This window comes from Thalassobaculum salexigens DSM 19539, from assembly GCF_000423805.1.
GTDB lineage: Bacteria > Pseudomonadota > Alphaproteobacteria > Thalassobaculales > Thalassobaculaceae > Thalassobaculum > Thalassobaculum litoreum.
This window is the reverse complement of sequence record NZ_KE384093.1, coordinates 1,312,776-1,426,927: the sequence shown is the minus strand read 5'-3', so window position 1 is coordinate 1,426,927 and position 114,152 is coordinate 1,312,776. Positions and strand designations below refer to the sequence as shown.

General features: G+C 68.0%; 109 protein-coding genes (1 of these 109 only partly in view). 52 read left to right on the top strand and 57 right to left on the bottom strand.

From position 1 onward, the window contains the following. Positions 1–1,383 carry the 5' portion of a cytochrome ubiquinol oxidase subunit I gene (locus G578_RS0111060; protein ID WP_028794293.1) on the bottom strand. The gene continues 24 nt to the left of window position 1, outside the view, so 1,383 of the gene's 1,407 nt are visible here — the first part of the coding sequence; its start codon is at positions 1,381–1,383; its stop codon lies beyond the left edge, outside the window. A 293-nt stretch (positions 1,384–1,676) separates the two neighbouring features. Between G578_RS0111060 and G578_RS0111055 the strand changes: the two genes are divergently transcribed. Continuing rightward, positions 1,677–2,243, top strand: coding sequence for a YeeE/YedE thiosulfate transporter family protein (locus G578_RS0111055; protein ID WP_038014005.1), 567 nt, complete (start codon positions 1,677–1,679; stop codon positions 2,241–2,243). 1 nt (position 2,244) lies between these two features. Then, a complete protein-coding gene (locus tag G578_RS0111050) occupies positions 2,245–2,838 on the top strand; it encodes a YeeE/YedE thiosulfate transporter family protein (protein WP_028794291.1) in 594 nt (197 codons plus the stop codon). Positions 2,839–2,889: 51 nt separating this feature from the next. Here the strand turns inward: G578_RS0111050 and G578_RS0111045 are convergent, their stop codons facing one another. The 7 genes from G578_RS0111045 to hemN form a co-directional block, all read right to left on the bottom strand. After that, positions 2,890–3,606 carry an ABC transporter ATP-binding protein gene (locus G578_RS0111045; RefSeq protein ID WP_245565595.1) on the bottom strand — a complete coding sequence of 239 codons (717 nt, stop codon included), beginning with the start codon at positions 3,604–3,606 and terminating at the stop codon, positions 2,890–2,892. Beyond that, positions 3,603–4,358 (bottom strand): ABC transporter ATP-binding protein, encoded by a 756-nt coding sequence (locus G578_RS0111040; RefSeq protein ID WP_028794289.1) that lies wholly within the window; start codon positions 4,356–4,358, stop codon positions 3,603–3,605. Before G578_RS0111040 ends, G578_RS0111045 begins: the two co-directional genes overlap by 4 nt. Next, positions 4,351–5,316: a branched-chain amino acid ABC transporter permease gene (locus tag G578_RS0111035; protein WP_028794288.1), complete on the bottom strand. Its 966-nt coding sequence runs from the start codon at positions 5,314–5,316 to the stop codon at positions 4,351–4,353. The genes G578_RS0111040 and G578_RS0111035 overlap by 8 nt, the downstream gene beginning before the upstream one ends. Further along, complete coding sequence (locus tag G578_RS0111030; protein WP_028794287.1) at positions 5,316–6,242, bottom strand: branched-chain amino acid ABC transporter permease; 927 nt, start codon at positions 6,240–6,242, stop codon at positions 5,316–5,318. The genes G578_RS0111035 and G578_RS0111030 overlap by 1 nt, the downstream gene beginning before the upstream one ends. Positions 6,243–6,334: 92 nt before the next feature. Then, a complete protein-coding gene (locus G578_RS0111025) occupies positions 6,335–7,513 on the bottom strand; it encodes an ABC transporter substrate-binding protein (RefSeq protein WP_093151646.1) in 1,179 nt (392 codons plus the stop codon). A gap of 152 nt (positions 7,514–7,665) precedes the next feature. Beyond that, a complete protein-coding gene (locus tag G578_RS0111020; protein WP_028794285.1) occupies positions 7,666–8,139 on the bottom strand; it encodes a hypothetical protein in 474 nt (157 codons plus the stop codon). A gap of 52 nt (positions 8,140–8,191) precedes the next feature. Beyond that, positions 8,192–9,535: an oxygen-independent coproporphyrinogen III oxidase gene (hemN, locus tag G578_RS0111015; protein WP_038014001.1), complete on the bottom strand. Its 1,344-nt coding sequence runs from the start codon at positions 9,533–9,535 to the stop codon at positions 8,192–8,194. A 207-nt stretch (positions 9,536–9,742) separates the two neighbouring features. Between hemN and G578_RS0111010 the strand changes: the two genes are divergently transcribed. The 4 genes from G578_RS0111010 (at position 9,743) to G578_RS0110995 (ending at position 15,609) form a co-directional block, all read left to right on the top strand. Continuing rightward, the gene (locus G578_RS0111010) at positions 9,743–10,486 is read left to right on the top strand and encodes an SDR family NAD(P)-dependent oxidoreductase (protein ID WP_028794283.1); all 744 of its coding nucleotides are present in this window, start codon (positions 9,743–9,745) and stop codon (positions 10,484–10,486) included. Positions 10,487–10,711: 225 nt separating this feature from the next. Then, positions 10,712–12,406 (top strand): choline dehydrogenase, encoded by a 1,695-nt coding sequence (betA, locus tag G578_RS0111005; RefSeq protein ID WP_038013998.1) that lies wholly within the window; start codon positions 10,712–10,714, stop codon positions 12,404–12,406. Between the two features lie 226 nt (positions 12,407–12,632). Then, on the top strand, positions 12,633–14,261 hold the full coding sequence (locus G578_RS0111000; RefSeq protein WP_028794281.1) for a GMC family oxidoreductase: 1,629 nt from the start codon (positions 12,633–12,635) through the stop codon (positions 14,259–14,261). A gap of 277 nt (positions 14,262–14,538) precedes the next feature. Continuing rightward, entirely contained in the window at positions 14,539–15,609 is a 1,071-nt protein-coding gene (locus G578_RS0110995) for a TRAP transporter substrate-binding protein (protein ID WP_028794280.1), read from the top strand. A 66-nt stretch (positions 15,610–15,675) separates the two neighbouring features. Here G578_RS0110995 and G578_RS25840 read toward each other — a convergent pair whose 3' ends face one another. Further along, entirely contained in the window at positions 15,676–16,266 is a 591-nt protein-coding gene (locus G578_RS25840) for a carboxymuconolactone decarboxylase family protein (protein ID WP_051244598.1), read from the bottom strand. Positions 16,267–16,510: 244 nt separating this feature from the next. On the opposite strand from G578_RS25840, the gene G578_RS0110985 reads away from it, so the two are divergent. The 3 genes from G578_RS0110985 to G578_RS0110975 all read left to right on the top strand — a co-directional run bounded on the left by G578_RS0110985 (position 16,511) and on the right by G578_RS0110975 (position 19,562). Next, a complete protein-coding gene (locus G578_RS0110985) occupies positions 16,511–17,581 on the top strand; it encodes a TRAP transporter substrate-binding protein (protein WP_038013995.1) in 1,071 nt (356 codons plus the stop codon). A gap of 90 nt (positions 17,582–17,671) precedes the next feature. Then, positions 17,672–18,247, top strand: coding sequence for a TRAP transporter small permease subunit (locus G578_RS0110980; RefSeq protein WP_028794278.1), 576 nt, complete (start codon positions 17,672–17,674; stop codon positions 18,245–18,247). Positions 18,248–18,278: 31 nt separating this feature from the next. Further along, positions 18,279–19,562, top strand: coding sequence for a TRAP transporter large permease (locus G578_RS0110975; RefSeq protein ID WP_028794277.1), 1,284 nt, complete (start codon positions 18,279–18,281; stop codon positions 19,560–19,562). Positions 19,563–19,638: 76 nt separating this feature from the next. Here G578_RS0110975 and G578_RS0110970 read toward each other — a convergent pair whose 3' ends face one another. The 3 genes from G578_RS0110970 to G578_RS0110960 all read right to left on the bottom strand — a co-directional run bounded on the left by G578_RS0110970 (position 19,639) and on the right by G578_RS0110960 (position 22,287). Beyond that, positions 19,639–20,451 (bottom strand): putative hydro-lyase, encoded by an 813-nt coding sequence (locus G578_RS0110970; RefSeq protein WP_028794276.1) that lies wholly within the window; start codon positions 20,449–20,451, stop codon positions 19,639–19,641. Between the two features lie 37 nt (positions 20,452–20,488). Further along, entirely contained in the window at positions 20,489–21,382 is an 894-nt protein-coding gene (locus G578_RS0110965; RefSeq protein ID WP_028794275.1) for a DMT family transporter, read from the bottom strand. Between the two features lie 122 nt (positions 21,383–21,504). After that, entirely contained in the window at positions 21,505–22,287 is a 783-nt protein-coding gene (locus G578_RS0110960; RefSeq protein ID WP_028794274.1) for an SDR family NAD(P)-dependent oxidoreductase, read from the bottom strand. Between the two features lie 223 nt (positions 22,288–22,510). Here G578_RS0110960 and G578_RS0110955 point away from each other — a divergent pair, with 223 nt between their 5' ends. The 4 genes from G578_RS0110955 (at position 22,511) to G578_RS0110935 (ending at position 26,590) form a co-directional block, all read left to right on the top strand. Next, entirely contained in the window at positions 22,511–23,410 is a 900-nt protein-coding gene (locus G578_RS0110955; protein WP_028794273.1) for a polysaccharide deacetylase family protein, read from the top strand. A gap of 529 nt (positions 23,411–23,939) precedes the next feature. After that, positions 23,940–25,172 carry a hydantoinase/carbamoylase family amidase gene (locus G578_RS0110945; protein WP_028794272.1) on the top strand — a complete coding sequence of 411 codons (1,233 nt, stop codon included), beginning with the start codon at positions 23,940–23,942 and terminating at the stop codon, positions 25,170–25,172. Between the two features lie 55 nt (positions 25,173–25,227). Then, complete coding sequence (locus tag G578_RS0110940) at positions 25,228–26,046, top strand: alpha/beta hydrolase (RefSeq protein WP_211228887.1); 819 nt, start codon at positions 25,228–25,230, stop codon at positions 26,044–26,046. 97 nt (positions 26,047–26,143) lie between these two features. Next, the gene (locus G578_RS0110935) at positions 26,144–26,590 is read left to right on the top strand and encodes a VOC family protein (protein ID WP_028794270.1); all 447 of its coding nucleotides are present in this window, start codon (positions 26,144–26,146) and stop codon (positions 26,588–26,590) included. Between the two features lie 15 nt (positions 26,591–26,605). Here the strand turns inward: G578_RS0110935 and G578_RS0110930 are convergent, their stop codons facing one another. Then, a complete protein-coding gene (locus G578_RS0110930; RefSeq protein ID WP_051244582.1) occupies positions 26,606–27,784 on the bottom strand; it encodes a CaiB/BaiF CoA transferase family protein in 1,179 nt (392 codons plus the stop codon). A gap of 125 nt (positions 27,785–27,909) precedes the next feature. Here G578_RS0110930 and G578_RS0110925 point away from each other — a divergent pair, with 125 nt between their 5' ends. Then, a complete protein-coding gene (locus G578_RS0110925; protein ID WP_084618823.1) occupies positions 27,910–28,716 on the top strand; it encodes a DUF169 domain-containing protein in 807 nt (268 codons plus the stop codon). An 18-nt stretch (positions 28,717–28,734) separates the two neighbouring features. On the opposite strand, the gene G578_RS0110920 is transcribed toward G578_RS0110925, so the two are convergent. The 3 genes from G578_RS0110920 to G578_RS0110910 form a co-directional block, all read right to left on the bottom strand. Beyond that, positions 28,735–29,964: an MFS transporter gene (locus G578_RS0110920; protein ID WP_051244580.1), complete on the bottom strand. Its 1,230-nt coding sequence runs from the start codon at positions 29,962–29,964 to the stop codon at positions 28,735–28,737. A 40-nt stretch (positions 29,965–30,004) separates the two neighbouring features. Beyond that, positions 30,005–31,639, bottom strand: coding sequence for a long-chain-fatty-acid--CoA ligase (locus G578_RS0110915; protein WP_084618822.1), 1,635 nt, complete (start codon positions 31,637–31,639; stop codon positions 30,005–30,007). A gap of 158 nt (positions 31,640–31,797) precedes the next feature. Then, a complete protein-coding gene (locus tag G578_RS0110910) occupies positions 31,798–32,184 on the bottom strand; it encodes a hypothetical protein (RefSeq protein WP_139189352.1) in 387 nt (128 codons plus the stop codon). Positions 32,185–32,532: 348 nt separating this feature from the next. Between G578_RS0110910 and G578_RS0110905 the strand changes: the two genes are divergently transcribed. Further along, complete coding sequence (locus G578_RS0110905) at positions 32,533–32,967, top strand: c-type cytochrome (protein ID WP_028794264.1); 435 nt, start codon at positions 32,533–32,535, stop codon at positions 32,965–32,967. Between the two features lie 64 nt (positions 32,968–33,031). On the opposite strand, the gene G578_RS0110900 is transcribed toward G578_RS0110905, so the two are convergent. Genes G578_RS0110900 through G578_RS0110885 form a run of 4 tightly spaced genes read right to left on the bottom strand, consistent with a single transcriptional unit; the run spans position 33,032 to position 36,265 of the window. Beyond that, a complete protein-coding gene (locus tag G578_RS0110900) occupies positions 33,032–33,718 on the bottom strand; it encodes a cytochrome b/b6 domain-containing protein (protein WP_051244579.1) in 687 nt (228 codons plus the stop codon). A gap of 13 nt (positions 33,719–33,731) precedes the next feature. Further along, complete coding sequence (locus tag G578_RS0110895) at positions 33,732–34,478, bottom strand: creatininase family protein (protein WP_028794262.1); 747 nt, start codon at positions 34,476–34,478, stop codon at positions 33,732–33,734. A gap of 45 nt (positions 34,479–34,523) precedes the next feature. After that, positions 34,524–35,804 carry an amidase gene (locus tag G578_RS0110890; protein ID WP_038013992.1) on the bottom strand — a complete coding sequence of 427 codons (1,281 nt, stop codon included), beginning with the start codon at positions 35,802–35,804 and terminating at the stop codon, positions 34,524–34,526. A 5-nt stretch (positions 35,805–35,809) separates the two neighbouring features. Beyond that, positions 35,810–36,265: a secondary thiamine-phosphate synthase enzyme YjbQ gene (locus tag G578_RS0110885; protein ID WP_245565594.1), complete on the bottom strand. Its 456-nt coding sequence runs from the start codon at positions 36,263–36,265 to the stop codon at positions 35,810–35,812. Positions 36,266–36,371: 106 nt separating this feature from the next. Between G578_RS0110885 and G578_RS0110880 the strand changes: the two genes are divergently transcribed. From G578_RS0110880 to G578_RS0110860, 5 genes are all read left to right on the top strand, one after another. Then, the gene (locus G578_RS0110880) at positions 36,372–37,217 is read left to right on the top strand and encodes a polysaccharide deacetylase family protein (protein WP_028794259.1); all 846 of its coding nucleotides are present in this window, start codon (positions 36,372–36,374) and stop codon (positions 37,215–37,217) included. Next, on the top strand, positions 37,214–37,849 hold the full coding sequence (locus G578_RS25835; RefSeq protein ID WP_051244577.1) for a DNA-3-methyladenine glycosylase family protein: 636 nt from the start codon (positions 37,214–37,216) through the stop codon (positions 37,847–37,849). Before G578_RS0110880 ends, G578_RS25835 begins: the two co-directional genes overlap by 4 nt. Positions 37,850–38,042: 193 nt before the next feature. Next, a complete protein-coding gene (locus G578_RS25830) occupies positions 38,043–40,526 on the top strand; it encodes a sensor domain-containing protein (RefSeq protein WP_051244573.1) in 2,484 nt (827 codons plus the stop codon). A 12-nt stretch (positions 40,527–40,538) separates the two neighbouring features. Further along, the gene (locus tag G578_RS0110865; RefSeq protein ID WP_028794258.1) at positions 40,539–41,621 is read left to right on the top strand and encodes a hypothetical protein; all 1,083 of its coding nucleotides are present in this window, start codon (positions 40,539–40,541) and stop codon (positions 41,619–41,621) included. 60 nt (positions 41,622–41,681) lie between these two features. Next, positions 41,682–42,938 carry a M24 family metallopeptidase gene (locus tag G578_RS0110860; protein ID WP_028794257.1) on the top strand — a complete coding sequence of 419 codons (1,257 nt, stop codon included), beginning with the start codon at positions 41,682–41,684 and terminating at the stop codon, positions 42,936–42,938. Positions 42,939–43,122: 184 nt separating this feature from the next. On the opposite strand, the gene G578_RS0110855 is transcribed toward G578_RS0110860, so the two are convergent. Next, a complete protein-coding gene (locus tag G578_RS0110855) occupies positions 43,123–43,842 on the bottom strand; it encodes an SOS response-associated peptidase (RefSeq protein WP_028794256.1) in 720 nt (239 codons plus the stop codon). A gap of 99 nt (positions 43,843–43,941) precedes the next feature. Here G578_RS0110855 and G578_RS0110850 point away from each other — a divergent pair, with 99 nt between their 5' ends. The 9 genes from G578_RS0110850 (at position 43,942) to hpnE (ending at position 53,751) form a co-directional block, all read left to right on the top strand. Further along, positions 43,942–46,272: a xanthine dehydrogenase family protein molybdopterin-binding subunit gene (locus tag G578_RS0110850; RefSeq protein WP_028794255.1), complete on the top strand. Its 2,331-nt coding sequence runs from the start codon at positions 43,942–43,944 to the stop codon at positions 46,270–46,272. 5 nt (positions 46,273–46,277) lie between these two features. Next, the gene (cysQ, locus tag G578_RS0110845; protein ID WP_038013990.1) at positions 46,278–47,066 is read left to right on the top strand and encodes a 3'(2'),5'-bisphosphate nucleotidase CysQ; all 789 of its coding nucleotides are present in this window, start codon (positions 46,278–46,280) and stop codon (positions 47,064–47,066) included. Positions 47,067–47,078: 12 nt separating this feature from the next. Further along, the gene (locus G578_RS29500) at positions 47,079–47,465 is read left to right on the top strand and encodes a hypothetical protein (RefSeq protein ID WP_028794253.1); all 387 of its coding nucleotides are present in this window, start codon (positions 47,079–47,081) and stop codon (positions 47,463–47,465) included. A gap of 162 nt (positions 47,466–47,627) precedes the next feature. Next, entirely contained in the window at positions 47,628–48,725 is a 1,098-nt protein-coding gene (locus tag G578_RS0110835) for an oxygenase MpaB family protein (protein ID WP_245565593.1), read from the top strand. Then, positions 48,722–49,774 carry a sulfotransferase gene (locus G578_RS0110830; RefSeq protein WP_281169169.1) on the top strand — a complete coding sequence of 351 codons (1,053 nt, stop codon included), beginning with the start codon at positions 48,722–48,724 and terminating at the stop codon, positions 49,772–49,774. Before G578_RS0110835 ends, G578_RS0110830 begins: the two co-directional genes overlap by 4 nt. Next, a complete protein-coding gene (locus G578_RS0110825; RefSeq protein ID WP_028794250.1) occupies positions 49,771–50,766 on the top strand; it encodes a catalase family protein in 996 nt (331 codons plus the stop codon). The genes G578_RS0110830 and G578_RS0110825 overlap by 4 nt, the downstream gene beginning before the upstream one ends. After that, the gene (gene hpnC / locus G578_RS25825) at positions 50,763–51,644 is read left to right on the top strand and encodes a squalene synthase HpnC (protein WP_084618820.1); all 882 of its coding nucleotides are present in this window, start codon (positions 50,763–50,765) and stop codon (positions 51,642–51,644) included. Before G578_RS0110825 ends, hpnC begins: the two co-directional genes overlap by 4 nt. Next, positions 51,641–52,498, top strand: a complete 858-nt coding sequence (hpnD, locus tag G578_RS0110815; protein ID WP_028794249.1) for a presqualene diphosphate synthase HpnD — start codon at positions 51,641–51,643, stop codon at positions 52,496–52,498. Before hpnC ends, hpnD begins: the two co-directional genes overlap by 4 nt. Next, on the top strand, positions 52,495–53,751 hold the full coding sequence (hpnE, locus tag G578_RS0110810) for a hydroxysqualene dehydroxylase HpnE (RefSeq protein ID WP_093151836.1): 1,257 nt from the start codon (positions 52,495–52,497) through the stop codon (positions 53,749–53,751). Before hpnD ends, hpnE begins: the two co-directional genes overlap by 4 nt. Positions 53,752–53,904: 153 nt before the next feature. On the opposite strand, the gene G578_RS0110805 is transcribed toward hpnE, so the two are convergent. Beyond that, a complete protein-coding gene (locus tag G578_RS0110805) occupies positions 53,905–54,969 on the bottom strand; it encodes a threonine aldolase family protein (RefSeq protein WP_028794247.1) in 1,065 nt (354 codons plus the stop codon). Positions 54,970–55,058: 89 nt separating this feature from the next. On the opposite strand from G578_RS0110805, the gene G578_RS0110800 reads away from it, so the two are divergent. Both G578_RS0110800 and phhA read left to right on the top strand, forming a co-directional pair. After that, positions 55,059–55,445, top strand: coding sequence for a DUF4870 family protein (locus tag G578_RS0110800; protein ID WP_028794246.1), 387 nt, complete (start codon positions 55,059–55,061; stop codon positions 55,443–55,445). 62 nt (positions 55,446–55,507) lie between these two features. After that, complete coding sequence (gene phhA / locus G578_RS0110795; RefSeq protein ID WP_028794245.1) at positions 55,508–56,389, top strand: phenylalanine 4-monooxygenase; 882 nt, start codon at positions 55,508–55,510, stop codon at positions 56,387–56,389. 3 nt (positions 56,390–56,392) lie between these two features. Here phhA and G578_RS0110790 read toward each other — a convergent pair whose 3' ends face one another. Continuing rightward, a complete protein-coding gene (locus G578_RS0110790) occupies positions 56,393–58,000 on the bottom strand; it encodes a trimethylamine methyltransferase family protein (protein WP_084618819.1) in 1,608 nt (535 codons plus the stop codon). A 218-nt stretch (positions 58,001–58,218) separates the two neighbouring features. On the opposite strand from G578_RS0110790, the gene G578_RS0110785 reads away from it, so the two are divergent. The 3 genes from G578_RS0110785 to G578_RS0110775 all read left to right on the top strand — a co-directional run bounded on the left by G578_RS0110785 (position 58,219) and on the right by G578_RS0110775 (position 60,933). Then, positions 58,219–59,073 (top strand): hypothetical protein, encoded by an 855-nt coding sequence (locus G578_RS0110785; RefSeq protein ID WP_156907276.1) that lies wholly within the window; start codon positions 58,219–58,221, stop codon positions 59,071–59,073. A 28-nt stretch (positions 59,074–59,101) separates the two neighbouring features. Continuing rightward, positions 59,102–59,863, top strand: a complete 762-nt coding sequence (locus tag G578_RS0110780; RefSeq protein ID WP_028794242.1) for an alpha/beta hydrolase family protein — start codon at positions 59,102–59,104, stop codon at positions 59,861–59,863. Between the two features lie 86 nt (positions 59,864–59,949). Beyond that, positions 59,950–60,933, top strand: coding sequence for an NAD-dependent epimerase/dehydratase family protein (locus tag G578_RS0110775; RefSeq protein WP_028794241.1), 984 nt, complete (start codon positions 59,950–59,952; stop codon positions 60,931–60,933). 148 nt (positions 60,934–61,081) lie between these two features. Here G578_RS0110775 and G578_RS25820 read toward each other — a convergent pair whose 3' ends face one another. From G578_RS25820 to G578_RS28390, 3 genes are read right to left on the bottom strand one after another with little or no spacing between them, the layout of a single operon-like run. Continuing rightward, positions 61,082–61,921 carry a class I SAM-dependent methyltransferase gene (locus tag G578_RS25820; protein ID WP_051244571.1) on the bottom strand — a complete coding sequence of 280 codons (840 nt, stop codon included), beginning with the start codon at positions 61,919–61,921 and terminating at the stop codon, positions 61,082–61,084. A 4-nt stretch (positions 61,922–61,925) separates the two neighbouring features. Continuing rightward, complete coding sequence (gene dgcA / locus G578_RS0110765; protein WP_028794240.1) at positions 61,926–62,915, bottom strand: N-acetyl-D-Glu racemase DgcA; 990 nt, start codon at positions 62,913–62,915, stop codon at positions 61,926–61,928. A gap of 52 nt (positions 62,916–62,967) precedes the next feature. Then, the gene (locus G578_RS28390; protein WP_051244567.1) at positions 62,968–63,462 is read right to left on the bottom strand and encodes a flagellar basal body-associated FliL family protein; all 495 of its coding nucleotides are present in this window, start codon (positions 63,460–63,462) and stop codon (positions 62,968–62,970) included. Positions 63,463–63,631: 169 nt separating this feature from the next. Here G578_RS28390 and G578_RS0110755 point away from each other — a divergent pair, with 169 nt between their 5' ends. After that, a complete protein-coding gene (locus G578_RS0110755; protein ID WP_156907274.1) occupies positions 63,632–63,835 on the top strand; it encodes a hypothetical protein in 204 nt (67 codons plus the stop codon). 180 nt (positions 63,836–64,015) lie between these two features. Here the strand turns inward: G578_RS0110755 and G578_RS0110750 are convergent, their stop codons facing one another. Both G578_RS0110750 and G578_RS0110745 read right to left on the bottom strand, forming a co-directional pair. After that, positions 64,016–64,405 (bottom strand): STAS/SEC14 domain-containing protein, encoded by a 390-nt coding sequence (locus tag G578_RS0110750; RefSeq protein WP_028794238.1) that lies wholly within the window; start codon positions 64,403–64,405, stop codon positions 64,016–64,018. A 38-nt stretch (positions 64,406–64,443) separates the two neighbouring features. After that, positions 64,444–66,234, bottom strand: a complete 1,791-nt coding sequence (locus G578_RS0110745; RefSeq protein ID WP_028794237.1) for a gamma-glutamyltransferase family protein — start codon at positions 66,232–66,234, stop codon at positions 64,444–64,446. Positions 66,235–66,560: 326 nt separating this feature from the next. Here G578_RS0110745 and G578_RS0110740 point away from each other — a divergent pair, with 326 nt between their 5' ends. Further along, complete coding sequence (locus G578_RS0110740; protein ID WP_028794236.1) at positions 66,561–68,987, top strand: DUF1217 domain-containing protein; 2,427 nt, start codon at positions 66,561–66,563, stop codon at positions 68,985–68,987. Here G578_RS0110740 and G578_RS25810 read toward each other — a convergent pair. From G578_RS25810 to G578_RS0110695, 9 genes are all read right to left on the bottom strand, one after another. Further along, a complete protein-coding gene (locus G578_RS25810; RefSeq protein WP_038013985.1) occupies positions 68,984–69,244 on the bottom strand; it encodes a ribbon-helix-helix domain-containing protein in 261 nt (86 codons plus the stop codon). The two genes, G578_RS0110740 and G578_RS25810, sit on opposite strands and share 4 nt — an antisense overlap. Then, positions 69,241–70,635, bottom strand: a complete 1,395-nt coding sequence (fumC, locus tag G578_RS0110730) for a class II fumarate hydratase (RefSeq protein WP_028794235.1) — start codon at positions 70,633–70,635, stop codon at positions 69,241–69,243. Before fumC ends, G578_RS25810 begins: the two co-directional genes overlap by 4 nt. A 25-nt stretch (positions 70,636–70,660) precedes the next feature. Then, positions 70,661–72,022: a class I SAM-dependent RNA methyltransferase gene (locus G578_RS0110725; RefSeq protein ID WP_028794234.1), complete on the bottom strand. Its 1,362-nt coding sequence runs from the start codon at positions 72,020–72,022 to the stop codon at positions 70,661–70,663. Between the two features lie 119 nt (positions 72,023–72,141). Further along, positions 72,142–72,594 (bottom strand): YbaN family protein, encoded by a 453-nt coding sequence (locus tag G578_RS0110720; RefSeq protein ID WP_084618815.1) that lies wholly within the window; start codon positions 72,592–72,594, stop codon positions 72,142–72,144. A gap of 67 nt (positions 72,595–72,661) precedes the next feature. After that, complete coding sequence (locus tag G578_RS0110715; RefSeq protein ID WP_028794232.1) at positions 72,662–72,973, bottom strand: ArsR/SmtB family transcription factor; 312 nt, start codon at positions 72,971–72,973, stop codon at positions 72,662–72,664. Between the two features lie 116 nt (positions 72,974–73,089). After that, the gene (locus tag G578_RS0110710) at positions 73,090–74,073 is read right to left on the bottom strand and encodes a zinc-dependent alcohol dehydrogenase family protein (protein ID WP_028794231.1); all 984 of its coding nucleotides are present in this window, start codon (positions 74,071–74,073) and stop codon (positions 73,090–73,092) included. Positions 74,074–74,102: 29 nt separating this feature from the next. After that, positions 74,103–74,669, bottom strand: coding sequence for a carboxymuconolactone decarboxylase family protein (locus tag G578_RS0110705; RefSeq protein ID WP_028794230.1), 567 nt, complete (start codon positions 74,667–74,669; stop codon positions 74,103–74,105). 28 nt (positions 74,670–74,697) lie between these two features. Continuing rightward, on the bottom strand, positions 74,698–75,408 hold the full coding sequence (locus G578_RS0110700; RefSeq protein WP_028794229.1) for a glutathione S-transferase family protein: 711 nt from the start codon (positions 75,406–75,408) through the stop codon (positions 74,698–74,700). Between the two features lie 138 nt (positions 75,409–75,546). Next, positions 75,547–75,852, bottom strand: coding sequence for an alkylphosphonate utilization protein (locus G578_RS0110695; protein WP_028794228.1), 306 nt, complete (start codon positions 75,850–75,852; stop codon positions 75,547–75,549). 249 nt (positions 75,853–76,101) lie between these two features. On the opposite strand from G578_RS0110695, the gene G578_RS0110690 reads away from it, so the two are divergent. Next, positions 76,102–76,686, top strand: a complete 585-nt coding sequence (locus G578_RS0110690) for a PAS domain-containing protein (RefSeq protein ID WP_028794227.1) — start codon at positions 76,102–76,104, stop codon at positions 76,684–76,686. Between the two features lie 57 nt (positions 76,687–76,743). Here G578_RS0110690 and G578_RS0110685 read toward each other — a convergent pair whose 3' ends face one another. The 3 genes from G578_RS0110685 to mtnA form a co-directional block, all read right to left on the bottom strand. Then, positions 76,744–77,244, bottom strand: coding sequence for a PAS domain-containing protein (locus G578_RS0110685; RefSeq protein WP_038013982.1), 501 nt, complete (start codon positions 77,242–77,244; stop codon positions 76,744–76,746). A gap of 28 nt (positions 77,245–77,272) precedes the next feature. Beyond that, on the bottom strand, positions 77,273–78,943 hold the full coding sequence (locus G578_RS0110680; RefSeq protein ID WP_028794225.1) for a peptide ABC transporter substrate-binding protein: 1,671 nt from the start codon (positions 78,941–78,943) through the stop codon (positions 77,273–77,275). Positions 78,944–79,352: 409 nt separating this feature from the next. Next, positions 79,353–80,453, bottom strand: a complete 1,101-nt coding sequence (gene mtnA, locus G578_RS0110675; protein WP_028794224.1) for an S-methyl-5-thioribose-1-phosphate isomerase — start codon at positions 80,451–80,453, stop codon at positions 79,353–79,355. 113 nt (positions 80,454–80,566) lie between these two features. Here mtnA and purB point away from each other — a divergent pair, with 113 nt between their 5' ends. Both purB and G578_RS28385 read left to right on the top strand, forming a co-directional pair. After that, positions 80,567–81,868: an adenylosuccinate lyase gene (purB, locus tag G578_RS0110670; protein ID WP_028794223.1), complete on the top strand. Its 1,302-nt coding sequence runs from the start codon at positions 80,567–80,569 to the stop codon at positions 81,866–81,868. 24 nt (positions 81,869–81,892) lie between these two features. Further along, positions 81,893–82,807, top strand: coding sequence for a GNAT family N-acetyltransferase (locus G578_RS28385; RefSeq protein ID WP_051244565.1), 915 nt, complete (start codon positions 81,893–81,895; stop codon positions 82,805–82,807). A gap of 151 nt (positions 82,808–82,958) precedes the next feature. Here the strand turns inward: G578_RS28385 and G578_RS28380 are convergent, their stop codons facing one another. Both G578_RS28380 and G578_RS0110655 read right to left on the bottom strand, forming a co-directional pair. Beyond that, positions 82,959–83,984: a 2OG-Fe(II) oxygenase family protein gene (locus G578_RS28380; protein ID WP_051244563.1), complete on the bottom strand. Its 1,026-nt coding sequence runs from the start codon at positions 83,982–83,984 to the stop codon at positions 82,959–82,961. A gap of 37 nt (positions 83,985–84,021) precedes the next feature. Beyond that, a complete protein-coding gene (locus G578_RS0110655) occupies positions 84,022–84,348 on the bottom strand; it encodes a DUF1476 domain-containing protein (protein WP_028794222.1) in 327 nt (108 codons plus the stop codon). A 180-nt stretch (positions 84,349–84,528) separates the two neighbouring features. Here G578_RS0110655 and G578_RS25795 point away from each other — a divergent pair, with 180 nt between their 5' ends. The 10 genes from G578_RS25795 to G578_RS0110605 all read left to right on the top strand — a co-directional run bounded on the left by G578_RS25795 (position 84,529) and on the right by G578_RS0110605 (position 93,504). Next, positions 84,529–85,338, top strand: a complete 810-nt coding sequence (locus tag G578_RS25795) for an NRDE family protein (protein WP_051244562.1) — start codon at positions 84,529–84,531, stop codon at positions 85,336–85,338. A 154-nt stretch (positions 85,339–85,492) separates the two neighbouring features. Further along, positions 85,493–86,260 (top strand): phosphoribosylaminoimidazolesuccinocarboxamide synthase, encoded by a 768-nt coding sequence (purC, locus tag G578_RS0110645; protein ID WP_028794221.1) that lies wholly within the window; start codon positions 85,493–85,495, stop codon positions 86,258–86,260. A 46-nt stretch (positions 86,261–86,306) separates the two neighbouring features. Further along, on the top strand, positions 86,307–86,549 hold the full coding sequence (gene purS, locus G578_RS0110640; RefSeq protein ID WP_028794220.1) for a phosphoribosylformylglycinamidine synthase subunit PurS: 243 nt from the start codon (positions 86,307–86,309) through the stop codon (positions 86,547–86,549). 124 nt (positions 86,550–86,673) lie between these two features. Further along, positions 86,674–88,638, top strand: coding sequence for a PAS-domain containing protein (locus G578_RS28375; RefSeq protein ID WP_051244557.1), 1,965 nt, complete (start codon positions 86,674–86,676; stop codon positions 88,636–88,638). Positions 88,639–88,752: 114 nt separating this feature from the next. Beyond that, positions 88,753–89,436, top strand: a complete 684-nt coding sequence (gene purQ / locus G578_RS0110630) for a phosphoribosylformylglycinamidine synthase subunit PurQ (RefSeq protein WP_028794219.1) — start codon at positions 88,753–88,755, stop codon at positions 89,434–89,436. Between the two features lie 14 nt (positions 89,437–89,450). Beyond that, positions 89,451–91,673, top strand: a complete 2,223-nt coding sequence (gene purL, locus G578_RS0110625; protein WP_028794218.1) for a phosphoribosylformylglycinamidine synthase subunit PurL — start codon at positions 89,451–89,453, stop codon at positions 91,671–91,673. Positions 91,674–91,698: 25 nt separating this feature from the next. Beyond that, positions 91,699–91,932 carry a BolA family protein gene (locus G578_RS0110620; RefSeq protein WP_028794217.1) on the top strand — a complete coding sequence of 78 codons (234 nt, stop codon included), beginning with the start codon at positions 91,699–91,701 and terminating at the stop codon, positions 91,930–91,932. Between the two features lie 33 nt (positions 91,933–91,965). Then, entirely contained in the window at positions 91,966–92,316 is a 351-nt protein-coding gene (gene grxD / locus G578_RS0110615) for a Grx4 family monothiol glutaredoxin (RefSeq protein ID WP_028794216.1), read from the top strand. 91 nt (positions 92,317–92,407) lie between these two features. Then, entirely contained in the window at positions 92,408–92,776 is a 369-nt protein-coding gene (locus G578_RS25785; RefSeq protein ID WP_093151764.1) for a DUF3592 domain-containing protein, read from the top strand. A gap of 5 nt (positions 92,777–92,781) precedes the next feature. Beyond that, positions 92,782–93,504: an HAD family hydrolase gene (locus G578_RS0110605; protein WP_051244555.1), complete on the top strand. Its 723-nt coding sequence runs from the start codon at positions 92,782–92,784 to the stop codon at positions 93,502–93,504. Positions 93,505–93,657: 153 nt separating this feature from the next. Here G578_RS0110605 and G578_RS0110600 read toward each other — a convergent pair whose 3' ends face one another. Further along, on the bottom strand, positions 93,658–94,515 hold the full coding sequence (locus tag G578_RS0110600; protein WP_028794214.1) for a universal stress protein: 858 nt from the start codon (positions 94,513–94,515) through the stop codon (positions 93,658–93,660). Positions 94,516–94,552: 37 nt separating this feature from the next. Next, positions 94,553–96,121: a SulP family inorganic anion transporter gene (locus G578_RS0110595; RefSeq protein WP_281169164.1), complete on the bottom strand. Its 1,569-nt coding sequence runs from the start codon at positions 96,119–96,121 to the stop codon at positions 94,553–94,555. Between the two features lie 182 nt (positions 96,122–96,303). Here G578_RS0110595 and G578_RS0110590 point away from each other — a divergent pair, with 182 nt between their 5' ends. Beyond that, positions 96,304–96,918 carry a DedA family protein gene (locus G578_RS0110590; protein WP_028794212.1) on the top strand — a complete coding sequence of 205 codons (615 nt, stop codon included), beginning with the start codon at positions 96,304–96,306 and terminating at the stop codon, positions 96,916–96,918. Between the two features lie 23 nt (positions 96,919–96,941). On the opposite strand, the gene G578_RS0110585 is transcribed toward G578_RS0110590, so the two are convergent. The 3 genes from G578_RS0110585 to G578_RS0110575 form a co-directional block, all read right to left on the bottom strand. Next, positions 96,942–97,346, bottom strand: coding sequence for a DUF4112 domain-containing protein (locus G578_RS0110585; protein ID WP_084618813.1), 405 nt, complete (start codon positions 97,344–97,346; stop codon positions 96,942–96,944). Next, positions 97,333–97,521 carry a hypothetical protein gene (locus G578_RS0110580; protein WP_028794210.1) on the bottom strand — a complete coding sequence of 63 codons (189 nt, stop codon included), beginning with the start codon at positions 97,519–97,521 and terminating at the stop codon, positions 97,333–97,335. Before G578_RS0110580 ends, G578_RS0110585 begins: the two co-directional genes overlap by 14 nt. Positions 97,522–97,633: 112 nt before the next feature. Next, positions 97,634–98,524 (bottom strand): methyltransferase domain-containing protein, encoded by an 891-nt coding sequence (locus tag G578_RS0110575; protein ID WP_028794209.1) that lies wholly within the window; start codon positions 98,522–98,524, stop codon positions 97,634–97,636. A gap of 728 nt (positions 98,525–99,252) precedes the next feature. On the opposite strand from G578_RS0110575, the gene G578_RS0110570 reads away from it, so the two are divergent. Next, a complete protein-coding gene (locus tag G578_RS0110570) occupies positions 99,253–99,936 on the top strand; it encodes a hypothetical protein (protein ID WP_139189357.1) in 684 nt (227 codons plus the stop codon). A gap of 18 nt (positions 99,937–99,954) precedes the next feature. Here the strand turns inward: G578_RS0110570 and G578_RS0110565 are convergent, their stop codons facing one another. From G578_RS0110565 to G578_RS0110530, 8 genes are all read right to left on the bottom strand, one after another. Further along, complete coding sequence (locus tag G578_RS0110565) at positions 99,955–101,361, bottom strand: efflux transporter outer membrane subunit (protein ID WP_028794207.1); 1,407 nt, start codon at positions 101,359–101,361, stop codon at positions 99,955–99,957. A 4-nt stretch (positions 101,362–101,365) separates the two neighbouring features. After that, the gene (locus G578_RS0110560; RefSeq protein WP_028794206.1) at positions 101,366–103,315 is read right to left on the bottom strand and encodes a MacB family efflux pump subunit; all 1,950 of its coding nucleotides are present in this window, start codon (positions 103,313–103,315) and stop codon (positions 101,366–101,368) included. Then, positions 103,312–104,511, bottom strand: a complete 1,200-nt coding sequence (locus tag G578_RS0110555) for an efflux RND transporter periplasmic adaptor subunit (RefSeq protein ID WP_028794205.1) — start codon at positions 104,509–104,511, stop codon at positions 103,312–103,314. The genes G578_RS0110560 and G578_RS0110555 overlap by 4 nt, the downstream gene beginning before the upstream one ends. 189 nt (positions 104,512–104,700) lie before the next feature. After that, positions 104,701–105,498, bottom strand: a complete 798-nt coding sequence (locus G578_RS0110550) for an ABC transporter ATP-binding protein (protein ID WP_028794204.1) — start codon at positions 105,496–105,498, stop codon at positions 104,701–104,703. After that, on the bottom strand, positions 105,482–106,357 hold the full coding sequence (locus G578_RS0110545) for an ABC transporter ATP-binding protein (protein ID WP_028794203.1): 876 nt from the start codon (positions 106,355–106,357) through the stop codon (positions 105,482–105,484). The genes G578_RS0110550 and G578_RS0110545 overlap by 17 nt, the downstream gene beginning before the upstream one ends. Then, positions 106,354–107,277, bottom strand: a complete 924-nt coding sequence (locus tag G578_RS0110540; RefSeq protein WP_028794202.1) for an ABC transporter permease — start codon at positions 107,275–107,277, stop codon at positions 106,354–106,356. The genes G578_RS0110545 and G578_RS0110540 overlap by 4 nt, the downstream gene beginning before the upstream one ends. A 10-nt stretch (positions 107,278–107,287) precedes the next feature. After that, positions 107,288–108,349, bottom strand: a complete 1,062-nt coding sequence (locus G578_RS0110535) for an ABC transporter permease (protein ID WP_028794201.1) — start codon at positions 108,347–108,349, stop codon at positions 107,288–107,290. Between the two features lie 9 nt (positions 108,350–108,358). Further along, positions 108,359–109,957, bottom strand: a complete 1,599-nt coding sequence (locus G578_RS0110530) for an ABC transporter substrate-binding protein (protein ID WP_028794200.1) — start codon at positions 109,955–109,957, stop codon at positions 108,359–108,361. A 224-nt stretch (positions 109,958–110,181) separates the two neighbouring features. Here G578_RS0110530 and G578_RS0110525 point away from each other — a divergent pair, with 224 nt between their 5' ends. Then, complete coding sequence (locus G578_RS0110525) at positions 110,182–111,111, top strand: ABC transporter substrate-binding protein (RefSeq protein ID WP_028794199.1); 930 nt, start codon at positions 110,182–110,184, stop codon at positions 111,109–111,111. 6 nt (positions 111,112–111,117) lie between these two features. On the opposite strand, the gene G578_RS0110520 is transcribed toward G578_RS0110525, so the two are convergent. Next, entirely contained in the window at positions 111,118–112,116 is a 999-nt protein-coding gene (locus G578_RS0110520) for an isopenicillin N synthase family dioxygenase (protein ID WP_051244553.1), read from the bottom strand. A 165-nt stretch (positions 112,117–112,281) separates the two neighbouring features. Beyond that, positions 112,282–114,152 (bottom strand): calcium-binding protein (locus G578_RS28370; protein ID WP_281169163.1); only part of this gene is annotated, 1,871 nt, incomplete at its 5' end.

Here is a 114,152-nt window from a genome sequence, read left to right as displayed (position 1 = left end):
ACCGGCCGCGCCGGCCTGGGCCATGCCGGCGGCACGGACCGGTTCGTCCTCGTTCAGCCCCGGCTCATTGTCATGCGGTGCGGCGTTCATCGACCGCAGCACGTAGTAGACGCCGGCGCCGAACACCAGGAAGTACACCACGATGAAGGCGATCAAAGACGTCGCCACCGCCGGCACGTCCATCGGCGAGGCGGAGTCCGCCGTGCGCAGCAGACCGTAGACCGTCCAGGGCTGGCGCCCCATCTCGGTGGTCACCCAGCCGGCGAGCACGGCGACAAAACCGGACGGCCCCATGACGATCGCCAGACGGTGCAGCAGGTCGGGTTCGTACAGCGTCCCGCGCCAGCGCCGCCACAGCGCCCACAGGCCGATGCCGACCATGGCGAAGCCGATCGCCACCATCAGCCGGAAGGTCCAGAACAGCACCGTGGCGTTGGGCCGGTCCTCGCGCGGCCAGTCCTTCAGCCCCTGGACCGCCCCGTCGAGATCATGGGTGAGGATCAGGCTGCCGAGCTTGGGAATGCCGATCGCGTATTTGGTCTCCTCCGCCTCCATGTCGGGCCAGCCGAACAGGTAGAGCGGCGCGCCCTCCTGGGACTCGAAATGGCCTTCCATGGCGGCGACCTTGGCCGGCTGGTGCTCCAACGTGTTCAGCCCGTGCAGGTCGCCGGCGACGATCTGGATCGGCGCCACCACGGCCGCCATCCACATGGCCATGGAGAACATCAGCCTGGCCGGCCGGTTGTCCCGGTTGCGCAGCAGGTGCAGAGCGCCCACCGCGCCGACCACGAAGGCCGTGGTCAGATAGGCCGCCAGAACCATGTGAACGAGCCGGTACGGGAAGGATGGGTTGAACACCACCGCCCACCAGTCGGCCGGCACGAACTGGCCCACATCGTTGATGGCGTAGCCCGCCGGCGTGTGCATCCAGCTGTTCACGCTGAGGATCCAGAAGGCGGAGATGAAGGTGCCGATCGCCACCATCAGGGTGGCGGCGAAGTGCAGCTTCTTGCCGACCCGCTTCAGCCCGAACAGCATGATCCCGAGGAAACCGGCCTCCAGGAAGAAGGCCGACAGCACCTCATAGCCCATCAGCGGGCCGAGCACCGGGCCGGTCTTGTCGGAGAATACGCTCCAGTTGGTGCCGAACTGGTAGCTCATGACGATGCCCGACACGACGCCCATGCCGAAGGCCACGGCGAAGATCTTCAGCCAGTACTGGAAGGTGTCGATATAGACCTGCCGGCCGGTCGCCAGCCACAGGCCCTCCAGAACCGCGAGATAGGAGGCCAGGCCGATGGAGAACGCCGGGAAGACGATGTGGAACGACACCGTGAAGGCGAACTGAAACCGGGCCAGATCGATGGCGAGCGGCAGGTCCATGCCCCGCACTCCTCGATGGTTGTCGCCGGCCCTAAGGCCCGCTGTGATCCCCCTCGTCGCACCGAAGAGCTAGTGCGGCAAGCCGGCAGGGTCCATGCGGCGTTTCATCACCGCGACAGTTTTGCCGCCATACCATGGCGGGGGAGGACGGCAATGGCAGGCCGGTATCGTTGCGCTCAAAAAGGGTAAAATCTTGATTCAGATCAATGAAATGGAGCACTCATCCGGGCGACGATCACGGTGTGGCATTGCCCCATCAGGTCGGACCACCCGGCCGCTGCAACGAGGTTTGCATGTCCTATATCCTGCCCTGGAGGACCGGAGGCCTTCTGCTCGGTGCCGTGTTCTTCGCTGCCGTGCTTTCGGTATCGCCCATCGGCGTATCTACGCAATTCGTCATCTTCGACGGCATCCTATGGGATGCGGTCGATCCGGACGTGGTCGTGGACTCCCCGGACGCAAAGAGCGGATACAGCAGCCCCAACGCCTATCTGAACAAGAGCGGCGGCAGCTACGCCGAGGATGTCGCCAATCCGCTGAACTACGGCTTTGTCTTTGTCCTGGCGATGATGGCGGGAGCATTTCTGTCGTCGCGTCTGCGCGGCGGCCTGTCGCCGAACGAGCGCGACATGCCGGCGGTCTGGCGGGCGAATTTCGGCGACTCGCCGGTCAAGCGCTACGCTGCCGCCCTGATCGCCGGCTTCGTGGTCCTGTATGGCTCCCGTCTGGCCGGCGGCTGCACGTCCGGCCACATGATGAGCGGCATGATGCAGACCGCTCTGTCCGGCTACATCTTCGCCGCCGGCGCCTTCCTCGCCGGCATCCCGACCGCCCTCGCTCTATTCCGCAAGGAGAGCTGACATGGAGATCGTTCTCGCCATCGCCATTGGCGGCGCCTTCGGTTTCGTTCTCGACCGGGTCGGCGCGACCAACCCCGGCTATATCATCCGAATGCTGAACCTTTCGGACCTTCATCTGATGAAGACCATTCTAAGTGGCATCGGAACGGCCTCGATCCTGATGTTCGCCGGCCTGCTCGTCGGCCTAGTGGATCCCGGCCATGTCTCGATCAAGGCCGCCTATCTCGGGGTGTTTATCGGAGGGCTGCTGCTCGGGGTCGGCTTCGCCGTCGCCGGCTACTGCCCGGGAACCGGCCTCACCGCCGCGGCAACCGGGCGGTGGGACGCCCTGTGGTTCATCCTGGGCGGTCTGCTGGGAGCCGCGGCCTACATGCTGAGTTTCGCCTGGGTCGAGACCACAGGCATTCTGGAGAATATCGCCGGCGGCAAAACCACCCTCGGGCCGATCGCCGGGACCGACTATCCCTCGCTGATCGGCGTGCCGGGAGAGTGGATCGGTCTCGCGGCCGGCCTGGCATTCCTGGCGATCGCTTGGCTGCTTCCGGACAGGCTTACCGGGGCATCCACGCCGACTGTCCGGGCACCGGGAGAGTAGAGATCCCGGCGCAGTCGGGAAGGAGCGACGCTGGGCCGTAGCGTTCCCGTCTCACACGTGCAGATACGTCTCGATCACCGCTCCGTCGGCGCGGAAGGCGGCGGTGTCGCCTTCCCAGACCACATGACCCTTCTCCACCACCGTGTGCCGGTCGGCCAGCGCCAGCAGGGCGGAGACGTTCTTGTCGATAACCAGGATCGACTGGCCCTCCCCCTTCAGGGTCGCCAGCACCCGCCAGATCTCCTCGCGGATCAGCGGCGCCAGGCCCTCGGTCGCCTCGTCCAGGATCAGCAGGCGCGGGTTGGTCATCAGCGCCCGGCCGATCGCCAGCATCTGCTGCTCGCCGCCGGACAGCGAGCCGCCCATCTGCCGCCGCCGCTCGCCCAGGCGCGGGAACAGCGCCAGCACCTCGGCCAGCCCCCAGCGCGGTGCGCCGCGTCCCAGCCGGTTGGCGGCGGTGGCGATCAGGTTCTCCTCCACCGTCAGGGTCGGGAAGATCTGCCGCCCCTCCGGCACCAGGCCCAGCCCGCGGCGGGCGATCTCATGAGCCGGGCGGCCGCGCATGTCCTCGCCGGCGATCAGCACCCGTCCGCCGGTCGGCGGCAGCAGGCCCATCACGGCGCGGATGGTGGTGGTCTTGCCCATGCCGTTGCGGCCCATCAGGGTGACCACCTCGCCCGCCTGCACCGTCAGGTTCATGCCGAACAGCACCGGCGCGGCCCCGTACCCGGCGGTCAGGTCGGCCACTTCCAGCAACGGCGCGGTCATGGGATCTCCTCCTCGCCCAGATAGGCGGCGCGGACCTCCGGATCGGTCCGGATCGCGTCCGGCGCGCCCTCGGCGATGACCCGGCCATAGACCAGCACCGAGATCGTGTCGGCCAGGGCGAAGACAGCCGCCATGTCGTGCTCGACCAGCAGGATGGTGAAGCGGCCGCGCAGCGCCTCCAGCGTCTCGGTCAGGCGCGCGGTCTCCTCGTGGGTGGTGCCAGCCATCGGCTCGTCCAGCAGCAGCAGCTTCGGCTCGGTCGCCAGCGCCATGGCGATCTCCAGCGCCCGCTTCTCGCCGTGGCTCAGCGAGCCGGCCCGGATCAGCGCCCGGTCGGCCAGGCCGACGGTCTCCAGGCAGGCCATCGCCTTCTCGGTCAGCGCCGTCTCGCGGGCGACGGACCGGAAGAAACGGAAGCTGTGCCCGGCATGGGCCTGGGCGGCGACGGCGACATTGTCCAGGGTGGAGAAGCCGGGCAGCACGTTGGTGATCTGGAACGATCGGGCGAGGCCGAGGTGGGAACGGGCGTGGATCGGCAGGCCGGTGATGTCGCGACCATCAAGAATGATGGTGCCGGCATCGGGTGCCGCCTGGCCGCCGATCTGGTTGATCAGCGTCGTCTTACCCGCTCCGTTCGGACCTATAATTGCATGAATGGCCCCGGACTTCACGGTCAGGTTCACGCCATCGGTGACGGTCAGCGCACCGTAACTTTTCCTGAGGCCGGCAAGCTCAAGGATCGGGTCAGCCATCGCGCCCCTCCCGGCTTGGACCTTCCCTGCGGAACGCACGGGCGAGGCCGCCGCGGGCATAGAGCACGATCAGGATCAGCAACGGCCCGAAGATCACCCGCCAGTGTTCGGTGAACCCGGCCAGCACATCCTCCAGCGCCAGATAGGCCACCGCGCCCAGCACCGCGCCGTAGAGCGACCCCATGCCGCCGAGCACGACCATGATGATCAGGTCGCCCGAACGCTGCCAGGACATGTAGGCCGGGCTGACGAACTCGGCGTGGTTGGCCAGCAGCGCGCCGGCCAGCCCGGCCATCATGCCGGCGAGGACATAGGCCACGAGCTGGTGACGGTACGCATCGAAACCGACGGCGGACATGCGGGCCCGGTTCTCCCGCACGCCGGCGATCACCCGGCCGAACCGGCTGCCGACGACGCGGCTCGCGACCCACCAGCACAGTGCGAGGCAGATCAGCACGAAGAAATACAGGGCGGTGTCGTCCTCCAGCACCGGATTGCCGAGGACCTCGCTGCGGCCCCAGATGGTCAGCCCGTCGTCGCCGCCATAGGCCGACAGGCTGGAGGCCGTGTAGTAGGCCATCTGCCCGAAGGCGAGCGTGATCATGATGAAATAGACGCCGCGGGTGCGCAGGCTGATCGCCCCGGTGACCAGCGCGAACAGCCCGGCGGCGGCCATGGCCATGGGGATGGTCAGCGTGCCTTCCCACAGATTGTGCTCGGCCGAGATCCCGACCGCATAGGCGCCGATGCCGATGAAGGCGGCGTGGCCGAAACTGACCATCGCCCCGTAGCCCAGGATCAGGTCGAGGCTGAGGGCGGCGATGGCGTAGATCATCACCCGGCTGGCGACATTGGTCAGGTAGCCCTGGCCGAACGCCTCGGCCACCGGCGGCAGCAGCGCGAAGACGATCAGCAGGGCGGCCGTGATCAACCGCTCCCGTGTCAGCAGGTCGCGCATCAGGCGCGTCCCGGTGCCGGGAACAGTCCGGTCGGCCGGAAGAACAGCACGCCGGCCATCAGCACGTAGATCAGCATCGACGCGATCGCCGGGCCGACCTGGTTGGCGGCGGACGGCTCCAGGAACAGCTTGAAGATGTCGGTCATGAAGGACCGGCCGAGCGTGTCGACCAGGCCCACCAGCAGGGCCGCCAGGAAGGCGCCGCGAATGGACCCGATGCCGCCGATCACGATGACCACGAAGGCGAGGATCAGCACCCCGTCGCCCATCCCCGGCTCGACCGAGAAGATCGGGCCGGCCATCACCCCGGCGAATCCCGCCAGCATGGCGCCGAAGCCGAAGACCACCATGAAGAGCTGGCGCACGTTGACGCCCAGGGCCGACAGCATCGCCGGGTTGGCGGCGCCGGCGCGGATCAGCATGCCCACCTTCGTGCGCGCCACCACCAGCCAGAGGCCGGCCGCGCAGATCAGCCCGGCGACGATCAGGGCGATGCGGTAGACCGGATAGCCGAACCCGTCCATCACCGGGATCGCCCCCTGCAGGATCTCCGGCCCCGGATAGCTGAGCGGCGAGGCCCCCCAGACGATCCGCACGCCCTCGTTCAGGAACAGGATCACGCCGAAGGTCGCCAGCACCTGGTCCAGGTGGTCGCGGTCGTAGAAATGCCGGAACACCAGCACCTCCAGCACCAGCCCCAATACCAGGGCCGCCGCTAGGGCCAGCACGACCGTGGCGAAGAAGTTGCCGGTCAGGCCGTAGAAGGTGACGGCGAGATAGGCGCCGAGCATGTACTGCACGCCATGGGCCAGGTTGATGAAGTCCATCACCCCGAAGACCAGGGTGAGCCCGGCCGCCACCAGGAACAGCAGCACGCCGAGCTGCAATCCGTTCAGCACCTGCACCGCGAACAGCGTCGCCGTCATCGTCCCCCCGCTCCCTCGTTCACCGGGAGCCCCCTAATAACAGAAACGGGCGGAACCCGAAGGCTCCGCCCGCCCAATCCGGCCGCAGCCGATCACTCCATGCGGCAGTCCTTGGCGTGGACGTCGCCGTAATCGTCGAACACCTTCTCGACCACGGTGGTGTGATAGGCGCCGTCGTCGCGCTTCACCGCCTTGACCAGGTAGAAGTCCTGGATCGGGAAGTGGTTGTTGTTGAACTTGAAATCGCCGCGCACGGAGGCGAAATCCGCCTTCTTCAGCGCCGCGATCACCGCGTCCTTGTCGCTCAAGTCGCCGCCGACCGCCGCAACCGCGCTGTCGATCAGCTGGGCGGCGTCATAGCCCTGGCTGGAATACAGCGACGGCACCGAGTCGTATTTCGCCTCGTAGGCGGTCACGAACTTCTTGTTGGCTTCGTTGTCCATGTCCGGCGTCCACTGGGACGACGAGAACAGGCCGAGGGCCGCGTCCTTGGTCGCCGGCAGGGTGGTGCCGTCCACGGTGAAGGCCGACAGGAAGGTCACGCTGTCGGCGAGGCCGGCCTGATTGAACTGGCGCACCAGGTTTACGCCCATGCCGCCCGGCATGAAGGTGAACATCGCGTCCGGCTTGGCGGCGGCGATCTTCGCCAGCTCGGCCGAGAAATCCAGGTTGCCGAGCTTGGTGTAGACCTCGTCGACCACCTCGCCCTCGTAGTAGCGCTTGAAGCCGTTGATGCTGTCCTTGCCGGCCTGGTAGTTCGGGGCCATCAGGAAGACCTTCTTGAAGCCCTTCTCCTGGGCGTATTTGCCCATGACCTCGTGGATCTGGTCGTTCTGCCAGGAGGTCGAGAAGAAGTACTTGTTGCAGCCCCGGCCGGCGAAGGTCGAGGTGCCGGCATTGGCGCCGATCAGGAAGGTCTCGCTCTCCGTCACCGGGCGGAACACCGCCTGCAGGATGTTGGAGAAGACGATGCCGGCGACGAAGTCGACCTTGTCGCGCTCCAGCAGTTCCTTGACCTTGGTCAGGGCGACGTCCGGTTTCAGCTCGTCATCGACGACGATCATCTCCACGTCGCGTCCGCCGAGTTTGCCGCCGTTTTCATCGACGAAAAGCTGGAAGCCGTCGCGGATGTGGTTGCCGAGCACCGCCGGCGGACCGGACAGCGTGACCATCATGCCGATCTTGAGCGGCTCGGCCGCCTGAGCGGCGCCGAGCGCGCCCGCGACGGTCATGCCGGCGGCCAGCGCCAGCGCCTTGATTCCCCTACCCATCATGCTCTCCCTGGATGTTCCCTGTTCCTGTCCGTCTTGCGCGTCCAATGGTCGTTCCGGCCCCGCAGCCGGCCGGAGTCGCGGTGCAGCATGCCCCGCCCCGGCGCGGTTTCCAAGCCCGGGGGCGCAGGACAGGGACCCGGGGGGCGGATTCAGCGGTATTGCTGGTTCAGGATGTCCGGCTTCAGGCCGGGCGTGACCAGATCATGGCCGCCGCTGCCGCCGCAGGGTCCGTCCCGCACCGAGGCGATGGCCGCGTCCAGGGGAACCGAGTAGATGCACACCGCGCGCCGGCAACGGCTCCCGCCGTCGCCGCCATCGGCCAGGGGCTGGTACAGGCTCGCCCGCACCGCCTCGAAGCGCGCCCCGGCATGGCTCAGCCGGTCGGCGAAGAGATCGGAGCGCAGCTCGAAGCGGCCCCAGTCCCAGCGCGCGTCCATCTCCACGCGCAGAGCGTCCGGCCCGGTGTCGTAGCCGGCGGCGGCCAGTTGCTGCGGGCAGAGCGCCAGGACGCGGTCACGATGGGTGTCGACCAGATCGCCGGAGCGCCACCGCGACCACAATCCGGCGGTGGTGACCGCCAGGGCGATCACGATCACAAGGGTGCGGTACCAGGTGAGCTCCATGACGGCAGGGTAAAGCAAATCCCGTCGGCGCGGGCCCCCGTGCCACCCGCCGTCACACCGCGACGCTGTGCCGTCCGGTGAACGGGGCCAGTTCCGGGTCGAAACAGGCGGCGATCGTGCGCCAGTACCGGCGACCGGCGGGGGTGGCGGCAACCTGCCAGCCATCGACCGTCGCCAGACCGTCCCGGATCAACGGCGCCAGACGCGCGAACGCGTCCACCAGCAGTGTCGGTTCGTCGTCGTGACGCGCCGCCACCGCCCGCAGATCCACCGCTCCGTCGCAGAGCAGACGCTCGATGACCGAGCGGCGCAGCCGATCCTCCCGGGTGACGCCCAGCCCGCGTTGGACCGGCAGCCGGCCGGCCGCCACCGCCTCGCTCCACTGTTTCACATGCGGCGCGTTCTGGGCGTAGCCGCCCGGCAGGGCGGAGATCGAGGACGGGCCGAAGCCGATCAGCGTCTTCGCCGGGTCGTCCGTATAGCCCTGGAAGTTCCGGCGCAGGCGCCCCTCGCGCGCCGCCACCGCCAGGCTGTCCTGCGGCAGGGCGAAATGGTCGATGCCGATGGCGGCATAGCCGTCGGCCACGAGCCGTTCCTCCGCCGCCTCGGCCTGCTCGAAGCGTTCCCGCGCCCCCGGCAGCAGGGTCTCGTCGATGGCGGCCTGGTTCTTCTTGAACCACGGCACATGGGCGTAGCCGAACACCGCCACCCGGTCGACGCCGAGCGCGCTGACGGCATCCGCCGAGCGGTGCACATGGTCCACCGTCTGACCCGGCAGGCCGTACATCAGGTCGGCATTGATGCTGCGGATACCGGCGGCACGCAGGGTGGCGATGCGGTCGGCGACCAGCTCCGTAGGCTGGATCCGGTTGATTGCCCGCTGCACGTCGGGATCGACATCCTGCACCCCGAGGCTCGCCCGGGTCACGCCAAGTGCCGCCATGGTCTCCACATGGGCGTCGTCGAGCGTGCGCGGATCGATCTCCATCGCGATCTCGGCATCGCCGCGCACCGGAAAGGCGTCGCGCAGGGTGCTCATCACCCGGGCCATGGCCTGCGGCGACATCATCGTCGGGGTGCCGCCGCCGAAATGGATCGAGCAGACCTCGCCCGGCTCGTGCACGCGGCTCGACACCAGCAGGATCTCCTTGAGCAGATGGCCGACGAACCGGTCGATGCGCGCGCTGTCATTGGCCACCGAGGTGTGGCAGCCGCAATACCAGCAGAGCTGGGCGCAGAACGGCACATGAATGTACAGCGACAGAGGCTCAGCCCGCGTCAGCCCGTCCAGCCACCAGGGATACAGCTCACGCCCCTCGCCATCCTTGAAACGGTTGGCCGGCGGGTAGCTGGTGTAGCGCGGCAGCGCCGCGGTCGCGTGTCTGTGCAGAAACATGGGCTCGGTCCCGTTCGCTCGTGTCCCGCAGAGAGTGGCCGGATGCGCCGGGCCGAACATTGATCCAGGTCAACGCGCCGGCCCCGTGGGACGGGGTCGGGAAAAATCGGGTGCTCCCTTGGCCGCCGCGATCCCCTAGGCTTCGGCAAAACCCGACACCGACCGACACAACAAGCCCAGCAGAACAACGAGCCCAGGGAGGCCCCGATGCCCGACACCCCCGCCACCGCCGTGATTTCCGGCGCCGGCCAGAATATCGGCCGCGCCATCGCCGTCGCGCTGGCGCGCGACGGCTTCGACATCGTCGTCAACGGCCGCGCCAACCGGGACGCCTGCGACGCGGTGGCCAAGGATGTGGGCGCGCTGGGCCGCACGGCGCTGGTGGTCATGGCCGATGTCGGCGATTCCGGCGCGGTGACCGAGCTGAAGGCCCGGGTCGAGGCGGAGATGCCGCCGGTCGCGATCGTGGTGAACAACGCCGCCATCCGGCCGCAGAAGCCGTTCCTGGAAATGACCGACGACGACTGGCACCGGGTGATGAACACCGACCTGACCAGCGCCTTCTATCTCTGCCGCGCGTTCTGCGGCGCCATGGTGGAGCGCAACTGGGGTCGTGTGGTGAACCTGACGGGGATGAACGCGATCCACGGCTATGCCGGCCGCGCGCCCGTATCCGCCGCCAAGCACGGGCTGTGGGGGCTGACCAAGGCGCTGGCCAAGGAGTTCGGACCGAGCGGGGTGACGGTGAACGCGATCTCCCCGGGGCCGATCGACACCGAGCATGCCGACGCCTCGATGACCCATCACATCAAGAGCCAGCTCGATCGCATCCCGGTCGGCCGCCTGGGCCAGCCGGAGGACATCGCGGCGCTCACCGCCTTCCTGTGCTCCGACGGCGGCGGCTTCATCAACGGCCAGATGATCGCCAGCAACGGCGGCGCGCAGACCTAGAAGGACGGCCAGATCCAAGACCGCTGGGCTCCGGCCGAGCTCCGGATCAAGTCCGGACGTCACCGGGATGACGGAGGAATGTAGCGACACGTTCTTCTCACCCTTCCTCGTCATCCCGGTGGACCCAGGACCTGATCCGGGGGCCGACCGGGACGCAGCGGGCGAGCCCAACCCACAATCGCCGGATTTCCTTGCGCCGGTCCGCGCCGCGTGGCATGCGGCCCCATGGCTGATCGTAGCGAAACCATCGACACGTACGATTACATCATCGTCGGCGCCGGCTCGGCAGGCTGCGTGCTGGCCAACCGGCTGAGCGAAGATCCCAAGACCCGGGTTCTGCTGCTGGAGGGCGGCGGCAGCGACCGGTCGATCTTCGTGTCCATGCCCTCGGCCCTGTCGATCCCGATGAACATGAAGCGGTTCAACTGGTTCTACGAGAGCGAGCCGGAGCCCGGACTGGACGGCCGCCGCCTGCACTGCCCGCGCGGCAAGGGGCTGGGCGGGTCGTCCTCGATCAACGGCATGGTCTATGTGCGCGGCCATGCCCGCGACTACGACCAGTGGGTCGAGCACGGCGCCACCGGCTGGGGCTATGCCGACGTGCTGCCCTATTTCAAGCGGGCGGAAAGCTGGGAAGGCGGGGCCGACGCCTATCGCGGCGGCGACGGACCGCTGGCGACCTCCAACGGCAACCACATGACGAACCCGCTGTACAAGGCCTTCATCGAGGCCGGCGTGCAGGCGGGCTACGGCGCCACCGACGACTATAACGGCCGCCGCCAGGAAGGCTTCGGCGCCATGCACATGACCGTGCGCGACGGGCTGCGCTGGTCGACCGCGCGCGGCTACCTGCGTCCGACCCAGGGGCGCGCGAACCTTCGGGTGGTCAAGCATGCGCTGGTCGACCGGGTGATCATCGCCGACGGCCGCGCCACCGGCATCTCCTACTCCACCCGAGGGATCTCGCGGGAGGCGAGCGCGCGGCATGAGGTGATCCTGGCCGCCGGCTCCGTCGGCTCGCCCACGATCCTGCAGCGCTCCGGCATCGGCCCCGCCGCCGAGCTGAAGCGCCACGGCATCCCGGTGATCGCCGACCGGCCCGGTGTCGGGGGAAACCTGCAGGACCATCTGGAAGTCTACTTCCAGTTCCGCTGCACCCAGCCGCTCAGCCTGAACCGGCACCTGTCGCTGTGGCGCAAGGGACTGATCGGCGCCCGATGGCTGCTGTTCCGCAACGGGCTGGGGGCGACCAACCATTTCGAATCCTGCGCCTTCATCCGCTCGCGCGCCGGGCTGGAATGGCCCGATATCCAGTATCACTTCCTGCCCGGCGCGATGCGCTACGACGGCAACGCCGCCTTCGCCGGCGACGGGTTTCAGGTGCATGTCGGCCCGAACAAGCCGAAGAGCCGCGGCCGCATCGACATCGCCGACGCCGATCCAGAGACCAAGCCGTCGATCCTGTTCAACTATCTGCAGGACCCGCAGGACGTGGAGGACTGGCGCCGGGTGGTGCGGCTGACCCGCGAGATCGTCGCGCAGCCGGCGATGGATCCCTATCGCGGCGAGGAGATCCAGCCCGGGGCCGACGTGACCTCCGACGAAGCGATCGACGCCTGGGTGCGCGAGAACGTGGAGAGCGCCTATCACCCGTCCTGTACCTGCCGGATGGGCCGTCCGGACGATCCCGAGACGGTGCTGCGCCCGGACCTGACGGTGATCGGCGTGGAGGGCCTGCGGGTCGCCGACAGCTCCATTTTCCCGACGATCCCGAACGGCAACCTGAACGCGCCCACCATCATGGTGGCGGAGAAGGCCGCCGACCTGATCCTCGGCCGCGCGGCCCCGGCCAGCGACAATGCCGAAGTCTGGATCGCCCCGGACTGGCAGACGGCCCAGCGCGAGGCGCAGGCCGGATAGGGTTCCTCATCCCATTACTTACCTCCCTCCCAGGCTTTGTGCCGGGGCAAGGCTAGGGAACCTCGATCGCCGGAAGATGATCCGGAATGGTCGTGCGCGTTGATGGGATTGCCCCGGGGCAGGTCCGGGGAGTCTGGAGAAGGAAAGGCGGCGGGTGGATTTCCGTGCCTTCACCGCCCCCTGCCCGCGCCCTAAACTCGCGAGCAAAACGCGTGAGGAAACCCCAATGACCGCCTCTTCCACCCCCTGGGACTACATCATCGTCGGCGCCGGCTCGGCCGGCTGCGTGCTCGCCAACCGGCTGAGCGCCGACCCGGCCAACCGGGTGCTGCTGCTGGAAGCGGGGCGCAAGGACGACAGCCCCTATATCGGCGTTCCCGTCGGCTTCTACAAACTGCTGACCAGCAAGGACTACAACTGGGGTTTCTGGACCGAGCCGGAGGAAGGCACCGGCAACCGGGCGATCGCCACCCCGCGCGGCAAGACCCTGGGCGGGTCATCCTCCATCAACGGCCTGCTCTACGTGCGCGGCCAGCCGCTCGACTACGACACCTGGGCGCAGTTCGGCAATCGCGGCTGGAGTTACGAGTCGGTGCTGCCCTATTTCCGCAAGTCGGAGACCTTCGTCGATGGCGGCGACGACAGCCGGGGCATCGACGGCCCCCTGTCGGTGACCACCACGACCGAGAAGCACCCCCTGCTCGACGCCTGGATCGACGCCGCCGAGCAGGCCGGCTTTCCGCGCAACCCGGACTACAACGACGGCGACCAGGAGGGCTTCGGCTACTACCAGCTCACCATGCGCCGGGGGAAACGGGCGAGCACGGCCCGCGCCTTCCTGCATCCGGTGATGAGCCGGCCCAACCTGACGGTGGAAACCGACGCCTTCGCCACCGGGCTGATCCTGGAGGGCAGACGCGCCGTCGGCATCCGCTATAGCGTCAACGGCCAGCCGCGCGAGGCCAGGGCGTCGGGCGAGGTCATCCTCTCCGCCGGCGCGGTGCAGTCGCCGCAGCTCCTGGAGCTGTCCGGCATCGGCCAGGGCGACCTGCTGTCCAGGCACGGGATCGCCGTGGTGCACGATCTGCCCGGGGTCGGCGAGAACTACCGCGACCATTACGGCACCCGCATGCGCTGGCGGGTGACCCAGCCGATCACCCTGAACCAGCTCACCCGCGGCCTGCCCTTCGTGCGGGAGCTCGCCCGCTACGCCCTGTTCGGCGAGGGCATCCTCACCTACGGCGCCGGCGCGGTGCACGGCTTCGTCAAGAGCCGCCCGGACATGGAGACGCCCGACGTCCAGTTCCATCTGGCCCATGCGAGCTACGCGGACGCCGCGACCCGCAAGCTGGAGAAGGAGCCGGGCATGACCCTGGCCGTCTGCCAGCTCCGCCCGGAGAGTCAGGGCATGATCCACATCAAGTCACCGGACCCCGCCACGCCGCCGGCGATCACCGGCCGGTTCCTCACCAATCCGGTCGATGTCGACGCCATCGTGGAGGGCATGAAGATCGGCCGCCGCATCGCCGGGGCCGCCGCGCTGGACCCCTATCGCGGCCAGGAGATGACGCCCGGCCCGGACTGCCTGGCCGATGCCGATTTCGAGCGCTACGCCCGAGAGACCGGCCAGACGCTGTATCATATCGCCGGCACCGCGAAGATGGGCCCGGCCAGCGACCGGATGGCGGTGGTGGACGACCGGCTGCGGGTGCATGGGATGGAGGGGCTGCGGGTGATCGACGCCTCGATCATGCCGACCCTGGTCTCCGGCAACACCAACGCCGCCGCGATCATGATCGCCGAAAAGGGCGCCGAGATGGTGCTGCAGGACGCCAGAGCCCGCGCGGCGGCATAGTCGTCATCCGGACCAACGTCGTCCGGACCAATGCGATTGAAATCTAGGCCGGCGCCCGGTGCGAAGGTCACCTGTTCGAGGCAAGGCCTCGCCCGGCGCCGGCGCATGTTCATGTGCCGTGAACTGGTGCCCGCCCGCTGAAGCGGCCGAGCTGTATTCCGGACCTTTACCAATCGTTTTCAGTCGTGCCTACTTCCCCCTGGCTATCAAAAAGTCGAAAGCGCCCCATGCGAAGGGCGCGATGGAACAGAGAACCAAATCAGTGGAGGAAACACGGATGCGAAATACGCTCACGGCGCTGGGAAGCGCCCTGCTGTCGCTTGGCCTGCTGGCCACGCCGGCCTCGGCGGAGCTGGACCAACTCAATCTGAAGGTCGTCGGAACCTGGGGCAACCTGTCGAACTGGAAGGTCAACGAGCAGCCCTTCTGGGACAAGACCATGCCGGAGGCCTCCGGCGGCAAGATCACCGCGAACGCCGTTCCGCAGACCGATGTGGGCATCAAGGGCTTCGAGGTCGTGCGCATGCTGAAGATCGGCGTGTTCGACGTCGCCCACGGCGTGGTCGGCTACATCGCCGGAGAGGACCCGATCGTCGAGGGTGTCGATCTGGCGGGCGTGATCCAGAACTGGGACGACGCCAAGGCCTCGATGGACGCCTATCGCCCGATCATCGCCAAGCAGTTCGAGGAGACCTACGGCGCCAAGCTGATGGCGCTGTATCCGTTCCCGAGCCAGATGCTGTGGTGCAACGCCGACGTGAACAGCGCCGAGGACCTCGCCGGCAAGAAGGTCCGCGTCTACACCACCTCCATGGGTGACCTGATCGAGGGCCTGGACGCGACCTCTGTCACCATCGCCTTCGCCGAGGTCGTTCCGGCCCTGGAGAAGAAGGTGGTGGATTGCGGCATCACCGGCACCATGCCGGCCTATCAGGCCAAGTGGTGGCAGATCGCCACCCACGCCTATCTGATGAAGGTCGGCTACACCGCCACCTTCGCCGCCATCAACCTGACCACCTGGAACCGGATGAACGACGAGACCAAGGCCTTCGTCGAGAAGCATTTCAACGAGTTCGAGAAGACCGCCTGGGCCAACACCATGGCCGAGGACGAGATGGGCATCATCTGCAACACCGGCGTTGGCGGCGAGTGCACCGCGGGCGAGCCCGGCGGCATGAAGAAGGTCGAGCCGAGCGCGGCAGACGACGCCAAGCGCAAGCAGATCCTGGAGAACGTCGTGCTGAAGCGTTGGGCCGAGCGCTGCGTGGAGAAGTTCGGCGAGAAGTGCATCGACGACTGGAACGCCACCATCGGCAAGATCGCCGGCGTCACCGCGCCGAAGCCGTAACCTCCAGATCGTTCCAAAAGTCCGGCGGCGGCCGTCATCCCCAAGGCGGGGTGACGGCCGCCGTTTCTATTCGGCCGCCGCCGTCGGCTGGCTCTTGTTGCCCGCCCCGATCGACAGCATGTCGGTCATCGCCCCCTCTTCGACGCCGATCTGCAGCACGTCGGTGAAGCGGTTGAAGAAGCCGCAAAGCGCGATCCGAAGCGTGAGCTCGACGATCTGTTCCTCCGTGAAATGCTCGCGCAGCGCGTCGAACGTGGCGTCGCGCACCCGGTTGAAGTCGTTGGTCACCTTCACCGCGTAGTCGCGCACCAGGTGGTCGACCGCGTCGAAGCCCGGCACGCTCTCGTCCAGGATCCGCTCAACGGACTCCGCCGACACGCCCTGCTCCACCAGGCGCGGCGCATGGTGGATGACACAGTACTCGCAGGCGTTGAGCTTGGAGACGACGACCAGCACGATCTCCAGGTAGCGCTTCGGCAGGATCGCCTCGTCGGCGAAGTCCAGCAGCAGGCCCATGATGTGCTTCAGGGCCGGCGGGCGATGGGCGAAAATCTTCACCTGATTCAGGAACGGACCGTAGTCGCGGGCGAAGCGCTCGTAGACCGGCCGCACCTCCTCCGGCACCTCATCGATTTCAACATCCCGAACGCGGGCCATGGTCATCTCCTTGATGGATCATTAACGCACCGACGTGTATACAATGCCTCCGGGAGTTGGCCATAGGCTGGAAAGATCATCAATTGTACGAAGTAGTTCGGGTAAATATCCGTTGAAAAAATATGGATTATTACCCCCTTTGACCTGCTTCGGGGGTTGGTGTTGACTGCGGCCGAGTCACGCGTTGGCCAACAGCACACACGCGCAACTTTGGATGCGCTTTCGAATGGTGAGGAGGCAATGAATGGGTAAGACCCTGTCCGTATTCGGTGCAGCTCTGCTTTCGGTCGGCCTGATGGCCGGACCGGCTGCGGCTGAACTGGATACACTGAACCTCAAGGTCGTTGGCACTTGGGGCAACCTGTCGAACTGGAAGGTCAACGAGGGACCGTTCTGGAACGAGACGATGCCGGAGAAGTCGGGCGGCAAGATCACGGCCGATGCCGTGCCGCAGACCGATGTCGGCATCAAGGGCTTCGAAGTGATGCGCATGTTGAAGATCGGCGTGTTTGACGTCGCCCACGGCGTGGTCGGCTACATCGCCGGCGAGGACCCGGTGGTCGAGGGCATCGACATCGCCGGTGTCGCGCAGAGCTGGGAAGATGTGCGCGGCTCCGCCGAGGCCTACTGGCCGATCATGGAGAAGCAGTTCGAGGAGACCTACGGCGCGAAGCTCCTGGCGGTCTACCCGTTCCCGAGCCAGATGCTGTGGTGCAACGCCGAGGTCAACAGCGTCGAGGACCTGACCGGCAAGAAGGTCCGCGTCTACACCACGTCGATGGGTGATCTCGTCGAGGGTCTGGGCGGCACCTCCGTGACCATCGCCTTCGCCGAGGTCGTACCGGCCCTGGAGAAGAAGGTGGTGGATTGCGGCATCACCGGCACCATGCCGGCCTATCAGGCCAAGTGGTACCAGGTCGCCACCCATGCCTTCCCGCTGCGGGTCGGCTATTCCATGTCCTTCGCGGCGATGAACCTTGGCACCTGGAATCGCATGAGCGACGAGACCAAGGCCTTCGTCGAGAAGATGATGGAGGAATACAACGAGTCCGCCTGGAAGAACATGATTGCCGAAGACGAGATGGGGATCATCTGCAACACTGGCCAGGGTGGGACCTGCACCGTGGGCGAGCCCGGCAACATGAAGCTGGTCGAGCTCTCGGACGCCGATACGGCCGCGCGCAAGAAGGCGCTGGAGGAAGTCGTCCTCAAGCGTTGGGCCGAGCGTTGCGTCGAGAAGGCCGGCGAGTCCTGCATCGACGACTGGAATGCCACGGTCGGCAAGATCACGGGCGTGACCGCGCCGAAGCCGTAAGGCACAATCCCTTCACGGACGGACGACCCGGGTGCTGTATAGTACCCGGGTCGTTCTTAAATCCCGCAATCAAGCGGAAGGTGCCAAGCGGTGCTGGATAAACTTCTCGCAGCGAACTTCAAGCTCTCAAGCCTCATGGTTTGGATCGGCGGTGCCGGGCTGATCGGCGCCGCAATCATGGTGACAATCGACGTCTTCCTGCGGGACGTCTTCCTGGTCACGCTTGGCGGTGCGGACGAAATCTCCGGATACATCTTCGCGATCTCGACGGCCTTCGCCTTTCCCTACGCGGTGCTGCATCGCGCGAATGTCCGGATCGACGCGCTGTACATCCCCCTGCCCCCGTTCGTGCGCTCGATCCTCGACCTCGTCGCCCTCGTCGGACTGGCGGTGTTCTTCTTCCCGCTGACCTGGCGCAGTTGGCTGATGCTGCAGGACAATATCGGGTTCTGGACCAAGTCCATCACCCCCCTGCAGACGCCGATCGCGATCCCCCAGTCCCTCTGGTTCGCCGGCATGGTCGTTTTCTGTCTCACCGTGCTGCTCGTGTTCGTGGTCGCGCTGACCCGGCTGCTGCGCGGCGACCTGACCGGCGTCCACGACATCGCCGGGGTTCCGACACTCGATGAAGAAATGCAAAGCGGCGACGGCGGCCACGCCGGCTGATCGCGATAAATATTTGGGAGACTGAGACGCCATGCTCGGCACGACGCTGATCATTCTCATTGTGCTGATTGCCCTCAGCATCCCGATCGCCGCGGCGCTGGGAACGCTGGGGCTGGCCCTCGATCAGATCTTTTCCGGCGGCTTCCTGTGGCGCGGACTGGCGGACAACGCCTGGCAGACGTCGATCGAGTTCCTGCTGGTCGCCATTCCGATGTTCGTGCTGCTGGGCGAGATCCTGCTGCGCGCCGGCATCGCCCAGCGCATGTACGCCGCCCTGGTGCAGTGGCTGTCCTGGCTGCCCGGCGGGCTGATGCACTCCAATATCGGCGCCTGCGCCATGTTCGCCGCGACCTCGGGCTCCTCGGTCGCCACGGCGGCGACGGTCGGCACGGTCGCCCTGCCCGAGGTGGAGAAGCGCGGCTATAATGAGCGGCTGTTCCTCGGCACCCTGGCGGCCGGCGGTACCCTCGGTATCCTGATCCCGCCGTCGATCAACCTGATCGTCTACGGCCTGCTGACCGACACCTCGGTGCCGGAACTGTATCTCGCCGGCTTCATCCCCGGGCTGATCCTGGCCGGCCTGTTCATGGTCGCGGTCATCCTGTTCTGCACCTTCCGGCCCAGCCTCGACGGCGACAAGGTCGAGACCTCCTGGCTGCAACGGGCGCGCGTCCTGCCCGACCTGCTGCCGCCGCTCGGCATCTTTCTGGTGGTGGTCGGCTCGATCTATGCCGGCATCGCCACCCCGACGGAGGCCGCCTCCCTCGGCGTGGTCGCGGCACTGATCCTGGCCGCCTGCTACCGCAGCCTGTCGATCTCGATGCTGCGCGAGGCGATCGAGGGGACCATGAAGACCACCGCGATGGTAATGCTGATCATCATGGCGGCGATCTTCCTGAACTTCGTGCTCGGCATGATCGGCCTGACCCAGGCGCTGGCCACCTTCATCACCTCCCTCGGCCTGACGCCGTTCCAGACCCTGCTGGCGGTGATCGTGTTCTACCTGGTGCTAGGCTGCTTCATGGAGACGCTGTCCATGCTGATCACCACGGCGCCGATCATCACCCCGATCATCGTCGGCCTCGGCTACGACCCGGTGTGGTTCGGCATCCTGCTGATGGTGATGCTGGAGGCCGCCCTGATCACCCCGCCGATCGGCGTGAACCTGTACGTGGTCCAGGGCGTGCGCGGCAGCGGGCCGATGTCCGACGTGATGGTCGGCGTGATCCCGTTCCTGCTGGCGATGTTCGCCATGGTGGCCCTGCTGGTGGGCTTCCCGGAACTCGCCCTGTGGCTGCCGTCCCTGTTCTACTGAGCGGTCCCTGACGACCCGGACGAAAAAGCCCCCTCTCCGGCGCCGGAGAGGGGGCTTTCGTTTTGCCGCGGACGTATCAGCCGCCGCCCGCCTCGTAGCCCGGGATGTCGGTCACCAGCATGTGGCCCGGCGTATGGGTGATGACCAGCGGCAGCTTGGCCTCCAGCACGGTGCGCTGGGGGGTGACGCCACAGGCCCAGAATACCGGCACCTCGCCGTCCTCGATCGGCGTCGGATCGCCGAAGTCCGGCTTGGCGATATCCGCGATGCCGATATGCGCCGGATCGCCGATATGGACCGGCGCGCCGTGAGCGTGCGGAAAGCGGGCGGTGATCGCCGCCGCCTTGATCGCGTCGGCCATGGTCATCGGCCGCATGGAGACAACCATCTCGCCGCGGAACGGGCCGGCCGGGGTGGTCTGGATGCTGGTGCGGTACATGGAGACGGTGGTGTCGTCGTCCCAGTGGCGCAGCCGGATGCCGTCGGTCACCAAGGCCTGCTCGAAGGTGAAGGAGCAGCCGATGACGAAGGCGACCGAGTCCTCGCCCCAGAGCGCCTTGATGTCCGGCACGGACTCGGTCAGCACGCCGTCGCGGAAGATGTTGTAGGACGGCACGTCGGTGCGGATGTCGACATCTGTGCCGAGCGTGAACAGGTCCGGATTGCCGGTGTCGGACACGCCGACCAGCGGGCAGGGCTTCGGGTTGCGCTGGCAGAACCGGAAGAAGTCGAGCGCATGTTCCGCCGGCAGGATCACCAGGTTGCCTTGCAGATAGCCCGGCGCCAGCCCCGCGGTATGGCCGGTATGCAGCCCCTCGCGGATCTGCCGGCGCGCCTCGCGCGGATCGGCGGCGCGGGCCGGGGACGGGAGGGGAGCTTGGAGGTTCATGGACGTCTCCTCGGGTTAGCGGCTTCGGGCATCTGCCTCACCGCCCGAGCGCGATGACGATGACGGAACCCACGACGATAAAGGTCGCGATCACGACCTTGCCCGTCAACCTCTCGCGGCGGAACACCAGGGCCGAGAGCAACATGGTGAAGATCGGCGAGGTCGCGACGATCGGGGCGATCACCACCAGATCGCCGCGCAGCAGGCCGGTGTTCAGGCAGATGATCGCTGCCGAGGTCGTCGCCCCGCCCAGCGCGAACCATTTCACCCCCGGCGCCCGCCAGTTCACCACCACCGGCTCGCGGCGCACCCCGCGCACCGACCAGGTCAGGATGGCCGAGACGGTGAAGCCGACGATGCTGGCGAAATAGGGGTCGGGGATGCCCGCCTCCATGCCGATCTTCGACAGCACGTGGCCCAGCGCCCGCAGGAAGGCGGCGCCGATCGGCAGGAACAGCGCCCAGAACGGCCAGTCGACCTTGACCTTGCCGCGCTTGGACAGCAGCAGGACGGCCGCCATGATCCCGCCGGTGCCGATCGCCAGGGGCCAGGTGAACAGCTCCCCCAGGATCAGCACGCCCATCACCGTGCCGAACAGCGGCGAGGTGCAGGCGAGCGTACTGACCAGGGTGGGGCCCAGAAACTTCATCCCGGCCACCGCCAGATTGGCGGAGACGGCCGGTCGGAACAGGCCGATGGCGGCGAAGATCAGCATCGCCGGCTCGAGCCAGTAGTGCCAGTCCATGAAGAACGGCGCGAACAGCCACAGGGTCGCCGCAGCCGCGGTGATCGAGACCATGGCCCCGGTCCGTCCGTCCACGGTTGCCAGGCCGATATTCTGCCATTGGGCGCCGATGGCGAACATCAGCGACGCTGTGGTCGCGAGGATGAGCGGCATGTAGTCGAACGGCACGCCCGCCAAGTCCGTCATGACCGGCGCCTACGGCCGGCGATACCCATTGTCACGCACTATTCTCCAACCGATGCGATCGGCTCAGACGATCCGCCCCGGACCTTCGGCTCAAACCACCGCTGGTTCAAACCACCTCTGGTTCAAACCACCGGGCACAGTCCGCCGTCGATGTTGATCGCGGTGCCGGTCACATAGCCGCCCTCCTTGGAGGCCAGCAGCGTGGCGACGGCAGCGAACTCTTCGGCGGTGCCGACGCGGCCCATGGGGATCGTCTCGCCCATCTCGGCATAATAGTCCTCCAGAGAACGATTTCCATTCTCGGATGCATGCCGCTTCACCCACTGGTCGCTTTCGATCCGGCCGACCAGCAGGGCGTTCACCAGGACGTTGTACGGAGCGTACTCGGTGGCCATCGCCTTGGTCAGGGCCATGCCGGCAGCCCGGGTCACCGCGGTCGGCGCGCCCTCGGCCGGCGGCGCCTTGGCTCCGGTGTTCAGGATGTTGATCACCCTGCCCCAGCGCCGCTGCTGCATCTCCGGCATCAGCCGGCGGCACAGGCGGATCGCGGCGAACAGCTTCAGGTCCAGATCGGCCTGCCACACCGAATCGTCATGGCTGGCGAAGGGTCCGCGCTTGGAGGAACCGGCATTGTTGACCAGGATGTCGACCGCACCGAGCTGGGCCTGGGCGATGTCGCAGGCGATCTCGCAGCCCTGGGCGGTGGAGATGTCGGCGGCGATGGTCACCACATCCGCGCCGGTGGCCTCCTTGATCGCCGCCGCCGCCTCGTCCAGCGTCTCCTGGCGCCGGGCCACGATGGCCACCCGTCCGCCGCTTTCCGCATAGCGCAGGGCGATCGCCCGGCCGATGCCGAGACTGCCTCCGGTGATCAGCGCCGAGCGCCCGTCGAGCCGCACATCCATATCCTCACCTCGCGTGGTCTTGTTCTCGCCGCAGCATGGCATGCCCGCCGGCATTTTGGAGGGGCAAACCGAGACCGGCGGACGTTCTCCATCCGCAGCGCCACACGGGAGCCCGCATCCCCACCACCACAGCCGATTCCCGACAGTTCGAGAACCACCGAAACGGCGGCATCCCGGCGTTTAAGGACTTGTCCGGCGCGGCCGCCGCCGACAGCATGCGCGCATGCAGCTGACGACCCATAACCGCTACGGCTATTCGCCGCTCGATTCCCGCCCGGTCTATGACTGGCCCGGCGGCAAACGCCTCGCTGTCTGTTTCTGCAACAACATCGAGATCTTCTCGTTTCTCGACGGGCTCGGCTCCGACAGCGCCAGCCCGGGCGCACCGCAATCGACCCGGAACTTCGCCTGGCGCGACTACGGCAACCGGGTGGGTCAGTGGTACCTGTTCGATTTGTTCGACGAGATGAACGTTCCGGCGTCCCACAACCTCAACTCGATGCTGCTGGACGCCTGCCCGGAGATCGCCGTGCGGATCCGCGCCCGGGGCGACGAGGTGGTGGCCCACGGGCGCACCAACGCCGAGCGCCAGGACACGCTGGGCGAGGACGACGAGGCGAGGCTCATCCGCGAGACCACCGAGACCCTGACCACGTTCTTCGGCGACCGGCCCTCCGGCTGGCTCGGCCCGTATCTGGCGCAGACCCCGGTGACCCTCGATCTGCTGCAGGAGGCCGGGTACGGCTATGTGATGGACTGGCCGGCCGACGATCAGCCGTTCTGGATGCGCACCCGCAGGGGCCGGATCCTGTCGGTGCCCTATTCGATCGAAGTGAACGACTCGCCGGCGATGGTGTTCCGCCAGCATAGCGGGGAGGAGTTCGAGCGGATGATGATCGATCAGTTCGACGAGTTGCTGCACCAGTCGAAGAAGCGGCCGCTGGTCTACACCGCGGTCCTGCATCCGTTCATCGTGGGGCAGCCGTATCGGTTGAGGGCGCTGCGGCGGGCGATGAAACACATTCTGCGCCATCGCGACGAGATCTGGCTGACCACGCCGGGCGCCATTGCCAGCTTCTGTACACGTCTGCCGGCCGGAACAATTCCCGGCTCCGGGAGATGAGGTGAGCCCGTCCGACGCTCAGGCGGTAGGTGCCGCGCCGACGCTCAGGCGTCGTGGGTGCCGCGCATGTAGCGCTTCTCGGGGTGATAGGCGCGCTTGCCCCACCAGGAGAAGAGATCGTGACGCAGGCGCGAGATCAGGGAGAGAACGGTCATCGGGAGCGTGCCGAGGGTTGGGGTTACGGGATCGGGAGACATTTTCTTTAGCCCTTGAAGGATACCTGATCCTTCTTAACAAGCAATAAACGGGCCAGGGTCATTTCGCATCGCACCATTTCCAATGTGGAACCGATGCATCTGCGGCAATATTCCTTCAAATTCAATGAGTCACCTCCCCGGACACCTCTGATATCACAGGACGGCATCGGATCCGACGCGCCCGGATGCGTTTCCCCTCTTGAGAAGCGGGTCCAGACTCGGCCAGACTTTTGTGCACTGCACCAAACGCGTACGGCAGACCCGGGCAGCGTTCCTGACGCCCGGCGGTTCCCCGGCACTGTTGCCCGCCAAATGCCCGATGGAGGCCCGAGATGCTCGAAATCAATGCCGACCGCCTGCTTGCGGACTTCTACGACCTGCGCAAGATCGGCACCTTCAAGACCGGGGTGCACCGCCCGACCTTGTCGGCGGACGACATCAGGTCCCGGCACTGGCTGGTCGACAAGCTGCGGGCCATCGGCCACGAGGCGGAGATCGACGGCATCGCCAACGTCATCGGCCGCGCGCCCGGCAAGGGTCCGCATATCCTCGCCGGCTCCCATATCGAGACCCAGAACGAGGCCGGGTGGCTCGACGGGGCGCTGGGCGTGCTCTACGCGCTGGAGGCCGCGCGCGCCGTGGCCGAGAGCGGCGCCTACGGGGAAAGCGGCGTCGACGTGATCGCCTTCGCCGACGAGGAAGGCCATTTCAGCGACATGCCCGGCAGCAATTCCTGGGTCGGTCAGCTCACCGAGGAGACCATCGACCAGGCGGTCGACCGCACCCACGGCCTGCCCCTGCGCGAGGCTCTGGACAAGGCCGGCCTGACCGGCAAACCGCGCCGGCAGATGGAGCGCGAGCGCTATCTCTGTTTCCTGGAAGCCCATATCGAGCAGGGCGGTTGGCTGGAGGCCAACGACCTGACCATCGGCGTCGTCACCTCCATCGTCGGGTCCTGGCAGTACAGGATCGTCATCGACGGCCAGCAGAACCATGCGGGCACGACCATGATGAAGATGCGCCGCGACGCCGGCGTGGCGGCGACCCGCCTGCTGCAGGCGATCGAGACCGAGTTCCCCAAGATCGCCGCCGAGCTGAGCGTATGGACCACCGGCCGCATCACGCTGGATCCGGGCGCGCCGGCCATCGTGCCGGGCGGGGCGGAGATCCTGTTCCAGTTCCGCGACACCGACCCTGCGGTGCTCGACCGGATGCATGCCAAGCTCGAGGAGCTGATCAAGGCGGAAGACACCAACGGTCCCTGCGACGTCCGCCTGGAGATCGTCAGTATCACCAAGCCGGCGTTGATGGACGAGACGCTGAAGGCCGCCTTCACCGCCTCGGCCGAGCGGGTCTGTCCGGGCAAGCACACCCTGATGCCGAGCGGTGCTGGCCACGACGCGCGCACGCTGGCCCCCTACATCCCCTGCGCCATGCTGTTCGTGCCCAGCATCAACGGCGTCTCCCACCACTGGAGCGAGAACACTTCCGACGCGGACATCATCGCCGGCGCCCGGGTGTTCGCCGGGGCGGTCGGCGACCTGCTGGCCGCGGCAAAGGGATAGAGCGCCGGTCATACGTCCAATCCGTCGCGCACCCCGTATAAACGGCATGTGTCGATTGATTGGACTGTTTGTGCTCTCGTTCCTCGCCGCCTGCTCGCCGCTGCAGATCGTCGACCACCTCACGCCGAAGACCGGCTACGAGCGGGTGCAGGGCATTCCCTACGGCGAAGGACCGCGCCGGACCTACGACCTCTACGAGCCGACCGGGCCCCGGCGCGATGCGCCGGCAATCGTCTATTTCTATGGCGGCGGTTGGAAGACCGGCGACAAGAACAAGTACCGTTTCGTCGCTCAGACCCTGGCCAAGGCCGGCTACACGGTCGCCATCCCGGACTACCGGCTGTATCCGGACGTCACCTTCCCCGCCTTCGTCGAAGACGGGGCGAAGGCCGTGGCCGCCGTCAGGCGCAGGCTCGACCGGCCGGTGATTCTGATCGGCCACTCCGCCGGCGCCCATATCGCGATGATGCTGACCCTCGACAGCACATGGCTGGCGGCCGAGGGGATCGACGTGGACGCGACGGTGAAGGCCACGGTCGGGCTGGCCGGGCCGTATGATTTCCTGCCGCTGTCCGACAATCTCCGCCCGATCCTGGCCCCCGGCGGCGATCCGGACGCCAGCCAGCCGATCGCCTATGCCCGCGGCGACGCGCCGCCCCTGCTGCTGGTGCATGGCGAGGCGGACAGGACGGTGCTGCCGAAGAACACCGCCAACCTCGCCGCCGCAATCGAGCGTCTGGGTGGCGACGTGACGGTGATCACCTATCCCAAGGTCGCCCATGCCGGGGTGATCGGCGCCTTCTCAAAGCGGCTCGCCTTCCTGGCCCCGACCCGCGCGGATGTACTGCGCTGGCTCGACGGCCGCGCCCTCTGAGGTATCCCGACGGTTGTAGGCCGGGGGTTGCCATCGCCGGCCGGAGGGGTCAAATCTCCCCCACCAATCAACAGCCCCGCACCAACGGAGAGCGCCGATGCAATACCTCCACACCATGGTCCGCATCAAAGACGTGGACGAGAGCCTGAACTTCTACTGCGGTCTGCTCGGGCTGGAGGAGATCCGCCGCTACGACAGCGAGAAGGGCCGGTTCACCAACATCTTCCTGGCCGCTCCCGAGGACAAGGAAAGCGCCGCCTCCGACAAGAAGGCGCCGATGCTGGAGCTGACCCACAATTGGGATCCGGAAGACTACAAGGTCGAGGGCCGCGCCTGGGGCCACCTCGCCTTCCGCGTCGACGACGTCTACGCCACCTGCCAGAAGCTGATGGACAACGGCGTGACCATCAACCGCCCGCCGCGCGACGGCTACATGGCCTTCGTGAAGTCGCCGGACGGCATCTCCATCGAGCTGCTGAATGCCCACGGCCCCAAGGACCCGGCAGAGCCCTGGGCCTCCATGGAGAACACCGGCAGCTGGTAAGCCCGGCCCGCGAGCCTAGCCGGGGGTGATGCCGAGTTCGGCAAGAATCTCCTCGGTATGCTCCCCCAATCCAGGCGGCGGACGGTCGAAACGCGGCCCGTCCGCCGCGCTTCTGTACGGCGCCATCGCGAGGCGCACCGGATGGTCGAACCCCTTGGGTGCCGGCACCTCCGCCAGCGTGCCCCGGTGCGCGAGCTGCGGCTCCTCCATGGCTTCCGGAATGGAATTCACCCGGCTGATCGGCACGCCCCGCGCCCCCAGACGCCTTGCCCAGTTGGCGGCCGTATCCGCCAGGAAGGCCTGCCGCAGCGTGCTGTCCACCAGTTCCCGATTGGCGATCCGGGCCTTGCTGTCGGCGAAACGCGTGTCCGTCAGCAGATCGGCGATGCCCAGCTCCTCGAACACCGCCTGCACATGGGTCTGCATGGTCGCCGACATCAACACCGTGCCGTCGGCGCAGTCGAAGCTGTTCGCGGTCGGCAGGTGGGTGGCCGAACTGTTGCCGATCAACCCGCCCGGATTGCCGTCGATACTCCACTGGGCGATGGACGGCGCCTGGATGTTCAGGGCGGCATCCAGCATGGAGATGTCGAGATACTGCCCCTCCCCGGTCCGCTCGCGCCGGAACAGGGCGGCGGCGACCGCAAAGGCGGCCGACGCGCCGGTGAACAGGTCGACCGGGAAATAACCGGTGCGCATCGGCCCGGTCTCGGGCGAGCCGTTGGTCGACATCATCCCCGAAGCGGCCTGAATCGCGCCGTCATAGGCCCCTTCCTTGGAGCGCGGGCCGGTGGCCCCGTAGCCGGTGATCTGGCAGTAGACCACGTCCGGCTTGATCGCCTTCACGTCCTCCCAGCCGAGGCCGAGCCGTTCGGCCACCCCGCCGCGGAAGTTCTGGGCGACCACGTCGGCGGTCTCGATCAACCGGCGGGCGATGCCCCGCCCCTCCTCCGATTTCAGGTCCAGCGCGACGCTGCGTTTGCCCGGATTCAGCGCCAGAAAGGCGGAGCCCATGTCGATATCGGTGTATTTGCTGGGGATCATCCGGTTGCGCATCTGATCGCCACCGCCGGGCCCGGGCGCCTCGATCTTGATGACGTCCGCCCCCTCCTGGGCCAGCAGGGACGTCATGTACGGCCCCGACAGCACCTGGGTGAAGTCGACGACGCGGATTCCCTCGAACGCTCTCGCCACGCAATCCTCCCTGATTCGCCGGGTCTTGCCGCCCGGTCCCGCAACCAGCACGCTAGCGCGGAAACGCCGCCGCGTGCAGCACCTGGGCGCAGCAGGCGAGAAAAAGACCGCAATGGGAGACCGCCATGACCGACACCGACACCACGTCCATTTCCGCAGCCATCACCGGCGAGACCGTCAAACAGGCCTCCGCCGAGTTGTCCGACCTGCTGAAGCTGCGCACCTATCCCTTCGGCATGAAGCTGTTCGAGGATGTGGAGGAGATGAAGGCGGTGCCGGGCGTGCGCACGCCGATGGATGGCATCCCCTTCACCACCTGCCAGCTCGTCACCCAGGTCCGCACCGCCGGGTTCACCCTTGGGATCGTCAAGGACAATCTGCGGCCGAACGCGAGCTGCGGCGCCAATATCGGGCTGGAGGAGGTGCCGGAACGGCTGGCCTCGGGCGAGCAGATGACCGGGGTCTGGTTCGACAACCAGGAGGCGGCGAAGAAGCACCAGGCGGAGATGCCGCGGGTGGCGCCGGGGCGGTATTCCGGCCTCTGCGCCTCGCCCCTGCGTACCGGGCGGCTGGATCCGCCGGATGTCTGCCTGTTTTATGCCTCGCCGGGACAGATGATCCTGTTCATCAACGGGCTGCAGTTCAAAGACTACCGGCGCTACGACTTCACGATCACCGGCGAGAGCGCCTGCGCCGACAGTTGGGGCCGGGCGCTGAGCACGAGGCAGACCAGCCTGTCCATCCCCTGCTACGCCGAGCGGCGCTATGGCGGGGTGGCGGACGACGAGCTGCTGATGGCCTGCCCGCCGGACGAATTCCTGCGCGGGGTGGAGGGACTGAAAGGCCTGTCGAAGAACGGCCTGCGCTATCCCTACCCCCCGTTCGGCGCCTTCGCCGACCCGGCGATCGGGATGTCGAAGAGCTACGGCTGACGAGGAGCTGTTTGAGCCTCAGCTCTGCAGCGTCTTCAGCCGAAGCGTGCCGAGCAGCAGGAACCCCGCCACGCCAGCCAGGATCCACAGGGACAGATCGAAGCTGTGGGTGGCGTCGTACACCAGGCCCAGCAGGATCGGGCCGCCGGCGCCGCCGACCTCGGCAGCGGAGAAGAACAGCCCGCTCGCCGTGCCGGCACGCTCCTCGCCCACGCCCTTGGTCTCCACCAGGGTCAGGATCGCCACCGTCATCAGCGAGGACCGCGCGATACCCTGGAGCGCCAGACCGATGGTCAGCGCCGGCTGGCCGGCGACCCAGAGCAGCAGGCAGGCGAGCACCGCCCCCGCCGCCAGCAGCCCCAACACCAGATGGCGGCGCTCGGGTGTCGCCAGACGCGGAATGGTCAGCGACGCGACGATCCCGATCAGGGTCGGCACCGTCGCCCAGTACCCGGCCTCAACCGGCGTCATGCCGCCGACCCGCAGGATCTCCGGCAGCCAGTTGTTCAGCCCGTGGTTCAGGGCGAAGATCGCCACGCTCATGGCCAAGAGCAGACGCACCGCCGGCAGGCGCACCAGTTCGCCGATGACCTCCTTCTGCGGTCGCGGTTTGGCGGCGGAGGCCGGCGGGTCGTGACGGCGCGCCGCCGGCAGACTGGCGATCGCCAACCACGTGCAGGCGCCAAACGCCGCAACGGCCGACCACAGCAGCAGCACCGCGCGCCAGTCCCCGTCGAAATACGGCATCAGCACCGAGTTGGTCAGCGACAGCGCGACGATCGAGCCGATCGCCGGACCGGTGATGTAGATGCCCATGGCGAAGCCGCGGTCGCTGCCCTTGAACCAGCGGGCGATCTCCTTCGGCGCGCCGGCCGACACGATGGGGCCGCCGATTCCGAAGATCGCCACGGCGACGAACAGCATGACGGCACTGTCGGCCACGCCGCGCAACAGGCCGGACAGGGCGACGATCATGGCGCCGAGAAAGATCGCCCGGCGCGCGCCGACCCGGTCGAGGAAGCTGCCGCCGGGAACCGCCGCCACGATATAGGTGAGCTGCCAGATGCCCAGCACCCCGCCCATGGCCGTGTGGCTGATCTCCAGGTCGCGGGTGATCGGGCCGATTATGGGTGCCAGGCCGGCGATGGTCAGCCCGAAGCAGAAATACGCCGTCCAGACGCCGAACAGGATCGCCCAGCGGATGCGCGGCGCCGGGGGTTCGGCGCTCACCGCCGCGTCTTCACTCATCTGTCGGTCCCATTTGGCCTTCCGGAAGGCCGAGACCGCCTTACTGTGCGGCCGTCGGCAGGACGTGATCCTTGAACCGCTCGCGCAGGGTCAGCTTCGACAGCTTGCCGGTCGCGGTATGGGGAAGATCGTCGACGAAAACCACGTCGTCCGGCAACCACCACTTTGCGACCTTGTCGGAGAGATAGGCGCGGATGTCCTCCGGCGTGGCCGTCCTGCCCTGTTCCAGGCGGGCCACCAGCAGCGGTCGCTCGCCCCATTTCGGATGGGCGGCGGCGATCACCGCGCATTCGGCGATGGCCGGATGGCCGAGTGCCGCTCCCTCCAGGTCGAGGGAGCTGATCCACTCGCCCCCGGACTTGATGACGTCCTTGGTACGGTCGACGATGTAGAGGAAGCCGTGCGCGTCGATCTTGGCGACGTCGCCGGTGCGCATCCATCCCTCGTCGTCGAAGACGGCCGCACTGGCCTCGGCGTCGCCGAAATAGCCGTCCATGACGCCATGGCCCCGCACCAGCAGTTCGCCGAAGGCGACGCCGTCATGGGGCAGGCGGTCGCCCGCCTCGTCCACGATCTTCAGCTCGCAGCCGAACATGCGGCGGCCCTGGCTGGTCTTGAAGGCGCGCTTCTCCGCCTCCGGCAGGGCGTTCAGGGACGGGCCCATGGTCGTGAGCGTTCCAACCGGGCTCATCTCCGTCATGCCCCAGCCGTGCACGACGCGGACGCCGAAATCGACCTCGAACTCGCGGATCATCGGCTCCGGAGCGGCCGAGCCGCCGATCACCACCACGTCGAATCCGGACGGCTTTCGGCCCTGCTTGCGCATCTCGCCGAGCAGGCCGAGCCACACGGTCGGCACGCCCCAGGCCGAGGTCACCGCCTCCTCTTCCATCAGCCGGAACAGGTTCTCGCCGTCCAGCTTCGGCCCCGGCATGACGATCCGGGTGCCGGTCAGCGGCATGGCATAGGGCAGTCCCCAGGCGTTGACGTGGAACAGCGGCACCACCGGCAGGATGCTGTCCGTCGGGGTCAGCCCGACCTCGGTGGCGATCGCCATCAGCCCGTAGGAATGCAGCAGGGTCGAACGATGGGTGTAGAGCACGCCCTTGGGGTGGCCGGTGGTGCCCGAGGTGTAGCAGATCCCGCTGGCGGTACGCTCGTCGAAGACCGGCCAGTCGATCTCGGCCGGCTGTTCGGCCAGCAGCGCCTCATAGGCCAAGGCGCCCTCCAGCCCGTGGGTCTCGTCGCCGAGCACCACGTAGCGCAGCCCCTTCGGCAGCCTTTCGCGCAACCCCTGGACCAGGGGCACGAAGGTGGCGTCGAGGAACAGCACCTTGTCCTCGGCGTGGCCGACCACATAGACGATCTGCTCGGCGAAGAGACGCGGGTTGATGGTGTGGCAGACCGCGCCGATCCCGGAGATCCCGTAATACAGCTCCAGGTGCCGGTAGCCGTTCCAGGCCAGAGTCGCCACCCGGTCGCCCGGGCCGATGCCGAGCTTGCGCAGGGCCCCGGCAAGCTGGGCCGCACGTCCCGCCAGGTCCTGGTAGGTATATCGGTGCCGGTCGCCCTCGACCCGGGCCGAAACGATCTCCTGGTCCCCGCGGATCTCCGCCGCATAGGTGACGATGTCGGAGATCATCAGCGGCCGGTCCATCATCTGGCCCTGCAGCATCGCCCATTCCTCCCAATGCTTTTTTGTCTCTTATGCCCACCAGCTAACTACGCCACCGCCCGGCCTGTCGAGATCGACGGCGAACGGTCGGGCCGTCAGGTGCCGGTTGAGCTTGGCATCGGGCAGTTGCCGCAATGGGCGCGGGCGTGACGTCGGAATCAGTCGTCGGCGGAAACGACGCGGAACGGCAGCACCGTGCCCCGCGGCTCCTCCGGCTCCGGCGGCGAGAGCGCGCGGGCGATATCCTCCAGCGCGTCTTCCAGATGGGCCGGCAGGGCGAGACCCGCGCCGCGCAGGTTGCGTGCCAGCCGCTCGGCCCCTTCGGCGAGCCCGTCGTCGAGCGGCACCCCGGCCTCCTTGGCGAGGGTGGCGAGCTGGGCGATGGTCTGCACCAGCAGCACGGACCGCCGGTCGGCCGGCACCTCGATCCCCACCGTCAGCCGGGTCGGCGCCGGCGCCGCCTCGACGGTCTCGGGTGTGGAGTCCAGGGCCGGTTCCTCGGCCTTGCGACCAGGGTGCAAGAGAACTACGCGGTCGTCCGTCACGCTGCGTCCCCTTCCCGCTGGTTGTCGTGTCCGTGCCGAATCGCTCCGATTCTACGGAGTCGCGCCCGCTCTGTCGACATTGTGGAAGCGAGGCGCGGGAAGGGAGGGAAATGCCAGGGCGAGCCCTTCCAGGTTCCGTACGCCTCGAGCCTTGCCCCGGCACAAGGCCGGAGGGTGGCTGGCGGCGGGAGGTTGGAAGAAAACCCGGGCGTCATCGCCCCATCACATTGACGTGAGAGCATGGTGTTGTTCCCGCCCGGCCCTATGACGCAGGTCTTGCCGTGCCGCGATCCGGGTTACCTTGCTGACGCCGGCACAACGACCGGGACGACTAGAGGAGAAAAAAGAATGAAGATGTTTTCGACGCTTGCCATGGTGGCCGCCCTCGGCATGACCATGGTCGCCGGCGCTGCGTTTGCCGATGTCGTCGACGAGCGGGTCAAGGGCTTCAAGGCGCATGGCGACAACCTGAAGGCGGTGAAGGCCGCGGTCGACTCCGGCAATGCGTCCGCCGCCGTCGAACCGGCCAAGGCGATGGTCGTCTTCGCCAAATCCATCCCTTCGCGGTTCCCCGAAGGCTCCGGGACCGGTGACACCCGCGCCCTGCCGGCGATCTGGTCCGACTGGGCCGGCTTCGAGAAGGCCGCCGCGGACCATCTCGCCGCGGTGCAGAAGCTGGAAGCCGTGGCCGAAGCCGGCGATGCCGCCGCGCTGGGTGAGCAGCTCAAGGCGACCGGCGCCACCTGCGGCGCCTGCCACAAGGCCTATCGCGCCGAGAAGTGACCGCCGCGCCGTTCGGACGCCGTTCGGACAAGGACAGGCCGGCCCTCGCGCCGGCCTTTCCGTTTCAGCCGAGCAGCGTGAGCCCGTAGGCGCCGGCGCCGCAGACGATCAGGATCGCCAGCGCCACCCACCACGGAGTCCGCCGCACGCGTGCAGGCACGTCCTTCGGCGCCAGGCGCTTCATTCCGGTGAACATCGGCAGGATCAGGTCGTCGCGCAGGAAGACCATGTAGGCGATCACCGCCACCACATGGAGGATCACCACGATCAGCAGGATGTCGAAAAGCTGATGGTGCAGGCCAGTCAGGGTGCCCGACAGGCTGGATCCGACGAGGTGATACAGAGGCCCCTCGTAAAGAATGTCGTCATTGGCGAACAGGCCGAGGGTCGCCTGGGTTCCGACCAGCAGCAGCAGCGCCAGCACGGCGAGCGCGCCCAGCGGGTTGTGCCCGGCATGCTCCGGGTGCCGGCCGGCCAGGGTTTCGCGCAGATAGGAGACGACCGCGCCGGGACCGCGCACGAAGCTGGAGAACCGGGCGAACTCGCCGCCGACGAAGCCCCAGATCACGCGGAACACGACCAGCGCGATGGCCGTGAGCCCGAAGCGCTCGTGCCACTCGAGCATGCCCTGCTCGCCGGTGATCCACGAGCCGGCGAGGCACAGCACCAGAGCCCAGTGAAACAGCCGCAGCGGCCGGTCCCAGACCCGGACCGGCACCACGTCGGCCGGCTTGCCGTCGTATTCGCCCATGAGACGCTCCCGCTTATGCCTCCGCCATGAAGGAGCGGTAATCCTCGACCACCCCCGCCGCACTGGCTTCCACCAATCTGGCGCCGGCTTCCGGCGTGGCAAGGAAGCTGTCGGCGCCGATGCGGCCGTCCGGGTGAATCAGTCGGTAATCCTCGGCATCGTAGAACGGACGCGGGCGCGGCGGGGCCGGGTCCATGTCCACTTTCTTGATGTGCTCCGGGTAGGCGTACTGGGTGACGGAAATCTCCGAGGCGGTGGCGTGGCTGCCATCCCGGTCGCCATAGAGCTCCTTGCTGATCTCTTTGACGGCCGGGAAGGCGAACCAGTTGGCCAGCTTGCAGCGGACATGCGGTTGATTGGGACCGACGGCGAGGCTCTTCTCGGCATAGATCTCGCTGAAGGCGGCCGACACGGTGGCGATGTTGCCGCCGTGGCCGTTCAGGAAATAGAACCGCTCGAACCCGTTGCGCGCCAGCGACAGCACGCTGTCCCGCACCACCGCCATCAGGGTCGAGGGCCGCAGGGCGATCGAGCCCGGGAAGGCCAGGTGATGCTGGGCCATGCCGATGGAGATGGTCGGGCCGACGATGCAGCCGAGCGTCTCCGCCGCCCGGTCGGCGATCACTTCGGGACAGATGGCGTCGGTGCCGAACAGGCCGTTCGGCCCGTGCTGCTCGGTCGAGCCGATGGGGATGATGATGCCCCGGTTGCCGTTGAGGTGGGCTTCCACCTCCATCCACGTCATCAACTGCAATCGCATTCCACTCTCCTCGTCAAAGCTCCGCCGTATCCCGGCCTTGCTTGCTTATTGATCCGCCTGAAGCGCGCGTTCGATCCAGTCCGCGACCGCCAGGGCTTTCGCGTCCTCGCCATAGCCGGTGACGATCTGCACGCCCAGGGGCAGCCCCTGGTCGCCCTTGCCCGCCGGAATGGTGACGCAGGGCCAGCGCAGCAGCGTCCAGATCTTGTTGAACAGCGGGTCGCCGGTGAACGAAAGCCCCTCCGGCGCCTCGCCCGCCGCCGGCACGGTCAGGATCGCGTCGATCCCGTCCAGCCGCGCCGCCGCGTCGTTACGGAAGGCGTCCGCATCGGCCTGAAGCTGGTACAGCTCGGTATCGTCGATCTTGCGGCCGGCGGCGATGGTCTCGCGATAGAACTCGCTCAGCTTGTCGGCGTGGTTGTCGTATTCCCAGGCCAGCGCCCGCGCCGCCTCGGCGGTCATCAGGCGCATATGGATGTCGTCCATCTTCTCGAAAGCGGTCCAGTCGACCAGACCGACCACCGACGCCCCGGCGGTCTGCACCGCGATCCGCACCCGCTCCATCACGTCGACCGCATCCTCCTCGATCTTGTCGGCGAAGGGCACGTGGAAGGCGAGGCGCGGGGCGGCCCCGTCGAACCCGTCGAGACGGGGTGCGGGCTCGCCGCGCAGGGCGTAGTCGAAATGGGCGATGTCGGCGACCGAGCGGGCAAAGGTGCCCACCGTATCGAGGTAGCGCGACAGCTCCTTCACCCCGCGCCGGTCGTGGGTCCCGAAGGTCGGCTTGAAGCCGACCACGCCGCAATAGGCGGCCGGACGGATGACGGAGCCCGCCGTCTGGGTACCGAAGGCCAGCGGCACCATGAAATCGCCGACCGCCGCGGCCGAGCCGCTGGACGAGCCGCCGGGCGTGTGGTCGAGCCCGTGCGGGTTGCGGGTCTTGCCCGGATTGCGCCAGGCGAATTCGGTCGAGACCGTCTTGCCCATGATCACACCGCCGGCCGCCCGGGTCCGGGCGACCACGGCGGCGTCCTCCTCGGGCTGGTGGCCGACATAGATCGAGGAGCCGTAGCCGGTCGGCATGTCGGCGGTCTCGATGATGTCCTTCACCGCCACCGGCAGGCCGCCGAGCGGACCCGACGCGGTGGAGGCGCGGGCGGCGTCGCGGGCCTGCTCCGCGTCGAGATGGATGAAGGCGCCGACCTCGCCGTCCCGCGCCGCCGCCCGTTCCAGGCAGGACTCCATCAGCGCTTCCGGCGTCAGCGTTCCGCCTTCGATGGCACGCAGGGCCTCCAGGGCACCGAGGCGATGCGGGGCGTTCGTCATGTCGGTCAGGCTCCCATCAGGTGGAGAACGATGTGGCGGCGATGCGGATGCTCGCGATGTTCGTACAGATAGATCCCCTGCCAGGTACCGAGGACCGATCGGCCGCCGGCAACGGGAATGGTGAGGGTGGTCTGGGTCAGCGCGCTGCGGATATGGGCCGGCATGTCGTCCGCTCCCTCGGTCGAATGCCGATAGAGCGTCGGGTCCCAGGGCGCCAGCTTGGCAAAGAAGCGGTCGAGATCGACCCGGACGTCCGGATCGGCGTTCTCCTGGATCAGCAGGGACGCCGAGGTGTGACGCACGAAGACCGTCAACAGCCCGTCCGCCAGACCGGACTCGGCGACGAAGCTGCCGATCCGCTCGGTGATGTCGATCAGCCCGGCGCCCGGCGTCGCCACCGTGATCTCGCTCAGCGCCTGCCGGGTGACCTCCGAGGTGGTGATCGCGCGTTCCCTCAACACCGTTGCCGTTCCCACTCCATGCTGTCCACGCGGCTTGCCCCTTCCGTCTTGTCGGCGGTCCGGGGTCTCTCTAGCCTCGGGCCACCGTATCCCGCCGGAGTACCGGATGCCACGCCACATCGCATGCATGACCTTCGATTTCGACGCGCTGTCCCTGCCGATCGCGAAGGGAACGCTCACGCCCACGCCGCTGTCGCGGGGCGAGTTCGGCCTGGTCGGTGTCGAGCGCATCCGCCGGCTGCTCAAGGTCCATCGCATCGCCGCGACGTTCTTCGTGCCGGGCCACACGATCGAGAGTTTCCCCGACGCGGTCCGCGCCCTGGTGGAGGACGGGCACGAGATCGCCTGCCACGGCTGGACCCACCGCCGGCCCTCCGCCCTGACGCAGGACGAGGAGCGCGACGAGCTGGTCCGCGCTGGTGCGGCGATCGAGCGGATCTCCGGCCGCACGCCGACCGGCTACCGCTCCCCCTCCTGGGACCTGTCGGAGCACACCCTGGATCTGCTCCTGGAGCTCGGCTACGCCTACGATTCCAGCCTGATGGGCCACGATCACCTGCCCTACCGACCGCGGGCCGGCGACACGGTGCCGCTGCTGGAGCCGGCCGGATTCGGGACACCGGTCGACCTGATCGAGATCCCGGTGAGCTGGAGCCTGGACGACTATCCCCATTTCGAATGGAGCGTGACCTCCGGCGGCGCACTGAACCAGGGGCTGGCCTCCTGGCGGGCGGTGCTCGATAACTGGACCGCCGATTTCGACTACATGGCCCGCACCCATGACTGGGGCGTCATCACCTACACCTTCCACCCGTTCGTCTCCGGGCGGGGCCATCGGATGATGGCGATGGAGGCGCTGATCCGGCACCTGCGCGACGGCGGTGCCGCTTTCGCGACGATGGCCGAAGTCGCGACGGAAGCCGCCGACCGGCTAGGGCCGCCGGCCGCATGAACCGGGAGCAGGCGCTGGAGGCGGGACTGACGGCCCTCGCCGCCCACGACGCGGACATCGCTGCCGCCCTGGCGGAGGCCGGTGCGCCCGAACCCCGCATCCTGGAGCCCGGTTTCGCCGCCCTGATCCGCATCATCGTCGGCCAGCAGGTCTCCACCGCGTCGGCCGCGGCAATCCTCGCACGCTTGACGGCGGCCGGCGGGCTCGATCCCCGGACCTTCTCCGGCTTCGACGATGCCGCCCTCGGCGCGATCGGATTCTCTCGGGCCAAGATGCGCTACGGCCGCGCCCTGGCCGAGCGGGTGCTGGACGGCCGCCTGCCCCTCGACCGGCTGACCGGCGACGATTCCCAGGGGGCCCATGAAGCGCTGGTGGCCGTGCCCGGGATCGGCCGATGGACCGCGGAGATCTACCGCATGTTCGCCCTGGGCGATCCGGACGTCTTCCCGTCCGGCGATGTGGCCCTGCGCGAGGGCATCCGGATGCTGCGGGGTCTGGAGGCCCGTCCCGACATCGCCGGCTCCGACACCCGGTCGGCGGCCTGGACACCGCACCGCAGTGCCGCCGCCCACCTGCTGTGGCGCCTGTACCGCGTGCGGCGCGGGGTTGCGGTTTTCGGAGCGGATCGGTGAGATGTCCGATCGCGTCCGCACGCTGCTGGCCGATATCCGGAGCGTCTGATAGGGTTGGATTTCAAACAAAGTCGCTGAAAATGCATTCGGAAGCCGGGGACGTGGACAGGATTACGGAAATGCCGAACGGGGCTCTGTGCCCCCATGTCGGCCGGACGCCCGTGCCCGCCCGCCTCTGGAGAAGCGGGCGCGCATGACGATGGCCGACAATCCCCGTTCCGCGTTGGCCGCGTTTCCGACGTCCGTCCTCGACGGCATCGATGATGGCTTCCTGCAGCTCGACCGCGACGACCGGGTGGTCTGGTTCACCGCGCCGGTGCTGGCGTTCTTTCCGCATCTTGCCGACTCCCTGACGCCCGGAGCGGCCTTCTCCAGTCTGCTGGACCTGAACGTCACGGCCGAACAGGACACGGCCCTCAAGACCAACGCGGAGACCTGGCGTGCGCGCCGCATGGAGGCCCACGAGCAGCCGCACGGCCTGATCGACGGACGCCTGGCGAACGGCCGCTGGGTCCGGGTCATGGACCACGCGACCGAAGACGGCGGCCGGCTGATCCACTATCGCGACGTGACAGAGGAGCGCCGAGAGCTCGACGAGGCCGCCCGGTTCACCCTGTTTCTCCAGGGCACGCTGGAGACCATCAGCCAGGGCATCTGCGCCTTCGACGCCGACTGGCGGCTGCTGACCTGGAATGCGCATTTCTTCGACCTGCTGGGCCTGCCGGCAAGCTTCGCCAGCGTCGGCATGCGCCTGTCGGACATCATCCATCACCTGGCGGACCAGGGCGAATACGGGGCGGGTGACGCGGCCGACCGCGCCTCCGAGATTCTGGAAATGATCCAGACCACCCGGGGCACGGTCTACGAGCGGCCGAACCGCGACGGTCGCCTGATGGAGGTCCGCATCCGGCCGATGCCCAATGGCGGCGTGGTCATCGTCTACGAGGACATCTCAGACCGTCAGGAGGCACAGCGCGCCCTGAAGCAGAGCGAGGAGCGCTATGCCCTGGCCGCCGCCGGGTCGAATGACGGGCTGTGGGACTGGGACCTGGCCACCAACTCGATCTATCTGTCGACCCGCTGGAAACAGATGCTCGGCCATGTCGAGCAGGAGATCGGCGACGGCGCGGAGGAGTGGTTCAGCCGCATCCATCCCGAGGACGTGCAGCGGGTGACGGCCCAGCTCGACGCCCATCTGAGCGGCGCGGTCGGCAATTTCGAGAGCGAGCACCGGGTTCGGCACCGCGACGGCACCTATCGCTGGATGCTGGTGCGCGGTCTCGGCGTGCGCGACGTCTCCGGCCACGCCTATCGCATCGCCGGGTCGATGACCGACATCACCGACCGCAAGCGCGTCGAGGAGCAGTCGATCCACGACGCCCTGCACGACAACCTGACGGGCCTGCCCAACCGGACCCTGTTCCTGGAGCGGGTGCGCCAGGCCCTGGCCCGGTTCCGCCGCAATCCCTCGGCCAGCTTCGGCGTGGTCTATCTCGATCTCGACCGCTTCAAGGTGGTGAACGAGAGCCTGGGCCATATCCATGGCGACGACCTGATCATCGCCGCCGCGCGCCGGCTGGAGCACAACCTAAAGTTCGGCGACACGGTCGCCCGGCTCGGCGGCGATGAATTCGCCATGCTGCTGGAGGATGTCAGCGACAAGAGCGAGTCGATCGGCGTCTGCGACATGCTGCAGAAGGCGCTGGCCTCCCCCTTCAGTCTGAGCGGCAAGGAGATCTTCACCACCGCGTCGATGGGGGCGGCTCATTCCAGCGAGGGCTACGGGCGGCCGGAGGACATCCTGCGCGACGCCGAACTCGCCATGTACAAGGCCAAGGAACTCGGCAAGGCCCAGGCGGTCGCCTTCAATCCGAACATGCGCGGCACCACGGTCACGCCGCTCGACATGGAGACCGACCTGCGCCGGGCGATCGAGCGCGGGGAGTTGACCCTGCGGTTCCAGCCGATCATCTCCCTGGCCAACGGCCGCATCCAGGGTTTCGAGGCGCTGGCCCGCTGGACCCATTCCAAACGCGGCGAGGTGCCGCCCTCCGATTTCATCCCGCTGGCCGAGGAGACCGGGATGATCGTAGAGATCGGGCAATGGGTGCTGCGGACGGCCTGCGAGCGGACCGTGCGCTGGCGCGATCAGTTCCCGAAGGCCGAGCCGATGGAGATCAGCGTCAACCTGTCGAGCCGGCAGTTCCACCAGTACGATCTGGTGCGCATGGTGACCAACAGCCTGGAAGGCACGGGCATGGACCCGAGCCTGCTGAAGCTGGAGATCACCGAGAGCGCGCTGATGGAAAACGCGCATCTCTCGGCCCAGATGCTCAACGACCTGAAATCGTTGAAGATCCAGGTCTGCGTGGACGATTTCGGCACCGGCTACAGCTCGCTCAGCTACCTGCATACCTTCCCGATCGACACCCTCAAGATCGATAAATCCTTCGTCCAGGACATGGGACGGAACCGGCACAACCTGGAGATCGTGCGCACGATCTGCCTGCTCGCCCAGAACCTGAGACTGGACGTGATCGCCGAAGGCGTTGAGACTCCCGAGCAACTCGCCCAGTTGCGGGCCATCGGCTGCGGCTTTGCCCAGGGCTACTTGTTCTCTCCGCCCCTGGACGTGGACGGGGTCGAGCGGTTACTGGGCGAGAACAGAAGCTGGTAGGGGCTCGACGCGATGCGCCGGTTCGATGTGTATTTTCTGCAGAAGCGTGACGCCGCCGGTTGGGAAACCGTCGAGCGGGCTCAGAGCGCCTCGGTCCTGGTCTCCTCCATGATCCGGGAGTTCGACGGCGAGGAGAACGCGGAGCTGCGCGTCGTCGGTGGCGACTGGAACGCCACCATCGGCGAGTGGGAGTTCAGCCAGATCTTCTTCGTCGACCGCGGATCGATCGATCTCTCCCTGGCCGAACCGCCGGTGAGTGCCGACGACGACGGGCAAGGCGGTGCCGGGTGGAGTGATGTCGAGCGCGAGGTGCCGGACCTGGCCGACGCGCCCGCCGCCCGGGGCAGTGCATCCTTCGCCGACGCCATCCATGCCGCCCGTCAGGAATCGGAGCAGCAGGACGGCAACGACGGCTACCTGGACTCCAGCCTGACCGCCAGCGACGCGCCGCCCACCCGGCGCGGCGGCGGTTATGACGACACCAGCAACGAGGATCTGCGATCGCTGGGCTTCCACCACGGCGGTCAAGCGGCGGAGGAACCGGTCGGACCGCCGCCCGACTTCCGCCCCGAGCCCCGGCGCAACGGCCGGGCCTTCTTCATGGTCGGGACCGTCATCATCGCCCTGATCCTGATCCTGGGCGCGGCCGCCGCCCTGATGGTCGCCTTCAAGGTCGATCCGGCACCGCGCTACATCGAGATGCTGCGCGACTGGAAGCAGTCGGCGGCGGGCGGCCCGCAGGACGCGCCGGCCGATGCCGACACGGTCATGCCGCAGACCGCCGGCGACGCGCAGCGCCATGCCGGCGTCGCCCCGGACCTGCAGGGCCGGTGGTCGTCGGGCGACTGCGCGCAGGAATACATCGAGTTCGGCGCCGACGCCTTCCAGGTGAAGGCCAGCGGCCGCGACCCGTCGGTCGCCGTGCCGGTCGTGGAGACCCTGGAGGACGAGTACACCTGGTACATCCGCCGCTCCGACAGCCTGGTGGAGCACTTCCAGAAGCTCGGCGACGACGACATCCAGATGATCGGCGACACCACCCCGGTCGGCTTCACCCAGCGCACCTCGGAGGTCTATTCCCGCTGTCAGGCATGACGGCCGGGAACTCCTCATAAAGAAGCCCTCCACGGAGCCCCACAGCAGGGAACCCCAAAGATGGCCGTCCTCGACTGGCACGCAGACCGCGGCACCCATCCCGATCTCGCCCTGCTCGACCGGGCGCCGGAGAGCGACGGCATCGACCTGCGGGCCGTCCGGCTATACCGCCGGGGCCGGGTCCGCGCGCAGATGGCGGCGCGCGGCATCGACGCCCTGATCCTCAGCGACGCGATCAACATCCGCTACGCCACCGGCACGCGGAACATGCAGGTCTTCACCAGCCGCAACCAGCCGTCGCGCTACCTGCTGCTGACCGCCGACCGCTCGATCCTCTACGAGTTCACCGGCGCCATGCATCTGGGCGAGGGTTACGAGACCGTCGACGAGGTACGCCCGAGTTCTACCGCCAGCTTCGTCGCCGCAGGCCCCGCCGTCGCCGACAAGGAACGGTCCTGGGCCCGGGAGATGGCGGCGACGCTGCGCGAGATGTGCGGCCGCGATCCTGTGGTCGGTGTGGAGCGGCTGAACGCCGGTGCCGCCGTCGCGCTCGCCGCCGAGGGCATCCGCCTGGTCGATGCCCAGGAGCCGGTGGAGATGGCGCGCTGCATAAAGTCGGCTGAGGAGATGAAATGCGTGCGCGCCTCCCTGCGGGCGACGGAGGCCGGCGTGGCCGAGATGCGCGCCGCCATCCGTCCCGGCCAGACCGAGGCGGAGCTCTGGTCGGTCCTGCACCGCTCGGTCATCGCCGCCAATGCCGATTACTGCGAGACCCGGCTGCTCAATTCCGGCCCGCGCACCAACCCGTGGTTCCAGGAGACCTCCTCCAAGGTGATCGCGGCGAACGAGCTGATCGCGCTGGATACCGACGTGGTCGGCTGCCACGGCTATTACAGCGACTTCTCGCGCACCTTCCACGCCGGGCCGGACCGGGCGAGCGATCACCAGCGCACGCTGTACCGGACGGCCCATGAACAGGTGCAGCACAACATGGGCATCATCCGGCCGGGCCTGACGTTCCGGGAGTATTCCGAGCGCGCCTGGGACATCCCGGAGCAGTATGCCGAGCACCGGTATTATCTCTCGGCCCATGGCTGCGGCATGTCGGGGGAGTATCCCTATCTCTACCACCGGGCCGATTTCGCCGAGGCGGGCTATGACGGGGTGATCGAGCCCGGCATGACGCTCTGCGTGGAGAGCTTCATCGGCCATAACGACGGCGGCGAGGGCGTGAAGCTGGAACAGCAGATCCTGGTGACCGAGACGGGGATCGAGCTGCTCAGCGACTTCCCGTTCGAGGACGCGCTGCTGGGGTAACAACGCCCGCTTGCCCTCGTGCCCTCTTCTGTCTTCCGTCTTCCCGGACTTGCCCCGGGATCCAGCCGTCCGTGTGCTGGAGCCTTCGAAATCCGGGTTCCCTTGTTCCAGTTGCCCTGATCCTGGACCCCGGGGCAAGCCCGGGAAGACGGGTGGGAGACGTAGGGGAAGGTAACTCTACCTGTCAGAACAGCGATCCCTGCTCCGGCTTCGGCGCGAGAGGGTCCACCCGGACCGGCTCCACCAGCCCGGCGTCGTCGTTGCGCACATTCCCCACCCGCCGGTCCACCGGATAGGCTTCCACCAGCCCCGGATCGCAAGGCAGCATGAGCTGGCCGGCAGCGTCCTTGTCCGGCCCCATCCAGGTCGCAAAGGCGTCCCGGTCGAACAGCATCACCGGCATGCGGTGATGGATATGGGCGATGCTCTCGGTCGCGTCGGTCGTCACGATGGTGAAGGTCTCCAACGCGCTGCCCTCGCCGGTGCCCTCCCACAGTTCCCACAATCCGGCGAAGCCGAAGGGCGCGCGGTCCCGGCGCACCACCCGATAGGGCTGCTTGACCTTGCCCTCGGTGCGCCATTCGTAGAACCCGTCGGCCGGAATCACGCAGCGCCGGTAGCGGTAGGCGCCGCGGAACGCCGGCTTCTCGTCCACCGTCTCCGCCCGGGCGTTGATCATCTTCACGCCGATATCGATGTCCTTGGCCCAGGATGGCACCAGCCCCCAGCGCATCATCGCCAGAACGCGGTGCCCCCTGGCCGGTCCTTCGGTCATCAGCTTGATCACCGGCGCCGCCTGGGTCGGCGCCATGTTCCAGCGCGGCTCCAGGTTCAGCCCCGTCTCCACATCGAACAGGTGGCGCATGGCCTCCGGCGCCGTGGTGATGCTGTAACGGCCACACATCGATGGACTGCCCCTTCTGCCCGCCGTCACGTTGCTTGGCGCGGACGTGTACCGGCATTACGATCCCTCCAACCCAACCGCGAACCGGCGAGGCAGGCAATGGCGAAGTTCGGCATCGGACAGACAATGAAGCGGCTGGAGGATCAGCGTTTCCTCACCGGAACCGGTCAGTACACCGACGACGTTCCGATCGACGGCGTGCTGACCGCCTATGTCCTGCGCAGTCCGATCGCCCATGGCGACATCACCGCCCTCGACGTCTCCGCCGCGAAATCCGCGCCCGGTGTGAAGCTGGTGCTGACCGGCGCCGACGTCGCCGCCGACGGGCTGAAGCCGATGCCCTGCGGTGCCCTGCTGAAGGGCATCGGCGGCAAGAAGGCGGTCGGTCCGGACTATCCCCTGCTGGTCGGCGACCGGGTACGCCATGTGGGAGACGCGGTGGCGCTGATCGTGGCCGACACCATGGACCAGGCCCGCGACGCCGCCGAGTTGATCGAGGTCGACTATGCCGAACTGCCGGCCGTACCCGGCCTGGCCGCGGTCGACAACGGCACCACTCTCTGGGAGGCCGCCCCGGGCAATCTGTGCCTGGACTGGGAGACCGGCGACGCCGAAGCGGTCGAGAAGGGCTTCGCCAAGGCCGCCAGGGTCGCCGAGCTGAAGCTGGTGAACAACCGCATCATCGTGAACTCGATCGAGCCGCGCGGCGCCGCCGCTGTTGTCGACGACGCGACCGGCGAGAGCACCCTCTACGTCTCCACCCAGGGCCCGCACGGGGTGCGCGACGTCATCGCCGACGTGCTGAACATGGACGCGGCCAAGATCCGCTGCGTCTCCCCCGATGTCGGCGGCGGCTTCGGGATGAAGATCTTCCCCTACCGCGAACATGCCCTGGTGCTGTGGGCGGCCAAGAAGCTGGGCCGACCGGTGAAATGGATCTCCGACCGTAGCGAGGCCTTCATCTCCGATACCCAGGGCCGCGACCATGTCTCCCACGCCCGGCTGGCGATGGACGACAATGGCCGGTTCCTGGCGCTCTCGGTCGATACCAAGGCCGATCTCGGTGCCTATCTCTCGCTCTACGGTCCGGCGATCCCGACGGTCGCCGGCTCGGGCATGCTGGCGGGGCTCTACACCACCCCGGCAATCCATGTGCGGGTGCGCAACTACTTCACCAATACCCTGCCGGTGGACGCCTATCGCGGCGCGGGACGGCCGGAGGCGGCCTATCTGGTGGAGCGGCTGGTCGATGTCGCCGCCAAGGTCGCAGGACTGCCGCGCGACGAGATCCGGCGGCGCAACTTCATTCCGGCGTCCTCCATGCCGTTCACCACCGCCCTGGGCGAGACCTACGACAGCGGCGACTTCGCCGCCCATCTGGACAAGGCGCTGGCCAAGGCCGACTGGGCCGGGATCGGCGCCCGCAAAGCCGAAAGCGCCAAGGCCGGCAAGCTGCGCGGCATCGGCATCTCGACCTATGTGGAGGCCTGCGGCGGCGGCGGGCCGGAATGGTCCGACATGCGGATCGAGCCGGACGGCACCATCGTCGTGCCGATCGGCACCCGCTCCACCGGCCAGGGCCACGAGACCGCCTATACCCAGCTCGTGTCCGAGGCGTTCGGCGTCGACAACGAGATGGTGAAGGTCATCCAGGGCGACACCGCCGCCATCGAGAACGGCTCGGGCACCGACGGCTCGCGCTCCCTGCCGGCCGGCGGCTCGGCCCTGCACATGGCGATCCAGAGCGTGTCGGCGAAGGCGCGGATGCTGGCCAGCTACCTGCTGGAAGCGGCCGATTCGGACCTGGAACTGGCCGACGGCAAGTTCACCGTGGTCGGTACCGACAAGTCGATCACGCTGGGCGAGCTGGCGACGGCCGCCAACGACCCGTCGAAGCTGCCCGAGGGCATCGAGCCGGGGCTGGAGGCGAAGGAGATGTACAAGCCCGCCGCCTCGACCTACCCGAACGGCACCCATGTCTGCGAGGTCGAGGTCGACCCGGATACCGGCAGGGTCAAGCTGATCCAGTTCACCGTCGTCGACGATTTCGGCGAGGTGGTGAACCCGACCCTGCTGGAAGGCCAGGTCCATGGCGGCGTCGCCCAGGGCGTCGGACAGGCGCTGTACGAGCGCACGGTCTATGACGATAATGGGCAGCTCGTGACCGGGTCGCTGGTGGATTACTGTCTGCCGCGCTCGGTCGATGTCCCGCCGGTGAGCTTCTCGATGAGCCCGACGCGCTGCGCCACCAACCCGCTCGGGGTGAAGGGCTGCGGCGAGGCCGGGGCCATCGGCGCCCCGCCGGCGGTGATCAACGCAATCCTGGATGCCCTGGCCCCGGCCGGCGTCACCGATATCGACATGCCGGCCACGCCCGACCGTATCTGGGCGGCGCTCCAGGCGGCCCGGCCGGCGGCAGCAGCGGAGTAGACTTCATGCCTTCAGTTACAGCGGTCGATCCGGAAGACCGGATCGCCCTGCTCGACGCCATTGCCGTCCTCACCCGTGAGGCGGGCAGAATCATCCTGCCGTATTACCGCTCCGACACCGCCGTGATCGACAAGATGGACGGCAGCCCGGTCACCGCCGCCGACCGGGCGGCCGACGCCCATATCGTGCCGGTGCTGCAGGCGCTGACCCCCGGTATCCCGGTGGTGGCCGAGGAGAGCGTGGAGGCCGGCGACATCCCCGACGTGTCCGGCGGCCGGTTCTGGCTGGTCGATCCGCTCGACGGCACCAAGGAGTTCATCAACAAGAGCACCGACTTCACGGTCAATATCGGCCTGATCTGGGACGGCGTGCCGGTGCTGGGCGCCCTGCACACACCGGTCGACGGGATGGTCTGGGGTGGCGTGCTCGGCCAGGGGGCGTGGGAAGAGGCGGAGGACGGCACCCGCACGGCGATCTCGGTGCGCAAGCCGGGGCCGGACGGACTGACCATCGTCGCCAGCCGCAGCCATCGCAATCCCGAACTGGAAGCCTATATCGGGACCATGGATGTCAAGGAAAGCGTCTCGCGCGGCTCCGCGCTGAAGTTCTGCCTCGTCGCCCGCGGCGATGCCGATCTCTACCCCCGCACCGGCCCGACCATGGAGTGGGACACGGCCGCCGGCCATGCGGTCCTGCTGGCCGCCGGCGGATCGATGACCAAATTCGACGGAACGCCCTTCGACTACGGCAAGCCGGCGTTCCGCAACGGGCACTTCATCGCCCGGGGCGGGTGAGACATGCGGCGAATGGCCGTTACAGCATTCTCCCTGATCGCGCTGACCACGGCGGGAGCACAGGCAGAAGCACAGACTTCCGAAACGCGGGCACCGCGCCACCCGATCTCCGAGGGTAAGCCGATCCGCGAGGTGGTCCCGCCCAAGCCGGCGGCGCAGCAGCCGCAACAGCAGCCATCGGCCTCCAATCCGGTCGCGCCGACGGAGCCGGTGGAACGCAGCACCCGTCAGCCGACGCGGCCGGAGCGGATCCAGCCGAACCCACCTCCCGAACCTTCCAAGCCGATCGAGTCAAAACGGCAGGAGATCCGGAAGGCCGAGCCCCCGGCGCCGATCGGCACGATCGACCCACGCCCCGGCACGATCAAAACCCATCCGGGCACAATCGAGACGAGATAGTTTACACTCGCCTCCCCGCCCGTACGGGCTCCACCAACGTGCCTGGGTTTGGCGACTGTGACTCGAATTGTTCCCCCTCCGTCCGGCCTTGCCATACCGACGGCCTACCGCGATGGATACGACCGCGCGGCCCTGATCGACCGGGACCTTGCCGACCGTTACGTGGCTGCCACCCGGATCGGCGACCCGCAGGCAGACGCGGTGATGGCAGAACTGGTGCGCCACGATGCCGCCGTCTCCCAGCCCTGGATCACCAAGGGGATCGAGTCCGGTCCGTCGGCGATCGCCGACGCGCCCGACGTGGTGCGGGCCTTCTTCGCCGACATCGACGCCCCCCCGCCCTGGGTCGAGCCCGCGCGGTTCCTGCCGGGTTGCCGGGCCTTCCATCGAAACTCCGAGATGTTCATCGGCGCCTTCGTCGCCGCCGTGCTGATCGAGGGTTTCTCGACCCTGATCAGCCAGTCGTTCAACATCACCGGCCGCATCGTCGACCAGGGGGTGCGCCGACTGAAGCAGAACAACCGCCAGCTCGTGGAGATCTTCCTGCCGGGCGGGCTCGACCGGGACGGCGACGGATGGAAGCTGTCGGTGCGCGTCCGCCTGGTCCATGCCCGCATCCGCCAGCTTCTGAAAACAGCGCCCGAATGGGAGGAGGAGGCTTGGGGCACCCCGCTGAGCGCGGCGCATATGGGCTTCGCCACCGCGGCCTTTTCCGGCCTTCTGCTCAAGCGTGCCGCCATGCTGGGGGTGACCCTGTCCGACGAGGAGCGCGACTCCTTCATGCAGGTGTGGCGCTATGCCGGCCATCTGATGGGCGTCCCGGACGATCTGCTGTTCACGTCGGAGGAAGACGCCTTGCGCCTGCACCGGATCGGCGCCCTGTGCGAGCCGCCGCCGACGCTGGAATCCATCATCCTGGCCAATGGGCTGATCAACTCGGCCCCGATCGTCGCCGGCTTCACCGAGCCCCGCGCCCGCCGCGCCCTGGCCCGCAAGATCTACCGGATTTCGCGGGCGATGATCGGAGACCAGCTCGCCGATCAGCTCCACTACCCGGCGATGAACACGGTCGGGACTCTGTCCCTGCTCCGGATGAAGAACGGCGCTGAGCGGGCGCTGTTCCGGCTCGCCCCGGCCCTGGGCGCCCGCCGGCGGGCGAGCCAGTTCCAGACCATGCTGACCGTCTCCCTGTATGGCGAGCAGGGTGCGAGCTATCGTCTGCCCGAGCACGCCCATGCGGAGAAGGACGGTCACCTGTGATCGGAAGCCCCCCCGCCGAATTTTCGATCCCCCCGGTTCTGATCCTGAGCACGGGCCGATGCGGCTCCACCATGGTCTCGGAACTGCTGAACCGGCATCCGGATGTCCTCAGCCTGTCGGAGTTCTTCGTTCCGCTCGGCCCGGAGGCCTTCAGCCTGCGCCTGCCGGACGGCGACCGCATGTGGCGCCTGCTGACCACCCAGAGCCCCGGCCTGCATGCCATGCTGAAGCAGGGACATGTGGTCGACGAAGCCCTGTATCCCTACGACGACCCCGCCGCGCGCTTCCGGGCCGCGGACATGCCGCCGATCATCGCGGTCACCCTGCCGCACCTGACCGACACGCCGGAGGCTCTGCTCGACGCGCTCGAACCCCGGGTCCGGGCCCGGCCGCGCATGCCGCTGGCCGACCACTACCGGGCACTGTTCGGCGATCTGGCGACCATCCTCGACCGTAAGGTCTGGGTCGAACGCTCCGGCGGTACCCTGATGCATGCCGCCAAGCTGCTGCGGATGTTTCCCGAAGCCCGCGTCATCCACGTCTATCGGGATGGGCGGGACACGGCGATGTCGATGAGCCAGCACCATAATTTCCGGGTGCTGCTGGGCGCCATCAAGCAATGCCGCCGCCTCGGCATCGACCCGCAGCGCGCCTTCCGCGCCGATACGGGAAGCCCGCTGGATCCGCTGATCCAACGGATCGTGTTCTCGCTGCTCGACATCGACAAGACAGCCGCCCTCCCGACCCTGGAGGATTTCGGCCGGTTCTGGAGCGACCTCATCCTGGTCGGGCTGGAGAGCGTCGCCAAGCTCCCACCCGACCGGCTGCTGAACGTCCGCTTCGAGGACGTCCAGGCCGCCCCGCGGGAAAAGCTGGAAGAGCTCATCCGCTTCATCGACCCGTCGCTGGAGAATGCCGCCTGGCTCGACGAAGCGGCGGCGATCCCGCGACCGGCGCGCTCCAAGTTCGGGACCCTGCCCGACGACGCGCGGGCGGCCCTCACCCGCGCCTGCGCGCCCGGTCTCGAACGCCTGGGTTACCCGCTATGAATCGGCCGACCTCCTGTCCGGCGGACCCGGCCCAGCGGGACGAATTGCTGGCGATCTGCGAACGCACGTTCCAGCGACCCGAAGCCGACGGCACCTTACCGCGCCAGTTCCACCGGAAGACCCATGCCTGCCTGCACGCGGTCCTGACGATCGATCCGCCGGACGACCCGGCTGTCCGCCACGGCCTGTTCGCCCGGCCCGGCCGCTACGACACCCTGGTCCGGTTCTCAAATTCCTTCTTTGCAGAGGACGACCATCCGGACGCCCGCGGCCTGGCGCTCAAGGTGACGGGTGTCGACGGGGCGGTGTGCGACGGCGCGCCGCCGGGTCAGCAGGACTTCGTGCTGATGAACGCAGAAACCGGGCCGGCCCGGAACGCGGACGAGGCGATGGCGCTGTTTCGCGCCTTGGACGGTCTGCGCCGCGCCACGATCTCCGCGGTCGCCGCCCCGCGCTACCTGTTCCCGAGCCTTCTGCCCTGGCGCGCACGCTGGCGCTATCTCCTCTTTCTCGGCGAGTCCGGGCTGCAGCATCTGCGCGGCTTCGATCTTGCGCAGCTGGCCTATGGCAGCGTCACGCCCTACCGGCTGGGCGACGGCGCGACGAAGTTCGCGCTCGTCCCCGACGCAGCTGCCAGGGCCCGGCGCCCGGCCAAAGGCAAATCCCTCGCCGGCAGGCTGCAGGCTGCCCTCGACAGCGGACCGATCCGCTTCGACTTCCGCCTCCAGCCCCGCGTGCTGGACAGCGACCCGATGGAGGATGTGCGCCGGGCCTGGCGCAGTCCGACGGTGACGGTCGGCAGCCTGGAGATCCCACCCCAGGACGTCGCCGCGACCGTCGCTCTCGGCGACCGCCTGACCTTCAGCCCGTGGAACTGCCTCGCCGCCCATGAGCCGCTGGGCTCGATCAACGCGCTGCGCCGCGCGGCCTATGCCGCCTCCGCCGCCAACCGGGGGGCGCAGGCCAAAGCCCCCCTGGACGGTGGGTCATGAGAGCGCCACGGACCTCCCGCACCGCCGATGAGGAGAATTTTCCGGTCGGCTCCCTGCTCATCGCGCGCAGGCTCAGACCGTCGGTCGCCGCCTTCTACGCGGCCGCCCGGGCCGCCGACGACATCGCCGACGATCCGACGCTGGACGCTGCCGAGAAACTGAAGCGCCTCGACCGGTTCGAAGCGGCCCTTACGGGCGGTCTCGACGCTGGCGCGCTGGATGCCGTCGATCTCGGCCCGGCGACCCGCGCCCGCGCATGCCTGGACAGCGCGGGTGTCGGCCATCTGCGGCGGCTTCTCACGGCGTTCCGGCACGACGCGGTGCAGCAGCGCTGCGCCGATTGGGAGGCGCTGACGGCCTATTGCTCGGATTCCGCCAATCCCGTCGGCCGCTTCCTGCTCGACCTGCACGGCGAGGCTGCCGCCGACTATCCGGCATCCGACGCGCTGTGCACGGCGCTGCAGGTCCTCAACCACCTGCAGGATTGCGGCGACGACTACCGGATCCTCGACCGTATCTATCTGCCGGCGGACTGGCTGGCGTGCGACGGAGCCGCCGAGGCGGAGCTCGCGGGACCGGGAGCGACTCCGGGACTGCGCCGGGTGATCGATCGCTGTCTCGCCGAGGTCGACCGGCTGCTGGCGACGGCGGCCCCCCTGCCCCTGCGGCTGCGCTCGACCCGCCTGGCACTGGAATCCGCCGCCATCCTGGCGCTGGCCGAGGCCCTGGCAAAGCGGCTCAAGCGCCACGATCCCCTGGCCCGACGGGTCCAACTCTCCCGCCCGGCGATGCTGGCCGTGGGCACCGGCGCGGCGATGACATGCCTGTGGCGGCGGCTGCGCGCAGCGAACCGCCACACCCGACGGCATCCGGCATGAGCGCGGCGGCACTGGAAGACCCGGCGGCCGTGGCCGAGGCCAGGGCGGTGGTGCGCGCCTCGGGCACATCGTTCCGCTGGGGCATGCGCATCCTGCCGCCCGACCGGCGGCGCGCCATGTACGCGGTCTACGCCTTCTGCCGGATCATCGACGACATCGCCGACGAACCGGGCGACCTCGCCCTGCGGCAGGAACGGCTGGATGCCTGGCGCGGCGAGATCGCCCGGATCTATGACGGCGGGACGCTGCACGAACCGATCGCCCGCGCCCTGCTGCCGGCCGTACAGCGCTACCGGCTACCGCGGGCCGAGTTCGAGGCGCTGATCGACGGCATGGAGACCGATCTCCAGGGCCGCAACGTCGCCCCGAGCATGACCGAGCTGGAGCTGTACTGCCGCCGGGTCGCCGGTGCCGTCGGGCTGCTCTCCATGCGCTGCTTCGGCGCGCACCAGCCGGAGGCCGACGACGCCGCCATCGCCCTCGGCGAGGCGATGCAGCTGACCAATATCCTGCGCGACCTGGGGGAGGACGCCGCCGACGGCCGCCTCTATCTGCCGCGCGATCTGCTGGAGCGTCACGGCATCGCCGCCCGCGACCCGGACGCGGTGATCGACGACCCGCGCGTCGCCGCGGTCTGCCGCGACCTCGCGGCGCGCGCCCGCCGACGCTACGGCGAGGCCCGCGCGCTGATCGACCAATGCGACCGGCACGCCATGCGCTCGGCCGTGGTGATGATGGTCGGCTACGAAGCCCTGCTCGATCGGATGGAAGCCGGCGGCTGGCGGGAGCCGCGCCGACGCGTGTCGCTCTCGCCCTGGCGCCGGCTCCTGCTGCTGCGCCATCTGTGCCGGTGAGCGGCGGGACGGTCCATGTGGTCGGCGCCGGGTTGGCGGGCCTGGCCGCCGCCCTGTCGCTGAGCGCCGCCGGACGGACGGTCGCGCTCCACGAGGCCGCCGGGCATGCCGGCGGGCGATGCCGGTCCTACATCGACACCCGGCTCGGCTGCCGGATCGACAACGGCAACCACCTGCTGCTGTCGGCCAACCGGAGTGCGCTAGCCTATCTGGCCGAGACCGGGGCGAGCGGCTCGCTGCGCGCCGGCGACGCCGCCTTCTCGTTCCACGACATCGCCGACGGCCGCCAATGGACCGTGCGGCCCGGTGAAGGCGGGGTCTGGCGGCGGCTCACCGCGCCGCTGCGTCAGGTGCCCGGCGCCGGGGCGGCCGACGCCCTTGGCCTGCTCCGGCTGGCGGTCGCCGGTCGCCGCAGCACGGTGATGCAGGCGCTGGGTCCGGGCGCGCTGATGGAACGGTTCTGGCGTCCGCTGACCGTCGCCGTGCTCAACGCCGAGCCGGAGGTCGCCTCGGCCCGCCTGCTGCGCGGGGTGATCCGCGAGGTGCTGCGCACCGGCGAGGCGGTCCCGCTGACGGCGCGCGAGGGCCTGAGCGAGAGCTTCGTCGATCCGGCCCTTGCCGTTCTGGCGGAGCGCGGCGTGGGCATCGGCTTCGGCCGCCGGCTGCGCGGCGTCGATACCGCGAACGACCGCGCCACCGCCCTGCGGTTCGCTGAGGAGACCGTGGCGCTGGCGCCGGGCGACGCCCTGGTGCTGACGGTCCCCGCCCCGATCGCCGCCGGTCTGCTGCCGGGCCTCGCGGTCCCGGACGGGTCCAGCGCGATCGTGAACGCCCATTTCCGGCTCGACGCCCCCGCCCACCTGCCCGGCCGGGCGGATCTGATCGGGTTGACCGGCGGCACGGCCCAGTGGCTGTTCCGGCGCGGCGAGATCGCCAGCGTCACGGTCAGCGCCGCCGATGCCCTGCTCGACCGTCCGAGCGAGGATCTGGCGGCGATCCTCTGGCGGGATATCGCGCCGGTACTGGGACTTGCGGGCCAGGCCCAGCCGCCCGCCCGCATCGTCAAGGAGAGGCGCGCCACCTTCCGGCAGGACCCGGCCTCCCTCGCCCGGCGCCCTCCCGCCCGCACGGCCTGGCGCAACCTGGCGCTCGCCGGCGACTGGACCGACACCGGCCTGCCGGCGACCATCGAGGGCGCGATCCGCTCGGGCCGGGATGCGGCGTCCCTGGTGATTTCCGGGACAGGTAGATAATCGTTGGGACAGGCAGATAATCGTTCTCTGCACTCCCCGGACCCGTTCCGGGGCCCGCGCTGACGCCGCACCCAAACGGGGACGCGATCCACCACGGCGACGCGCTTGGCCCGGCACAGGGCCGAGCCGTGCATGAAGAACCGGCCCCTACCCTCAGGCTTCCATCGCCACCTGCCGGATCGCAGCGACGGCGAACTCGATATCCGGGTCCTCGATGCCGAGATAGGTCACCGCCCGCAGCACGGTCGGCTGCACGGCACTGATCTTCACCTCGTGCTCGACCATCAGCCGGCGGGAGAATTCCGGCGCGGTGATCCCGGTTCCGGCGATGTCGAAGAACACCATGTTGGTCTCCACCGAGGCCGGATCGACGACGATCCCGTCGACATCCACGATGCCCTCCGCCAGACGCCTGGCATGGGCATGGTCGTCGGCCAGCCGCTCCACGTGGTGGTCGAGCGCGTAGAGGCCCGCCGCCGCGACGATGCCGGACTGGCGCAGCGCGCCCCCGAACTGGTGCTTGAAGCGCCAGCATTCCTCGATGAAGTCCTTACTGCCGGCCAGCACGCCGCCTATCGGGCAGCCCAGCCCCTTGGACAGGTCGATCCAGGCGCTGTCGCAGGGACCGGCGAACTCGGCGAAGGAGATGCCGGAGGCGACCACCGCGTTGGGCAGGCGCGCACCGTCCATATGGACGCGCATGCCATGCTTGCGCGCGGCGCCGGCCACGTCCTTCAGGGTGTCGAGCGGCCAGATCGTGCCGCCGGCCATGTTGGCGGTGTTCTCCACCGACACCAGCTTCTGGCGCGGCATGTGGCGGGACTTCGGACGGATCAGCGCTTCCACCTGATCGGCGGTGAACCAGCCCTTGGTGCCCTTGATCGTGCGGGTCATCACACCGGCCAACGCGCCCGGGCCGCCGACCTCGTAATGCAAGGCGTGGCTGTTCTCCTCCAGAATGATCTCGTCGCCGTGGTCGCACCACACCCGGTAGGAGATCTCGTTGCACATGGTGCCGCTGGGCAGGAAAACGGCCGCCTCCTTGCCGAGCAGTTCGGCGACCTTCTCCTGCAGGCGGATGGCGGTGGGGTCCTCACCCGCCTGCTCGTCGCCGACCTCGGCGTCGTAGATCGCCTTGCGCATGCCTTCGGTCGGACGCGTGGCGGTATCGCTGTGCAGGTTGACGCGCGGCTGGGCGGTCGGATTGGACGAGACCATGGGAAGCTCCGGATGTTGGCGGCTGGACGTTGCGAAACGCCGGGTGCGTCCACACTTTAAAGCGGTGACAGAGTGAGGAGAAAGCCCGGATGTCCGACACCCAGACCATGCAGCGTCGCAATCTTCCCTTCAAGCTCTCCGCCCCGGAGAACGATCGGCTGGCGGTGCATGTGATCTACGCGCTGTACGCCGCGAACCTGGTGTTCCAGATCCCGATCATCCTGGCCGTGGTCATCGCCTACCTGAAGCGCGGCGATGTCGAGGGGACCTATCTGGAGACCCATGTGCGCTGGCAGATCCGCACCTTCTGGCTGTGGCTGCTGATGACGGTGATCGGTGGCCTGACCTGGTGGGTCCTGGGGCTGGGCTTCCTGCTCGTCGGCTTCGCCTATCTCTGGCTGATCTACCGGGTTGTGAAGGGCTGGCTGAAACTGTCCGGCGAGGAGCCGATCCAGGGCGCGGGGGATTTCTTCTGATCCGCGCGGAGCACGGCGACACGCGGGGCGGGGCGACCTGAAACCACCGACAGGAGATACCCATGCCCGTCGAGATCCACCGCGATATGGCCGGTCTGAAGGCCGATTTCACCATCGACCAGCACTGGGACGCCTATACCGACGAGGAGCATGCCACCTGGCGGGTCCTGGCCGAGCGACAGGTGCCGCTGCTGAAGGACCGGGTGGTCCCCGAGTTCCTCGCCCATGTGGACGCGCTGAGCATGGGCAACGGTATGAATGGTGGGGGCGGCGTGCCGGATTTCCGACGCCTGAACGAGGTGCTGGAGGCGGAAACCGGCTGGACCGTGGCCGCCGTGCCGGGACTGGTGCCCGACGCGGTGTTCTTCGATCACCTGGCCAACCGCCGCTTCCCGGCCACCTGTTTCATCCGCTCCATGGACGAGCTGGACTATCTGGAGGAGCCGGACGTCTTCCACGACGTGTTCGGCCATGTCCCGCTGCTGCTCGACCCGGTCTATGCCGACTACATGCAGGAATACGGCAAGGGCGGGCTGAAGGCCGACGGCCAGGGCGCGCTTCGGCGGCTGGCGCGGCTGTACTGGTACACGGTGGAGTTCGGGCTGACGAAATCGGAGGACGGCCTGCGGATCTTCGGCGCCGGCATCGCCTCGTCGAAAGGCGAGACCGTGTTCGCCCTGGACGATCCCTCGCCCAACCGCATCGGTTTCGACCTGGAGCGGGTGATGCGCACCGACTACCGGATCGACGACTTCCAGGAGACCTATTTCGTCATCGACGGCTTCGAGGCCCTGCGCCGCGCGACCGAGGTGGATTTCACCCCGATCTACGCCCGCATGGAGGCGGAACCGGACCTCGCGCCGGACGATGTGCTGGACACCGACACGGTTCTGCACCGCGGCACCGGCCGCTACCACGCGGGTAAGGGCCGGGCCACCGCCTGAGTCTCAGACGTTGCTGTCCGGAAAGCTCGCCTTCTTCTTCGCCATGAAGTCGATCAGCGCCTCGTCGACCGCCGGGTCGAGGACCGGGGCCTCGTACTCGGCCAGGGTCTTCTTCACCAGGGCGGCGGACCGCTGATAGGTGTCCCTGCTGCCTTCCGACTCCCACTGCTCGTAGGTCGAATTGTCGGCGATCGAGGAACGGTAGAACGCCTTCTCGAAATTCGCCTGGGTGTGGCTGCAGCCGAGAAAGTGGGCGCCGGGGCCGACCTCGCGGATCGCGTCCATCGCCTGGCCGTTCTCGGTCAGGTCGACGCCCTCCAGCATGGTGCGCATCATGGCGCACTGGTCGGCATCCATCATGAATTTCTCGTAGGAGCTGACCAGCCCGCCCTCCAGCCATCCGGCCGCGTGCAGGACGAAGTTCACCCCGCCCAGCACCGTCGGCAGCAGGGTATTGGCGCTTTCGAACGCCGCCTGGGCGTCCGGCACCTTGGCGCCGCAGAGCGAGCCGCCGGAGCGGAACGGGACGTTGAGCCGCCGGGCGAGCTGGGCGCAGCCGTACAGCACCAGCGCCGGCTCCGGCGTGCCGAAGGTCGGCGCCCCCGACTGCATCGAAATGGACGAGGCGAAGCTGCCGAAGATCACCGGCGCGCCGGGACGGCAGAGCTGGGCGAAGGCCATGCCGGCCATCGCCTCGGCCAGGGTCTGGGCCAGGGTGCCGGCCACCGTCACCGGCGACATCGCACCGGCCAGGATGAACGGCGTGGTGATCACCGCCTGATTGGCCCGCGCGTAGTTCTTCAGCGCGCCCAGCATGGTGGCGTCCCAGGTCATCGGCGAGTTGGCGTTGATCAGCGAGACCAGCACCGTGTTGGTCTCCAGGAACTCCGATCCGAAGACGATCCGCGCCATCTCCAGCGTGTCGAGCGCCCGCTCCGGATGGGTGACCGAGCCCATGAACGGTTTGTCGGAATACTTGATATGGGCGTAGACCATATCGAAATGCCGCTTGTTCACCGGCAGATCGACCGGCTCGCACACGGTGCCGCCCGAGTGGTGCATGCCCTGGTGGCTGTAGGCGAGCTTCACGAAGTTCTGGAAGTCCTCGATCGTCGCGTAGCGCCGGCCGCCGTCGATGTCGCTGACGAAGGGCGGACCGTAGACCGGGGCGAAGACGGTGTTGCCGCCGCCGATCTCCACCGAGCGCTCCGGGTTGCGGGCGTGCTGGGTGAAGCTGGCGGGCGCGGTCTTGATCAGCTCGCGGGCAAGGCCGCGCGGGATGTGCACCCGCTCGCCATCCACGTCGGCGCCGGCCGCGCGCCACATGTCCAGGGATTCGGTGTCGTCGCGGAACTCGATGCCGATCTCCTCCAGGATGGTCTCGGCATTGGCCTCGATGATCTCCAGCCCTTCCTGCGACAGCACGTCGAAGGTCCCGACGTTGCGGGTGATGAAGGGGGTGTAGAGGGTCGAGGGACGTCCCCGCGCGGCCCGGCGCGCATCGCGCCCGCCGCCGCCGGAACGGCCCCGCCGCTCGCGGCGGCCGCCGGCATCTCCACCGTCGTCGCCGGCCGCATCCAGTCCCAAAGTCTCGGCCAGATCGTCGCTCATGGTCCGTCTCCAACACCGCGTTAGAGACCGATCATGCGCTCCCTTGACGATCATTCTTGGCCGGGCGCGACAGGAATGCGTCGGAGTTGGACAACGCGGGCTCCGATCCTCCGGGTTTCGTGACTTGCCTGCGGTCCGGGCCGATCCCATACTTTTCCCATAATCGACACAGGGCGGACGGCGTCCCGTCGGATCCGCCCGAGGGAGGTCCCATGGGCATGCAACGACCCGCGCTTCTCGCCTCGCATCTCGCCGCTGCGGCCCTCGCCGCCATGGTCGCGATGCCAGGCACCGCCGACGCGGCCGCCGACAGTTCCATGCCGCCGCAGGTGCTCGGCCTCGTCGCCCATGCGACGCCGGTGCCGCTGACCTGCGACGGCGGCACCTGCGAGGCCCTGGTCTCGTCCTTCTGCCTGCAGGAGCACCGCCCGCCGCCCGGCGCCGGCCAGCTCTACCAGACCGCGGGCTCCGGCGACGTCACCCTGCTGGTGCGCAAGTCCGACGGCAGCACGCGCGAGTTCTCCGCCGCCGGGCTGCTGACCTACGAGAGCGACGGTCATTTCACCCGCACCCGGATCGCCATGGACAGCGCCCGGCTCGCGTCGCTGGATGCGACCGAGGTCGCCGTGCGGATCGCACCGATGGTCTCCCTGGTGCCGGTGACCGATGCCCCGCTGCCCGCCGAGATCGCCGAGGGCGATACCGAGACGGCCTATGGCGAGGCGCGCTTCACCGGCGCCGACTTCTTCCACCCCGGCAAGACCCGGCCCGACGCGGCGGTCACCCTGACCCGGATGATCAACACCCTGCCCGCCACCATGTCCGGCGGGATCGATCCGCGCGCGGTCGACCCGTTCAAGCGCGCCGCCCTGTGGAGCAGCGTGGCGGAGTCCGGCGCCCTGACGGGGCTGTCCGACGCCGGCATCGCCCGGGCCAGGAGCGAGCTGGACCGCTGCGGCCAGTATGCCGAGATGGGCTTCAAGCTGACCCTGCGCGGCTGCCTGGAAAGCGCCCACGACCGCACCATGCGCGAGGTCAACGACGAGCTGTGGAAGGCGGAGGTGGGGTACTGACGCCCAACCTCGAGCGGCCGAATACCGGATGACGTCCGCCGTCGTCTGCCGAACCTTCGGCCCATTCATAACCGGCTATAGTCCGCCGGGCGACGGGCCGTTCCCCGCCATTCTGGTCCTACATGGTTCCGAAGGCGGATGGTCCGGCTGGAGCCACCGCAACGCGGTGCTGCTGGCGGCCAACGGCTTTCTTGCCTACCCGTTCGCCTATTCCCGGTCGGGGAACTTCTGGTACGCCGGCGACATCGTCGATGTACCGCTGGACCAGACCGAAACCGCCATCGCCGAGTTGCGCGGTAACAGCCTGTCGAATGGGCGGATAGGCCTTTTCGGCGTATCGCGGGGCGCGGAACACGCCCTACTCCTGAGCGCTCTCATGGCGCGGGACGGAGTGTCGGGACAGCCCGAAGCGGTCGCCGCGCATTCGCCTTCCGACGTCATCTGCGGCGGGTTCGAGCCGAACGTGACGCGGCCGTGGACCGACCCCAAGCAGGCGTCCTGGGACCCGGCGAAACTCTCCTGGACATGGCGCGGATCGGCGGACGGCCTGATGCCGGCCACGCCTATCGAGATCGAGCGCTATGCCGGACCGTTGCTGATCAGCCATGGCACTGAAGACAAGGTATGGACCGTCGACTGCACCCAGCGCCTCGAGGCCCGGCTGAAAGCGGCCGGCAGGGATCCGGAGATCTATTACTACGAGGGCGAGAACCACGGTCTGCAGCCGGATGCTGAAAACCAGAACAACACCCGGCTGCTGTCATTCTTCACGCGGCATCTCGTCGGGTGATTCCGAATTAAATATTCCTGGAAGCCCACCACGCCGACGTTACCTTCCGGCCACGCGACACAACGCGAAAAGACCGCGGAGGAACGATGCGGATCCTGGTCACCGGGAGTAGCGGCCATCTCGGCGAAGGGCTGATGCGGCTGCTCGCCGACGGACCGCACGCGGCGGTCGGCCTCGACATCAAGCCCGGACCCCATACCGGCATCGTCGGCTCGATCGCCGATCCGGCCGTCGTGGCCACCGCGATGCGGGGCGTCGATGCCGTCCTGCACACCGCCACCCTGCACAAACCTCATGTCGGGACCCACAGCCGGCAGGACTTCGTCGACACCAACATCACCGGCACGCTAACCCCGCTGGAGGAGGCGGTGCGCGGCGGCGTCTCCGCCTTCATCTTCACCAGCACCACCAGCGCCTTCGGCGGCGCCCTCGCCCCCGCCCCGGGCGAGCCCGCCGTCTGGATCGACGAGACCGTGCGCGGCGCGCCGAAGAACATCTACGGCGTGACCAAGACGGCGGCGGAGGACCTGTGCGAGCTGTTCCACCGTCGCCACGGACTGCCCTGCCTGGTGCTGCGGACCGCCCGCTTCTTTCCCGAAGAGGACGACAACCGTCAGCGTCGCGCCCTCTACGCCGATGCCAATGCCAAGGCGAACGAGTTCCTGTTCCGCCGGGTGGACCTGGCCGACGCGGCCGAAGCCCATCTGCGGGCACTGGAACGCGCCGCCGAGATCGGCTTCGGGCGCTACATCGTCAGCGCAACCACCCCCTTTACCCGCGCCGACCTGGCGGCGCTGCGCGGCGCCCCCGCCGGCGTGGTGGGCCGATTGTTCCCGGATTTCGAGCCGCTCTATGCCCGCCTCGGCTACCGGATGTTCGACGAGATCGACCGGGTCTACGACAATGCCAAGGCCCGCCGGGAGCTTGGCTGGGCGCCCGCATACGACTTCGCCCGGGTGCTCGACCAGCTTTCCCGGGGCGAACCCATCGGCAGCCCGCTGGCTCGGGCCGTGGGCAGCAAGGGCTATCACGACACGGTCTTCGAGGACGGCCCCTACCCGGTGGAGTGACGGGTATCAGCACGCATTGCGCGCACGCATTGACTCGATGCGCGACCTATCGTTAGACTACGCGAACGACTGAGGTCCACCCTGGGCTTCCTCCGTCCCTTGCGGACATGTCGCAAGAGCCGCGGTCCCCCTACCGCGGCTCTTTTTTTTACAGCGGGTTCTCAGGCTTTTCGAATACGCCGAGCGCCACACCGACATGGTCGCCATCGAAGTTGTGGGCCATATTGCGCATCTTCTCGCCGGCGGTTTCCCCCATGATGATGTCGCCGGCCTGAAGCGGCACCGGCTCGCCGGTCTCCGCCCGTCGCCGGGCCTCCTCGCGCCGCTTGACCGAGCCGGCCTTGGCCTCCGCGGTGTAGTCGCGCAGGTCGACCGTGCGGAAGCCGGCGGCCTCGCACAGCGCCTGCATCTCCTGCGGCGGGATCAGGTGGCTGAGCGCCGGCCGCTCGGCCCAGGGCGTCGGATAGCGCGGGGCGCCGCCCGGCCCCAGGACGATGTCGTAGAAGCAGAACCGGCCGCCCGGCTTCAGCAGCCGGAAGGCCTCGCGGTACACACCCGCCTTGTCGGGAATGTTCATGCAGGCGTGCAGGGTGGTGACGATGTCGAAGGTCTCCGCCGGCAGGCCGGTGGCGGTGGCATCGCCCTCCACCACCGCGATCCGGTCGGACAGGCCGACCATGGCGTTGATCGCCTCGGCCGCGGCACAGAAGCTCGGCGTCAGGTCGACCGCCGTCACCCGGGCCCCGACCACATCGGCGAAGATCCGGGCGGAACCGCCGAGGCCGGAGCCGAGATCGGCGACCGCCATGCCGGCGGCCATCCCCGTCGCCGCGATCACGTCCTCGGTGCCGGTCTCGCCGCGCATGTGCATCTGGTCCAGCACCGAGAAGTCGGCCCGGGTCGGCGCGGCGATGCCGTGCTCGGCCAGCCGGGCGACGAGCTGCTCGACCAGGCCGCTGCGCTCGTAATGCTGGGCGACGCCGCTCATCGGCTCAGCCCCACAGGGCCGGTTCCGGCGGCATCACCGTGCTGCCGTTGTAGGTCATGCAGGGGTCGCGGTCCTTGGCCAGCAGCAGCGGGGCGTCAAGATCGACAATTTCGGCGCCCTGGGACACGATCATGCCCGGCGCCATGGCCAGGGAGGTGCCGATCATGCAGCCCACCATGACCCGGAAGCCACGCTTCTCCGCCTCGGCCTTCAGCCGCAGGGCCTCGGTCAGGCCGCCGGTCTTGTCGAGCTTGATGTTGACCATGTCGTACTTGCCCTCCAGCCCGTCGAGGGTGGCGGTGTCGTGGCAGCTCTCGTCGGCGCAGACCACTGTCGCCCGGGGGGCGCCCACCAATGCGGCGTCGTCGCCGGCCGGCAACGGCTGTTCGATCATCGACACGCCGAGTTCGGCCAGCTTCGGCGCGATCTCCAGATAGCTGTCGATGCTCCAGGCCTCGTTCGCATCGACCACGAGATCGACACCCGGCGCGTTCTCGCGGATTTTCGTGACCCGCGCCAGATCCTCGCCGTCGCCGGTCATCTTCAGCTTCAGGCGCGGCCGGTGGGCGTTCTCGCGGGCGGCGGCCCCCATGGCGTCCGGGCTGTCGACGGAGAGCGTATAGACCGTGGTCACCGGCTGCGGCGCGCCGGCCAGGCCGGCGAGTTTCCAGGCGGGCAGGCCCCTGCTCTTCGCCTCAAGGTCCCACAGAGCGCAGTCGACCGCGTTGCGGGCGGCCCCGGCCGGCAGGGCGTCCAGCAGCGCGGAGCGGTCCATGCCGCCGGCGATCGCCTCGGCGACGCTCTGGATCTGGCCGATCACGCTGTCGATCGACTCGCCGTAGCGGGTATAGGGCACGCATTCGCCGCGGCCGACCGTCTCGCCGTCGGTGATGGTGACCAGCACTACCTCCGCCTCGGTGCGCGCACCGCGCGAAATGCGGAACACTCCGCGGATCGGCCAGCTTTCGCGGGCGACGGCGAGCATGCGAGACATGGAATTCTCCCTGGATCGGATCAAGACGGTGGTCGGTCGGCGCGGCGGCCGCCTATTTGACGGTGAGCTTAGCGATCTGGACGTTCACGATGGTGTCCGGTCCGACCAGCTCGCGCAGCAGCCGCCATGCATTGTTGCGCACCTTCTGGATTCCGTCATAGCCGTTCAGTTGCTGGGGCGTCAGGCTCGACAGATAGACGATCAGGGCGTCGCGGATGCGCGGCTCCTGCGCCTGCACGACCTGAATGGCCCCTTCGTTCGGCAGTTCGACGGTCAGGCTCAGCAGCAGGAAGACCGGATAGCCGGTGTTGGAGCGAAGGTTGACCACGAACTCGTCGAGCGTGTGGAACACCGCGCCGACCGGGCTCGGCTTGGCGGCCGAGGGGGCGGTGTTCGCGATGCGCTCCTGCTCCGCCTTCTGCTCGGCGGTGAGTTCCGCCTCCGGCGCGCCGCCGAAACCCGGAATCAGTCCCGCCACGAAAGCGCCGGCGCCGGCGCCGATCAGCAGCAGCAGGGGCAGCAGGACGAACAGAAGGAGCTTCTTCATCGCGACTCGGCTCTCGCCCTCGTCCGGTTCCGCAGGAAATACGAGGCAAACACTTTCAAATCCTATATAATCATGGATCGCAAGCCGACACGAGGATGATCGTCCCCCGAGCGCCATGATGAAGCCGGCCGAAAGTGACTGGAACAAATTCGCGCGCGCTCAGCCCAGCGTGAGCGACCGTGATCGTGCGCCCGGCATGGCGGCACGGGCGGAGTCGTTCATCATCGAACGGGCGGGCGAGAACCTGATCCTGAAGATCAAGCGCGAGGACGGGCGGGTGGCCCTGATCGAACTGACGCCCGACACCGCCTTCTATCTCCGCGAATACCTGTCCAACGCCCTGGCCTCCCTGGGCATGCCGGAAGACGTCTAGAGCAGATCGTGGGGTGACGGGATCACTTCGTGATCGCGTCAACGTGCGAGAATCTTCTCTATCTCATTGTTTTAGAGACAAATTCACCGACCAAATTGACTCACGAAACGATTCAATATGGTCGGATTTGACTCTAGAACGCGAGCGTTTCAGGTCGAAGCGGTCCGATCCGGACGCGCCCTACGCCGGCTCCGCCCCGGTCAGACACCAGCGCTCGGCATCGGCGCGGTTCGTGAACACCCGCTGCTGGTTCTCGATCTCCTCCGACAGGTCGAGGAACAGCTTCATGATCGACTGTTCGATCGTTCCCGGGACGACGATCGCTACCCGCTCGCCCCGGCCTCGAGGGGCGAAGGAAGCGCGCGCCTGGCTGAGGCTGCGCAGAATACCGATGTCGATCCCCGTAAAGTCCAGCGCGGTGACGTCCCAGACCGAATGGGTCGGGCCGACGGTGGCGCGGATGCGCACCACCTCGCCCATCGCCTCACGAAAATCCTCAACGTCGAGGTCGCCGGAGAGGGTGACACGGACCATCCCTTCCGCTTCGCTGTATGTAAGGCTGTCGATCATCGCTACGTCCGCTGCGGCGGTTCCGGTCCGCCGGCCGGTCAGCGACCGATGGCGTAGCCCTGCATGCCGCGCGGGTTGGCCCCGGCCTTCAGCATCCGGCCGTCCTTCACGGCGCCGCTGAGCCGACCTTCCGACCAGTCCTCGCCGACCTGGACGTCATGGCCGCGGCGCTGCAGTTCCTTGACGGTCGCCTCGGGGAAGCGCCCCTCCAGCACCAGCTTGCCGGGCTTGCGGCCGCGCGGCCAGAACGAGCTCGGGAAATGCTCGCTGTGGAAGGCCGGACAGTCGATCGATTCCTGCAGGTTCATGCCATGCTCGGCGTGGTGCAGGAACATCAGGGTTTGCCACTGGTCCTGCTGGTCGCCGCCCGGGGTGCCGAAGGCCATGTAGGGCTCGCCGTCGCGCAGCGCGAAGCTGGGCGACAGGGTGGTGCGCGGCCGGCGCTTGGGGCCGAGAGCGGAGGGCGACCGCTCGTCGAGCCAGAACATCTGCGCCCGGTTGCCCATGCAGAAGCCGAGCTCCGGGATGATCGGCGAGGATTGCAGCCAGCCGCCGCTCGGCGTGGCGGAGAACATGTTGCCGTCCTTGTCGATGACGTCGATATGGACGGTGTCGCCCTTCATCGCGCCGCTCTTCGACACCGTCGGCTCGCCGATGCCCATGCGCTCCATCTCGCGCGGGTCGAGTTGGACATCCACGCCCAGCGCGGCGTCGATCGAGCCCAGATAGCCCTCGATGGTGCCCGGACGCAGGTCCATGGAGGCCTCGCCGGTGATCAGCTTGCGCCGCTCGGCATTATATTCCGAGGAAAGCAGGGTCTGCATCGGCACGTCGGCGAAGTCCGGGTCGCCGTAGAACGCCTCGCGGTCGGCCATGGCGAGCTTGATCGCCTCGACCACGCTGTGCACGAAGTCGGGACCGGTCGGATCCATCTCGCCCACGCCCATGCCGTCGAGCAGGGCGAGCTGCTGCAGCATCGAGGGGCCCTGGCTCCACGGGCCGCATTTCGCGACGGTGTAGCGGCCCCACTGGTAGGTGGCCGGCTCCTCGTAATGGGATTCCCAGTTCGCCAGATCGTCGGCGGTGAGCAGTCCCAGATGGCGGCGGCCGGAGACGTCCATCATCGGGGCGGCGTGGAAATAGGCGTCGATCGCCTCGGCGACCCAGCCGCGGTACCAGATGTCGCGCGCCCGATCGATCACCGCCTCGCGGGAGCCGCCGCCGGCTTCCGCTTCCCTAACGATCCGGGCATAGGTCTCGCCCATCGTCGGGTTGGCGAACAGGCTGCCCGGCGCCGGCGGCTCGCCGTTCTTCAGGTAGATCGCCGCCGAGGTCGGCCATTCGGTCTCGAACAGCTCCTTCACGGTGTTGATCGTCGCCGCGATCCGCCCGACGGCCGGGTAGCCGTTGATCGCGTAGTCGATCGCCGGCTCCAGCACCTCGGCCAGGGTCATCGTGCCGTGGTCGCGCAGCATCCGCAGCCAGCCGTCGAAGGCGCCGGGGACGACGGCGGGGAGGAACCCACTGCCGGGGACGAGGTCGAGGCCGAGGCCGCGGATCGCCTCCATGGTCATCGCCGCCGGGCTCGGCCCCTGGGCGCAGAGCGCCTGCAGCTTGCCGGTCTTCTTGCTGTAGAACAGGGCCGGCAGGTCGCCGCCCGGGCCGTTCAGATGCGGCTCGACCACCTGCAGGGTGAAGCCGCTGGCGACCGCGGCGTCGAAAGCATTTCCGCCCCGCTCCAGCGCGCGCATGCCGACGGCGGACGCGAGCCAGTGGGTGGAAGCAACAACTCCGAAGGTGCCGCGGATTTCCGGGCGCGTCGTGAACATGGCGCAGACTCTTGGAATGGTTTTCGCATGGGATTGGTCGACACTATAGAAGCGGGGGCATTCGCCCGGCAAGAACTGCCCGGCGGAGGGCCCTCAACAGAGACGCCGTGTGCAGAAGCGTAAATCTCGTTGTGAAGAGGTAACGAGACGCCTATAGTAGACGGTGGTCGAGAAACGACCGGACCGGGCGTTACTGCCCGAGCCTACGGCAAAAACAGGAGTTTTCCGCCGTGACGAACTTCGCAGCCGCATCGGCCATCCTTGGAGGCGCCGCCGGAGGTGGTGGTGGACTCCTTGGCTCCGCGTACGGTGGAGGCGGCTCCACCATGTCGGCAATCGCTGCCTGGCGCAGCTACGAGCGCGATCAGGTTGCCGCCCGCCAATCCTTTCTCGACCGCAACGACGTCCAGAATGCCATCGCCGATTTCAAGTCGGGCGTATCCAAGCTGGACGACGTCGACGAGTTGCTCGACGACCGCGACACGCTGCAATTCGTTCTGACCTCTTTCGGCCTGGACTCCGACATCAACAATGTCGGCAAGATCCGCAAGGTCATCGAGAGCGACCCCAACGACATCAACTCCTTCGCCAACCGACTGGCCGACACCCGCTACGGCGAACTGGCGAAGTTCCTGAACACCCCCGAATACGGCGTCAAGAACCTCAAGCTCTCCTCCGAGCAGACCGAGGTCATCGACAAGTACCTGACCGTCCAGTTCGAGCGCAGCCTGGGCCAGCAGAACTCGGCCGCCCGCGACGCGCTGTTCTTCCTGCGCCGGATCAATTCGGTCGACAGCACCTACCAGATCCTCGGCGATTCCGCTCTGCGCGCCATTGTGACCGACGCGCTGAACCTGCCGGCCCAGATCGCCAACCAGTCGGTCGAGAAGCAGGCCTCCCTGGTCGAGAAGGGCCTGGATCTCAGCTCCCTCAAGCTGAGTTCGACGTCGGCGACGGAGCGGAACCAGCTGGAGAAGCTGCAGGCCGACCTGACCTCGATCTCCAACGGCTCGGCGGCCATCACCGCGGCCACCAAGACGCTGAACTCCATCGTCGAGAAGCTGGAGACCGCCCGCACCGCCTATGCCGATCTCGGCGCGATCACCGATCCGGCCGGGGTCAACGCGGCCGAGATTCCGATCCAGGAAGCCGCCCTTCCAGACCTGCTGCGCCAGCGCGGTCTCGTCGCGGTGGCCAACCAGGCGACAAAGAACACCCGGATCGTGCTCGACGAACTCGACAAGATCTCGATCAAGCTGCGCAACGCGGAGGACGAGGAATCATTCGCCACCCTGCAGGCTCAGTATCTCGACTATGCCGACAAGATTCTTGGCGACGAGGGCTTCGTCAACACGGCGACCTTCTACGATCCTGAGACCGGCCAGACCCAGAACCTGTTGCGCAACGGCACGGGCGGCGCCCTGCCGGCCGGGACCGACGCGACCGAGGCGGTGATCACAACCCAGGTCGCCAGCGACGGCACGAAGGCCATCACGCGGTCCACGGACCTGTCCGGCTTCCTGACCGACCTGCAGGCGGCGCGCGACGCCGTCGACGGCGCGACCTATGCTACCCGCTCGGCCGACGCCGACACCGCCGACGCCAGTTTCGACACTGCGAACGCCGCGTTCAAGACGTCGGAATCGCAGACCGCGATCAACGTGGTCAGCATCACCAACGCCCTGAACAATGTCGATTTCGCGGTAGAGCTGGACACCCAGTCGCTCAGCACCGGGCTGCTGTCGATCGACGACGGTCTGAAGCGCGCCACGACCATCGAGCGCGTGCTCGGCGATATCCGGCAGCTCGCCAAGGATGCCCAGAAAGACGACGCCGATCTCACCGAGATCAACGCCTACTACACCGCCCGCCTCGGGGAGCTTGACCAGCTCATCAACACGCCCGGAGAGGTCAGCAACGGCGCGAATTCGACGACCCTGGACAACCTGCTGGCCGACGGTACCGTCAACTACACTGTTGTCGGCACGACCCAGGCCCGGGCCGAGGGCGGAGACCTTACGGCCTCGATCTACGACCTGCTGCCGGCGTCGATCACCGACGCGGCCGCCGGTGAGGCGCTGGTCACCCAGCTCGACGACGACCTCAAGCCGGCGTTGCAGGACCTGACATCCCAGCTGAAGCGGGATCGCACCGTCATCGCCTTCGCGTTGGAAGAGGCGGACCCGCGCGGTCGCCTGGACAGCCAGGTGCGCGAACTTCGGGTGGAGCTCGACGAGCTGATCTCCAAGTCGGGCAAGGACGGCAACAACCTGCTCGGCGAGTTCGCCCGCGACATCAAGGTGGCCTTCGACTCGCTCGGGTCGACGATCACGATCGATGCCCAGACCTCGTTCGAGACCAACTTCCGCACCGCGCTGGAAGGCTTCGACTACGTGGCCGCGACCGCCGGCGACGACGACGCCCGGGTCAGCGCCCTGAACGATGCGCTGTTCGTCGCCCAGGGAACCCTGGGCCGCCTGAAGGCGGAGAGCTACGCGCTGAACATCCAGAAAGAGATCCTCAACGAGGAGCGGATCGCGATCGAGGGCGAAGGCGGCGGCACGGGCGACTTCCTGAAGCCGATCGAATTCACCGACGAGGCCCGCAAGTTCATCGAGCGCTACCTCATCCAGAAGGATCTGGAATCCCAGGGCTTCAGCGTGAACTCGAACTTCAACGCCCAGAGCGCGATCGCCAGCCAGATCGGCTCGATCCTGCCCCAGAGCAACGGCCTGCTGAACTTCGTCGTCTAACCCGCCGGACCGTCCTCCAGGCCGGCCAGCCGCGCGCACTCCCGTAGCACCCAGACGCGGATCGCACTGGACAGGTTGGCCGTGCGCGTCCGGTCGATCTCGGTGACGAGCGCATTGAGCGACACCCCGCGCGCCTCGGCGAAGGTTGCCAGCAGATCCCAGAACGCCTGCTCCATCGACACGCTGGTGGCGTGACCGGCGATCATCACCGAGCGCTTGCGCGGCGCCGCCGGATCGGCGCCGGCCGACACCGTCATCCCTCGGGTCCCAGCATCGCCTCCGGCCGCACCCAGCGGTCGAAATCCGCGTCGGAGACCAGATCGAGCGCGCGGGCGGCCTCCTTCAGGGTGGTGCCGTCCTCATGGGCCTTCTTGGCGATCTTGGCGGCGGCGTCATAGCCGATATGCGGCGCCAGAGCGGTGACCAGCATCAGGCTCTTGCCCAGCAGCTCGGAGATCCGCGACCTGTCCGCCTCCATGCCGTCCACGCAGCGCTCGGCGAAGCTCGCCGCCGCGTCGCCCAGCAGACGGATCGACTGCAGCAGGGCGTCGGCCATCACCGGCTTGAAGACGTTGAGCTCGAAATGCCCCGTCGCCCCGGCCACGGTGATCGTCGTGTGGTTGCCCATCACCCGGGCGCAGACCTGCGTGAGCGCCTCGGCCTGGGTCGGGTTCACCTTGCCGGGCATGATGGAAGAGCCCGGCTCGTTCGCCGGCAGCATCAGCTCACCGATGCCGCAGCGCGGCCCGGAGCCGAGCATGCGCACGTCGTTGGCCACCTTCATCAGCGAGACGGCCACCGTGTTGAGCGCGCCGGACATCTCGACCATGGCGTCGTGGGCGGCCAGGGCCTCGAACTTGTTCGGTGCGGAGGTGAAGGGCAGGTCGGTCAGCGCCCGCAGCTCCTCCACGAACGCCTCGGCGAAGCCCGGCTCGGTGTTCACGCCGGTGCCGACCGCCGTGCCGCCCTGGGCCAGCGCCGACAGGCGCGGCAGCGCCGCCTCCACCCGGGCGATCCCGGTCTCCACCTGGAACGCCCAGGCGCCGACCGCGTCGCCCAGGCGCAGCGGCGTGGCGTCCTGCAGGTGGGTCCGGCCGATCTTGACGATGTCGTGGAACGCCTCGGACTTGGCCGCGAGTGCGGCATGCAGGCGGCGCAGGCCGGGCAGCAGTCTGGCGTGGATCTCCCGCACGCCGGCGATGTGCATGGCGGTGGGGAAACTGTCGTTGGAGGACTGCCCCCGGTTCACGTGGTCGTTGGGATGGACCGGCCGCTTGCTGCCGCGCGCGCTGCCGAGGCTCTCGTTCGCCAGGTTCGAGATCACCTCGTTCAGGTTCATGTTGGTCTGGGTGCCCGAACCGGTCTGCCAGACCACCAGCGGGAACTCCGCGTCGTGATCCCCGGCGGCAATCGCCGCCGCCGCTCTGTCGATCGCCTCGGCCAGCTCCGCCTCAAGGCCGCCGAGCCGCCGGTTGGCCCGGGCGGAGGCCTGCTTCTGCAGGGCGAAGGCGTGGATCAGGGCGAGCGGCATGCGGTCGCCGCCGATCGGGAAATTCTCCAGGCTGCGCTGGGTCTGCGCGCCCCAATACCGGTCGACGGGGACGTCGATGGAGCCCAGGCTGTCGGTTTCTTCGCGGGTGGCGGCCATGGGGTCTCCTTGGATCGGTGAGGCGTCAGCGCCGGAAGACGGCGACAAGCTCGATGTGGGGAGACCAGAGAAACTGGTCAATCGGCACCAGCCGCTCCAGCGTGTAGCCGCCCTCGACCAGGGCGGCGGCATCGCGGGCGAAGGTGGCCGGGTTGCAGGACACGGCGACGATCGTCGGGATCCCGCTGGCGGCCAGCGCGGCGGCCTGGGCCTTGGCCCCGGCGCGCGGCGGGTCGAACACGACAACGTCGAACCCGTCCAGTTCGTCGCCTTCCAGCGGCAGTTTGAAGAGCTCCCGGGTTTCCGTCTTCAGCCGGGCCGTCCCCAGCCCGGCGGCATCGGCGGCCGCGCGCAGGGCACGGATCGCCAGCGTGTCGCCGTCGATCGCCAGCACCGGACCGTCGGCGGCCAGGGGCAGCGACAGGGTGCCGATCCCGGCGAACAGGTCGAGCCGACGCTTGGCCTTGCGGGCCGCCTGCGCCACGGCCTCCCGGATCGCGGTCTCGCCGGAGGCCGTCGCCTGCAGGAAGGCGCCCGGCGGCGGCGTCACGTCGACGCCCCCCAGCCGGATAGTCGCCGCCCCCCGGCCGGACAGCGGCTCCGGCATCGGGTCGGAATCACCCGCCACCCGCATCGACAGCCGGGCCAGGCCCTCGGTCTCGGCGAACTTGGCCCAGGCCTCGCGTTCCTGCAGGTTCGGGCTGCGCGGCAGCACCACCAGCATGTCCAGGCCGCTATGCAGGTGGTTGACGATGACGTCGGCGCCCTCGCCCGGTTGCAGCACCCGGTGCATCTGGTCGCTGACGGGGTGCAGCAGTGCCTGGATCGGCGCCGTCAGCACCGGGCAAGTATCGAGCGGGACGATCTTGCTGCCGCCGCGCTCATGGAAGCCGAGGACGGTGCGGTCGGACAGGCGGCGCACGGCGAAATCGGCGCGCCGCCGCGTGCCCGGCTCGGCCGTCACCAGCGGCGCCATCGGAAATCCCTCGATCCCGACCCGCGACAGGTGCTGGCGGATCTGGCCGACCTTCCAGTCCTGATAGGACTCGTCGCGCCAATGCTGCAGGGCGCAACCGCCGCAGGTCATGAAGTGCGGGCAGGCCGGATCGACACGATCGTCGGCGGTGGACAGCAGCTCGACCGGTTCGGCCGCCACCCCCTCGCCCCGATCGGCGACAGGCCGCGCGCGCACCCGCTCGCCCGGCAGGGTGAAGGGCACGAAAACCAGGCGCGCACGCTCGTCATAGCCGATCTTCACGGTGGCGGTGCCGACCCCGTCGCCCCGGCCGCCGACGGTCTCGATCTCGACATCGACCGGTCCGGCATTGGCGGGGATCCGACCCTTCTTGATCGGCGTCGGCTTTGAGCGTCTGCGGCGCGGTGGCATATCGGATCAGACTTTCTTTCCGCCCAGTACCAGTACAGGGCCGCGCCGACAGATCGGCGGGTGGCGAAGGGTTTAACGGAAGTGAGGAGTTTGGGCCAGTCCGACGGCGGCGTTGGCCGTCAGCTCGGGTCGGCGATCCGCCCCGGACGGGTGACGATCCAGGCGGCGACCGCGACCATGACCGCGATGCTGGTCCCCGGGATCCAGGCATTCGACGGAAAGGCGGCGATCAGCATGGCGGCGGCCAGGGTCATGGCGGCCACGGCGGCGATCTTCGCCTTGGTCGGGATCACCCGATGGCGATGCCACGCCCGCAGGCCGGCGCCGAAGCGCGGATGGCTGTAGAGCCAGAGATGCAGGCGGTGGGAGGAGCGCGAGAACGCCCAGAGCGCCACGATCAGGAACACCGTGCCCGGCAGGCCCGGCAGGATCACGCCGGCGATGCCGATGGCGAGGCACACGAAGCCGAAGATCTGAAGTCCGAGCCTGGCGGCGCCACACAGCTCCGCCGGCAAGACAATCTCGGTCTCGTCGGTGCTGCGCGGAGCGGTGTCGGCCGGGTTCTGGGTCATGGCGATTAAGTGTCGCTGAAACCCGTCAATACAAGGTTAAGGCGCCGAAGCCGTCAAGCGCCGCCGCCTACTCGGCCGCGCAGTCGAGGCCGGCCTCCGCGGAAACCAGATCCTCGCCGAGGACGCGGACCAGGCTGCGCACCCCATCCAGGTCGCAGCTGTAGATCACGTGCCGGCCGCGTCGGGCCGAGCGGACCAGCTCCGCCTGCTCCAGCAGCCCCAGATGATGGGACAGGGTCGAGGCCACCACACCGAGCTCGCGGGCGATCACCCCCGCCGACAGGCCGGCAGGGCCTGCCCGCACCAGCAGACGGAAGATTCCCAGCCGAGTCTCCTGCGCCAGCGCCGACAACGCCGCGACGACCTTCCTCGGTTCCATAACGCCACACCCGGCAGGTTTTCAGACGTGTCAGATGAAAATTAGTTAGTTCTTTGTGAAAAATATTGGCGGTAAATCCACATGGCGTCTAGTGACAATTTGTGTCTGAGGGCGGTTCAGCCGTTCGGTCGGAGCAGTACCTTTCCGCCCCGGCCATAGGTCCCGGCATGGCGCATCGCCGCCTCGATCTCCTCCAGCGGATAGCGGGCCTCCACCGGCACGACGAGGGTGCCGTCCTGGATGCGCTCGGCCAGGGCCTGGTACATCTCGGCGACCTCCTCATAGGCCAGGCCCGACGCCACCTTGGCCAGCCAGAAACCGGTCAGGCTGAGCCCCTTGAACACCAGGTGGTCGGCGCTGATCTCGCAGGGTCGGCCGGACAGCAGGCCGTAATTGACGATCACCCCGCCCGGCGCCAGGCAGTCGGCCATGCGGTGCACCATGCTCCCGGCCACCGCGTCGATGCCGAGCCGGATCTCCGCCCCGCCGGTGGCGTCGTGGACGTGCCGCACCAGGTCCGGGCCGTCGACCACCACCACATCCGCGCCCTGGTCCATCAGCGGCTCGATCAGTTCCGGACGGCGCACCACGTTGACCGTGCGGATCCCGGCGGCCGCGGCCAGCCGGATCAGGTTGATGCCGACCCCGGAATTGGCCGCGTCCTGGATCACCCAGTCGCCGGGAGCGAGGTCGACGTAATCCTTGAGCATGCGATAGGCGGTGGCCCCGTTCACCTTCAGCATGGCCGCCTGCTCGACATCGATATCGGCCGGCAGCTTCACCGCCTGGGTGCCCTTCAGCACCACCTTGTGGGCCCAGTTCGTGCGCCCGAGGCTGAGCACCACGTCGCCCGGGGACAGGTGGTCGATCTCGGTGCCCACGGCCTCCACCGTCCCCACCCCTTCGATGCCGAGGCGCGACGGCACTTCGGGCAGGCTGGCGTATTTGCCCTCGATCAGCAGCAGGTCGGCCGGGTTGATCGAACAGGCCGCCAGGGACACGACGATCTCGTCGGCGGCGGGCGCCCCGGGCGCCGCCACTTCGACGGCCTTGACCACCTCATGGGCCGGCCCGATGGCCGTGAGTTCCGCTGCCAGCATCGAAGCCTCCTCCGTCGGATCACATGCGTTCAGTCCAGTTCGGGCTGGGCATCGCCCTCCAGCGGGACGTTGAACGCGTTCAGGGTCATCGAGATCAGGGTGTAGTAGCCGAGGATGCCGACCAGATCGACCACCCCCCGCTCGCCGAGAAGCGTCACCGCCTCGGCATAGAGTTCGTCCGTCACCTTGCGGTCGCGGTGCAGCGTCTGGGCGAAGTCGTGCACCACGCGCTCGTCCTCCTTCTCGAAGGGCGGCGTCCGGCGGGTGCGGACGGCTTCCACCACCGCCTCCGACAGGCCGGCCTTGAGCGCGATCGGCTTGTGCACCGTCCATTCGAACTGCGCGCCCCAGACCCGGCCGGTCACCAGGATCGCCAGCTCCGACAGCCGCGGCTCCAGCGACGAGCCGTAGCGGCAGAACGCGCCGAGCTGCTGCGCCTTGTCCGCCAGATCCGGCGAGGTCAGCCAGATCGCCAGCGGTCCCTGCACCTTGCCGCGCGGGCCCGAGGCGATCTCGTCATGGATGCGCCGCTGTTCCGGCGACAGCTTGTCTGGTTCGGGCAGTCTGAGGCGCGGCGGCGGCAGGACGGGCGGCATGCGGTTTCCTCCGGGTTTCTTGTTCCGTTCAGGCGGCCTTGGCGACGATCGGTTCCTGGCGGGCGATGCCGCCATTGCTGTCGAGCACGCGCTCGAACCAAGCATGGATCGGATCGTCGCCCTCCACCAGTTGGAAGGTCGAGGTCAGCCGCGCCCACTGCATCGAGCCGAACAGGATGTAGTCGGCATAGGTCGGCGCGGTGCCGCCGATGAACGGCTGGTCCTTGACCACCAGCCGGATCGGCTCCAGCGCGGTGCGGAACGCCGCCACCTTCTCGTCGCGCTTGGACTGGAATTCCGCCAGCGTCATGCCGAAGCGCTGCTCGCGCGAGGTGCGGAAATACTCCCGGCAGGTCTCGTCCACGCAGTCGAACACGTCGGCGACGATAAGCGGCGCGATCAGCGGCTGCACCATGCGGTCGACGAAGCCGTTGATGACCTTGGCCATGCCGCGCCCGGCCGTTCCGACCTCGGGGCTGCCGAACAGCGACGGCTTGTCCGGGAACGCGTCCTCCAGGAAGCAGGCGATGGCGAAACTGTCGGCCACCACGGTCTCGCCGTAGCGGATCACCGGCACCAGCTTCTGGCCGGAGAAGGCCACCTTCTCCTTCTCGGTGAACTTCACCAGCTCCAGGTCGTAGTCCAGCCCCTTATGGGCCAGCGCCATGCGGGTGCGCCAGCCATAGGGGCTGAACCGCGCTCCGTCCTTGCCGCACAGATCGTAGAAGGTGATGGCCATGACGCGCTCCCTGCGAGGACCGGTTGAAGGGACGGCGACGCTAGCAGAGCCCGCGCGCGGCCGACAATGCAGGGAATGGCGCCGCGACCGCGAAGGGTGTCTTGCCGCCATGCCCCGCTCCGCCCGCACCGGCAGGGATCAGCGCTTGCGCACGAACTCGGTGCGCAGGACCAGGCCCTTGATGCTCTCGTGGCGGCAGTCGATCTCCTCGGGGTCGGCGGTCAGCCGGATCGACTTGATCACCGTGCCCTGCTTCAGGGTCTGGTTCGCGCCCTTGACCTTCAGGTCTTTGATCAGCGTCACGGAATCGCCGTCCGCCAGGACCGTGCCGGCGGCGTCGCGCACCGGCACCGCGTCGGGCTCGGCGGCCGCGGCGGCCTGCCCGGCCGGAACCCACTCGCCGCTGGCCTCGTCGTAAACGTAATCTTCATGCGCGTCGGTCATGGTACGCCTCGGTTGAATTTGTCGGCTCGGTTGAGCTGATCGGCCCGGTTGAACTGATCGGATGGGGCTTGCGGATCGTATGGAAGAGACGCGTACCGCAGGGCTCCGGAACCAGAGACCTACGCTTCGGCGCGGGACGGCGCAATCGCCGCGGGGGTCGGGCGGCGCAATCGCCGCGGGCGCGCCGCCGGCTGCACCGATCCGCGGCGGCTTGCCTTTCCGCTGCGCACCAATAGGTTAGGGCTCACGATGAGCGACGACAGAAACTACGCGTCCGATGTGGCGACCCTGGCCGCCGTAGAGCATCCGGACCACCGCGCCCTGCTGGAGTTCTGGTACGCCGCCAAGCCGGAGGGCGGCCTGCCGTCGCGCGAGACCTTCGAGCCGTCGGACTTCCGCGCCATGCTGCCGCGCATCGCGGTGATCGAGCCCTGCCTGGTGCTGGACGGCCTGCCGGTGGAGCCGGCGGCGCCGAACCCAATGTCGGAGGATGACAGGCCGGCGGAGCGCTCGTTCCGCTACCGCCTGGCCGGCACCGAGATCGTCGAGCGCGCCGGCCGCGACCCGACCGGCAAGACCTTTCACGCGCTGTACCGCGACGCCTACCTGTCGACCGCGATCCGGACCTACGAGGAGATCCTGGCCGCCCGCGTGCCGCATTTCTCCCAGCGCGTCTTCCCGATCGGCGACGGCACCAGCGAGCTGCGCTACGACCGCCTGATCCTGCCCTTCGCCCGGGACGGCCAGACGATCGACAGTTTTCTGCTCTGCATCGTCGTGGTGTCGCAGAGCGGGACGGTGAAGGTGGAGGGGAGCTTTAGGCGGTATACTTGAGACGCCCCATTCCAGCGTATCAGACGGTAACGTTTCTCCTCGGCTCCACCTCGTTGTTCACGCCTCCCACTCCCGCACAAGCCCGATCATCAGCATGTCCACCCGCTCCCCGCGGACAGAGAGCGGCAGGCCCAGCCGGTGGAAGGTGCCGATCCGCTTGTCGCTGATGTCCTCGTAGGGCCCGGTCACGTAATGCGGGCGGCGGGTCTCCACCGTGGCGAGGTTCCAGGGGCGGGTGGTCTCCCCCAGGCTGGTCGGGGCGCCCTCGTACAGGTAGCGCCCGGTCAGGTCGCGGCCGCGCAGGTCGGCGACCTCGGTGCCGTAGAGCCGCACCCGGAAGCGCAGCGGGTCGTGGGTCACGTCGAGCAGGATCAGGTGGCTCAGAACCTGGGGGATCTCCAGCGGATCGAGATCCGCGCGGGCCGGCATCAGGCGGTCGCCGCGCTTGGCGTCCCAATAGGCGTACAGACCGCTCAGCAACGGATGGCCGACCGCACCCCACTCCACAGCCTCCCGGACGGACGTCCGCGCGCCCGGCGTATCCCGTTCCCCGGTCACGGCCCCCTCCCCGCTATTCGGTCATCCGCTACTCCGCCACCCGCCAGTCCTCGATCCAGTTGGTGGTGGTGTACTTGTGCCCGGTCGGCCGCACGCCCTCCAGCCATTTCGGCAGGATGTAGCTGTCGGCCCGGAAATACAGCGGCAGCACCGGCAGGTCGGTGGCGTAGAGTCGCTGCAGCTCGGCCCACAGCGCGCCGCGCCTGTCGCGGTCGAGCTCGACCTCTATGGCCTCGATCAGCCGGTCCATCTCCGGATTGCTGTAGCCGGTGTAGTTCTGGCCGCCCCAGTTGTTCGCCTCGCTCGGGATCGACTCCGAATGCAGGGTGGTGCGCGGCAGGTGCTCGGGCGCCGACAGCCAGGCGAACATGGCCAGCCCGGTGAAGCGGCGCTTGGAGACGGTCTCGCCGAAGAACACCCGCGGCGGCTCGTTGCGGATGACGGTCTCCACCCCGACCCGCTTCCAGTAGTCGGCCAGCACCTGCTGCACCAGCTCGCGCGTCCGGTTGCCGGCCGTGGTCATCAGCGAGATCGACAGCTTCTGCCCCTCGCCGTTCACCCGGATGCCGCCCGGCCCCGGCGTCCAGCCCGCCTCCTCCAGCAACGCCTTGGCCGCCTCCGGGTCGTAGGGATATGTGGACACGCCCTCGGTCGTATGGGTCCAGTCCAGCGGGTTGACCGAGCCGGTCGCCACCGGCTGCTTGCCGGCGAACAGGCGGTTGTTAATCGCCTCCCGGTCGATCGCGTGCAGCAGGGCGCGGCGCACCTTGAGGTCGCCCAGGATCGGGTTGGACAGCATGACGTCCAGATGCTCGTAGATCAGCCCGGGCTGGTAGATCACGGTGTAGCTGTCGCCGTGGCGCTTCTCGAAGGCGATGGCCTGGTCGATGGCGAGCCCGCTCTCCCCGGCGATCATGTCGATGGATCCGGACAGCAGGTTGGCCTCCAGGGCCGAGGTGTTCTCGATGGCGCGGATCACCACCCGGTCGAAGACCGGGCGCGTGCCCTTCCAGTGCTCGTTGCGGGCCAGCACGATCTGGCTGCCGACCTGCACCTCGGCGACCCGGTACGGCCCGTTCCACAGGCCCGGATTGGTCGGGTCGGTCTGGTACAGGGTGCGGTTGCGGTACTCCTTGGGCTCGGCGAAGGCCGGCCGGTCGAGATGCGCCGGCATGACCGAGAAATCGCCCATGGAGCGGTAGCGGTAGTCGAGCTTGCGGTTGACGATGGTGAAGCGCTTCGGGCCGTGCACCTCGATGTCGAGCACGTCCTGATAGGCCTTCAGGATGTCGACCCCGGTCTCCGGGTTGCGGCCCATCTCCCAGGCGAACAGCACGTCGTCGGTGGTGACCGGCGTGCCGTCGCCCCAGAAGGCGTCGGCGCGGATCTCGTAGGTCTTGCGCACGCCGGTGACCGGCTCACCCGCCTCGGTCTTCGACGGGAAGGTCTCGGCGTCGCCGTCCTCCAGGCTCGGCAGCTTGACGCAGAGCTGGCAGACCGGCGCCCAGTCCTGGTCCTCGACGGTGAGCTGACGCTGGGTGGCGGCCAGCACGTAGGACTTGGCCAGCATCGCGTCGATCATCGGATTCAGGGTCGAGGGATACTGGCTGACCCCGATGGTCAGGGTGTCGCGCGCGGCGGCGATGCCCGGCAGCAGGAGCAGGAAGGCGGATAGGGCGAGCAGGAAGCGTCGGCGCATGGTCGGACCTCGTGTTGCCAGAGGTCGAGGATAGGGCCGCGCGGCGCCGGGTCAATTCGCGAGGCGTCGCACGGTGCGGGAAATCGCGTCTGGGGTCTCCATGGTGAGGACGGGAGAAGCGGAGGCCCCTATGCAGCCGTCTCCGACCCCGGCCGGGGTCCACACCGGCGCGCCGACGGCCGTTGCCCCCAAAGCCGCCGCTGGACGCCGCCGGACCGTGGACCCCGGTGCCGGGCGGGGACGGCACGGGGCGGTGGGGGCACGGGCAGTGGCGGTACGAGCGGTGGCGGCATGGCGGTGGTGCCGGGCGGCGGCGGTGTCGGCCCATCCACCCTTCTCTCACTCCCCGGAATAAATCCGGGGAATGAGAGAAGGGGAAGCGGTGGAGGGGCGCCTGCCCTGCTCGCCCCTATTCTCCCGCCGCCCGGTGCTCCGGGAACAGCGACAGCAGGCCGGCCGGGGTCGCCGCGCAGACGCCGCGTTCGGTGATCAGGCCGGTCACCAGCCGCGCCGGGGTGACGTCGAAGGCCGGATTGCCCGCCGGCGAGCCCTTCGGCGTGATCGTCACCGACGCGAGCGTGCCGTCGTCCAGCCGTCCGGGAATGCGGGTGACCTCCTCGCCGGACCGCTCCTCGATCTCGATCCTCATGCCGTCGTCCAGCGTCCAGTCGATCGTCGGGCTCGGCAGCGCCACGTAGAACGGCACGCCGTTATCCGACGCGGCGAGCGCCTTCAGATAGGTGCCGATCTTGTTGGCGACGTCGCCGTTCGCCGTCACCCGGTCGGTGCCGGTGATGACCATGTCGACCTTGCCATGCTGCATCAGATGGCCGCCGGCATTGTCGACGATCACCGTGTGCGGCACCCCGTGGTTGTTCAGCTCCCAGGCGGTCAGGAAGGCGCCCTGGTTGCGCGGCCGGGTCTCGTCCACCCAGACATGCACCGGAATGCCCTCGTCATGCGCCTGGTAGATCGGCGAGGTCGCGGTCCCCCAATCCACCGTCGCCAACCAGCCGGCGTTGCAGTGGGTCAGGATGTTCACCGTCTCGCCCGGCTTCTTCGCCGCGATGGCGCGGATGATCTCCAGCCCGTGGCGGCCGATGGCGTGGTTCAGCTCGGCATCCTCGTCGCAGACCTGCTCGGCGAAGGCCTTGGCCGCCCCGACCCGCGCGTCCGGGGACAGCGGCGCCAGCTTCGCGCGGCCGGCATCCAGCGCCCAGCGCAGGTTCACCGCCGTCGGCCGGGTGGCCATCAGAGTGGTGTAGGCGCTCTCCAGGTTGCCGTCGGAGGAATCCTCGCGCATCGCCAGCCACAGGCCCCAGGCGGCGGTCGCGCCGATCAGCGGCGCGCCGCGCACCAGCATCGCCTTGATGGCGTGCGCGGCGTCTTGCATCGACGCCAGCCGCAGCGTCTCGAAGGCATGCGGGAGCTTCGTCTGGTCGATGATCTCGACCGCCTCGCCGTTCTTGGCCTGCCAGATCGGGCGGTAGTGGGTTCCGTTGACCTTCATCGTCTCGTGTCCTCCCGCGATAGGGCGGTGCGCTGCTGCTTCGTTCAGGTGACTCCGGCGGGGCCGGATGATATGACCCTCGCATCCCAACCGCCACCGGAGTCCGTCCCCGCATGATCCCGCGTTATTCCCGCGAGAAAATGGCGTCCATCTGGTCGCCGGAATCGAAGTTCCGGATCTGGTTCGAGATCGAGGCGCATGCCTGCGACGCCCAGGCGGAACTCGGCGTGATCCCCAAGGAAGCCGCCAAGGCCGTGTGGGAGCGCGGCGCCTTCGAGGTCGACCGCATCGACGCCATCGAGGCCGAGGTCAAGCACGACGTCATCGCCTTCCTGACCAACCTCGCCGAACATGTGGGGCCGGAAGCGCGCTTCGTCCACCAGGGCATGACCAGCTCCGACGTGCTGGATACCTGCCTGGCCGTGCAGCTCACCCGCGCCGCCGACATCCTGATCGAGGATGTGGACGCCCTGCTGGCCGCCCTGGAGCGCCGGGCCTTCGAGCACAAGAATACGGTCAAGGTCGGCCGCAGCCACGGCATCCACGCCGAGCCGACGACCTTCGGCGTGACGCTCGCCTCCCACCACGTGGAGTTTCAGCGCTGCCGCGAGCGTCTTGTCATCGCCCGCAAGGAGGTCGCCACCTGCGCCATCTCCGGCGCGGTCGGCACCTTCGCCAATATCGACCCGTTCGTCGAAGAGCATGTCGCCAAGGCGCTGGGCCTGGAGGCCGAGCCGGTCTCCACCCAGGTCATCCCGCGCGACCGCCACGCCATGTTCTTCGCCGTGCTCGGCGTGGTCGCCTCGTCGGTCGAGCGGCTGGCCACCGAGATCCGTCATCTCCAGCGCACCGAGGTGCGCGAGGCCGAGGAGTTCTTCAGCGAGAAGCAGAAGGGCTCGTCCGCCATGCCGCACAAGCGCAACCCGGTGCTGACCGAGAACCTGACCGGCCTCGCCCGGCTGGTGCGCATGACGGTAGTGCCGGCGATGGAGAACGTGGCCCTGTGGCACGAGCGCGACATCTCCCACTCCTCGGTGGAGCGGATGATCGGCCCGGACGCCACGGTGACCCTGGACTTCGCGCTGGCCCGCCTGACCGGCGTGATCGACAAGCTGATCGTCTACCCGGAGACCATGCAGGCCAATCTGGACAAGCTCGGCGGCCTGATCCACAGCCAGCGGGTGATGCTGGCGCTGACCCAGGCCGGGGTGAGCCGCGAGGACGCCTATCGTCTGGTCCAGCGCAACGCCATGCCGGTCTGGCTGGAGGGCAAGGACTTCCGCACCCTGCTGGGCGCCGACAGCGAAGTGACGACCGCGCTCAGCGCCGAGCAGCTCGACGGGCTGTTCGACCTCGGCTACCACACCAAGCATGTGGACACGATCTTCAGGCGCGTGTTCGGCCGCACCGAGTAGGTCCGAACGGATGCGGGGGCGGATATGATCCACTACCGGCCCGCCCTCGCCTCCGACGCTCCGGCCGTCGCCCGCATCCTGCGGCTCTCCATGCGCACGGCGATGCCCTGGCTGCCCGATCGCTACACGCCTGACGAAGACCTCTGGTTCGTCGAGAACCGGATGCTGCCCGACGCCCGGGTCACCGTCGTGGAAGAGGACGGTACCGTCGTCGGGTATATGGCGCTGAGTGCGGTCGGCGACTGGATCGAGCATCTCTACCTTCTGCCCAGCCATTGGCGCCGTGGCTTCGGAACCGAGCTGCTCTGCCGCGCACAGGCCGAAACGAAAGAACTCCAGCTCTGGGCCTTCCAGCAGAACCTCCCGGCCCGCCGCTTCTACGAGCGGCACGGGTTCCGCGCCGTCGACTTCACCGATGGCGCCGGCAACGAAGAGAAGACGCCGGACGTACGCTATCTCTGGCGCGCCGACGGCAGCCAGTTCGATGCGCCGCCGCTGACCTATCGCGAGATGACGGTGGCCGATATCCCCGCAGCCCTGGAGATGCGCTTCACGACCAACGAGAACGCCATCACGCCGGAACAGTTGGAGCAGCAATACGGTGTGACGGTCCGAAGCCTGACCCCGCGCCTCTCCGCCGAACTGAAAGGCTGGCTCTGCGCCGCCGACGGCCAGGTCGTGGGCTTCGCCATGGCAGACCGCAGCGACGGCGAGGTGGAGGTGCTGGCGGTTCGGCCCGGATATGAGGGGTTCGGCATCGGCCGCCGGCTGTTGGAGCTGGCGGTGGACTGGCTGCGGGAGCAGGGCTGTTCGCCGATCTGGCTCTGCGCCTCCCCCAATCCGGACCTGCGCGCCTCGGCGGTGTATCGCCACCTGGGCTGGCGGAAGACCGGGCGTCGCGTCGGCGCCGACGAGGTGCTGGAACTGGCGGAACGTTAGGACCGCTGGAGTTCAGCCGTTTCCGTTGCCCGCTCCCTCCCCCACCACGATCCTCAATCCCCGGATTTATTCCGGGGAGTGACCAAGGGAAGAGGTGGAGAAAGATCCCGGATCGGGTCCGGGATGACCTGCCGGGCTAGCGCCCGACAGGTCACTTCGGATCGATGAGAAACGTCGTCAGCACCCAGCGCTGGCCCTTGGTGACCGGCTTGGCCTCGTGCAGGACCTCGCAGCCGAAGATCGCTCCGGCCCCCTTGGGCGGGGCGTAGAGATGCGGGCCGTATTCCGGAAACGTCAGTTCGCCGCCCTCGTAACCCTCGTTCAGGTTCAGCGAGACGGCGAACCGGCGCCGGCGCTCGGAGCGCAGGCTGTCGCGGTGCGGGGCGAAGAAGTCCTTGCGGTCTTCGCCGTAGCCCAGGACCGTCAGCATCTCGAAGCGCAGCGGCGCGTGGAAATTGAAGACCTTCTGGATCTCGTTCATCACCCGCGGGCCGATCTGCTGGGCGATCGTGCGCTGGATGTCCGGGTCCTTGACCACATGCTCGCGGTTGCGCTTCACCGTGTCGTCGGCGACGTTCTTGAAGCCGTCATTGACCGTGCCCTCGACATTGTCCGCCTTCCACGCATCGATCAGCGCGTCGCACAGAGGATCGGGCAGCAGCTTGTCGAGGATCATGGCCGGCGCCGACCGCACCAGACGCTGGGCACCGGCCCGGGCCGCCTTGGCCTCGACCTCCAGAACCCTGACCGCGTCGCCGACCGGATCGCGGCTGTCGGCGGTGGTGAACAGCGCGATCACCCGCTGGTTGGCGTCCAGGGCGGCAACCGCCGCCTCCGGCCGGTCGGCATCGTTCTGCGATCCGTCGGGCAGCGGCCGGAACAGCCGCATGCCGTCGCCATAGGGATCGATCATCGCCAGCGCCCCGGGATCCATCTCGCCCTCGGCCTCGCGGCGCATGAGGACGAAACGGTGCGCGCCCAGCTTGTCGAGCGCGCCGGCTCGCCTGGCCAGGGCCGAGAGCAGCTTGCGTCCCTCGCCCGTCGTCGGATTCGGCACGGCGGCCACCAGGATCGGCCCGCCTTTGACCTCCAGATAGAGCTGTCGCGCCCGGCCCTTGATGTCCGGGAAGGTCAGGTTCGGCGTCCGGTCGCCCGGACGCAGGGCGGGAATACTCATGTCAGACTGTCTGTCGGCCGGTATCGGGACAGGCGGTTCAGGACTGGGCGCTGATCTGCGCCGTCGCCACCACCAGCAGCTCGTTCATCTTGTGGCGCAGCCGGGCCTCGGAGAGCTCGCCGCCGGCGGCGCTGACCTTGGCCATGACGAATTCGACCACATCGCTGTCGCCCGGCCGGTCGAAATCGGCGGCGACGACTTCCTTGGCGAACTCGGCGCGCGCGTCGCCGGTCAGCCCCAGGAACTCATCGGCCACCCACTCTCCCAGCATCCGGTTGCGGCGCGCGGTCGCCTTGAACAGCAGTTCCGCATCATGCGCGGACTTGTTCTCTTGGGCCTTCTCACGATCGTCGAACCCGCTCATCACACGCCTCCCAGGCTAGGCGGAACCTTAAAAACAGGATATCGCCCGCAGGACGGCACGGACGAACCGGGCGGACCATACACAACCGCCCCCGCGATGTGAACGCGGGAGTTCGGCCCGGCGGCCCAGCCCTTATTGAGCCTTGCCGCCGGGCCGGCAACGCGCCACTTTTGGCCTCCCATGTGCAGCGTAATCATCCTGCGCCGGCCGGGCCATCGATGGCCCGTGATCATCGGCGCCAACCGTGACGAGATGGCCGACCGGCCGTGGAAGGCGCCGGACCGGCACTGGCCGGACCGCCCGGAGGTGGTTGCCGGACTCGACGTGCTGGCCGGCGGGAGCTGGTTCGGTATCAACGATTTCGGGGTTCTCGCCTGTATCCTGAACCGGCACGGCACCCTGGGCCCCGCCGTCGACAAGCGATCGCGGGGCGAACTCGTGCTGGAGGCGCTGGAGCATGCGGACGCCGCCGATGCGGCCCGGGCGCTGGCCACCATCGAGCCGTCGAGCTATCGCGGCTTCAACCTGCTGATCGCCGACAGCCGCGATGCGTACTGGATCGCCAACCGCGAGGACGATTCGGGCATCTCGCTGGAGAACGTGCCCGAGGGCGTCTCCATGCTGACCGCCCATGACATGAACGACCGCCGGGGCTCGCCGCGGGTCTCGCGCTATCTCGACCGGTTCCGCGCCGCGCCCGCCCCCGACCCGGCGGGCGGCACGGACGGCGCGGGCGACTGGGACGTCTGGGCCATGCTGCTGGGCTCCCGCGACTTCGCCGCCGAGGCCGGACCGGCCGGGGCGATGACGGTGGTCAGCGACACCGGATTCGGCACCAGCAGCTCCAGCCTCGTCGCCCTCCCCGCCCCGGGGGAAGGCCGCCCGATCCTCAGGTTCGCCGCCGGCCGGCCCGACACAACGCCGTACGAGCGGATCGACGCCTGGCAGGACGGGCCGGAGGACGCACCGGACGACACGCCGCACACCTGAGATCGCGTCCGACCGCCGCGCCCACGGGCCGAGATTGAGTTGGCGGGGGCCTGCTGATATAGGGTCCGCATTCACGCGCGCAGAGTCCGGCGGAGTCGGCGCCGCGCGACGATCGCGACCCGATATTCGATCCGCCGATTTGGAGACCATTTTGATGGCCAGACGCCGCAAGCTCTACGAGGGCAAGGCCAAGATCATGTACGAGGGTCCCGAGCCCGGCACGATCATCCAGTATTTCAAGGACGACGCCACGGCCTTCAACAACCAGAAGCAAGGCGTGATCACCGGCAAGGGCGTGCTGAACAACCGCATCAGCGAATACCTGATGACGAAGCTGACCGAGATCGGCGTCCCCAATCACTTCATCCGCCGCGTCAACATGCGCGAGCAGCTGGTGCACGAGGTCGAGATTCTGCCGGTCAAACTGGTGGTGCGCAACGTGGCCGCCGGCTCGCTGGCCAAGCGTTTCGGCCTGGAGGAAGGCACCCAGCTGCCGCGCTCGATCATCGAGTACTATTACAAGTCCGACGAACTCAACGACCCGATGATCTCCGAGGAGCACATCACGTGCTTCGGCTGGGCGGCCACCCAGGACCTGGACGACATGGTCACCCTGTCGCTGCGGGTGAACGACTTCCTGGTCGGCCTGTTCCTCGGCGTCGGCCTGCGCCTGATCGACTTCAAGCTGGAGTTCGGGCGCTGGTACAACGAGCACGACGAGGTCCAGATCGTGCTGGCCGACGAGATCAGCCCGGACAACTGCCGGCTCTGGGACGTCGCCACCAACGAAAAGATGGACAAGGACCGCTTCCGCCGCGATCTGGGCGGTGTTAAGGAGGCCTATCAGGAGGTCGCGCGGCGCCTGGGCGTGCTGCCGGAGGCCGGACCGATGGACCTCAAGGGACCCAAGGCGGTTCAGTAACCGGGCCGTTCAGCAACACGCCAATCGCACCACACGGGATAAGACGATGAAAGCCACCGTTCACGTGACGCTCAAGTCCGGCGTTCTCGACCCCCAGGGAAAGGCCATCGGCCACGCGCTCTCCACGCTCGGCTTCACCGGCGTGGGCGAGGTCCGCCAGGGCAAGGTCATCGAGATCAGCCTGGACGAGACCGATGCCGCCAAGGCCGAGGCCGACGTGAAAGCCATGTGCGAGCGTCTGCTGGCCAATACGGTGATCGAGAACTACAGCATCCGAATCGACGGATGAGCCTGTGCGCCGGCGCTTCGGCACCGTGCGGCCGTCGGGCCGGCACGTCACAGCAAATTTCGCGCGGCCATACTCCGTGATTCTGCGCTACCATTCGCGCGCCTGGAGCAATTGAGCCGAGCCCGTGCCGACGCCGAATACCACCGACTCCATCGACGGCCGTGTCGACCAGGAAGCAGCGGCCTTGTTGGAGGCCTTGGCCCACGCAGCCATCGGGATCGTCGTTCTGGACACGGACCTGAAGCTCGTCGCGTGCAATCCGAGCTTCGCCACGCTCAACGAGCTCGATCCGCGGGATCTGGTTCCCGGATGGCCCTATGAGCGCCTGATCCGCCGCAACGCCGAGCGCGGCCTGTACGGCGGCGGCGATGTCGACGCCCGGACGCGCGATCGCCTGGATTTCACCCGCAACGCCCCGCCCTTCCAGCTCGAACGGCTGCGCGAGAACGGCTCCGTCCAGCTCATTTCCGGTTCCCGGCTGCCGTCGGGCAACATCGTGGTGACCTTCGACGAGCGCGGTCCCGCCGCGCTGGAACGTCTCGGCGACTCCATGCTCAGCTACGCGTCGCTGCGCCGCGCGCTGGAGCACAGCCGCCAGGGCATCGAGATCTGGGACTCCGCCGACCGCCTGCTCTACATCAATCCGGCCATGCAGGAGATCGCCCGGGAAACCGGCGTCCCCATGCGGATCGGCATGACCTTCGAGGAACTGATCCGGGCGCGCGCGGAACGCGCCACCGAGCCGCTGGAGGGCGACGACGCCGAGACCTTCATCCGCGAGCGCGTCGCCCAGCACCAGCGCGGCGGCGAGGACCACCTGATCCCCTGGTCGGACAATCGCTGGTACCTGGTGCGCGACGGCCGGCTGCCCGATGGCGGCACCATCACGAGCGTCAGCGACATCTCCGAGCTGAAGCGGGCGGAACGGGCCCTGCGGGAGAGCGATACCCGCCTGCGCGACTTCGTGCGGGCCAGCTCCGACCGGTTCTGGGAACTCGACGCCAAGCTGCGGTTCACCCTGCTGATGGATCTGCGCGCGGACACCAGTTACCCGGCATCCTCGCGGTTTCTCGGTCGCACCCGGTGGGAGACGGCGGGCGCCGATCCGGAGAGCAGTCCCTACTGGGCGCAGCACAAGGCCACCCTGGAGCGCCGCGAGCCGTTCCGCGACTTCCGCTATGCGATCGCCGGCGCTACGGGCGAATACCGCCATTGGCGGGTGTCCGGCGTTCCGGTGTTCGACGAGACCGGCGCGTTTACCGGCTATCGCGGGACCTCGGTCGACGAGACCGACTACCGCGAGGAGCTGCAGCAGGCGCAGAAGGCGCTGCAGCGGGCGCTGCGCGACGCTGAGACCGCCAACCGGGCGAAGTCGATGTTCCTGGCCACGGTCAGCCACGAGCTGCGCACGCCGCTGAACGCCATCATCGGGTTCTCCGACCTGCTGGTCAGCGAGGTGTTCGGCCCGCTCGGCGATCCGCACTACGTCGCCTATGCCCGCGACGTGCAGGCGAGCGGCCACAGCCTGCTCTCCCTGATCGAAGACATGCTCGACCTGACGCGGGCGGAGATCGGCCAGATCATGCTGCGCGAGAGCCGGGTCGACATCGCCACCGAGGTCGCCGCCTCGGTCGGCATGGTGCGCAGCCGGCAGACCGGTGCCATGGCCCCGATCTCGATCGAGGTGCCGGTCGACCTGCCGCCGATCTGGGCCGACGGAAGGCTGATCCGCCAGATCCTGTTCAACCTGATCTCCAACGCCGCCAAGTTCACCATGGCCGACGGACGGGTGGCGATCGAAGCGGAGATCGACGACGGCGGCCTGCAGATCCGGGTCTGCGACACGGGAATCGGAATCCGGTCGCAGGACATCGACACCGTGCTCCGCCCCTTCGAACAGGTCGACAGCGCGCTGAGCCGCAAGTACGAGGGCATCGGCCTGGGTCTGCCCCTGTCCAAATCCTTCGTCGAGCTGCATGGCGGAAGTCTTGAGATTCAAAGCGAACTGGGGATCGGAACCAAGGCCATCGTCCGCCTGCCGAAGGGACGGATCGGCGCCGACGGATCGCCCCCCGCACCGACCACCTGACCGGCCTGCTTGCCGCGCTTGCACACGGACGCGCGCGGCCCTAGTTTCCCGCCGAACAGGTCCTCCCCGCCTCCGAAGCGACGAGCTGCCGGGGCAACCGCCGTTGGAGCGCCCATGAAATCGGCCATCATCGTCTTCCCTGGATCTAACCGCGACCGCGACATGGTCATGGCCCTGCGCCAGGCCTCGGGCAGCGACCCCGCCATGATCTGGCACAAGGAAACCGAGATCCCCGACGTCGACCTGATCGTCGTCCCCGGCGGTTTCTCCTACGGCGACTACCTGCGCGCCGGCGCGATGGGCGCGCTGTCGCCCGCCATGCGCACGGTGAAGGAGCGCTCCGACAAGGGCGTGCCGGTGCTGGGCGTGTGCAACGGCTTCCAGATCCTCACCGAGGCCGGGATGCTGCCGGGCGCGCTGATGCGCAATTCCGGGCTGAAGTTCGTGTGCAAGACCGTGCACCTGAAGGTCGAGACCTCGCAGAGCCTGTTCACCAGCGGCTACAGCGACGGCCAGGTGATCTCGGTGCCGGTCGCCCATAACGACGGCAACTACTTCGCCGATCCGGACACCCTCGACCGGCTGGAGGATCGCGGCCAGGTCGCGTTCCGCTACGTCGCCGCCGATGGCAAGCCGGGCAACAACCCGAACGGCTCCCAGCGCGACATCGCCGGCATCTACAACGAGACCAAGACGGTGCTCGGCCTGATGCCGCATCCCGAGAACGCGATCGAAGCCCTCCATGGCGGCACGGACGGGCGCGGCCTGTTCGACGGCCTGGTCAAAGCGCTGCACTGAACACCGGATAGACAATGACCCTTCCCAACGCCGCCATCACCGACGAGGTCGTGGCCGAGCACGGCCTGACCCAAGACGAGTATCAGGTCGTCCTGCGCATCCTCGGCCGCGAGCCGAACCTGACCGAGCTGGGCATCTTCTCGGTCATGTGGTCGGAGCACTGCTCCTACAAGTCGTCCAAGCGCTGGCTGAAGACGCTGCCGACCGACGGCCCGAACGTGATCCAGGGCCCGGGCGAGAATGCCGGCGTCATCGATATCGGCGAGGGTCTGGCCGCCGTCTTCAAGATCGAGAGCCACAACCACCCGTCCTTCATCGAGCCCTATCAGGGCGCGGCGACCGGTGTCGGCGGCATCCTGCGCGACGTGTTCACCATGGGCGCGCGGCCGATCGCCAACCTGAACGCCCTGCGCTTCGGCGACCCGGACCATCCCAAGACCCGGCACCTGATCTCCGGCGTGGTCGGCGGCATCGGCGGCTACGGCAACTGCGTCGGCGTGCCGACGGTGGCCGGCGAGGTGAACTTCCACCCGGCCTATAACGGCAACATCCTGGTCAACGCCATGACCGTGGGCCTGGCCCAGGCCGACCGGATCTTCTATTCGGCCGCCGCCGGTCCCGGGAACTCGGTCGTCTATGTCGGTGCCAAGACCGGCCGAGACGGCATCCACGGCGCCACCATGGCGTCCAAGGAGTTCGACGAGGACAGCGAGGAGAAGCGGCCCACCGTCCAGGTCGGCGACCCGTTCACCGAGAAGCTGCTGCTGGAAGCCTGCCTGGAGCTGATGGAGCGCGACTGCATCGTCGCCATCCAGGACATGGGCGCAGCCGGCCTCACCTCCTCCAGCGTCGAGATGGCCGACAAGGGCGGTCTCGGCATCGAGCTCGACCTCGACCAAGTGCCGGTGCGCGAAGAAGGCATGACCGCCTACGAGATCATGCTGTCGGAGAGCCAGGAACGCATGCTCATGATCATCCGCCCGGAAAGCGCCGACGAGGCGCGGGCGGTGTTCGAGAAATGGGACCTGGACTTCGCCGTGATCGGCTCGGTCACCGAGACCGGCCATATCGTCCTGAAGAAGGACGGTGTCGTGCAGTGCGACATCCCCGTCGAGCCGCTGGTCGGCGAGGCGCCGGAATACGACCGCCCGCACACGCCGACCGCGCCGCAGCCGATGATCGCCGCCGCCGACGTCGCCGCACCCAAGGCGTCCCTGGGCGAGGTGCTGGCCACCCTGATGTCCTGCCCGGACATGGCCAGCCGCCGCTGGATCTGGGAGCAGTACGACCACCTGGTCATGGGCGACACGATGATCCGCCCGGGTGCCGACAGTGGCGTGGTCCGCATCCGCGACACCGACCGGGGCCTCGCCGTCACCGTCGACTGCACCCCGCGCTACTGCCTCGCCGATCCGAAGACCGGCGGCGCGCAGGCAGTGGTGGAGACCTGGCGCAACATCACCGCGACCGGCGCGACGCCCCTGGCCGCGACCAACAACCTGAACTTCGGCAACCCGGAGAAGCCGGTCATCATGGGGCAGATCGTCGGCTGCGTGACCGGCATGGGCGATGCCTGCCGGGCGCTGGACTACCCGATCGTGTCGGGCAACGTCTCGCTCTACAACGAGACCGAGGGGACCGCGATCCTGCCGACCCCCGTCATCGGCGGCGTCGGCGTGATCGAGAATGTGAACAAGCTCGCCACCCCGGCCCTGAAGGCCGCCGGCGAGACCCTGGTCGTCCTCGGCCAGCCGGCCGACCGCAAAGACGGCTGGCTGGGCTGCTCGCTGTACCTGCGCGAAGTGGAAGGCCGGGAGGAAGGCGCGCCGCCGCCGATCGACCTTGCGGCCGAGAGGCGCACCGGCGACCTGGTCCGCGCGCTGATCGCCGAGGGGGCCGTGAGCGCCTGCCACGACGTCTCCGACGGCGGCCTGCTGGTCGCGGTGGCGGAGATGGCGCTCGCCTCCAAGACGTTCGGCGCGGACGTCACGGCACCCGAGGGTGCCGTGGCCCATGCCTGGGCGTTCGGCGAGGATCAGGGCCGCTACGTGGTGACCACCTCGGACCCCGCCGGGCTCACCGCCCGTGCCGAGTCGGCCGGGGTTCCGGCCGCCACCGTGGGCACCGTGGCGGATGGCGGTCGATTGACACTCAATGGTATGCCCCTCATATCGGGGGAGGAGCTGAGCCGTCGGCACGAGGCCTGGCTGCCGAAATACATGGCCGCCGAAAGCTGAACCGGCGGCAGAGGGAGAGACGACGATGGCCATGGAAGCGAACGAAATCGAGCGCCTGATCAAAGAGGCGCTCCCGGACGCCCATGTGACGATCGAGGATCTGCGCGGCGACGGCGACCATTATGCATGCCATGTCGTGTCGTCTGCCTTCACGGGAAAGAACCGCGTGCAGCAGCATCAGCTGGTGTACAAAGCTCTTCAGGGACGCATGGGGACCGAGTTGCATGCGCTCGCCCTGCAAACCGCCGCCCCGGACTGACCGGCGCGGCCAGAGACTGAAAGGAGCGTGACGATGCTCGACGAGGCTCTCAAGACCCGGATCGACGACGAAGTCGCCAGCAGCGACGTGGTGCTGTTCATGAAGGGCACCCCGGTGTTCCCGCAATGCGGCTTCTCTGCGGTGGTCGTTCAGGTACTCAGCCATCTCGGCACCAAGTTCAAGGGCGTCAACGTGCTCGACGACCCGTCCCTGCGCGAAGGGATCAAGGAGTATTCGAGCTGGCCGACCATCCCGCAGCTCTACGTGAAGGGCGAGTTCGTGGGCGGTTGCGACATCGTGCGCGAGATGTTCGAGACCGGCGAGCTGATGGAGCTCATGAACAGCCGGGGCGTGGAAGTCCGGCCGAGTGAAGGTGTCGCCTGATCCCCGTCCGGACTCTCCGGATAATCCGCCAAGACGTTTCCGTTCGCCGTTTGAGATCCGACCGCGCACATTGGTGATTATCGGATTGCTGATGCTTGTCGGCGGAGCGTTCGGCCTGCGCGACCACATCAGCTTCCTGGTCTCCTCCGAGCAGGCGGAGGCCGAGGTGGTGTCGGTGGAGACCTTCGATCCGACCGAGGGCTTCACCCTCTACCGGCCGACGGTGCGCTATCTGACCGCAAATGGCGGCATGACCGCGACCGTCGCCGACACCTACCGCCCGACCGAGGCCGGCGAGATGCTGTCGGTCGCCTACGATCCTGCCAATCCGGCCGATGCCCGGCTGATGGACCCGCGCGACCGCTGGATCCTGCCGCTTTGGATGGTGGTGTTCGGCGCGATCACCATCGTGATCGGCATCCGCCGCGCCCGGCGCGGGCCCTCCCCCGACACGGACTGACGCCGGTGCTGCACGAGGCGCTCGCCGTCGCCGGCATCCGCGGCATCGTCTTCGACAAGGACGGCACCCTGATCCGCTTCGAGGAGACCTGGACGCCGGCCTTCTGGGCCAGTGCCGAGGCACTGGCCGACGATCTGGGCCGCCCTGGACTGGCGGAGGCGTTGATGGTGGCCGGTGGCTGGTGCCCCGACGCCCGGCGCATCCTGCCCGGCACGGAACTCGCCTCCGGCACGACCGACGTGGTGGCCCGTCTCTGGCGCGCGGTGGCGCCCGAGCTGCCCGAGGACGCCGAGTTGATCCCCTGGCTCGATACCGTGTGGCACGCGCAGGCGATGGCGCATCTGACGCCGATCGACCCGCTGCCGTCCTTGTTCGCCGGGCTCCGCGCAGACGGGCTACGCTGCGGCCTCGCCACCAACGACAGCGAGACCGGGGCGCGGGACACCGCCGAGCGCCTGGGCATCGCGCCGCATCTGAGCTTCACCGTCGGCTACGACAGCGGCCACGGGGCGAAGCCCGGACCGGGGATGCTCCTGGCCGCCCAGGCGGCCTGGGGGCTGGCACCGGCAAAGACGGCGATGGTAGGGGACTCCCCCGCCGACCTCGCAGCGGGCCGCGCGGCCGGCTGCGGCCTGGTGATCGGGGTGCTCTCAGGCGCCAGCGGCCGCGAGGTGCTGGAACCGCTGGCCGATCTGCTGCTCGAGGACGTGCACAGGCTGCGGCTTTAGCGGCGGCCCCCTCTCCCCTGTCCACTACTTCCCCTCACACACTCCCCGGCCTTGTGCCGGGGCTAGGCGTCCGCTTTCCCGTACGCCACGAGTGTTGCCCCGGCACAAGGCCGGGGAGTGAGAAAAGGCTCAAATCTTGAAGAGAGAAGTTCCCTACCGGTAGATCAGCGCCGGGATCAGGCAGTTGCGGATCGTCTCCTCGGTGGTCGACCCCAGAAACAGGTGCCGGAAGCGCGAGTGGCTGTAGGCGCCCATCACCAGCAGGTCGATGCCCACATCCTCCACATATTTCGCGATCACCCGGTCCGGCTGACCCGGAATCACGTCGACCGAGACCTGCAGGTTCCCGCCCTTGAGCAGCGCCTTGGCGTTGGCGAGGTTGCGCTCGATCTCCGCCGAGCGGTCGCCGACCGTCAGCAGGTGGCATTCCAGCCCGGAGAACAGCGCCGTGCGGGCCACGTAGTCCACCGCCTTCAGCGCCGTGCGCCCGCCGTCGAAGGCGATGAGGAAGCGCTTGATCGGCTTGAACGCCCGCGAGGTGATCAGCACCGGCACATGGGAGGACCGCACCACCCGCTCCAGATTGGAGCCGAGATGCATCTTGGCGAAATCGGCGGCCGAGCCGCGCTTGCCGATCACCACCATGTCGGCGCCGGTCTCCACCGCCGCCAGGGTCTCGATCAGGTCGCCGTGCCGCAGCTTCGGCGCCACGGTCTCGATCCCCTTCGCCTTCAGGGAGGTCTGGGCTTCCTCCAGGATCATCCGGCCCCGCTTCTGCGCCGCCTTGGCGTTCAGCTCGTCCAGGTCCGCCAGCTCCTTCAGCAGCTCCTCGCGCATGCCGGCGGAGAAGCTGCCGCTCAGGTCGGCGGGTGCGCTCGGCCCCTCGCGGCGGCCCAGCACATGGACCAGCTCGATTTCCGTGACGCCCAGCCGCCCGGCCGCCCAGGCCGTATGCTCGCTGACACTCTGCGAATAGATCGAACCGTCGATCATGGCGACGATCTTGCTCATCCCGCCCTCCCTTGCTGCCCGTGCCGGGTCCGGCCGCTCAATGCTCGAGCAGCCGGTCCATGGCGCCGGGCTTGTCGTGTACCGCCAGCTTGTCGACGATCGTCTCGCTGGCCTTGTTCAACCCCACGATCTCGACGTTGGCGCCCTCGCGGCGAAACTTCAAGACGACGGTGTCCAGGGCGGCGACGCTGGAGATGTCCCAGATATGGGCGCGCGACACGTCGATGGTGACGTTCTCCAGCGCCTCGCGGAAATCGAAGGAGGCCAGGAAGCTGTCGGCCGAGGCGAAGAATACCTGCCCCTCCACCACATAGGTCCGCGCCGAGCCGTCCGGCGACAGGGTGGAGGTGACGCGGAAGATCTGGGCGATCTTCCAGGCGAAGAAGATGCCCGACAGCAGCACGCCGACAATCACGCCGATGGCCAGGTTGTGGGTCGCGACCACCACCACCACGGTGGCCAGCATGACGACCGACGAGCTGCGCGGATGCACCCGCAGGTCCTTCAGCGACTGCCAGCTGAACGTGCCGATGGAGACCATGATCATGATCGCCACCAGGGCGGCCATGGGGATCTGGCGCACCCACTCGCCCAGGGCCACGCAGGCGATCAGCAGGAAGACCCCCGCCAGGAGGCAGGACAGCCGCCCACGCCCGCCCGATTTCACGTTGATCACCGACTGGCCGATCATCGCGCAGCCGGCCATGCCGCCGATGAAGGCGGTGCCGAAATTGGCGATGCCCTGGCCGACGCATTCGCGGTGCTTGTTGCTGGACGTGTCGGTCAGGTCGTCGACGATGGTCGCCGTCATCAGCGATTCCAGCAGACCCACCACGGCGATGCCGGCCGAGTACGGCAGGATGATCTGCAGCGTCTCCAGGGTCAGCGGCACGTCCGGCAGCAGGAAGATCGGCAGGGTGTCCGGCAGCGCGCCCATGTCGCCGACCGTGCGCAGGTCGAGGTCGAGGCCGAGGGAGACGGCCGTCAGCACGACGATACAGACCAGCGGCGACGGCACCGCCGTGGTCAGGCGCGGCAGCAGGTAGATCACGCCGAGACCGGCCGCCACCATCACATAGGTCAGGCCCGGCACGTCGATCAGCTCGGGAAGCTGGGCCATGAAGATCAGGATCGCCAGCGCGTTGACGAAGCCGGTCATCACGCTCTTCGACACGAAGCGCATCACCGTCGCCAGCCGCAGAAAGCCGCAGGCGACCTGCAGCAGGCCAGCGAGCGCCGTGGCCGCCAGCAGGTACTCCAGTCCGTGATCGCGCACCAGCGTCACCATCAGCACCGCCGTGGCCGCGGTCGCCGCCGAGATCATGCCCGGACGCCCGCCGAAGATGGCGGTCAGCACGGCGATCGAGAACGACGCGTACAGGCCGACCTTGGGGTCGACGCCGGCGATGATCGAGAACGCGATGGCTTCCGGAATCAGGGCGAGAGCCACCACCATGGCCGCCAGAACGTCATTGCGGACGTTGCCGAGCCATTCAGTCTTGATGGTATCGAGCGAGGTACCCTCCTGGGTGCCGGGGCGTGGGCGGAACTGGGATGCCAGGAGGACAGGGAGTACCGAAAACGCGACCATATTGCAATGCAGCATCGTCTTTTTCCAGGTATGGCAGTGCCTTGATGGGCCAGCCGCCATCCCCAAACGTCCCGGCCGACGCCGCGTCCGGTTAGATTTCGCGGCCGCCGCCCCACATACCGGGCTCGATCAAGGCAACCGGGCGCCGAGCCCGCCGTTGTCACCGGAAAGAACGACGCGCGCGAGGACACCCCCACATGGTCGAGCTGATCAACGACTGGATTGCGACATGGGGCGCGCCCGCCATCGGGTTCCTGATGTTCGTGGAGAACGTGTTCCCGCCGATCCCGTCGGAAGTCGTGATGCCGGTCGCGGGGCTGGCCGCAGCCCGGGGCGAGCTGTCGGTGGTGGCGGTGATCGTCTATGGCACAGCCGGATCGGTCGCCGGCGCCACGCTCTGGTTCGCCGCGGGCCTGGCGCTCGGCGCCGACCGGATCCGCCGCTTCTGCGCCCGGCACGGCCACTGGCTGACGATCAAGCCGGAGGACGTGGACAGCGCGCAGGCATGGTTCCGGCGCTGGGGGCATCTGGCGGTGCTGTTCGGACGCATGGTACCGGGGGTCCGCACCCTGATCTCGGTTCCCGCCGGGGTGGCCGGAATGGGCTGGATACCCTTCCTGCTCTACACCACGATCGGCTCGCTGATCTGGGTCAGCGGTCTGACCATGGCCGGCCATTGGCTGGGGGAGCGCCAGCACCTGCTGACCGACTCGCTGTCGGTGGTCGGCAATCTGGTGATCGCCGCGCTGGTGGCCTGGTATCTGTGGCGGGTCTTCACGCTGCGCCGGCGGCGCGATGCCGGGGAGAAATGACGGGGCGGTACCGCCCCGTCCTCTCAGACCTGGCCCGTCTTGACGAAATGCTCGCGCAGCAGCGCGACGTTGCGCCGATTGGCCCGGTAGCCGACATCCAGCAGATCGCCGATCAGCGGGACCGCGCCGATCAGGAAGTCGATACCCACATTGGCGGCCATGCGGACCAGCAGGCTCGTCGGCGCCCCGAGCCGATGCGCCCGCGCCAGGATGTAGAACGCCGGCAGGGTCACCAGCCCGTCGCCGATACCGGGGATGAGCCCGACCAGGGCGTCGAGACCGAAGCGGATACTCGTTCCCGGCAACCGGAAGCGGCTGTCCATCAGGTCGGCGAGGCCGTCCAGCCTGTCCAGCTCCCGGTTCAGGCCCGAGGCCGGACGTGTCCGCCCGACCCGGTCGAACGGCTCGGACGCCTCAGTTGTCGTCATGGGGCCGCCCGGCCATGCCGGCCGCCCGCAGGATCGCCATCGACTGCTCCGCGGTGATCCGCGAGCGCCAGGCGAGCTTGTCCACCGTTTGGGTGCAGATGTACGACGTCGCAGGGTCACCCACCGGGCGTCCCAGCATGTCGGTCTCCGGTGCTTTCCGGTCGTTGTCCTTCATCGCACTCTCCGCAGCTCGGTGTCGGTTCCCATGCGCCCGATCACACAACGTCCCGGGACGACGCCCGGTTCCCGCGGATTACGAGAAATAGGGTGTCGGAGAGTTCTCGCCGTCAGCCGATCCCTTTCTGGGCGACGAACAGCGCGCGGCGATGGGTGTGATACGGCGTCTGCTGTGCGACGGCGGCCAACAGGCTTGGGGCCGGAACGATTTCGGTGACGCTCTCGAAGCCGACCCGGTACAGGCTGTCGATCATCCCGCGATAGGTTGGTTGCAGGCCGAGGGCGACCGTGGTCTCGCCGCCGGCCTCCGGCGCGTCCGGTGCTCCCACGCGCGGCTCCGTCGGGATCCAACCCGGAACGGGCAGGTTATGGATCGCCGTGTCGATGAGAACGAGGCGCGCCGTCTTCTCATGGATCAGCCGCAGCAACCGGATCGGATCGCTCAGCCGATGGAACAGCCCCAGGGCCGAGATGCAGTCGAACGTATCCGGCTTCAGCGCCGCCAGATAGGCGTAGGGGTCGGCGGTCTTGAAGCCGAAGCGGGCGCAGCCGGCCAGGGCCCGCAGCACGGTCGCCCGGCGGATCGCCTCTCCCCGCCGATCGATGCCAACGATCCGGCCGCCGATGCGGGCGGCCAGCTTCATCGGGATCAGGCCGCAACCGGTCTGCAGGTCCAGCAGGCTGCCGACCGGCGCGAATTCCGCCAGCGCCTTGTCAAGCAGGGACATGCGGATCGACAGCGCTTCCCGGCTCTCCGCCGTGAAGTCGACCACCGTCGCCTGGCGGTCCAGGTTGGCGCCCGATACGCCCGGATACAGGTCCAACGCGTAGCCCCAGGGGCCGTGGCCTTTCAGGTGATCGAGATCGGCGGCGGTCGGTGCAACGTCGCGCAGCGGGCGGTCCTGGAACCGGTCGGCGATCGGAACCATGATCTCGTCGACCAGGCTTTCCCGGACCTCGGGCATCCCGTCGCTGACGGAGAGGATTCTCGCGGCGTCCATGGTGGCATCGAGCCGGTTCTGGCTGGCGCACCCGACGGTAGCCCCACCCGGCGCAGTATCCGATCGCATCGATCCGGCATCCAATACGCTGATTTCAATGACTAGGCCGTATTTTCACAATACCCGACCCTGAAGGCACACAAAATATCGTAACAGTACAGGCTCAATATCTGGAGCGAGATCAATTAACCAAATAATATTACAATCCGTTTTATGGATTTTTTCTATTTATTGAAAATTACCAGTGGATATCCAGTGTTATGTCCAGCTTATAAAGTGAATTTTGCGAGGATTTTATATATCTAAGTTTCCCGATATGCAGCCCAATTAATCCTGATTCAGTAGAATTCCTAATTTTCGATCGACAAGGAAATGAAGAACCAGCGTCCCGCCATGATCGATTGTTTTGTGAAATTATTGTTATTTATAGCTGTGCCTACAACATGAGTCTCAACCTTATCCTCTTGAATTTGCGCGATATCCCACCATTTCGATAGCGAAATTCTTCAACGCCCCGCGGCACGGTGACATCGCGCTCGGAGCGTGTGTATCGGGCAGGCTGCGAATGATCTTTCACGCCTGTCAGGTTCATTCGACTAGAGTCGAAGTCTCGAAGGTTTGATGGAATGGAACAAAGTACAACCGATCTCTCACCTTATCTTGACTATGACTTGAATCATCTTCGCACGCCGAGATGCCTTTATCAGGTTGAGCTCGATTTTTTCCGGATGACCGAAATGGCCCGGGTCTGGCTCGAGGAGAACCAGATCGCTCCGTACAAGCTGGCGTTGCTCGCCGGTGTGTCGACCAGCCAGACCCACCGCACCCTGCATGACGACTGGCGACCGTCGCACCGGCTGCTGGTTCGGGTCGCCCGTGCGCTGCCGCAGGACTGGGTCGCCGCCTTCGAACGCGATTGCGACGCCGTTCTGCCCTGTTCGATGCACAACATGTCCGACAGCAACCCGAGCCACCGCCTGCACGAGGCCCGTGCCGTGGCGGCGAAATGCGAGACCTTCGAGGGGTACTGCGACTATCTCACCGCGCACGACTTCACCTTCGCCACGGTCCACCGCAGCGGCGGCCCGCTCAGGTTCCGGATGGTCCACACCGCCGACCCGCGCCTGCAGGAGGTGGCTCGGGAGCGGGGCTACATCACGCCCTTCTTCCGCCCTCTGGTGGGCCTGGAACAGGCGCCCGACCAGACCAATCTGGCCATCCTGCGCCACCCGATCATCGCCGGCCGGGAGAGCTTCACCAGCACGTACTGGCTGATGCAGTTCAAGGCGTTCGACTCCAGCTTCTCCATCGCCGACCGGATGGCGTTCACGCCGGTCGCCACCGCCCGCCAGGCCCATATTGTCCGGCGGTTCTACGACGTCTTCGTCCCCGCCCTGCTCGAGAACGACTGACGGCAGCAGGGCCGGCGGTCAGTTCGCCGCCGAGAGCGACGCACCGGCCGGCACCGCCTCCCAGCCGCCGCCCAGGGCCACGAACAGATCCGCCGCCGACAGGAAGGTGGAGAGCTGGGCCTGCACCAGCGTGTCGTCGGCCGAAAGCTTGGTGCGCTGGGCGTCGAGCACCGTCAGGAAATCCGCCGCCCCGGCCTCGTAGCGGATGCGCGACAGCTCGTAGGCATAGCCCGCCTGCTCCGCCGCCTCGGCCAGATCGGCGACCCGGCGGCTGCCGGTATCGACCCCGGCCATGGCGTTCTCGGTCTCCCGATAGGCGGTCAGCACCGCGCCGCGATAGCTCTCCAGCAACTCCATCCGCCGTGCGTCTGCCGCATCGAACTGGCCCTGCAGTCGGCCGCCGTCGAAGATCGGCGCCGCCAGTCCGCCGGCCAGGCTGGCCAGTGTGGAGACGCCCCCGTCGAAGGCGCCGGACACCGCCGTGCCGACCGAAATCGTGGCGCTCGGATAGAAGGCGGCCCGCGCGGCGGCCACATCGGCATCCGAGGCGCGCAGCGTCGCCTCCACCCGGCGCAGGTCCGGCCGGCGCTGCAGCAGGTCCGCCGGCTGGCCGGTCGCCACGCGCGGCAGGGCCAGGGACCGCAGCCCCGTTTCCCGAACCTCGAGGGCGCCGGGCGGTCGGCCGACGAGCACCGCGAGGCCGTTCATCGCCTCCCGATGCTGCCGATCGAGGGCCGCCAGCTGTGCCCGGAACGCGGCCACCGCCGAGCGCTGCTGGGCGAGGTCGAGCTCCGTCGCAGCACCCGCGCGCACCCGGGCGTCCACCAGCTCCAGCACCTGTTCCGCCGCTGCCAGGTTCTCCCGGGCGATGTCGGTGCGCTGCCGGATGGACAGAACGGTGAAGTACAGCGCGGCGAGGTCGGCCTCCATCACCAGCCGCGTCGCCTCCCGCCCGAAGCGCTCGGCCTCCAGATCGTACCGGGCGCTGTCCACCAGGGCGGCGTTGCGGCCGAACGGGTCGGGGTCGTAGGACAGGGTGAGGCCGCCGTTCCATCCGCTGTCGGACCCGCCGCCGTCCAGGTTCTGATCGCGCGACACGGTGCCGGAGGCGTCCAGGGACGGCACCCGGTCGGCGGCGACCGACCGCAGAGCGGCGCGGGCCTGCTCGATCCGGTAGCGGGCGCTGGCGAGATCGACATTCTCCGCCATGGCCTGGGCCATCAGACGGTCGAACTCGGCGCTGCCGAACCGGCGCCACCAGTCGGCGCTCGGCGCCACGGCTTCCGGTGGCGGTGCCGCCGCCGGGGTCGGCTGGGACCAGGACGCGGGCGTGGCGGCAGTGGGCGTCGACCAGTCCGGCGCGATCGCACAGCCGGTGGCGGCAAGGCAGAGGGCGAGCGTGGCGGCGATCCGTTTCACAGACATTGCTTCACTCCACGGTCAGGGCGACCGCCGGTTCCAGCCGCGCGGCCTTGCGCGCCGGGAACCAGCCGAAGACGAGGCCCGTGGTCACCGCGCAGACGAAGGCGAGGACGGCCGGACCGGTCGAAAACACGACGGAAATGCCGACGCTCGACGCGGCCATTCCGGCGCCGATGCCGAGGGCGACCCCGGCCAGGCCGCCGATGCCGCAGACGATCAGCGCCTCGACGTTGAACTGGATCATGATGTCGCGCATGCGCGCACCGGTGGCCATGCGCACGCCGATCTCCCGGGTCCGCTCGGTCACACTGACCAGCATGATGTTCATCACCCCGATGCCGCCGACCAGCAGCGAGATCGCCGCCACCGAGCCGAGCAGAATGGTGAGGGTGTTCTGGGTCTGCTCCACGGTCTGGATCAATGAGGCGGTGTTGCGCACCCGGAAATCCTCGGTGCGGTGGCGCGCCAGCAGCAGGTCCTGCACCGCCTGCTCGGTGGCTTCGATGGTATCGAGATCGGCGACCTTGACCGTGATCGTGCCCAGATGGGGCTGGCCGAAGATCCGCATCGTCCCGGTGGTCAGCGGCACCAGCACCGTGTCGTCCTGGTCGGAGCCGAAGGGGGTCGCCCCCTTCTTCTCCAGGACGCCGACCACCTCGAACGGGATATTACCGATCAGGACGTAACTGCCGACCGGCTCGCCACCATTGGGGAACAGGTTGTCGACCACCGTCTGGCCGAGCACGGCGACGGGGGCGTAGCTGTCCACATCCGCCGTGGTAATGAACCCGCCGCTGACGAGGCCCCAGTCGCGGGCCGGGGCGTAGTCCGGCCAGACGCCTTGAACGGAGGTGCGGTAGTCGATATTGCCGAACCGGATGGTGGAGGAGCCGCGCTTCTCCGGACTGACCGCGGCCACGCCGGGCACGGTCCTCAGCGCCTCCGCGTCGGCGGTGACCAGGGTGGCGGTATCGCCGTCGCCGCGCACCCCGGGCGCGCCGGGACGCACCAGCAGAAGATTGGTGCCCATCGACTGGATCCGGCCGAGCACGTCGGCCCGGCTGCCCTCGCCCACCGCCAGCATGGTCACCACGGCGGCCACGCCGATCACCACGCCCAGCAGGGTCAGCGCGCTGCGGAACAGATTGGCCCGCAGGGAGCGCAGGGACATCCGCACCGCCTCGGGCAGCGTCGCCAGGCTGGAGCCGGCGGGTATCCGGCCGGCACCATCATGCCCGACCGCCGCGGCGACCCGTTCGGGATCGACCCGGCCGGTATCCTCGACGATGCGCCCGTCCAGCAGTCGGATCACCCGGTGGGCGCGGGCCGCCACGGCGGGGTCGTGGGTGATCATCACCACCGTGCGCCCCTCGCCGTTCAGGCGCTCCAGCATGTCGAGCACCTCCGCACCCGAGCGGCTGTCCAGGGCGCCGGTCGGCTCGTCAGCCAGAATCACGGCGGGATCGTTCATCAGGGCGCGGGCGATCGACACCCGCTGCTGCTGGCCGCCGGAGAGCTGGCTCGGCCGGTGATGGCTGCGGTCGCCCAAGCCAAGTTGGTCGAGAAGGTCGTCGGCCCGCTCCTCCCGATGGTCCTGGGACCGGCCGGCATAGATCGCCGGGAGCTCCACATTCTCCGCCGCCGTCAGCGTGGCGATCAGGTTGTAGCGCTGGAACACGAAGCCGAAGACGTCGCGACGCAGGCTTGCCAGTTCATCGTTGTCGAGACCGTCCACCTCGATGCCGCGCACGGCGTAGGTCCCGCGCGACGGCCGGTCGAGGCAGCCGAGAATATGCATCAGCGTCGACTTGCCCGAGCCGGACTGGCCGATGATGGCGACGAACTCGCCGTCGTGGATGTCCAGGTCGATGCCGTCGAGCGCGACCACCTCGCCGGCGCCCGACGGGTAGCGCTTGCCGACGCCGCGGAAGCTGAGAAGGCTGGGTGCGCCGGTCACAGCCGCGCCCCGAACCCGCCGGTCCGGCCGCCGGCCTTTGCGGCGCCGGCCGCGGGCAGAACCACCTGCTCGCCGCCCTCAAGGCCGGAAGCGACCGCCGCCATCGTCCGGTTGCTGAGGCGAACCTCAACGGGACGCCGCTCCTGGGTGCCGTCTGGCTTCAGCACGATGACCGTCCATCCCCCGCCTTCGGGAGCCAGGCTGAGCGCCGACAACGGCACCAGCGGCAGGTTCTCCGCCCGGTCGAGTACGAAGAACACCTGCGCCGTCATCTCCGACATCAGGGCCCGGTCGGCATTGTCGATGTCGATCAGCGCGTTGTAGAGCACCACGTCATTGACCACCTCCGGCGTCGGCAGCACCTGACGGACGATCGAATACCACTCGCGGTCCGGCATTCCGAGGGTGGTGAAATACAGCGCCGTGCCCGGCTTCAGCAGGACGACATCCGCTTCCGCCACCTCGGCCCAGACGGTCATGGTATCGAGATCGGCGATCTGCAGGATGATCGGCGCGGTCTGGTTGGCGTTCAGGGTCTGGCCCTCCACCGCATCGAGGGACACCACCGTTCCCGCCATGGGAGCGCGGATCTCGGCATATCCGAGGCTGGTCAGGTCGGCATCGAGGGTTGCCTGGGCCTGGTCGATCTGCGCCTTGAGGGACTCGATGGAGGCCTCGGCCACGGCAAGGCTCGCGGCGCCGATCTGCATCTCGTCCTCGCTGATCGCCTTGGCGGCGAACAGGCGCTTATTGCGCTTGTTCTGCTGGCGGGCGAGTTGCAGCTCCGATTGCCGCTGGCGCAGTTGCGCGCTCAGATCGGCCAGTTTGGCGCGGTTCGCCACCACCTTGGATTCCTGCACCCGGGCGTCCAGTTCAGCCAGCAGGTCGCCCTGCTCCACCTGGTCGCCGATCTGGACGTGGAGCTTGCTGATCTGTCCGGAGATCTGGGCGCCCACATCCACGTAGTCGCGCGGCTTGATGGTGCCCAGCGAGGTCACCGTGCGCTCCAGCGAGCCTCTTTCGGCCGTCACCGTGCGCGGCGCGGCGGGGGCCGGCTCAAACAGCAGATCGCGGCCGTACACGGCCGCTCCGGCGGCGACCAGGACGACCGCCACCAGAAGGAGGAGCCAGCGTCGGCTGCTGCGTGAGCGCCGCCGGTGTTTGGCCGGCGCCTTGAGGGTGTCGCTGTCGGTCACGGATTCCACCGGGTTCAAACGGACCCGACGCCGAGGACCGGGCGTCGGTCTCGTTACAACGGAGCCTCACCGGATTTCCGTCGCCCGCGGCACCCCCACCCTCTCCGTCTTCCCCCGTCATCCTGGATCAAGTCCAGCATCACGGGGGGACTGGAAGGACGGGCATGCCGGAGACGACGGATATACCCCTCAGTCGAAGGTCAGCAGCGAGTCCGCCTTGTCCCGGTCGTAGCCCAGGGACGCGTTGAGGAGCTGGCGGGTGTAGTTGTGCTGCGGCTGCGACCGGCGGAGCTGGTCGACGTCCATCTCCTCCACCACCCGGCCGGCATTCATCACCGCCAACCGGTCGCACATATGGGCGATCACCGCCAGGTCGTGGCTGACCAGAATGTAGGTCAGCCCGTGCTCCTGCTTCAGACGCTGAAGCAGGTTCAGGATCTCCGCCTGCACCGACACGTCCAGGGCCGAGGTCGGCTCGTCCAGCAGCAGGATGCGCGGCTCCAGCATCAGGGCCCGGGCGATCGCCACCCGCTGGCGCTGGCCGCCGGAAAGCTGGTGCGGATAGCGGAAACGGAATTCCGGCCCCAGGCCGACATCGTGCAGCAGCGCCTCGACCCGCGCGCCGACATTGCCGATGCCGTGGATCTTCGCCGGCTCGCTCAGGGTGCGATCGACCGTGTGGCGCGGATGCAGCGAGCCGTAGGGGTCCTGGAACACCATCTGGACGGTCTCGTAGAACGCCTTCGACCGCTTCCGCCCGAGATCCTCGCCGTCCACGGCGATCCGCCCGGTCCAGTCGGTCGCCAGCCCGGCGATGGCGCGCAGCACCGTCGACTTGCCGGAGCCGGACTCGCCGACCAGTCCGAAGCTCTCGCCCCGGCGCACGGTCAGCGAGACGTCGCGCACCGCATGCACCGCGTCCTCGCCCCTGCCGAAGCGGACGTCGAGATGGCTGATCAGCAGGGCGGTATCAGACAAGTCGGGCATCGACACCGGGCTCCGTCTTCCAGGATTCCTCGCGGACCAGCGTCGACAGTCGCTCGACCGGTTGATCCACCCGCGGCAGCGAGGCCAGCAGGCCGCGCGTGTAGGGATGGGTCGCTTTGTGCAGCTCCGAGGCCCGGCAGGTCTCGACGATCTGCCCGGCATACATGATCACCACCCGGTCGCAGAACGAGGCCACCAGGTTGAGATCGTGGGAGATGAACATCAGCCCCATGCCGCGTTGGCTGACCAGGTCGTCGACGATCGCCAGCACCTGCATCTGCACCGTCACGTCGAGGGCCGAGGTCGGCTCGTCGGCGATCAGCAGGTCGGGCTCGGCCACCAGCATCATGGCGATCATGATGCGCTGGCCCATGCCGCCGGACACCTCGTGGGGGTAGGCCTTGTAGACCCGCTCCGGATCGCGGATGCGCACCGCTTCCAGCATCTCCATCGTGCGGCGGCGGGCGGCGCCGGCGGCGGCCCCGGCGGCGACCCGGTAGGCCTCGTCGATCTGCCGGCCGATGGTCATCACCGGGTTCAGGGAGAATTTCGGGTCCTGCATCACCATGGCGATACGGTTGCCGCGGATCCGCCGGTACTCGCGTTCGGACAGCTTGGTCAGGTCGATGCCGTCGAAATCCATCCTGCGGGCGGTGACGATCCCCGGCGGCCGGATCAGGCCGAGCACCGCCCGGCCGGTCATGGTCTTGCCGGAGCCGGACTCGCCGACGATGCCCACCTTCTCGCGGCCGACGGAGAAGCTGATGTCGCGCACCGCGTGGACGGTACGGGTGCGGGTGGGGAAGTCGATGCTGAGCCCCTCCACCTCGAGCAGCGATCCGGTCCCAGGGCCGCTCATCGGCTCGACCTCGGGTCGAGCGCGTCGCGCAGGCCGTCGCCGAGCAGGTTGAAGCCCAGGCTGACAGTGAAGATGGCAAGGCCCGGCATGGTGGCGACCCACCACTGGTCGAGGATGTAGAGCCGGCCGGTGGAGATCATCGCCCCCCATTCCGGCAGCGGCGGCTGGGCGCCGAGGCCGAGGAAGCCGAGACCGGCGGCGGTCAGGATGATGCCGGCCATGTCGAGGGTGACGCGCACGATCACGCTGGACAGGCACAGCGGCACCACATGGCCGGTGACGATGCGCAGCGGCGACGCGCCTTGGAGGCGAATAGCGGAGATGAAGTCGGAATTGCGGATCGTCAGCGTCTCCGCCCGGGCGATGCGGGCATAGGGCGGCCAGGAGGTCAGCGCGATGGCCAGAACCGCATTGCCGATGCCGGGGCCGAGGGCCGCGACGAAGGCCAGCGCCAGCACCAGGCGCGGAAACGCCAGGAAGATGTCGGTGAAGCGCATCAGCACGGTGTCGACCCAGCCGCCGGCATAGCCGGCGACCGTGCCGACCAGCAGGCCGAACACCGGCGCCGTGACGACGACCAGGGCGACGACGTAGAGGGTGATCCGGGCGCCGTAGAGCAGCCGGCTGAGGATGTCGCGGCCGAGCTCGTCGGTACCCAGCAGGTTGCCCGGGGTTCCCGGCGGCAGCAGGCGGCGCTGCAGGTCCTGGGCAATCGGATCGTACGGCGCCAGCAGCGGCGCGAAGATCGCCGCCAGGATCAGGCAGACGACGATCGCCAGGCCGAGCATGGCCAGCGGATTGCGGGCCAGCCCGAGCCAGCCGAGATAGACCTGGATGCAGCGGGCCTGCAGCGGGCTGGACGGCGTCTCGCTGGTCAGCCAGGCGCGCAGGCCGGGGGCGTTGGCGGAGGAGGCGGTCATGGCTCTGCCCTCACCGGGCGCGCGGGTCGAAGACCCGGTACAGAATGTCGGACAGCAGGTTCAATCCCACGAAGACGATGCCCACGACCACCGTGCCGCCGAGAACGGCGTTCATATCGGCGGAGAGCAGGGCGTTGGTGATGTAGAAGCCGATCCCGGGCCAGGCGAAGACGATCTCCGTCAGCACCGATCCCTCCAGCAGGCTGGCGTAGCTGAGCGCGATCACCGTGATCAGCGGCACCATGACGTTTCCGAGCGCGTGCCCCCAGATCACCCGGGCCTCCGACACGCCCTTCACCCGGGCCGTGGTGATGTATTCCTGGGCGAGCTGCTCCAGCATGAAGCTGCGGGTCATGCGGCTGATATAGGCGAGCGAATAGTAGCCGAGCACGGAGGCCGGCAGGATGATGTGCGACAGGGCGTTGGCGAAGACCTCGAGATCGCCGGCCAGCAGGCTGTCGATCAGGATGACGCCGGTCACCTGCGGCACCACGTCCTCGAAGAAAATGTCCAGACGCCCCGGCCCGGCCACCCAGTCGAGCTTACCGTAGAAGATCAGCAGCCCCATCAGCCCGAGCCAGAAGATCGGCATCGAATAGCCGAACAGGCCGACCAGGCGCACCACATGGTCCGGCCAGCGGCCCTGATGAACCGCCGCCATCACGCCGGCCGGAATGCCGAGCGAAACGCCCAGCAGGGTCGCCACCGTGGCCAGCTCCAGGGTCGCCGGGAACACCCGGGCGATATCCTCGATCACCGGGCGCGAGGTCAGCAGCGAGGTGCCGAAATCGCCGCGTACGACCTCGCCGATATAGGTGAAGAACTGGACGATGATCGGCTGGTCCAGGCCCATCGCCTTGCGGGTGGCCTCGTAGACCTCGTTAGAGGCCCGGTCGCCCACAACGGCGAGGACGGGGTCGATCGGCATCACCCGGCCGATCAGGAAGGTGATGAGCAGCAGGCCGAGCAGGGTGACCGCCAGGGTCGCCAGCACCCGACCGACTTTCAGAAGGCCCTGACGGGAGGAGAGGAAACCTCCCCTCCCGCCGGGACGCGAACCAGCGAGGCTCATTGCGTTCGCTTACTTCGTCACGGTCCAGTAGTAGACGGCCGAGATCGCGCTACCCGTCACCAGGTTCTCGACGTCCTTGCGCAGGCCGGTCTGCTCGATCTTCTGGAACATGACGACGAACGGGCTCGTCATCTGGTGCTCCTTCTGGATCGCGCGGTACATCTCGGCCCGCTTGTCGCGGTCGGCTTCCTGCACGGCGGCCTCGGTCTGCTTGGTCATCTCCGGGATGTCCCAGGAGTTGCGCCAGGCCAGCTTGCCGGTCAGCTTCGCCTCGTCGGCGTTGTTCGGGTTGTGGGCGAAGGTATCGGCGTTGGTGTGCGGATCCGGATAGTCCGGGCCCCAAGCACCGAGATAAACGTCATGCGAACGCTCGCGGTACTCGCCGAGCGACTGCTTGCCGGTCATCGGAGTCAGCTCGACCTTGATGCCCGCCTGGGTCAGGGAACCCTGGATCGCCTGGGCCATCGCCATGTAGGACGGCTCGTTGCGGACGTTGATCTTCACCGCCACGTCGTCGGCATGGCCGGCCTCGGCCAGCAGCGATTTCGCCTTGGCGATGTCCAGCGTATAGGGCTGGTCCTTCAGTTCGCCGAGATAGGTCAGCGGCAGGAAGGCCTGATGCACGGTGTACTGACCGCGCACGATGGTGTCGGTCATGCCCTTGTAGTCGATCGCCCACTTGAAGGCCTCGATCACCTTGGGATCGTTCAGCGGCGCCTTCTTCTGGTTCAGCGACATGTAGACGATACGGCCGCGCAGGTCCTCGTCCACCTTCAGGTCGCCATTGGCGGCCACGGCGGCGATGTCTTCCGGCGTCAGGTTGCGCGCGACGTCGATGTCGCCCTTCTCCAGCAGCAGGCGCTGGCTGGCGGACTCGGCGATGTGGCGCACGAACACCCGCTTCATCGCCGGCGTGGCGCGCCAGTAGTCCGGATTGACGTCGAGCACGTAGGACTCGTTGGCCTTCCAGGACTTCAGCGCATAGGCGCCGGAACCGGCGGTGTTGGTCTTCAGCCACTCATAGCCGAAATCGCCGTCCTTCTCGTGTTCCATCGCGACCTTCTTGTCGACGATCGAGCCGATGGTGGCGGTCAGGCAGTTCAGCACGAAGGACTGGGCGTAGACCTTGTCGGTGGTGATCACCAGGGTCGAGGCGTCGGTCGCCTTGATCGTGTCCTCGATGTTGTCCTTGGTGAAGCCGAACTGGGTCAGGATGAAGGACGGGGTCTTCTCCAGCAGCACCGCGCGGCGCAGGGAGAACTCGGCGTCCTCCGCGGTCACCGGGTTGCCGGACTGGAACTTGATGCCGTCGCGGATCTTGAAGGTGAAGGTCTTGCCGTCCTCGCTGACCGTCCAGGACTCCGCGAGCCCCGGCTGATAGCCGGCGGCGAGATCGAGCGGGTTGAACTCGACCAGATGGTCGTAGGTGTTCCGGAGCAGGTCGCCACCGGAGAACTCGAACGCCTCGGCGGGATCGAGCGACACGATGTCGTCGATGGTCGCGGCGATGACCAGCGTGTCTTTGGGCGTATCGGCGAAGGACGCCGGCGCGGTCAGCGTGACCGCCGCAAGCATGCCGAGCGCCCAGGCGGGCGAAAACTTGGACATGAGAGAAGCCTCCAATTGATGGTCCGCATCGGCTCTGTGGCCGACTGCGTGACCGTTGGACATCCACTAGAGCAGGATTTCGCGTCCACAAGAACCAGATTCGGCGGCGGCACCCCGCGCGGGACACCGGGCGCTCCGGCCGGCTTCCCGATCGCCCGTCGTCACCGGGAATCCAGACCGATTGGGCGGCTGGCGGGCGCGCGTCCGGCTGCTATGCTCGGCCCATGACCAGACCCAAAATCACCCTCTTCGAGAACCTGCGCACCCTCGGCTACGTCCCCTTCTACCTCGCGATCGAGCGGGAAGAATGGGCGCGCGAGGGCGTGGACGTCACCGTCACCCTGTCGCCCTCGACGGACTACACAGCCCAGGGCCTGCTGGACGGGGCGACCGATGTCTCCTGGGGCGGACCGATGCGGGTGATGATGCATCACGATGCGGCCCGCAGGCGCGGCGAGGACTGCCCGCTGGTCTGCTTCGGCCAGGTCGTCGCCCGCGACCCCTTCGTGCTGGTCGGCCGCGAGCCGAATCCGGACTTCCGCTTCGCCGACCTGACCGGTAGGCGCCTGGGCGTGGCCGTGGAAGTGCCGACGCCGTGGATGACCCTGCAGGACGACCTGGACCGGGCCGGGGTGGCGCCGGCGGACTGGACCCGCGCGCCGGACCGCAGCATGGGCGAGAACGTCGAGGCGCTCGCCCGCGGCGAGGTCGACGTGATCCAGGTGTTCGAGCCCTATGCCGACCGGGCGGTGACCGAGCACGGCGGCCATGTCTGGCACCGCTTCGCCACCCGCGGCGATGTCGGCTTCACCAGTTTCTACACCACCCGCGCCTTCGCCGAGCGGGAGCGCGAGACCTGCCGCGCCCTGATCCGCGGCATCGGCCGCAGCCTGCGTTACCTGCACAGCGCCGACCCGGCCGAGATGGCGGCGACCGTGCGGCCCTATTTCCCCGACCTGTCTGAGGAAGCGCTGGCACGGATCATCGGCACCCTGCGCGGGGTCGGGCTGTGGGCGAAGACCCCGCATTTCCCGCCGACCGCCTTCGTGCGGCTGAAGGCGGCCCTGCTCACCGGCGGGCTGATCGCCCACGACATCCCCTATGACCTTGCGGTGGACGCCGACCTGTCCGACACGCCGATCCCGGCCGATTGAGATCGCTCACGCCGCCTTGTGGCTGGCGTCGATCTTGCGGCGGATATGCTCGCCGGCGGTGATTGTCGGATAGCGCGGCGCCTCCCCCGGTGCCAGGCAGCTAGGCACGCAGCGGATCTCGGCGTCGAAATTGGGGTGCACGAAATAGCCGATCGACATGCGCCGGCTCTGGACGTCGCCGGTGTCCGGCACCACCACCCGGTGCAGGGTCGAGACCCACTGGTCGTTGGTCCAGCGCTGCATCATGTCGCCCAGATTGACCACCAACTCGCCGGGCTTCGGCTGCACCGGCACCCAGCGCCCGTCGGGCAGCCGCGCCTCCAGCCCGCCGCGGCCCTCGGTCATGGCGAGGATGGTCATCGCGCCGAAATCGGTATGCGCGCCGGCCCGCAGCTGCCCCGGCTCCGGCGGCGTGCCGAGCATCGGGTAATGGTGCATGCCGAAGATCGAGAAATGCCGCTCCAGCAGCGCGACGAACGCCGCCTCGTCCTGGTCCAGCGCCCGGGCGGTGATCCGCATCATGTCTCGCGACAGCCGCTCGAACGCCCGGTAGAGATCGATGAGCGCCCCGTCGAATCCCTCGGGCACGTCCGGAACCGTATTGCCGGCATAGGCGGTCTCGGCATCGGCCAGGGCGGCGTAATGGGCGCGATGATCGTCCACCGGTCCGAGGAAGATCGACTCCCGCAGGTCCGGCGGCGTCTTGGCCCCGAGAGTGGAGGCCAGGTTGCGCGTCGCCACCCGGTGATAGCCCCGCTGACGCGCAGCGCCGGTCGGGTGGAACCGGTCCTTGTCGTCCTGGGGCAGGTCGAAGAAATCCATGCCCAGCCGGATCGCCCGCTGCAGGGTCTCCTGCGGCAGGCCGTGGCCGGAGATCACCAGGAACCCGACGCGCTCGCACGCCTCGGCCACCGCCCGCGCGACCGCCGCCTTGCCGGACGGATCGCCGGCGAGGAAAGGAGCGATATCGATGGTCGGGATCTCCGACACGTCTGTCTTCGCCACGACCGGGGTCTCCTTCTGTGATTTTGGCCGCCCATGAAATCGGGCCGCGCGGAGAGGACCGGCGATCCGCGCCGCCTTCGACGGTATCCGACCGGCAATCCGTCGGACAATAGGTCGCGCACGCTAACGCGATCCCTGAGTGCGCCCGTCGCCGCTGGATCTGATCTAGTAGAGTTCGAAGAATTCCGCGGTCAGCTCCGCGGTACGCACGCCGATCAACCGGACATACTGTCCGCCGAGGTCGATCTCCGTGTCGCCGTCCGGATTGTCGCTCGCGCGTGCCAGGACGCTCTCGGCGGTGGTGAGGGTCAGTCCGTTGGCCGTGGAGTCGATCAGCAGCCTGTCCCCGGCCGCGACGTCGAAATCGACGATCACGTCGAAGCCGTTCGAGGTCTCGATCACCACCCGGTCCGCGCCCACACCCGTGTAGATCCAGTCGACGCCCTCCCCGCCATAGAACAGGTCGTCGCCGGCACCGCCCTGCAGCACGTCGATCTGCGTGCCGTCGCCGCCATTCGGGCTGGAGAGCTCGCCGTAGAGCGTGTCGTTGCCGGCCCCGCCCGAGAGGCTGTCGGCCCCCTCGCCACCGTAGAGCACGTCGTCACCGTCTCCTCCATAGAGGGCGTCCTGCTCCCGGTTTCCGTACAGCACGTCCTGGCCGTCGTTTCCGTAGACCAGATCCCGGTCCTGGCCGCCGTACAGGGTGTCGGCGTCCTGGCCGCCGTACAGGGTGTCCATTCCCTGATTGCCGTAGACCACGTCGTTCTGCTGATTGCCGTACACCACGTCCGGATCGGCGCCGCCATGGACCGCGTCTTCCTCCAGCCCGCCGAAGACCGTGTCGGCGCCCTGGTCGCCGTACAGGAAATCCTTGCCCGCGCCGGAGCCGATGATATCGCCGCCGCCGCCGCCATACAGCGTGTCGTCGCCGACGCCCAGCGAGATGAACTGGCTGTTGTCGTCGCCGGTGACGAAGTTGTCGCCGTCGCCGCCGGTGACGGTAGCCGAACCCATGATCGAGGCGAACTCTATGTTGTCGAGCTGGAGAGTGCTGCCCGTGGGCAGGGACCGCAGGTCGATGACGAACGCCTCGGACTGGGTCGATCCGTTGGCCGAACTGGTCCCGGTTATGACGATCGGCCCGCTCAGCGTCGCCGACGTCGTGCTCGGCACGATGGTGCGCACGTCCAGCGTCGTCGTCGATGCGAGGTTGGTCAGGAAGGTCCGGGCGCCGCTGATCAGCTCGCCCTCGGCCGATGAATCGCGGACGTCGACGGCATTGATGAGCGTGGTGAGCGCCTCTTCACCGGACTGCGCGAGCGAGGGTCCCTCCGAGGTGATCGAGGTCGCCGTCGGCAGCGTCGCGGTCACGACATTGCCGTTGTTGTTGGTGTTCTGGACGACGGGCGCGCTGCCCGCGGCACTGCCCTTGTTGGAGATGACCTGCGCCGACGTGCTGGTCGAGCCGCCGACGGTGGTCGTCGGTGTGGTCGGTGTCACCACGATCCCGGTGGCCGGGGCATCGCTCCCGTCCGAAGGGGGGCTGGGGACGGTCGCGGTCAGATCGATGGTGGCGTCCAGGCCGCCGTCATTGACGGTTACCTGAATGGTGCGCGTGCCCGGCGTCGGTCCGGCGGTATCCAGGTTCTGGTAGGCGATCGACCGCAGCAGCGTCTGCACCGAGCCCGGATTGGCATCGCCGTTGAAGCTGACGACCAGGTCGTTGCCGGCCGCGATGGCGTTGTCGAGCGTGCCGATCACGGTCCCGCCCACCGTCACCGTCGCGCCGGCCGTGGTGTCCGACAGGCTCACATCGGTCGTGTTGAAGGTCAGGACATCGTCGCTTGCGTCCTCGCCGGCGATGATGGAGACGGTGAGATTGCCGCCGTCGAAATCGCTCGAGTCGTCGCTCAGGGTGGCGGCACTGCCGGTGTCCAGACGGTTCGTCTTGCCGGACCGGTCGTAGGTCAGCGCGTCGCCGTCGAGACTGCCGATCGTCGGCGCCTCGTTGCCATCGGCGACGGTGACGGCGACGG

Coding starts and splice junctions, on each gene's coding strand:
- G578_RS0111055 (WP_038014005.1), top strand. CDS start 1,677: ATGTCCTATATCCTGCCCTGGAGGACCGGAGGCCTTCTGCTCGGTGCC.
- G578_RS0111050 (WP_028794291.1), top strand. CDS start 2,245: ATGGAGATCGTTCTCGCCATCGCCATTGGCGGCGCCTTCGGTTTCGTT.
- G578_RS0111045 (WP_245565595.1), bottom strand. CDS start 3,606: ATGACCGCGCCGTTGCTGGAAGTGGCCGACCTGACCGCCGGGTACGGG.
- G578_RS0111040 (WP_028794289.1), bottom strand. CDS start 4,358: ATGGCTGACCCGATCCTTGAGCTTGCCGGCCTCAGGAAAAGTTACGGT.
- G578_RS0111035 (WP_028794288.1), bottom strand. CDS start 5,316: ATGCGCGACCTGCTGACACGGGAGCGGTTGATCACGGCCGCCCTGCTG.
- G578_RS0111030 (WP_028794287.1), bottom strand. CDS start 6,242: ATGACGGCGACGCTGTTCGCGGTGCAGGTGCTGAACGGATTGCAGCTC.
- G578_RS0111025 (WP_093151646.1), bottom strand. CDS start 7,513: ATGGGTAGGGGAATCAAGGCGCTGGCGCTGGCCGCCGGCATGACCGTC.
- G578_RS0111020 (WP_028794285.1), bottom strand. CDS start 8,139: ATGGAGCTCACCTGGTACCGCACCCTTGTGATCGTGATCGCCCTGGCG.
- hemN (WP_038014001.1), bottom strand. CDS start 9,535: ATGTTTCTGCACAGACACGCGACCGCGGCGCTGCCGCGCTACACCAGC.
- G578_RS0111010 (WP_028794283.1), top strand. CDS start 9,743: ATGCCCGACACCCCCGCCACCGCCGTGATTTCCGGCGCCGGCCAGAAT.
- betA (WP_038013998.1), top strand. CDS start 10,712: ATGGCTGATCGTAGCGAAACCATCGACACGTACGATTACATCATCGTC.
- G578_RS0111000 (WP_028794281.1), top strand. CDS start 12,633: ATGACCGCCTCTTCCACCCCCTGGGACTACATCATCGTCGGCGCCGGC.
- G578_RS0110995 (WP_028794280.1), top strand. CDS start 14,539: ATGCGAAATACGCTCACGGCGCTGGGAAGCGCCCTGCTGTCGCTTGGC.
- G578_RS25840 (WP_051244598.1), bottom strand. CDS start 16,266: ATGGCCCGCGTTCGGGATGTTGAAATCGATGAGGTGCCGGAGGAGGTG.
- G578_RS0110985 (WP_038013995.1), top strand. CDS start 16,511: ATGGGTAAGACCCTGTCCGTATTCGGTGCAGCTCTGCTTTCGGTCGGC.
- G578_RS0110975 (WP_028794277.1), top strand. CDS start 18,279: ATGCTCGGCACGACGCTGATCATTCTCATTGTGCTGATTGCCCTCAGC.
- G578_RS0110970 (WP_028794276.1), bottom strand. CDS start 20,451: ATGAACCTCCAAGCTCCCCTCCCGTCCCCGGCCCGCGCCGCCGATCCG.
- G578_RS0110965 (WP_028794275.1), bottom strand. CDS start 21,382: ATGACGGACTTGGCGGGCGTGCCGTTCGACTACATGCCGCTCATCCTC.
- G578_RS0110960 (WP_028794274.1), bottom strand. CDS start 22,287: ATGGATGTGCGGCTCGACGGGCGCTCGGCGCTGATCACCGGAGGCAGT.
- G578_RS0110955 (WP_028794273.1), top strand. CDS start 22,511: ATGCAGCTGACGACCCATAACCGCTACGGCTATTCGCCGCTCGATTCC.
- G578_RS0110945 (WP_028794272.1), top strand. CDS start 23,940: ATGCTCGAAATCAATGCCGACCGCCTGCTTGCGGACTTCTACGACCTG.
- G578_RS0110935 (WP_028794270.1), top strand. CDS start 26,144: ATGCAATACCTCCACACCATGGTCCGCATCAAAGACGTGGACGAGAGC.
- G578_RS0110925 (WP_084618823.1), top strand. CDS start 27,910: ATGACCGACACCGACACCACGTCCATTTCCGCAGCCATCACCGGCGAG.
- G578_RS0110920 (WP_051244580.1), bottom strand. CDS start 29,964: ATGAGTGAAGACGCGGCGGTGAGCGCCGAACCCCCGGCGCCGCGCATC.
- G578_RS0110915 (WP_084618822.1), bottom strand. CDS start 31,639: ATGCTGCAGGGCCAGATGATGGACCGGCCGCTGATGATCTCCGACATC.
- G578_RS0110905 (WP_028794264.1), top strand. CDS start 32,533: ATGAAGATGTTTTCGACGCTTGCCATGGTGGCCGCCCTCGGCATGACC.
- G578_RS0110900 (WP_051244579.1), bottom strand. CDS start 33,718: ATGGGCGAATACGACGGCAAGCCGGCCGACGTGGTGCCGGTCCGGGTC.
- G578_RS0110895 (WP_028794262.1), bottom strand. CDS start 34,478: ATGCGATTGCAGTTGATGACGTGGATGGAGGTGGAAGCCCACCTCAAC.
- G578_RS0110890 (WP_038013992.1), bottom strand. CDS start 35,804: ATGACGAACGCCCCGCATCGCCTCGGTGCCCTGGAGGCCCTGCGTGCC.
- G578_RS0110880 (WP_028794259.1), top strand. CDS start 36,372: ATGCCACGCCACATCGCATGCATGACCTTCGATTTCGACGCGCTGTCC.
- G578_RS25835 (WP_051244577.1), top strand. CDS start 37,214: ATGAACCGGGAGCAGGCGCTGGAGGCGGGACTGACGGCCCTCGCCGCC.
- G578_RS25830 (WP_051244573.1), top strand. CDS start 38,043: ATGACGATGGCCGACAATCCCCGTTCCGCGTTGGCCGCGTTTCCGACG.
- G578_RS0110865 (WP_028794258.1), top strand. CDS start 40,539: ATGCGCCGGTTCGATGTGTATTTTCTGCAGAAGCGTGACGCCGCCGGT.
- G578_RS0110860 (WP_028794257.1), top strand. CDS start 41,682: ATGGCCGTCCTCGACTGGCACGCAGACCGCGGCACCCATCCCGATCTC.
- G578_RS0110855 (WP_028794256.1), bottom strand. CDS start 43,842: ATGTGTGGCCGTTACAGCATCACCACGGCGCCGGAGGCCATGCGCCAC.
- G578_RS0110850 (WP_028794255.1), top strand. CDS start 43,942: ATGGCGAAGTTCGGCATCGGACAGACAATGAAGCGGCTGGAGGATCAG.
- cysQ (WP_038013990.1), top strand. CDS start 46,278: ATGCCTTCAGTTACAGCGGTCGATCCGGAAGACCGGATCGCCCTGCTC.
- G578_RS29500 (WP_028794253.1), top strand. CDS start 47,079: ATGGCCGTTACAGCATTCTCCCTGATCGCGCTGACCACGGCGGGAGCA.
- G578_RS0110825 (WP_028794250.1), top strand. CDS start 49,771: ATGAATCGGCCGACCTCCTGTCCGGCGGACCCGGCCCAGCGGGACGAA.
- hpnC (WP_084618820.1), top strand. CDS start 50,763: ATGAGAGCGCCACGGACCTCCCGCACCGCCGATGAGGAGAATTTTCCG.
- hpnD (WP_028794249.1), top strand. CDS start 51,641: ATGAGCGCGGCGGCACTGGAAGACCCGGCGGCCGTGGCCGAGGCCAGG.
- G578_RS0110805 (WP_028794247.1), bottom strand. CDS start 54,969: ATGGTCTCGTCCAATCCGACCGCCCAGCCGCGCGTCAACCTGCACAGC.
- G578_RS0110800 (WP_028794246.1), top strand. CDS start 55,059: ATGTCCGACACCCAGACCATGCAGCGTCGCAATCTTCCCTTCAAGCTC.
- phhA (WP_028794245.1), top strand. CDS start 55,508: ATGCCCGTCGAGATCCACCGCGATATGGCCGGTCTGAAGGCCGATTTC.
- G578_RS0110790 (WP_084618819.1), bottom strand. CDS start 58,000: ATGAGCGACGATCTGGCCGAGACTTTGGGACTGGATGCGGCCGGCGAC.
- G578_RS0110785 (WP_156907276.1), top strand. CDS start 58,219: ATGCAACGACCCGCGCTTCTCGCCTCGCATCTCGCCGCTGCGGCCCTC.
- G578_RS0110780 (WP_028794242.1), top strand. CDS start 59,102: ATGACGTCCGCCGTCGTCTGCCGAACCTTCGGCCCATTCATAACCGGC.
- G578_RS0110775 (WP_028794241.1), top strand. CDS start 59,950: ATGCGGATCCTGGTCACCGGGAGTAGCGGCCATCTCGGCGAAGGGCTG.
- G578_RS25820 (WP_051244571.1), bottom strand. CDS start 61,921: ATGAGCGGCGTCGCCCAGCATTACGAGCGCAGCGGCCTGGTCGAGCAG.
- dgcA (WP_028794240.1), bottom strand. CDS start 62,915: ATGTCTCGCATGCTCGCCGTCGCCCGCGAAAGCTGGCCGATCCGCGGA.
- G578_RS28390 (WP_051244567.1), bottom strand. CDS start 63,462: ATGAAGAAGCTCCTTCTGTTCGTCCTGCTGCCCCTGCTGCTGCTGATC.
- G578_RS0110750 (WP_028794238.1), bottom strand. CDS start 64,405: ATGATCGACAGCCTTACATACAGCGAAGCGGAAGGGATGGTCCGTGTC.
- G578_RS0110745 (WP_028794237.1), bottom strand. CDS start 66,234: ATGTTCACGACGCGCCCGGAAATCCGCGGCACCTTCGGAGTTGTTGCT.
- G578_RS0110740 (WP_028794236.1), top strand. CDS start 66,561: ATGTCGGCAATCGCTGCCTGGCGCAGCTACGAGCGCGATCAGGTTGCC.
- G578_RS25810 (WP_038013985.1), bottom strand. CDS start 69,244: ATGACGGTGTCGGCCGGCGCCGATCCGGCGGCGCCGCGCAAGCGCTCG.
- fumC (WP_028794235.1), bottom strand. CDS start 70,635: ATGGCCGCCACCCGCGAAGAAACCGACAGCCTGGGCTCCATCGACGTC.
- G578_RS0110725 (WP_028794234.1), bottom strand. CDS start 72,022: ATGCCACCGCGCCGCAGACGCTCAAAGCCGACGCCGATCAAGAAGGGT.
- G578_RS0110720 (WP_084618815.1), bottom strand. CDS start 72,594: ATGACCCAGAACCCGGCCGACACCGCTCCGCGCAGCACCGACGAGACC.
- G578_RS0110715 (WP_028794232.1), bottom strand. CDS start 72,973: ATGGAACCGAGGAAGGTCGTCGCGGCGTTGTCGGCGCTGGCGCAGGAG.
- G578_RS0110710 (WP_028794231.1), bottom strand. CDS start 74,073: ATGCTGGCAGCGGAACTCACGGCCATCGGGCCGGCCCATGAGGTGGTC.
- G578_RS0110705 (WP_028794230.1), bottom strand. CDS start 74,669: ATGCCGCCCGTCCTGCCGCCGCCGCGCCTCAGACTGCCCGAACCAGAC.
- G578_RS0110700 (WP_028794229.1), bottom strand. CDS start 75,408: ATGGCCATCACCTTCTACGATCTGTGCGGCAAGGACGGAGCGCGGTTC.
- G578_RS0110695 (WP_028794228.1), bottom strand. CDS start 75,852: ATGACCGACGCGCATGAAGATTACGTTTACGACGAGGCCAGCGGCGAG.
- G578_RS0110690 (WP_028794227.1), top strand. CDS start 76,102: ATGAGCGACGACAGAAACTACGCGTCCGATGTGGCGACCCTGGCCGCC.
- G578_RS0110680 (WP_028794225.1), bottom strand. CDS start 78,943: ATGCGCCGACGCTTCCTGCTCGCCCTATCCGCCTTCCTGCTCCTGCTG.
- mtnA (WP_028794224.1), bottom strand. CDS start 80,453: ATGAAGGTCAACGGAACCCACTACCGCCCGATCTGGCAGGCCAAGAAC.
- purB (WP_028794223.1), top strand. CDS start 80,567: ATGATCCCGCGTTATTCCCGCGAGAAAATGGCGTCCATCTGGTCGCCG.
- G578_RS28385 (WP_051244565.1), top strand. CDS start 81,893: ATGATCCACTACCGGCCCGCCCTCGCCTCCGACGCTCCGGCCGTCGCC.
- G578_RS28380 (WP_051244563.1), bottom strand. CDS start 83,984: ATGAGTATTCCCGCCCTGCGTCCGGGCGACCGGACGCCGAACCTGACC.
- G578_RS0110655 (WP_028794222.1), bottom strand. CDS start 84,348: ATGAGCGGGTTCGACGATCGTGAGAAGGCCCAAGAGAACAAGTCCGCG.
- G578_RS25795 (WP_051244562.1), top strand. CDS start 84,529: ATGTGCAGCGTAATCATCCTGCGCCGGCCGGGCCATCGATGGCCCGTG.
- purC (WP_028794221.1), top strand. CDS start 85,493: ATGGCCAGACGCCGCAAGCTCTACGAGGGCAAGGCCAAGATCATGTAC.
- purS (WP_028794220.1), top strand. CDS start 86,307: ATGAAAGCCACCGTTCACGTGACGCTCAAGTCCGGCGTTCTCGACCCC.
- purQ (WP_028794219.1), top strand. CDS start 88,753: ATGAAATCGGCCATCATCGTCTTCCCTGGATCTAACCGCGACCGCGAC.
- purL (WP_028794218.1), top strand. CDS start 89,451: ATGACCCTTCCCAACGCCGCCATCACCGACGAGGTCGTGGCCGAGCAC.
- G578_RS0110620 (WP_028794217.1), top strand. CDS start 91,699: ATGGCCATGGAAGCGAACGAAATCGAGCGCCTGATCAAAGAGGCGCTC.
- grxD (WP_028794216.1), top strand. CDS start 91,966: ATGCTCGACGAGGCTCTCAAGACCCGGATCGACGACGAAGTCGCCAGC.
- G578_RS25785 (WP_093151764.1), top strand. CDS start 92,408: ATGCTTGTCGGCGGAGCGTTCGGCCTGCGCGACCACATCAGCTTCCTG.
- G578_RS0110600 (WP_028794214.1), bottom strand. CDS start 94,515: ATGAGCAAGATCGTCGCCATGATCGACGGTTCGATCTATTCGCAGAGT.
- G578_RS0110595 (WP_281169164.1), bottom strand. CDS start 96,121: ATGCTGCATTGCAATATGGTCGCGTTTTCGGTACTCCCTGTCCTCCTG.
- G578_RS0110590 (WP_028794212.1), top strand. CDS start 96,304: ATGGTCGAGCTGATCAACGACTGGATTGCGACATGGGGCGCGCCCGCC.
- G578_RS0110585 (WP_084618813.1), bottom strand. CDS start 97,346: ATGACGACAACTGAGGCGTCCGAGCCGTTCGACCGGGTCGGGCGGACA.
- G578_RS0110580 (WP_028794210.1), bottom strand. CDS start 97,521: ATGAAGGACAACGACCGGAAAGCACCGGAGACCGACATGCTGGGACGC.
- G578_RS0110575 (WP_028794209.1), bottom strand. CDS start 98,524: ATGGACGCCGCGAGAATCCTCTCCGTCAGCGACGGGATGCCCGAGGTC.
- G578_RS0110570 (WP_139189357.1), top strand. CDS start 99,253: ATGACCGAAATGGCCCGGGTCTGGCTCGAGGAGAACCAGATCGCTCCG.
- G578_RS0110565 (WP_028794207.1), bottom strand. CDS start 101,361: ATGTCTGTGAAACGGATCGCCGCCACGCTCGCCCTCTGCCTTGCCGCC.
- G578_RS0110550 (WP_028794204.1), bottom strand. CDS start 105,498: ATGCCCGACTTGTCTGATACCGCCCTGCTGATCAGCCATCTCGACGTC.
- G578_RS0110545 (WP_028794203.1), bottom strand. CDS start 106,357: ATGAGCGGCCCTGGGACCGGATCGCTGCTCGAGGTGGAGGGGCTCAGC.
- G578_RS0110540 (WP_028794202.1), bottom strand. CDS start 107,277: ATGACCGCCTCCTCCGCCAACGCCCCCGGCCTGCGCGCCTGGCTGACC.
- G578_RS0110535 (WP_028794201.1), bottom strand. CDS start 108,349: ATGAGCCTCGCTGGTTCGCGTCCCGGCGGGAGGGGAGGTTTCCTCTCC.
- G578_RS0110530 (WP_028794200.1), bottom strand. CDS start 109,957: ATGTCCAAGTTTTCGCCCGCCTGGGCGCTCGGCATGCTTGCGGCGGTC.
- G578_RS0110525 (WP_028794199.1), top strand. CDS start 110,182: ATGACCAGACCCAAAATCACCCTCTTCGAGAACCTGCGCACCCTCGGC.